The organism is Microbulbifer maximicatervae (SeqCode), assembly GCF_052467065.1.
Genome location: NZ_CP174299.1, coordinates 2,564,543 through 2,679,885 on the forward strand (window position 1 = coordinate 2,564,543; position 115,343 = coordinate 2,679,885).

Annotated in this window: 96 protein-coding genes and 2 tRNA genes (2 of these 98 running past the window's edge); 63 read left to right on the forward strand and 35 right to left on the reverse strand. The window is 50.9% G+C overall.

Annotation, left to right across the window (positions count from 1 at the left end; translation table 11 throughout):
* The 4 genes from ACJJI1_RS11350 to ACJJI1_RS11365 form a co-directional block, all read right to left on the reverse strand.
* Window positions 1–171, reverse strand: partial view of a helix-turn-helix transcriptional regulator gene (locus ACJJI1_RS11350; RefSeq protein WP_413664408.1) — the 5' portion only. 897 nt of this gene lie to the left of the window's left edge; the window shows 171 of its 1,068 coding nt (coding positions 1–171); the start codon lies at window positions 169–171; its stop codon lies beyond the left edge, outside the window.
* Window positions 172–174: 3 nt separating this feature from the next.
* Complete coding sequence (locus ACJJI1_RS11355) at window positions 175–741, reverse strand: lytic transglycosylase domain-containing protein (protein ID WP_108731817.1); 567 nt, start codon at window positions 739–741, stop codon at window positions 175–177.
* Window positions 742–862: 121 nt separating this feature from the next.
* On the reverse strand, window positions 863–2,590 hold the full coding sequence (locus ACJJI1_RS11360) for a proline--tRNA ligase (RefSeq protein WP_444912136.1): 1,728 nt from the start codon (window positions 2,588–2,590) through the stop codon (window positions 863–865).
* 214 nt (window positions 2,591–2,804) lie between these two features.
* A complete protein-coding gene (locus ACJJI1_RS11365) occupies window positions 2,805–3,203 on the reverse strand; it encodes an HU family DNA-binding protein (RefSeq protein ID WP_282934239.1) in 399 nt (132 codons plus the stop codon).
* A gap of 287 nt (window positions 3,204–3,490) precedes the next feature.
* Between ACJJI1_RS11365 and ACJJI1_RS11370 the strand changes: the two genes are divergently transcribed.
* The 17 genes from ACJJI1_RS11370 to ACJJI1_RS11450 all read left to right on the forward strand — a co-directional run bounded on the left by ACJJI1_RS11370 (window position 3,491) and on the right by ACJJI1_RS11450 (window position 15,829).
* On the forward strand, window positions 3,491–3,763 hold the full coding sequence (locus ACJJI1_RS11370) for an FmdB family zinc ribbon protein (protein ID WP_282934238.1): 273 nt from the start codon (window positions 3,491–3,493) through the stop codon (window positions 3,761–3,763).
* A gap of 77 nt (window positions 3,764–3,840) precedes the next feature.
* On the forward strand, window positions 3,841–5,619 hold the full coding sequence (gene aspS, locus ACJJI1_RS11375) for an aspartate--tRNA ligase (protein ID WP_282934237.1): 1,779 nt from the start codon (window positions 3,841–3,843) through the stop codon (window positions 5,617–5,619).
* Between the two features lie 105 nt (window positions 5,620–5,724).
* Window positions 5,725–6,468, forward strand: a complete 744-nt coding sequence (locus tag ACJJI1_RS11380) for a YebC/PmpR family DNA-binding transcriptional regulator (RefSeq protein WP_282934236.1) — start codon at window positions 5,725–5,727, stop codon at window positions 6,466–6,468.
* A 150-nt stretch (window positions 6,469–6,618) separates the two neighbouring features.
* Window positions 6,619–7,146 (forward strand): crossover junction endodeoxyribonuclease RuvC, encoded by a 528-nt coding sequence (gene ruvC / locus ACJJI1_RS11385; protein ID WP_444914738.1) that lies wholly within the window; start codon window positions 6,619–6,621, stop codon window positions 7,144–7,146.
* 57 nt (window positions 7,147–7,203) lie between these two features.
* Window positions 7,204–7,815, forward strand: coding sequence for a Holliday junction branch migration protein RuvA (ruvA, locus tag ACJJI1_RS11390; protein ID WP_444959342.1), 612 nt, complete (start codon window positions 7,204–7,206; stop codon window positions 7,813–7,815).
* A gap of 23 nt (window positions 7,816–7,838) precedes the next feature.
* Window positions 7,839–8,858 (forward strand): Holliday junction branch migration DNA helicase RuvB, encoded by a 1,020-nt coding sequence (gene ruvB, locus ACJJI1_RS11395; RefSeq protein WP_413664411.1) that lies wholly within the window; start codon window positions 7,839–7,841, stop codon window positions 8,856–8,858.
* Between the two features lie 12 nt (window positions 8,859–8,870).
* The gene (gene ybgC / locus ACJJI1_RS11400) at window positions 8,871–9,275 is read left to right on the forward strand and encodes a tol-pal system-associated acyl-CoA thioesterase (RefSeq protein ID WP_282934233.1); all 405 of its coding nucleotides are present in this window, start codon (window positions 8,871–8,873) and stop codon (window positions 9,273–9,275) included.
* 4 nt (window positions 9,276–9,279) lie between these two features.
* Window positions 9,280–9,969: a protein TolQ gene (gene tolQ, locus ACJJI1_RS11405; protein ID WP_413664412.1), complete on the forward strand. Its 690-nt coding sequence runs from the start codon at window positions 9,280–9,282 to the stop codon at window positions 9,967–9,969.
* A gap of 20 nt (window positions 9,970–9,989) precedes the next feature.
* On the forward strand, window positions 9,990–10,421 hold the full coding sequence (tolR, locus tag ACJJI1_RS11410) for a protein TolR (RefSeq protein ID WP_282934232.1): 432 nt from the start codon (window positions 9,990–9,992) through the stop codon (window positions 10,419–10,421).
* Window positions 10,422–10,428: 7 nt separating this feature from the next.
* Window positions 10,429–11,223, forward strand: a complete 795-nt coding sequence (gene tolA, locus ACJJI1_RS11415; RefSeq protein WP_444936645.1) for a cell envelope integrity protein TolA — start codon at window positions 10,429–10,431, stop codon at window positions 11,221–11,223.
* Window positions 11,220–12,515, forward strand: coding sequence for a Tol-Pal system beta propeller repeat protein TolB (gene tolB, locus ACJJI1_RS11420; protein WP_444936644.1), 1,296 nt, complete (start codon window positions 11,220–11,222; stop codon window positions 12,513–12,515). The genes tolA and tolB overlap by 4 nt, the downstream gene beginning before the upstream one ends.
* A gap of 99 nt (window positions 12,516–12,614) precedes the next feature.
* Window positions 12,615–13,103: an OmpA family protein gene (locus ACJJI1_RS11425; RefSeq protein WP_282934229.1), complete on the forward strand. Its 489-nt coding sequence runs from the start codon at window positions 12,615–12,617 to the stop codon at window positions 13,101–13,103.
* A gap of 18 nt (window positions 13,104–13,121) precedes the next feature.
* Window positions 13,122–13,961, forward strand: coding sequence for a tol-pal system protein YbgF (gene ybgF / locus ACJJI1_RS11430; protein WP_444959343.1), 840 nt, complete (start codon window positions 13,122–13,124; stop codon window positions 13,959–13,961).
* Between the two features lie 106 nt (window positions 13,962–14,067).
* Window positions 14,068–14,727, forward strand: coding sequence for a 7-carboxy-7-deazaguanine synthase QueE (gene queE / locus ACJJI1_RS11435; protein WP_108731832.1), 660 nt, complete (start codon window positions 14,068–14,070; stop codon window positions 14,725–14,727).
* A 35-nt stretch (window positions 14,728–14,762) separates the two neighbouring features.
* A complete protein-coding gene (queC, locus tag ACJJI1_RS11440; RefSeq protein ID WP_282934224.1) occupies window positions 14,763–15,440 on the forward strand; it encodes a 7-cyano-7-deazaguanine synthase QueC in 678 nt (225 codons plus the stop codon).
* Between the two features lie 132 nt (window positions 15,441–15,572).
* A tRNA-Lys gene (locus tag ACJJI1_RS11445) sits at window positions 15,573–15,648 on the forward strand.
* A gap of 105 nt (window positions 15,649–15,753) precedes the next feature.
* Window positions 15,754–15,829, forward strand: a tRNA-Lys gene (locus ACJJI1_RS11450).
* 589 nt (window positions 15,830–16,418) lie between these two features.
* Here the strand turns inward: ACJJI1_RS11450 and ACJJI1_RS11455 are convergent.
* The 3 genes from ACJJI1_RS11455 to ACJJI1_RS11465 all read right to left on the reverse strand — a co-directional run bounded on the left by ACJJI1_RS11455 (window position 16,419) and on the right by ACJJI1_RS11465 (window position 20,889).
* A complete protein-coding gene (locus ACJJI1_RS11455) occupies window positions 16,419–17,990 on the reverse strand; it encodes a PepSY domain-containing protein (RefSeq protein WP_444936640.1) in 1,572 nt (523 codons plus the stop codon).
* Between the two features lie 40 nt (window positions 17,991–18,030).
* Window positions 18,031–20,145 carry a TonB-dependent receptor family protein gene (locus tag ACJJI1_RS11460; RefSeq protein ID WP_444914732.1) on the reverse strand — a complete coding sequence of 705 codons (2,115 nt, stop codon included), beginning with the start codon at window positions 20,143–20,145 and terminating at the stop codon, window positions 18,031–18,033.
* Window positions 20,146–20,349: 204 nt separating this feature from the next.
* Complete coding sequence (locus ACJJI1_RS11465; RefSeq protein WP_413664421.1) at window positions 20,350–20,889, reverse strand: hypothetical protein; 540 nt, start codon at window positions 20,887–20,889, stop codon at window positions 20,350–20,352.
* Between the two features lie 1,152 nt (window positions 20,890–22,041).
* On the opposite strand from ACJJI1_RS11465, the gene ACJJI1_RS11470 reads away from it, so the two are divergent.
* From ACJJI1_RS11470 to ACJJI1_RS11485, 4 genes are all read left to right on the forward strand, one after another.
* Entirely contained in the window at window positions 22,042–22,479 is a 438-nt protein-coding gene (locus ACJJI1_RS11470) for a hypothetical protein (RefSeq protein ID WP_413664422.1), read from the forward strand.
* A gap of 407 nt (window positions 22,480–22,886) precedes the next feature.
* The gene (locus ACJJI1_RS11475; RefSeq protein WP_444959344.1) at window positions 22,887–24,080 is read left to right on the forward strand and encodes a hypothetical protein; all 1,194 of its coding nucleotides are present in this window, start codon (window positions 22,887–22,889) and stop codon (window positions 24,078–24,080) included.
* Between the two features lie 263 nt (window positions 24,081–24,343).
* A complete protein-coding gene (locus ACJJI1_RS11480; protein ID WP_444959345.1) occupies window positions 24,344–25,183 on the forward strand; it encodes a hypothetical protein in 840 nt (279 codons plus the stop codon).
* A 94-nt stretch (window positions 25,184–25,277) separates the two neighbouring features.
* Window positions 25,278–26,909 (forward strand): hypothetical protein, encoded by a 1,632-nt coding sequence (locus tag ACJJI1_RS11485; protein WP_444959346.1) that lies wholly within the window; start codon window positions 25,278–25,280, stop codon window positions 26,907–26,909.
* 171 nt (window positions 26,910–27,080) lie between these two features.
* Here ACJJI1_RS11485 and ACJJI1_RS11490 read toward each other — a convergent pair whose 3' ends face one another.
* Window positions 27,081–28,238, reverse strand: coding sequence for an NAD(P)/FAD-dependent oxidoreductase (locus ACJJI1_RS11490; RefSeq protein ID WP_444959347.1), 1,158 nt, complete (start codon window positions 28,236–28,238; stop codon window positions 27,081–27,083).
* Between the two features lie 102 nt (window positions 28,239–28,340).
* Here ACJJI1_RS11490 and nadA point away from each other — a divergent pair, with 102 nt between their 5' ends.
* A complete protein-coding gene (nadA, locus tag ACJJI1_RS11495) occupies window positions 28,341–29,393 on the forward strand; it encodes a quinolinate synthase NadA (RefSeq protein ID WP_444895159.1) in 1,053 nt (350 codons plus the stop codon).
* 68 nt (window positions 29,394–29,461) lie between these two features.
* Here the strand turns inward: nadA and ACJJI1_RS11500 are convergent, their stop codons facing one another.
* A complete protein-coding gene (locus ACJJI1_RS11500) occupies window positions 29,462–30,970 on the reverse strand; it encodes a M48 family metalloprotease (RefSeq protein WP_444895158.1) in 1,509 nt (502 codons plus the stop codon).
* A 192-nt stretch (window positions 30,971–31,162) separates the two neighbouring features.
* On the opposite strand from ACJJI1_RS11500, the gene ACJJI1_RS11505 reads away from it, so the two are divergent.
* From ACJJI1_RS11505 to ACJJI1_RS11555, 11 genes are all read left to right on the forward strand, one after another.
* Window positions 31,163–31,456, forward strand: a complete 294-nt coding sequence (locus ACJJI1_RS11505) for a sulfurtransferase TusA family protein (protein WP_444959348.1) — start codon at window positions 31,163–31,165, stop codon at window positions 31,454–31,456.
* Window positions 31,457–31,479: 23 nt separating this feature from the next.
* Window positions 31,480–32,565, forward strand: a complete 1,086-nt coding sequence (locus tag ACJJI1_RS11510) for an AI-2E family transporter (protein ID WP_282934585.1) — start codon at window positions 31,480–31,482, stop codon at window positions 32,563–32,565.
* Window positions 32,566–32,656: 91 nt separating this feature from the next.
* Window positions 32,657–33,760: a phosphoribosylaminoimidazolesuccinocarboxamide synthase gene (locus ACJJI1_RS11515; protein WP_444959349.1), complete on the forward strand. Its 1,104-nt coding sequence runs from the start codon at window positions 32,657–32,659 to the stop codon at window positions 33,758–33,760.
* A gap of 161 nt (window positions 33,761–33,921) precedes the next feature.
* Complete coding sequence (locus ACJJI1_RS11520; protein ID WP_444959350.1) at window positions 33,922–36,282, forward strand: marine proteobacterial sortase target protein; 2,361 nt, start codon at window positions 33,922–33,924, stop codon at window positions 36,280–36,282.
* A gap of 2 nt (window positions 36,283–36,284) precedes the next feature.
* A complete protein-coding gene (locus ACJJI1_RS11525) occupies window positions 36,285–36,863 on the forward strand; it encodes a class GN sortase (protein ID WP_444895154.1) in 579 nt (192 codons plus the stop codon).
* 448 nt (window positions 36,864–37,311) lie between these two features.
* Complete coding sequence (gene aceE / locus ACJJI1_RS11530; RefSeq protein WP_413664434.1) at window positions 37,312–39,981, forward strand: pyruvate dehydrogenase (acetyl-transferring), homodimeric type; 2,670 nt, start codon at window positions 37,312–37,314, stop codon at window positions 39,979–39,981.
* A 17-nt stretch (window positions 39,982–39,998) separates the two neighbouring features.
* Window positions 39,999–41,642, forward strand: a complete 1,644-nt coding sequence (gene aceF, locus ACJJI1_RS11535) for a dihydrolipoyllysine-residue acetyltransferase (RefSeq protein ID WP_444959351.1) — start codon at window positions 39,999–40,001, stop codon at window positions 41,640–41,642.
* 508 nt (window positions 41,643–42,150) lie between these two features.
* Complete coding sequence (locus tag ACJJI1_RS11540) at window positions 42,151–42,423, forward strand: hypothetical protein (RefSeq protein WP_444959352.1); 273 nt, start codon at window positions 42,151–42,153, stop codon at window positions 42,421–42,423.
* 95 nt (window positions 42,424–42,518) lie between these two features.
* A complete protein-coding gene (locus ACJJI1_RS11545; protein ID WP_444959353.1) occupies window positions 42,519–42,821 on the forward strand; it encodes a hypothetical protein in 303 nt (100 codons plus the stop codon).
* The gene (locus ACJJI1_RS11550) at window positions 42,811–43,104 is read left to right on the forward strand and encodes a hypothetical protein (RefSeq protein WP_413664437.1); all 294 of its coding nucleotides are present in this window, start codon (window positions 42,811–42,813) and stop codon (window positions 43,102–43,104) included. Before ACJJI1_RS11545 ends, ACJJI1_RS11550 begins: the two co-directional genes overlap by 11 nt.
* Before the next feature lie 180 nt (window positions 43,105–43,284).
* Complete coding sequence (locus ACJJI1_RS11555; protein ID WP_444892827.1) at window positions 43,285–43,644, forward strand: hypothetical protein; 360 nt, start codon at window positions 43,285–43,287, stop codon at window positions 43,642–43,644.
* A gap of 46 nt (window positions 43,645–43,690) precedes the next feature.
* Here the strand turns inward: ACJJI1_RS11555 and ACJJI1_RS11560 are convergent, their stop codons facing one another.
* Entirely contained in the window at window positions 43,691–46,882 is a 3,192-nt protein-coding gene (locus tag ACJJI1_RS11560; RefSeq protein ID WP_444959354.1) for an efflux RND transporter permease subunit, read from the reverse strand.
* A 99-nt stretch (window positions 46,883–46,981) separates the two neighbouring features.
* Window positions 46,982–48,124, reverse strand: a complete 1,143-nt coding sequence (locus tag ACJJI1_RS11565; RefSeq protein WP_444956716.1) for an efflux RND transporter periplasmic adaptor subunit — start codon at window positions 48,122–48,124, stop codon at window positions 46,982–46,984.
* A 379-nt stretch (window positions 48,125–48,503) separates the two neighbouring features.
* On the opposite strand from ACJJI1_RS11565, the gene ACJJI1_RS11570 reads away from it, so the two are divergent.
* A complete protein-coding gene (locus tag ACJJI1_RS11570; RefSeq protein WP_444956717.1) occupies window positions 48,504–49,466 on the forward strand; it encodes an AraC family transcriptional regulator in 963 nt (320 codons plus the stop codon).
* Here ACJJI1_RS11570 and ACJJI1_RS11575 read toward each other — a convergent pair.
* The 9 genes from ACJJI1_RS11575 to ACJJI1_RS11615 all read right to left on the reverse strand — a co-directional run bounded on the left by ACJJI1_RS11575 (window position 49,463) and on the right by ACJJI1_RS11615 (window position 60,562).
* Window positions 49,463–49,747 (reverse strand): hypothetical protein, encoded by a 285-nt coding sequence (locus tag ACJJI1_RS11575; RefSeq protein WP_282934201.1) that lies wholly within the window; start codon window positions 49,745–49,747, stop codon window positions 49,463–49,465. The two genes, ACJJI1_RS11570 and ACJJI1_RS11575, sit on opposite strands and share 4 nt — an antisense overlap.
* A 157-nt stretch (window positions 49,748–49,904) precedes the next feature.
* Window positions 49,905–52,217, reverse strand: coding sequence for an immune inhibitor A domain-containing protein (locus ACJJI1_RS11580; RefSeq protein WP_444956718.1), 2,313 nt, complete (start codon window positions 52,215–52,217; stop codon window positions 49,905–49,907).
* Between the two features lie 279 nt (window positions 52,218–52,496).
* Entirely contained in the window at window positions 52,497–53,825 is a 1,329-nt protein-coding gene (locus tag ACJJI1_RS11585) for a sensor histidine kinase (RefSeq protein ID WP_444906374.1), read from the reverse strand.
* Window positions 53,825–55,177, reverse strand: coding sequence for a sigma-54-dependent transcriptional regulator (locus ACJJI1_RS11590; RefSeq protein WP_444956719.1), 1,353 nt, complete (start codon window positions 55,175–55,177; stop codon window positions 53,825–53,827). Before ACJJI1_RS11590 ends, ACJJI1_RS11585 begins: the two co-directional genes overlap by 1 nt.
* Before the next feature lie 102 nt (window positions 55,178–55,279).
* Entirely contained in the window at window positions 55,280–55,819 is a 540-nt protein-coding gene (locus tag ACJJI1_RS11595) for a nuclear transport factor 2 family protein (RefSeq protein WP_444956720.1), read from the reverse strand.
* Between the two features lie 134 nt (window positions 55,820–55,953).
* Complete coding sequence (locus ACJJI1_RS11600; RefSeq protein ID WP_444956721.1) at window positions 55,954–57,162, reverse strand: ABC transporter permease; 1,209 nt, start codon at window positions 57,160–57,162, stop codon at window positions 55,954–55,956.
* A 9-nt stretch (window positions 57,163–57,171) separates the two neighbouring features.
* Window positions 57,172–58,485, reverse strand: coding sequence for an ABC transporter permease (locus ACJJI1_RS11605; protein ID WP_444956722.1), 1,314 nt, complete (start codon window positions 58,483–58,485; stop codon window positions 57,172–57,174).
* 12 nt (window positions 58,486–58,497) lie between these two features.
* Window positions 58,498–59,199, reverse strand: coding sequence for an ABC transporter ATP-binding protein (locus ACJJI1_RS11610; protein ID WP_108731860.1), 702 nt, complete (start codon window positions 59,197–59,199; stop codon window positions 58,498–58,500).
* Window positions 59,200–59,281: 82 nt separating this feature from the next.
* Entirely contained in the window at window positions 59,282–60,562 is a 1,281-nt protein-coding gene (locus ACJJI1_RS11615) for an efflux RND transporter periplasmic adaptor subunit (RefSeq protein WP_444926717.1), read from the reverse strand.
* 372 nt (window positions 60,563–60,934) lie between these two features.
* On the opposite strand from ACJJI1_RS11615, the gene ACJJI1_RS11620 reads away from it, so the two are divergent.
* Both ACJJI1_RS11620 and ACJJI1_RS11625 read left to right on the forward strand, forming a co-directional pair.
* Window positions 60,935–62,437, forward strand: coding sequence for a SulP family inorganic anion transporter (locus ACJJI1_RS11620; RefSeq protein WP_413664447.1), 1,503 nt, complete (start codon window positions 60,935–60,937; stop codon window positions 62,435–62,437).
* The gene (locus tag ACJJI1_RS11625) at window positions 62,437–63,339 is read left to right on the forward strand and encodes a universal stress protein (protein WP_444956723.1); all 903 of its coding nucleotides are present in this window, start codon (window positions 62,437–62,439) and stop codon (window positions 63,337–63,339) included. The genes ACJJI1_RS11620 and ACJJI1_RS11625 overlap by 1 nt, the downstream gene beginning before the upstream one ends.
* 19 nt (window positions 63,340–63,358) lie before the next feature.
* Here the strand turns inward: ACJJI1_RS11625 and ACJJI1_RS11630 are convergent, their stop codons facing one another.
* Window positions 63,359–65,032 carry an aminotransferase class V-fold PLP-dependent enzyme gene (locus tag ACJJI1_RS11630; RefSeq protein WP_444956724.1) on the reverse strand — a complete coding sequence of 558 codons (1,674 nt, stop codon included), beginning with the start codon at window positions 65,030–65,032 and terminating at the stop codon, window positions 63,359–63,361.
* A gap of 177 nt (window positions 65,033–65,209) precedes the next feature.
* Here ACJJI1_RS11630 and ACJJI1_RS11635 point away from each other — a divergent pair, with 177 nt between their 5' ends.
* Window positions 65,210–65,686 carry an Lrp/AsnC family transcriptional regulator gene (locus tag ACJJI1_RS11635; protein ID WP_444956725.1) on the forward strand — a complete coding sequence of 159 codons (477 nt, stop codon included), beginning with the start codon at window positions 65,210–65,212 and terminating at the stop codon, window positions 65,684–65,686.
* A gap of 9 nt (window positions 65,687–65,695) precedes the next feature.
* On the opposite strand, the gene ACJJI1_RS11640 is transcribed toward ACJJI1_RS11635, so the two are convergent.
* The 3 genes from ACJJI1_RS11640 to ACJJI1_RS11650 all read right to left on the reverse strand — a co-directional run bounded on the left by ACJJI1_RS11640 (window position 65,696) and on the right by ACJJI1_RS11650 (window position 67,573).
* Complete coding sequence (locus ACJJI1_RS11640) at window positions 65,696–66,406, reverse strand: DUF2238 domain-containing protein (protein ID WP_444906365.1); 711 nt, start codon at window positions 66,404–66,406, stop codon at window positions 65,696–65,698.
* Between the two features lie 86 nt (window positions 66,407–66,492).
* The gene (locus tag ACJJI1_RS11645; protein WP_444956726.1) at window positions 66,493–67,065 is read right to left on the reverse strand and encodes a tRNA-(ms[2]io[6]A)-hydroxylase; all 573 of its coding nucleotides are present in this window, start codon (window positions 67,063–67,065) and stop codon (window positions 66,493–66,495) included.
* 79 nt (window positions 67,066–67,144) lie between these two features.
* Window positions 67,145–67,573 (reverse strand): acyl-CoA thioesterase, encoded by a 429-nt coding sequence (locus tag ACJJI1_RS11650; RefSeq protein ID WP_444906363.1) that lies wholly within the window; start codon window positions 67,571–67,573, stop codon window positions 67,145–67,147.
* A 480-nt stretch (window positions 67,574–68,053) separates the two neighbouring features.
* Here ACJJI1_RS11650 and fabV point away from each other — a divergent pair, with 480 nt between their 5' ends.
* From fabV to ACJJI1_RS11690, 8 genes are all read left to right on the forward strand, one after another.
* Entirely contained in the window at window positions 68,054–69,232 is a 1,179-nt protein-coding gene (fabV, locus tag ACJJI1_RS11655; protein ID WP_444956727.1) for an enoyl-ACP reductase FabV, read from the forward strand.
* Window positions 69,233–69,343: 111 nt separating this feature from the next.
* Window positions 69,344–70,387, forward strand: coding sequence for an NADP(H)-dependent aldo-keto reductase (locus ACJJI1_RS11660; protein ID WP_444912153.1), 1,044 nt, complete (start codon window positions 69,344–69,346; stop codon window positions 70,385–70,387).
* Window positions 70,388–70,536: 149 nt separating this feature from the next.
* Window positions 70,537–70,770, forward strand: a complete 234-nt coding sequence (locus ACJJI1_RS11665; protein ID WP_413664456.1) for a DUF2789 family protein — start codon at window positions 70,537–70,539, stop codon at window positions 70,768–70,770.
* A gap of 106 nt (window positions 70,771–70,876) precedes the next feature.
* Window positions 70,877–71,842, forward strand: coding sequence for an LpxL/LpxP family Kdo(2)-lipid IV(A) lauroyl/palmitoleoyl acyltransferase (gene lpxL, locus ACJJI1_RS11670; protein WP_444956728.1), 966 nt, complete (start codon window positions 70,877–70,879; stop codon window positions 71,840–71,842).
* 92 nt (window positions 71,843–71,934) lie between these two features.
* Window positions 71,935–72,810 carry a 4-hydroxy-tetrahydrodipicolinate synthase gene (dapA, locus tag ACJJI1_RS11675; RefSeq protein WP_444956729.1) on the forward strand — a complete coding sequence of 292 codons (876 nt, stop codon included), beginning with the start codon at window positions 71,935–71,937 and terminating at the stop codon, window positions 72,808–72,810.
* Between the two features lie 34 nt (window positions 72,811–72,844).
* Window positions 72,845–74,038 carry an NlpB/DapX family lipoprotein gene (locus ACJJI1_RS11680; RefSeq protein WP_444956730.1) on the forward strand — a complete coding sequence of 398 codons (1,194 nt, stop codon included), beginning with the start codon at window positions 72,845–72,847 and terminating at the stop codon, window positions 74,036–74,038.
* Complete coding sequence (locus ACJJI1_RS11685) at window positions 74,038–74,811, forward strand: MBL fold metallo-hydrolase (protein ID WP_444956731.1); 774 nt, start codon at window positions 74,038–74,040, stop codon at window positions 74,809–74,811. Before ACJJI1_RS11680 ends, ACJJI1_RS11685 begins: the two co-directional genes overlap by 1 nt.
* A gap of 74 nt (window positions 74,812–74,885) precedes the next feature.
* Window positions 74,886–75,716 carry a sulfite exporter TauE/SafE family protein gene (locus ACJJI1_RS11690; protein ID WP_444956732.1) on the forward strand — a complete coding sequence of 277 codons (831 nt, stop codon included), beginning with the start codon at window positions 74,886–74,888 and terminating at the stop codon, window positions 75,714–75,716.
* 61 nt (window positions 75,717–75,777) lie between these two features.
* Here the strand turns inward: ACJJI1_RS11690 and ACJJI1_RS11695 are convergent, their stop codons facing one another.
* The gene (locus ACJJI1_RS11695; RefSeq protein WP_444956733.1) at window positions 75,778–77,310 is read right to left on the reverse strand and encodes a peptide MFS transporter; all 1,533 of its coding nucleotides are present in this window, start codon (window positions 77,308–77,310) and stop codon (window positions 75,778–75,780) included.
* A gap of 381 nt (window positions 77,311–77,691) precedes the next feature.
* Here ACJJI1_RS11695 and ACJJI1_RS11700 point away from each other — a divergent pair, with 381 nt between their 5' ends.
* Window positions 77,692–78,828: a tetratricopeptide repeat protein gene (locus ACJJI1_RS11700; RefSeq protein ID WP_444956734.1), complete on the forward strand. Its 1,137-nt coding sequence runs from the start codon at window positions 77,692–77,694 to the stop codon at window positions 78,826–78,828.
* Window positions 78,829–78,928: 100 nt separating this feature from the next.
* On the opposite strand, the gene ACJJI1_RS11705 is transcribed toward ACJJI1_RS11700, so the two are convergent.
* From ACJJI1_RS11705 to ACJJI1_RS11715, 3 genes are all read right to left on the reverse strand, one after another.
* Window positions 78,929–81,637, reverse strand: a complete 2,709-nt coding sequence (locus ACJJI1_RS11705; protein WP_444956735.1) for a TonB-dependent receptor plug domain-containing protein — start codon at window positions 81,635–81,637, stop codon at window positions 78,929–78,931.
* A 459-nt stretch (window positions 81,638–82,096) separates the two neighbouring features.
* Entirely contained in the window at window positions 82,097–82,792 is a 696-nt protein-coding gene (locus ACJJI1_RS11710) for a 2OG-Fe(II) oxygenase family protein (protein ID WP_444956736.1), read from the reverse strand.
* Between the two features lie 3 nt (window positions 82,793–82,795).
* Complete coding sequence (locus tag ACJJI1_RS11715) at window positions 82,796–84,622, reverse strand: tetratricopeptide repeat-containing sulfotransferase family protein (protein ID WP_444956737.1); 1,827 nt, start codon at window positions 84,620–84,622, stop codon at window positions 82,796–82,798.
* A gap of 111 nt (window positions 84,623–84,733) precedes the next feature.
* On the opposite strand from ACJJI1_RS11715, the gene ACJJI1_RS11720 reads away from it, so the two are divergent.
* Window positions 84,734–85,453: a 2OG-Fe(II) oxygenase gene (locus ACJJI1_RS11720; protein ID WP_444956738.1), complete on the forward strand. Its 720-nt coding sequence runs from the start codon at window positions 84,734–84,736 to the stop codon at window positions 85,451–85,453.
* A gap of 18 nt (window positions 85,454–85,471) precedes the next feature.
* Here the strand turns inward: ACJJI1_RS11720 and ACJJI1_RS11725 are convergent, their stop codons facing one another.
* From ACJJI1_RS11725 to ACJJI1_RS11745, 5 genes are all read right to left on the reverse strand, one after another.
* Window positions 85,472–87,295: a tetratricopeptide repeat protein gene (locus ACJJI1_RS11725; RefSeq protein ID WP_444956739.1), complete on the reverse strand. Its 1,824-nt coding sequence runs from the start codon at window positions 87,293–87,295 to the stop codon at window positions 85,472–85,474.
* Window positions 87,296–87,368: 73 nt separating this feature from the next.
* Window positions 87,369–90,278, reverse strand: a complete 2,910-nt coding sequence (locus tag ACJJI1_RS11730; RefSeq protein ID WP_444956740.1) for a TonB-dependent receptor plug domain-containing protein — start codon at window positions 90,276–90,278, stop codon at window positions 87,369–87,371.
* Between the two features lie 275 nt (window positions 90,279–90,553).
* Window positions 90,554–93,424 carry a TonB-dependent receptor gene (locus ACJJI1_RS11735; RefSeq protein ID WP_444956741.1) on the reverse strand — a complete coding sequence of 957 codons (2,871 nt, stop codon included), beginning with the start codon at window positions 93,422–93,424 and terminating at the stop codon, window positions 90,554–90,556.
* A 154-nt stretch (window positions 93,425–93,578) separates the two neighbouring features.
* Window positions 93,579–94,631, reverse strand: coding sequence for a FecR family protein (locus ACJJI1_RS11740; RefSeq protein ID WP_444956742.1), 1,053 nt, complete (start codon window positions 94,629–94,631; stop codon window positions 93,579–93,581).
* Window positions 94,632–94,969: 338 nt separating this feature from the next.
* Window positions 94,970–95,497, reverse strand: coding sequence for an RNA polymerase sigma factor (locus tag ACJJI1_RS11745; protein ID WP_413664471.1), 528 nt, complete (start codon window positions 95,495–95,497; stop codon window positions 94,970–94,972).
* A 235-nt stretch (window positions 95,498–95,732) separates the two neighbouring features.
* Here ACJJI1_RS11745 and dnaX point away from each other — a divergent pair, with 235 nt between their 5' ends.
* The 10 genes from dnaX (at window position 95,733) to ACJJI1_RS11795 (ending at window position 104,602) form a co-directional block, all read left to right on the forward strand.
* Window positions 95,733–97,709, forward strand: coding sequence for a DNA polymerase III subunit gamma/tau (gene dnaX, locus ACJJI1_RS11750; RefSeq protein ID WP_444956743.1), 1,977 nt, complete (start codon window positions 95,733–95,735; stop codon window positions 97,707–97,709).
* Between the two features lie 55 nt (window positions 97,710–97,764).
* Window positions 97,765–98,109, forward strand: a complete 345-nt coding sequence (locus tag ACJJI1_RS11755) for a YbaB/EbfC family nucleoid-associated protein (protein ID WP_444895118.1) — start codon at window positions 97,765–97,767, stop codon at window positions 98,107–98,109.
* A 30-nt stretch (window positions 98,110–98,139) separates the two neighbouring features.
* On the forward strand, window positions 98,140–98,745 hold the full coding sequence (gene recR, locus ACJJI1_RS11760) for a recombination mediator RecR (RefSeq protein ID WP_444906348.1): 606 nt from the start codon (window positions 98,140–98,142) through the stop codon (window positions 98,743–98,745).
* 9 nt (window positions 98,746–98,754) lie between these two features.
* Window positions 98,755–99,885, forward strand: a complete 1,131-nt coding sequence (rnd, locus tag ACJJI1_RS11765; RefSeq protein WP_444956744.1) for a ribonuclease D — start codon at window positions 98,755–98,757, stop codon at window positions 99,883–99,885.
* Window positions 99,882–100,169 (forward strand): YcgL domain-containing protein, encoded by a 288-nt coding sequence (locus ACJJI1_RS11770; protein ID WP_413664475.1) that lies wholly within the window; start codon window positions 99,882–99,884, stop codon window positions 100,167–100,169. The genes rnd and ACJJI1_RS11770 overlap by 4 nt, the downstream gene beginning before the upstream one ends.
* 52 nt (window positions 100,170–100,221) lie before the next feature.
* Window positions 100,222–100,629, forward strand: a complete 408-nt coding sequence (locus tag ACJJI1_RS11775) for a YcgN family cysteine cluster protein (RefSeq protein WP_413664476.1) — start codon at window positions 100,222–100,224, stop codon at window positions 100,627–100,629.
* Between the two features lie 196 nt (window positions 100,630–100,825).
* Entirely contained in the window at window positions 100,826–101,206 is a 381-nt protein-coding gene (locus tag ACJJI1_RS11780) for a hypothetical protein (protein WP_282934168.1), read from the forward strand.
* A gap of 415 nt (window positions 101,207–101,621) precedes the next feature.
* Window positions 101,622–102,302, forward strand: a complete 681-nt coding sequence (locus tag ACJJI1_RS11785) for a YEATS-associated helix-containing protein (protein ID WP_108731891.1) — start codon at window positions 101,622–101,624, stop codon at window positions 102,300–102,302.
* Between the two features lie 172 nt (window positions 102,303–102,474).
* The gene (locus ACJJI1_RS11790) at window positions 102,475–103,320 is read left to right on the forward strand and encodes an AAA family ATPase (RefSeq protein ID WP_444906345.1); all 846 of its coding nucleotides are present in this window, start codon (window positions 102,475–102,477) and stop codon (window positions 103,318–103,320) included.
* Between the two features lie 100 nt (window positions 103,321–103,420).
* Complete coding sequence (locus ACJJI1_RS11795; RefSeq protein WP_108731893.1) at window positions 103,421–104,602, forward strand: vWA domain-containing protein; 1,182 nt, start codon at window positions 103,421–103,423, stop codon at window positions 104,600–104,602.
* A 42-nt stretch (window positions 104,603–104,644) separates the two neighbouring features.
* Here ACJJI1_RS11795 and ACJJI1_RS11800 read toward each other — a convergent pair whose 3' ends face one another.
* Complete coding sequence (locus ACJJI1_RS11800; RefSeq protein WP_444956745.1) at window positions 104,645–105,763, reverse strand: amidase family protein; 1,119 nt, start codon at window positions 105,761–105,763, stop codon at window positions 104,645–104,647.
* A 111-nt stretch (window positions 105,764–105,874) separates the two neighbouring features.
* Entirely contained in the window at window positions 105,875–107,368 is a 1,494-nt protein-coding gene (locus ACJJI1_RS11805) for a peptide MFS transporter (RefSeq protein ID WP_413664480.1), read from the reverse strand.
* A 166-nt stretch (window positions 107,369–107,534) separates the two neighbouring features.
* On the opposite strand from ACJJI1_RS11805, the gene hrpA reads away from it, so the two are divergent.
* The 6 genes from hrpA to ACJJI1_RS11835 form a co-directional block, all read left to right on the forward strand.
* Entirely contained in the window at window positions 107,535–111,449 is a 3,915-nt protein-coding gene (gene hrpA / locus ACJJI1_RS11810) for an ATP-dependent RNA helicase HrpA (protein WP_444956746.1), read from the forward strand.
* Window positions 111,450–111,688: 239 nt separating this feature from the next.
* Window positions 111,689–111,988, forward strand: a complete 300-nt coding sequence (locus ACJJI1_RS11815; RefSeq protein ID WP_108731896.1) for an HvfA family oxazolone/thioamide-modified RiPP metallophore — start codon at window positions 111,689–111,691, stop codon at window positions 111,986–111,988.
* Window positions 111,989–112,076: 88 nt separating this feature from the next.
* Window positions 112,077–112,922, forward strand: coding sequence for an HvfB family MNIO-type RiPP peptide maturase (locus ACJJI1_RS11820; protein ID WP_444959383.1), 846 nt, complete (start codon window positions 112,077–112,079; stop codon window positions 112,920–112,922).
* On the forward strand, window positions 112,903–113,673 hold the full coding sequence (locus tag ACJJI1_RS11825) for an HvfC family RiPP maturation protein (RefSeq protein WP_444956747.1): 771 nt from the start codon (window positions 112,903–112,905) through the stop codon (window positions 113,671–113,673). The genes ACJJI1_RS11820 and ACJJI1_RS11825 overlap by 20 nt, the downstream gene beginning before the upstream one ends.
* A gap of 127 nt (window positions 113,674–113,800) precedes the next feature.
* Window positions 113,801–114,703 (forward strand): MlaA family lipoprotein, encoded by a 903-nt coding sequence (locus ACJJI1_RS11830; RefSeq protein WP_413664483.1) that lies wholly within the window; start codon window positions 113,801–113,803, stop codon window positions 114,701–114,703.
* 38 nt (window positions 114,704–114,741) lie between these two features.
* Window positions 114,742–115,343, forward strand: partial view of a PP2C family protein-serine/threonine phosphatase gene (locus tag ACJJI1_RS11835; protein WP_444956748.1) — the 5' portion only. 577 nt of this gene lie beyond the right edge of the window; only the first 602 of its 1,179 coding nucleotides appear in the window; it begins with the start codon at window positions 114,742–114,744; the stop codon falls past the right edge of the window.

Sequence of the window (115,343 nt, forward strand, 5' to 3'; positions counted from 1 at the left end):
TCCACTCAGTTGTGGCAGGATGGGCCAGAGTAAATAGCAGATCACGGCTATCAGCAGGGCCAGTAAGCAGCGCCCGGCAACAAGCCGGTAGTGATGTATAGCAACCTTGGTTGCCGCCAATAAAAGAAGAGCGCATGCACCGCCGGAGAAAAATAAGTAGCCGGCGGTCATCGTTTATCTCCAGCGCTCGGCCCAGGCATCCAGGACCTTGCTGCTATAAGTATGGCGGCCGTAGCTACCATTGTAATAGGCGAGGGCGTTGGCTAGATTGCCTTTGGCTTTCTTGATGTAGTGTTTAAGAATGGTACATCCGTACCTTAGATTGGTGTCCATATCGATCAGGTTATCGTCGGGTCGACCGATTTCATTTTTCCAGAATGGCATTACCTGCATCATACCCAGAGCGCCAACGCGGGATATCGCATAGGGGTCAAAAGCACTCTCAATCTGGATAACCGCCAATACAATTTCCGGGCGCAGCCCGGCCCGAGTTGCCTCCCGGTGGACTGCTTTCAGTACGTGCATCCGCCGCTTGGGATCTTTGATATAGCGGGACAGAGGCTGGGATTTAGACATTAGCCACACTTCCGCATCGAAGCGGTCCACAAAGCTGTCGGCCTGGGTAACTGCGTCCTGCAGGGCGAGGCGCAACTCCGGGTCGATCTCGGCTCTACTGCTTTGAGCCTGGGCGGCACAGCAGGTAAGGCAGAGCAACAAGAGGGCGGTGGCTTTTTTTATCATGGGGTGATTCTACGAAAAGCCCGGCAAAATGGGCAGCGTGATTTTGTGACGCCGCCGATAAAAAGCACTTTTGCCGTAAGAGGTCCCGGCCTGCTTGGGGGCAGACCGGGCGGCTCGACAATTATTGATTAAATTTTTCCAATAACACTTCTTCGAGCTGGGATACGGCAAACTCCTGGCTTTCCGCATCTCCGCGACCTTTATATTCCACCACACCTTTTTCCAGGCCGCGATCGCCGATAACAATGCGGTGGGGAATACCGATCAGCTCCACATCGGCGAGCATAGCACCCAGTCGCGCTTTGGCTTCGTCCATCAGCAATACATCAATACCCTTGCTGCGCAGGGACTCATACAGGTGCTCGCACTTTTCCCTTACCACATCGCTCTTGTGCATATTGATTGGCACAATCGCCAGCTGGAAAGGTGCAATCGCAGTGGGCCAGATAATCCCTGAGTCGTCGTGGTTCTGCTCAATGGCCGCAGCAACGATACGGGAAACGCCGATGCCATAGCAGCCCATGGACATAACCTGCTCTTTACCGTTTTCATCCAGTACTGTGGCATTCATAGCGCGGCTGTATTTGTCGCCTAACTGGAAAATGTGGCCGACCTCGATGCCCCGTTTGATTTCCAGGGTGCCCTGGCCATCGGGACTGGCGTCGCCTGCCACTACATTGCGCAGGTCTTCGACGCGGCCCAACTCCACATCGCGACCCCAGTTCACACCGGTTAAGTGGTAGTCATCGCGATTGGCGCCGCAGATAAAGTCTGCCAGGTGCGCTGCAGAGCGATCCACAACAGTCTCGATCTTTATGCCCACCGGGCCCAGGGAGCCAATGTTGCAACTGAGTTCTTCGGCGATGCGCTCTTCCGAGGCGAACTGAATAGGGCTGGCGATTCCAGCCAGCTTCTCTGCTTTTAATTCGTTCAGCTCGTGATCGCCACGCAGTACCAGGGCAATTAATGGAGCGGTTTCACCCTCTTCGCACTCGCCCAGAACAATCAGGGTTTTTACTGAGTGGGCGGGATCACTTTTCAAAAACTCGCTGACATCGGCGATGGTTTTTTGGTTCGGCGTATGAACTTCCTGCATTTCCTGCGACGGAGCAGGGCGCTCGCCAGCTGGGGCAACCGCTTCTGCCAATTCGACATTGGCGGCGTAGCGGGATTCTGTGGAGAAGGCGATATCGTCTTCGCCGCTCTGCGCCAGCACGTGGAATTCGTGAGAGCTGGAACCACCGATTGAACCGGTGTCTGCCAGCACCGGACGGTAGTCCAGGCCAATGCGCTCAAAAATCTGGCAGTATGCGCCGTGCATAATATCGTAGGTTTCCTGCAGGGAGTCCTCGTTCACGTGGAAGGAGTAGGCATCCTTCATGGTGAATTCGCGCGCGCGCATTACGCCAAAGCGCGGACGGATTTCATCGCGGAATTTAGTCTGCACCTGGTAGAAATTGGCGGGCAACTGCTTATAGCTATTGATTTCACCGCGGATCAGGTCGGTGATGACTTCCTCGTGGGTCGGGCCCAGGCAGAAGTCATTGTTGTGGCGATCCTTGATGCGCAGGAGTTCGGGGCCGTACTGCTGCCAGCGGCCGGACTCTTCCCAAAGCTCTGCCGGCTGCACGACCGGCATCAGTACTTCCAGGGAGCCAGCGCGGTCCATCTCTTCGCGAACAATACGCTCGACCTTGCGCAACACCCGCAACCCGGTGGGCAGCCAGGTGTAGAGACCTGAAGACAGACGGCGGATCATGCCGGCACGCAGCATCAGCTGATGGCTGATCACCACTGCGTCGTTGGGAGTTTCTTTTTGGGTTGCGATGAGATAACGAGATGCGCGCATAGGAATTATATGGATTCTATTACGGGTAAGCTGGCTATTTTACGCTATTCGCTGGGCAATAAATATTGCCTGGGGGCAGTATTGCCTCAAAGCGGATTGCCTTTTGCTATACCGGGGTATCTATTTAGCAGGTGCCTGGGCACTGGCTTGGAATGGGAGTGAATAAAAAACCCCGCATAAGCGGGGTTTTTAAGCTGAGGCTTTACAGAGTGTATTAGTTCTCTGCCATTTCTTTCAGCTTCTTCAGTGGGCGAACTTTAACCTGGATGCTGGCAGGCTTCGCCTTGAAGGTAGTCTCTTCACCGGTGAACGGGTTGATACCCTTGCGAGCTTTCTTAGCTGGCTTTTTCACGGTGGTGATTTTCATCAGGCCCGGCAGGGTGAATTCGCCAACTGCGCGCTTCTTGATGTGGCCTTCGATGATATCGTTCAGCTCGTCCAGAACAGATTGAACCTGCTTGCGGGACAGCTCAGTGCTTTCTGCAATCTGATTAAGTACTTGAGTCTTAGTGTACTTTTCCTTGATTGCTTTTACTTTCTTGGCCGGTGCAGCTTTGGCCGCAGCTTTCTTTGCCGGGGCCTTTTTAGTAGCAGCTTTCTTGGAGACAGCCATGGCTTACTTCCTTCTTTGTTGTTCGGTATATATCCGGTAAAAGTGTGTTTTTTCTCCCGCTGCGCTGCATCCGTTACGGGTGTCTCAGCGGGTGATGGGGGAAGTATATATAGTTTTTGTTCGGCCGCACGAAGAAATACTAGAAAAATAGTGCTTTTTTTACATTTTTTAGCCTCACGTCGCCTTTATGGGACGCTTTACCCAGGGAAAAGACCCGTGCAGCTTCTTACCTCTGTAGGCCTCATGTATACTCTCTCCCCCTTTTTTTAAGCACCAGGTACTGTGTAATGCCGATATATGAATACCAGTGCAATGCCTGCGGCCATGAAATGGAAGCTTTGCAGCGGATGAGCGATGACCCGCTCAAAGACTGCCCAGCTTGCGAGAAGGCCGAGCTGCGCAAGAAAATCTCAGCGGCTGGATTTCGCCTGAAGGGCGCTGGTTGGTATGAGACTGATTTTAAAACTGGTAGCAAGAAAAACCTCGCTGGCGGTGACTCTGCCAACAGTGGTAAGGCCAAAAGCGACAAGTCTGGCACAGCGGCGGCAAAGACGGCCTAGGCGAGCTGTGCGGGGCTGTCCGTGCGGTGTACCCTCTAACTAATCTTTTCACCTATCGATAACGGGAATTTTCATCCATGCGCAGCGATTACTGTGGCGTCCTTCGTTCTGCGGACATTGACCGCGTAGTAACCCTCTGTGGCTGGGTCGACCGCCGCCGCGATCACGGCGGAGTGATTTTTATCGACCTGCGCGACCGCGAGGGAATTGTACAGGTGGTGTTCGACCCCGATGCGGCCGAACACTTCGAGATGGCCGATCGCGTGCGCAGCGAATATGTGCTTAAAGTGACAGGTCGTGTGCGCGCCCGTGCCCCAGAGGCCGTGAATCCCAATATGGTGACCGGCGAAGTTGAGGTTTACGGCACAGAGCTGGAGATCCTCAATACTGCTGAGACAGTGCCTTTCCAGCTGGATGAGCACACCGAGGTGGGTGAAGATATCCGCTTGAAATACCGCTATCTGGATCTGCGCCGCAACGAAATGCAGAACAACCTGTATTTCCGTTCCAAGCTGACTACCGCAATCCGCAATTACCTGGATGAGCACGGCTTCCTCGATATCGAGACCCCAATCCTGACCCGCGCCACCCCAGAAGGTGCCCGGGATTATCTGGTGCCGAGCCGCACTCACGAGGGCAAGTTCTTCGCCCTGCCACAGTCACCACAGCTGTTTAAGCAGTTGCTGATGGTTTCCGGTTTCGATCGCTACTACCAAATCGCTAAGTGTTTCCGCGATGAGGATTTGCGCGCTGATCGCCAGCCTGAATTTACCCAGATCGATATTGAGACCTCCTTCCTCGACGAAGAGGAAATCATGTCGATCACCGAGAACATGGTTCGCAAGCTGTTTAAAGAGCTTAAGGGTGTTGATCTGGGTGAATTCCCGCGTATGACCCACTACCAAGCGATGCTGCGCTACGGTTCCGACAAGCCGGACCTGCGTATTCCGCTGGAGATGGTGGAGATCAAGGACCTGATGACCGAGGTGGACTTCAAGGTATTCTCCGGGCCGGCCAATGATCCGAAGGGACGTGTTGCCGCGATTAAAGTACCTGGCGGTTGTAAGAAACTGACCCGCAAGCAGCTGGACGATTACGGCAAATTTGTTGGTATTTATGGCGCCAAGGGCCTGGCGTACATCAAGGTTAACGATCGCTCTGACCTGGAAAATGGTCTGCAGTCGCCAATCGTTAAATTCCTGCCGCTTGAAACCCGTGCAGCCATTCTTGATCGCCTGCAAGCGGAAGACGGTGATGTTCTTTTCTTCGGCTCGGACAAGGCCAAGATTGTCTCCGAAGCTCTGGGTGCATTGCGCTGCAAGCTGGGTGAAGACCTGGATCTGTACACCAGCGAGTGGGCGCCTTTGTGGGTTGTCGCCTTCCCAATGTTTGAAGAAAATGACGACGGCAGCCTGACTGCGTTGCACCACCCCTTCACTGCGCCTTCCTGTACCCCGGAAGAGTTGGAAAAGAATCCGCTCGAAGCACTTTCCCGCGCTTACGATATGGTGCTCAATGGCACCGAGCTGGGCGGTGGTTCTGTTCGTATCCACGACCAATTGATGCAGGAAGCGGTATTCCGCATCCTGGGTATCGATGCTGAAGAGCAGCGCGAGAAGTTTGGCTTCCTGCTGGATGCACTCAAATACGGTGCGCCGCCCCATGGTGGCCTGGCCTTTGGCCTGGATCGTCTGGTGATGTTGATGACCGGCAGTGACTCAATTCGCGATGTTATCGCTTTCCCGAAAACCCAGAGCGCCGCCTGTGTGATGACAGATGCCCCGGGTGCTGTAGATGCGAAACAACTGCGTGAGCTGAGTATTCGCCTGCGACAAAAAGAAGAGAAAATCAGCTGATTTTTCCCCGATGGGCCGAGCGAAGCGGGCCTATCCAATCGTAGTGATGGGCGATTCGCTTCGCTCTTTGGCCCATCCTACGCACTGACTGAAGAGAGACGGAAAATGGCCGGACATAGTAAATGGGCCAATATTAAGCACCGCAAAGCAGCTCAGGATGCCAAGCGGGGCAAGGTCTTTACCAAGATCATTCGCGAGTTGACGGTAGCCGCCAAATCGGGTCCAAACCCGGACGATAACCCGGCGCTGCGCGCCACTATCGATAAGGCTTTGGGCGCCAATATGAAGCGCGATACCATCGACAAAGCTATCGCCCGTGGTGCTGGCAATGCGGATGGTGAAAACTACGAAGCCGTAGTTTACGAGGGCTACGGCGTTGGTGGTGTAGCGGTCTTGGTGGAGTGCCTGACTGACAACCGCAACCGCACCGTGGCTGAAGTGCGTCACGCCTTCACCAAGCGCGGTGGCAACCTGGGCACCGACGGCTCCGTAAGCTACCTGTTTACCCGCAAAGGTCAGATGTTCTATGAGACCGGAGTGGATGAAGATGCGTTGATGGACGCAGCTCTCGAAGCCGGGGCTGAGGATATCGAATCCAACGATGACGGCAGTGTTGAAGTTACCACTGAATTCCAGGACTACCTGACGGTTAAGGACGCCCTGGTTGCAGCCGGTTTTACCCCGGACAGTGCCGAAATTGCCATGATTCCGTCCACCACGATTCCGCTGGATAAAGACGGTGCTGAAAAAGTACTCGCTCTGATCGAGATGCTGGAAGACTTGGATGATGTGCAAAACGTTTACACCAATGCGGATATTCCGGCAGAGGTGATGGAGGAGCTGGGCTAAAGCCGGTTCCGTAACTGGAGGCGGCTACTGTCCCGCCTCTGGTTTTTTATCTTTTCAAGCCCTTCTTACTCCCCCTCCCTTGACGCTTCCTGTTCACCTTGGGACACTCCCACCACTATATAAACATACAGATATTTGGGGAGCTGCCTTTTGACCCGAATCCTGGGTATTGACCCCGGCTCGCGAAAAACGGGCTATGGAATTATCGATGTGGAGCGGGGCAAGGCTCGCTATGTGGCCAGCGGGGTGATTCGTATTCCCGAAGGTCCCCTGCCTGAGCGCCTCAAACTGATATTTGATGCAGTGAGCCAGATCGCGCAGCAATACCAGCCTGCTCAGATGGCAATTGAAAATGTTTTTATGTCCAAGAGCGCCGGCTCCGCCCTGAAATTGGGGCAGGCCCGGGGGGCAGCTATTGTGGCAGGGACAAATAGCGGTCTGGCAGTAGCCGAATATGAAGCTCGCAAAGTGAAGCAGGCAGTGGTCGGTAACGGTGGAGCGGATAAATTGCAGGTCCAGCATATGGTGAAAACCCTGCTGTCCCTACCTGCATCACCGCAGGAGGATGCCGCCGATGCACTTGCCGTAGCTCTGTGTCATATGCATACCGAACAAACCCTGGTATTTACCGCTGGCGGTGCGCGCAGTCGTTTTCGTCGTGGCCGCCTGAGCGTGTGATCGGCTGGTAGAATTGGCCCCATAAAGGGCGCAGACAATATAAACCTGGAATAACACATGATTGGAAGATTGAGCGGTACCCTGGCCGCAGTGCAGCCGCCCCTGTTGTTGGTGGATGTACAAGGGGTGGGCTATGAAGTGCTCGCACCCATGACCACGATTTTTGAGCTGCCCGCATTGGGGCAGCCGGTACAGTTGCACACCCATTTGGCAGTGTCCGAAACGGCCCAGCAGTTGTATGGCTTTATTCGCGATGGGGACCGCAAATTGTTTCGCACCCTGATCAAGGTGAGTGGAGTGGGTCCCAAGATGGCCCTGGCTATTTTATCCGGGCTGGACGGCGCTGCCCTGGCCCGCTGTGTGTCGGAGGATAATGTAGCGGCGCTGGTCAAAGTCCCCGGCGTCGGTAAAAAGACTGCTGAGCGCCTGATCGTGGAGCTGCGGGATAAATTGCCCCCGGATTTTGGCGACGCCAACGATATCCCCCTGATGGCCGCTGCTGCCGAGCCCAAGGTGGATCACACCGGTGAAGCGGAGAGCGCCCTGGCGGCTCTGGGTTACAAGCCCACTGAAGCCAGTAAAATGGTGGCCCGCGCCAGCAAGGAGCAGCCGGATGCCGATAGTGCGACTTTGATTCGCCTGGCCCTTAAGGGAATGGCCCCCGCTTAATCTGAGGCCCTGGAGTTGTTGCAATGATCGAAGCCGACCGTTTGGTGGCACCGGAGCCCGTGGGCCCCTCGGGCCAGGAAGAGCAGTACGACCGCGCCGTGCGCCCCAAAACCCTGGATGATTATGTGGGTCAGCCAGTGGTGCGGGAGCAAATGGAGATCTTTATTCAGGCTGCCAAGCTGCGCAAAGAGGCCCTGGATCACACCCTGGTATTCGGCCCGCCGGGGCTGGGTAAAACCACCCTGGCAAATATCATCGCCGCCGAAATGGGAGTGGCCATTAAGACCACCTCGGGCCCGGTACTGGAGAAGGCTGGCGATCTGGCTGCGTTGATGACTAACCTGGAGCCGGGGGATGTGCTTTTTATCGATGAGATTCACCGCCTCAGCCCCCATGTAGAAGAGGTACTGTATCCGGCGATGGAAGATTACCAGCTGGATATTATGATCGGCGAAGGACCTGCGGCGCGTTCGATTAAGCTCGACCTGCCACCCTTCACATTGGTGGGCGCCACCACAAGGGCAGGCCTGCTTACCTCGCCACTGCGGGATCGCTTCGGCATCGTCCAGCGGCTTGAGTTCTATAACGTTGAGGATCTCACCAGTATTGTCCGTCGCTCCGCTGGCCTGATGGGAGTGGAGATGGATGAAGGTGGTGCTCTCGAAGTTGCTCGTCGCGCTCGGGGTACCCCCCGAATAGCCAACCGCCTGCTGCGCCGCGTGCGTGATTACGCCGAAGTTAAAGGTGATGGTGCCGTGGATTCCGGCATTGCCGATGCCGCTCTTAATATGCTCAATGTGGATTCCCGTGGTTTCGACCAGCTGGATCGCCGTATGCTATTGGCCATGATCGAGAAGTTCGATGGTGGACCGGTGGGGGTGGACAGTCTCGCTGCAGCAGTCAGTGAAGAGCGGGATACCCTGGAAGATGTGTTAGAGCCCTACTTGATTCAGCAGGGTTATATCGCCCGTACACCGCGAGGGCGAGTGGCGACCGGCCTGGCCTACGAGCACTTCGGCCTGCCGAAGCCCGATAATAAGTAGAGAGAGGATGGGGTGAAGGAAGTTTTCAGTATTCCGCTGCGGGTTTATATCGAGGATACCGACGCAGGTGGTATCGTTTATTACGTCAATTATTTGAAGTATATGGAGCGCGCGCGCACAGAACTGCTGCGCTCCCTCGGGTATGATAAGCCGGCGATGCCAGAACAGGGTCTGTTACTGGTGGTGCACTCCGCCGAGATCCAGTATCGAAAGTCCGCACTTCTTGATGATGCATTGCGCGCTACGGCCTCGATTGGCAAACTGGGGCGGGCCGCAGTGACTTTTGAGCAAAAAATCTGGCGCGGCGATGAGCTAATTTGCGAAGGTGTGGTCAAAGTTGCTTGTGTCGCTGACGACAGCCGCAGGCCCTGTGCCCTGCCGGAACCTATTTATTCAGCATTAAAGGCAGTTATTTAAGAAGATGAACGCCGGTGAACAACTTTCTCTTTGGGGGCTAATCCAGAACGCCAGCCTGTTGGTACAGTTAGTAATGCTGCTGCTGTTACTGGCCTCTGTGGTGTCCTGGGTGATGATTATCCAGCGCGGGCTTTACCTGTCCCAGGCCAAGCGCTCCCTGAACAATTTCGAACGCCGCTTTTGGTCCGGTGCCGACCTGAACAAACTCTTCCGCGAAGGTAACGAACGAGCGGAAAAAGGCAAGACGGATGGTGTTGAGTCCCTTTTCCGCGCCGGTTTTACCGAGTTTACCCGTCTGCGCCAACAGGGCAGCAGCGGCCCTGAAGCGGTGATGGAAGGCACTGAGCGGGCCATGCGTGTGGCTATGTCCCGGGAGCAGGAAAAGGTGGAAATGAACCTGCCGTTCCTGGCAACCGTAGGCTCTGTCAGTCCCTATATCGGTCTGTTTGGCACCGTGTGGGGGATTATGAATTCCTTCCGTGGTCTCGCCACTATGCACCAGGCCACTATTGCTACGGTCGCACCTGGTATCAGTGAAGCGTTGGTGGCTACGGCTATGGGCCTGTTTGCAGCAATTCCTGCGGTGATGGCTTTTAACCGTTATTCCGCCAAAGCGGAGTCGCTGTTGTCCAGCTACGAAACTTTCGCCGAGGAGTTTTCCTCTATCCTGCACCGCAAAGTGCATTCCGGCTGAGTAGTGAATAGGCGAACCCTATGAGTGTGTTTCGCAAGGGAACCAAAAAGAAGCTGGTCTCCGAGATCAATGTGGTGCCCTACATTGACGTAATGCTGGTGCTGCTAATTGTCTTTATGGTCACGGCACCATTGTTGATGCAGGGGGTCAAAGTCGACCTTCCAAACGCGCCCTCGGCGCCGATGGAGGAAACCGATGAGGAGCCGCTGATTATTTCTGTGCGCTCCGATGGCACCTATTACCTAAATCTGGGGACTGACGAGAAGAGCGCCAAGCCGCTCGCAGAGATTAAACAAACGGTCGCTAAGGTATTGCGCCAAAAGCCGGGAACCCCGGTTTTGGTGTGGGGTGACACCGAGGCCCGCTACGGCCTGATCGTCAATGCCATGACCGAACTGCAGCAGGCGGGAGCGCCCAGCGTCGGCCTGGTGACAGAGCCACCTCAGGGGTAGGGTGCCGGTGAATAAAGGCTTTTATGCATTGGCGATCATTATCAGCCTCGTGTTACACGGGGCGTTGATAGCTGCCATGACCTACGGCTGGGAAGCCAGCAGTATGCCTGAGCGCAAACCGATGCCAAAGTTTGTGCAGGCCAAGCTGGTGACGATTGAAGCGGCAACACCGAAGAAGAAACTGCCGAAAAAGGTCGATAAAATAAAACAGCGTGCTGAGCGCGAGGCGGAGCAAAAACGCAAGGCTGAGGTCGAACGTAAGCGCCGCGCAGCCCTGGAGCAGAAGAAAAAGCTCGAGGCGGAAAAGAAACGCAAAGCGAAAGTCGAAGCTGATCGCAAGGCACAGGCAGAGAAGGCCCGTCGCGAGAAAGAGCAGCAAGAGAAGGCGCGCAAAGAAAAAGAGCTGAAGGAGAAGCTAGCCCAAGAGCGCCAGAGTTCCTTTGACGAGGCACTTCAGGATGAAGAGGACCTGCTAGATGCCCCCGAGGCGGAACAGGCTTTAGCTTCGGTTAGTGATGCGATCAATCGACATATTGCAGGTGTATGGAGTCGTCCACCCAGCGCCCGTAACGGTATGCTAACCACGGTAAAAATAAACTTTGTCCCCACCGGCCGGGTGGTGGCAGCTAATATCATCGAGAGTAGCGGAAATGCGGCTTACGATCGCTCCGTACTCACCGCCATTAAAAAGGTGGAAGTTTTTCCCGAAGTAGCCGAGTTGGCCAGAGAGGAACCGGTGATATTTGAGCGGGAAGTCCGTACAACTATAGTTAACTTTAGACCCGAAGATCTGCGCCAATGATCAAGAGCTTATTGAAAACAATTGTTATTTTTGCAGTCGCCTCGGTAAGCCTGGGAGTTCGAGCCCAGCTGGTGGTGGATATTACCAGTGGTATCGATGACCCCACGCCGATCGCCGTATCTCCATTCAGCTGGTCTGGTGGCGGGGTACTGGCGGAAGATGTTTCCGGGATTATTTCCGCAGACTTGCGCCGCAGTGGCCTTTTCTCCCCTGTGCCCAAGGAGGACATGCTGTCTTTCCCCAAGGCCCCGGAAGACGTGGTATTCCGCGACTGGCGTATCCTCGGCACCGAATACATAGTGACCGGCCGCATTGAGCCTCAGGCCACTGGTTACCTACTCACTTTTGATCTGGTCAATGTGTTTGGGCAGCACAAGGTGTTTACCAAGCAAGTGCGCGGCGGCCAGACCCAGCTGCGGGATATCGCCCACCGCGCCGCCGATGAAATTTTTGAAGCCGTCACCGGTATTCGTGGTGCCTTCTCCACCGAAATGGTGTATGTGCAGGAAGAGACCCGTGGCGGCAAGCCCAGCTATCTGCTGATGCGTGCCGATATCGATGGTGCTCGCGCCAAGCAAATCCGCCGTTTTAGCGCGCCGGTGATGTCTCCCATGTGGTCCCCCAATGGCCAGGAGCTCGCCTACGTCTCCTTTGAAACCGGGCGCCCGGCAATTTTCCGCGAGAACCTGCGCACGGGTGCGCGCAAGCAATTAACTAACTTCAAGGGCATCAACAGCTCGCCGACCTGGTCCCCGGATGGAACCAAACTGGCGATGGTGCTCTCCAAGGACGGCAACCCGGAGATCTACGTGCTGGATCTGGTCAGTAATAAGCTGACAAGAATGACAAGGCACTTCTCCATTGATACCGAGCCGAACTGGATGCCAGATGGTAAATCACTGGTTTTCACCTCCGATAGGGGAGGGAAGCCACAAATTTACCAATTGACTCTTGCCACTGGTCAAGTCGACCGCTTAACCTTCGATGGCGATTACAATGCGCGGCCCCGTGTTTCTCCCGATGGAAAGACACTGGTGATGGTGCATCGTAATAGGGGCGTATTTACCATCGCTACGATGGATATCAACTCGGGCAGAGTGCGTGTCCTTACGGAGACTACGCTGGACGAATCCCCTAGTATCGCGCCGAATGGGGCCATGTTGATGTACGCTACCAAACGTGGGGATAAAGGTATTCTGGCAGCGGTGTCGCTGGATGCCGGGGTGAAGTACAACCTGCCCTCTCAGAGGGGTGATGTCCGTGAACCGGCCTGGTCGCCGTACTTTGAATAAGGCGGGGGTGCCCGACGCGCTTAAGCGAAGGGTGTGAATTAGAGCAAGTAGAAATCTTTCAGGATTTTCGATAACACTATATATAAAGCGGAGTAGCTTATGTTGAAATCAGTAAAAACAGGCCTTGGGTTAGCCTGTGTATTGGCAGTTATGGCTGGTTGTAGCAGCACTGACACCACCGAAGGCAGCCAGGAGACCCTGGACCAGGCAGATCAAACTGCGGTTGAAACCACAGATTTTGATACCACGCCAACCGAGACAGTTGCACCTCTGGAAAACGTAGTTTACTTCGATTTCGACCAGTCCCTGCTGAAGCCTGAAACCCGTGAGCTGCTGATCCGTCACGCTGACCGTATGCGCGCTGCTGCCGGTTCTGTTCGCCTGGAAGGCCACGCTGACGAACTGGGTACTCGCGAGTACAACCTGGCTCTGGGTGAGCGTCGTGCCAATGCCGTTCGCGACTTTTTGGTACTGCAAGGCGTAGACGCAGCTAACCTGGAAGTAATCAGCTACGGTGAAGAGCGTCCGGCTCAAATGGGTTCTAACGAATCTGCCCGTGCGATGAACCGTCGCGTTGTTATTAACTAATCGTAAAAATGGATGCCAATGGCTTTAACGATTAGAAAACTAGCGATCGCCGCAGCAGTAATGACTGCGGCATCGCCGGTATTTTCCCAGGCCCCGATTGTAGACCTGTCTTCTAAAAGCCAGGACCAGTCGACCATTACTTATACCGATGAAGTGGAAAGCAGTGCTCCGACACAGCTCGCCCGCGCCGGTATGTCACCACCCCGAGCCCAGGGCAACCCCCAGGCCGAAGCCTACTATCAAATGCAGGTTTTGCAGCAGGAAGTGCGGGAGTTGCGTGGCACAGTTGAAGAGTTGCGCCATGAGATCAAGCGTCTCAAGCAGCAGCGCACCGAAGATTATATGGATCTGGACCGGCGTATTGCGCGCCTGAGTGGTACAGAGCCAGCGGCTCAGCCGCCGTCTACCGCTGAAGGCGGTGCTTCGTCCGTGCAAGGGCAGGGGGGCTCAGCAATGCCGCCTAAACCCCAGGGCCCGAAAGACGGCAAGAGCGAGCGCGACCGCTACCAGGCCAGCTTTGGCTTGGCCCGCAATGGCGATTACGGCGGCGCCAGTGAAGAGTTCAAAAGCCTGTTGCAGGACTTCCCCAATGGTCAGTACGCCCCGAATGCGAATTACTGGCTGGGTGAGATTGCACTGGTTCAAGGCAACCTGGAAGAGGCTCGGGAGTGGTTCGTAGCCCTCCTCGACGGTTACCCGAATTCCAGTAAAGTCTGGGATGGCCGCTACAAGCTGGGTACTGTTTATCACCAGCTGGGCGACCAGCAAAAAGCCCGCAACCTGCTGGAGCAGGTGGCAGCCAGTGACGCCAGAGCGTCGAATCTGGCGAAGAAGTATCTGCAGGAGAACTTCCAGTAGCCTTCAGTCGCTACTGACTGCCATCGCTGGTTTTTTGAGCAGAAAAAGCCTATGATCCCGCGCCCGGGTGGCATGTGCCACTCGGGCGTTTTTGTGTTGGGTGTGTATGACCGATCTTTCCAAAGAATCACTCAGAATCAGTGAAATTTTCTACTCCCTTCAGGGAGAGGCGCGAGAGAGTGGCCTTCCTACGGTGTTTGTGCGCCTGACGGGCTGCCCATTGCGCTGTACCTATTGCGACTCCGAGTACGCCTTTTACGGCGGCGAGCGCATGACGCTGGAGCAGATTTTGCAGCAGGTGCAAAGCCATCCTGCTCGCCATGTGTGTGTTACCGGTGGTGAACCCCTGGCCCAGCCCAATTGTTTCCCACTGATGAAGGCGCTTTGCGATGCGGGCTATGCGGTGTCCCTCGAGACCAGTGGCGCTATGCCTGTGGATAAAGTGGATGAGCGGGTGTCGAGAGTGGTCGACCTGAAAACGCCGGCTTCTGGGGAGCAGCACCGCAACCGTATGGAGAATATGCAAGTACTCACTCGCCAGGACCAGATCAAGTTTGTGATCTGTGATCGCGGGGATTACGACTGGGCTCGATTTACCCTGGATCAGTACCGCATACCTGAGCGGGTTGGGGAGGTGCTTTTCTCCCCCAGTTACGAGCAGCTGCAGCCGCGCCAGCTAGCTGAATGGATACTGGAAGATGGGTTACCGGTGCGTATGCAGATGCAAATGCACAAGCTGTTGTGGGGCGACATCCCAGGGGTTTAAAGCGCCGCTGCGCCACATCAAGAAAAGAGGAAAAAATGACAGCAAAGAAAGCAGTAATCTTGCTATCCGGTGGCCTGGACTCAGCCACCGTACTGGCCATGGCTCGCGCTGAGGGCTACGAGTGTTATGCCCTGGGCTTCGATTATGGTCAGCGTCACGAGGCAGAACTATTGGCTGCGCAAAAGGTGGCGAAGGACTTGGGGGCCGTTGAGCACAAGGTGGTTAAGCTCGACCTGCGCTCAATCGGCGGATCGGCGTTGACCGATGACTCTATTGAAGTACCCGAAGAGGAAACCTCCGGTATTCCGGTGACCTATGTGCCGGCGCGAAACACGGTATTCCTGTCTATTGCCCTGGGTTGGGCTGAGGTGCTGGGTGCCCAGGATATTTTCGTGGGTGTGAACGCCGTGGACTACTCCGGCTATCCGGATTGCCGCCCAGAATATATTGAGGCCTACGAGAAGATGGCCAACCTGGCTACCAGGGCCGGTGTCGAGGGCAATAAGCTGTCTATACGTGCGCCGCTGATGGACATGAGCAAGGCGGATATTGTTACCGAAGGAACCCGCTTAGGGGTGGACTACAGTTTAACTGTGTCCTGCTACCAAGCCTTGCCAGATGGGGCTGCCTGCCGTCGCTGCGACAGTTGCCGCCTGAGGGCTGCCGGCTTCACCGAGGCCGGCCTGGAGGACCCCACGGTCTACGCACCTTAATTGGCCGTTGGCGCCAATTTTTTGAACAAATACCTAACTCCTTAAATTTGTTAGATTTTTTTTCGAGTTAGGTATTGTCTTTTCGGAATAGATCCGTAAGATACGCAGCTCCTCACAACGAGGCATCGAAAAGGGTCGTTAGCTCAGTCGGTAGAGCAGTTGGCTTTTAACCAATTGGTCGCTGGTTCGAATCCAGCACGACCCACCATTTTCGACAGGGATGCCCAAGGCAGCCCACCCAGTTTTTACACTTCTGCGCGAAGGTAAAAACAACCCAAGTTGGACCATTACCAAGTTAGTCCAACCATCCTGGGGGTCGTTAGCTCAGTTGGTAGAGCAGTTGGCTTTTAACCAATTGGTCGCTGGTTCGAATCCAGCACGACCCACCATCTCTCCTTTTTCCCCACTATCAATTAGCCAGTTTCTCTGTATTACCATCGTACACGTGGGCTAGTTTCAGACTTTCTATTACCGTGCTTATTTGCTGTGTTAATCAGCTCCTTTCATTTTCGATTCTGAATGGTGGATATTACTTGTATGGTGATATATCAGAGTTTTCCGTATCTTAAAGGCTCGCCGACTGCGCAGATGTGCTCGCCAGGGTGTGCTTTAAGTTGTGTGTGCTTAACCCTGGGCTTAATAGCCGCTATTTACTTTAGAAGGCCTTATGTTGGTCTTGGCGGCGGCTTTTGCCGAGTTAGAGAGTCTCGCCAGGTCGGCAATGAACACGATTTAGTGCTCGTTGGTGTCAAGGTTGCATGAGGAAGATAAGCTGCTGTGGAAACTTTTAGCTAAGATAAAAAGTCAGTTCGAGACAGTAAAAACACCTTTATCGATAATTGTGGTTAACACTTGAGCTTAAAAGTGGGCGTGTATGGCCTTTGGGTTATTCTGCCCTATAAGTCTCTCAGTCAAGGGTAGATCCTGGGCGCAGGGGCTGCTCTTGACCGAGAGTTTTGCCTGAGAAAAAGGCTAGTTCTAATTCGAGGCTTTAATGTAGCCAGACGCTTCCTGTGGGGGTAGGCTGGAACCAACCCTCCTAGCTCTTGGCTTTCTGCGTGCTAAATAAATAGCCAATCCAAAGCAGGACATTGCAATTAAGGCGAGTAATGTAATTACAATCAATATGTCACGCTTTTCAGCTCCTATTAATGGGCGTAAAAAATTCCACTTGTGAAGCAGTGAAAATGAAAGTGATTCCAATCGGTCAATCTTTCGATTTTGGTCAACTAAAATACCTGTTACTGGGTCAACAAAATACCTGCTACCGGCTGGGTCGTTCAAGTCGACCTGCCAAACTGGTAATCGTTTATTGCGGAAGTCATAGTTTGGGCCAAAGTGTGTAACCAGCTTGATTTCATCAATTTTACTATTGTCGATTGTATTGCTATTAGATTGGATGAATTGTAGAGCTAGTTCTTTGGCCAAGTCCTGATCCTTAACCGACTCTTTCTCCCCTGTTTGAGCGTTGATTAAAGCTGATGATCTTTCCAGAGGCAGTCCGCCAAAGCGTGCTTTACGCTGTTGGTAATTGGACATTGACTCTTCAATCGGAACGCTAATTCCAAGTCGATAAAGTGGTTTTTTATCGATGGACTGATTGAGCGAAATAGCATTTAAATGCGCTTTCTTAGGAATGCTACTCCCTATGCTATGCCGCCACTGAGCCATCTCGCTTTCCGCAACTGCAAAGCTTTCCAGTTGCACAGGTTCAAGCAGTCGCAAGCCTGAAATGGGTTGTATGTATTCTGCCTGTAATAAATGATAAAACCCGCTTGCTGACCAGCCAAGTAATGGCAGCCAAAGTAGGTAGCCGAGGCGGCGATGCCAGCGTCGATTAGACTTCGGAATTTTGCGGCTGGGGAGTGCAAAAATCAGATAGAGTCCCGTTGAAGCTATCACTACAAGCGTCAACATAAATAGTGCAACAGTGAGCACACGCCCATGGCCGGTAGTATCTAGCCAGCTCCAGGTATGTAGCGCTCTGAAAAATAGTTGAGTTTTGGCTTTAAAACTATTGTTTAAAGCAGCTAAGGCACCTGTTTCGGTGTAGATAAAAGCTTTGAGTAAATTATCGTCGGCGGCAATGGTCACCTCATAAACTGGCAGCAGGCGATTAACTCGCGGGTAATCAGTGCTAAAGCTCTCCTTGAATTTAACATCAATAATATTTTCTTGTGGTAAGTCCAAGTAATGAGATGTGAGCCACTTTGCTTGTGCTATATCATGATCAAACAACTCACTTCCAGTTTCAAGGTTGAAATAACGCCTTGGACTGTTATCAGCTTCTGTAATCTGCAGTAGATTACCCTCACTTGAAGGAACAACTTTAGCGATAGCCACCCTTTCAATAGGCAGCTTGTCAACAATTTTTTCAAGTTTATATAAGGTCTCTGCATTGGCTTGAAACGTGGGTGGCATTGTATTTTTGGCTTGCGGACCAAACCAAGCCATTATTGGATGGAATATTCCAGACAAAGACCAAGTTACAACACCAAAAAAAGCTATCCAGGTTAGGAATCTGTGCCATCTAATGAATTGCAGTTTCATCAAGCTACCTCGCTTATGTATTTCCTACTGTGAGGGGCTATTAAAAGTTAGTGCTGACACCAACATAGAAGGCGCGACCTTGACCTGGAGTAAAAACTGAATTACTGGAAGCCATACTAAGATCTGATACTGTTGACACATTTGAGATATATTTTTCGTCGGTTAGGTTTTCCGCAGATGCAAATAAGTCGATCGCTTCGTTTATCGAGATACCGGCAATAATGCCAATTAATTCATATCCCGCAGTTCTTTCAGTGTTGGCGTAGTCAACGTAGGCTCCGTTGGCAATATGTCGCAAGTTAATGCCTGCATACCACCTGCCATTGCTCGAGTATTTCAATTCGCTGGCGTAGATTGATTGAGGTATTCCAGGTAACTTGTTATCCCCTCTATCCGGATCATTATCAAAGCAAAAGTCGTTATAGTTATAGATGTTCCGCCAGAGAATATTCTTATTTATTTGTATATCGAGACCAAGCTCGACACCTTTGTGTAGTGTGTTACCTCTTGCGTTTTCTGTACTTGTTGTTTCGCCGCTAAACCCGGACTGCCCAACGTCTACAAATTCGTTGCTAATTTCACTGTGATAAATAGATGCGTCCCAGCTTACAATACCTTTCTGCCCGCGAGAGCCAACCTCAAAAGTCAATGACTCTTGTGCATCAAGAATTGTAAATGGATCCGCTCCACCCGAAGTTAGATCAGTTATTCCTGGTGGCTCATAACCTTCACTCACATTAGCGTATAGCTGATTTTCATCTTGTAGGGTATAAATAACACCAAGACGCCCATTGAATTTTTCGAAGCTCAACTTACCGGTGTCATCTTCCGGTCCACCCGTATCCTGAGCGGGGTCAGAGTTAAAGATATTTTTGTTTTCTCTGACGCTACTAATATATTGAGCTCCTGCGATTAGGTTAAGTGACTCGCTTAGGGAAAAGTCTAGCTGTCCATAGATGACAGTATTCGTCGCATTCCGATCATCTTTACTTGATAAATCCCCCTTCTCGGCAGTTGGTGTTGGGCTAAAAGGGCCCTCAGAGTACGCAAACAGTTCTGACTCATTGTTACTTTCAGCATGGGTTATACCTATAACCCAGGAAATATCAGTGATATCCAGTTGGAAATCACCAGTAATATCAGTAGATATACCAAACTCCATTCCGCTTTGCTCAATGATGCCGGCATATGGTGTTATAGCGTGATCCAAATATCTTGTTGCTAGCCAAGCCCCGGCTTCAATAGTGAGCGAATCCAGTGCAAAAACTGTTCGATTTGATAAGCGAAATACATCAAGGTTTCGATCCATGTCGCGTTCAATATTTGATTCTGGCGACATGTCAGGATTGCTTAGTGCTTGGTCGTGTGTCAAAGAGCCAGCCAGCTCAAAATTGTCTTGCAATGCGGTTAGGAAAAAGCGAGTTTCTAAGTTGTCACTAAATTTGTAGCCAACATTACCAAAGCTATAAATACTGTCGACTTCGGAATGTTCTCTAAATCCACTGCTATTTAGTTTGGTTACCGCACCGTAATAATCAAAAGCGTCATTTCTTCCTTTAGTGTTAATACTGGTTCGGTATGTATCGAATGACCCGCTTTCCAACCTTATATTACTTCCAGCTTTTGACGTAGCTCCCGTCGGTGTTACCACATTGATTGCACCTCCCAGTGAAGCTGCACCATAACGAAGGCCGTTTGATCCTTTATAGATCTCGATATAGTCAATAGATAGTGGATCTATTTCTTGATACTCGGTGCTGCCACTGGCACGTGAAATCGGTACTCCATCACGCAATACAGTAATTCCTCGGCGTTCATAAGTAGCATTCGCAGCGGATCCCCGAATAGAAATTCGATTGTCACGCTGCGCTGAAGTGTCTGCGTAAACGCCGGGTGTGAACTTCAGCGCGTCACCAATACTCTGCGTAAACTCAACTAAATAGTCTTCGGCACGAACCAAGTCAACTCCCCCTGGAACACGCTGAAGGTTATGAATTGCTTCACTTGCAGAGTGTGCAGATAGTGAATTATCGATATCAGCTGTAACTACAACCTCCTCAATTGACTGGGATTGATGATCTTGGCCTTTAGCTTGAGGCGCGCTACTGATAGCAATAAGTGCTAAGGAGATGAGCAGCTTTCGAGTAATTTTCATGTATAGGTATCCTGTCGGAACGCTATGTAGCGTGCCGATAAAATAAATTAGATGCTGTAACGCAGACGATATAGCGGCAGGCACAGGTGCTCTGATACTAGATTGGTAGTATCTACGAGCAAGCTGATTTGCTTATATCGAATGCCTTACTGGCTTCATGATTTGGGCAGGCGTAAACGAGCCCAAAAAGTGAAGAGCAAAGACTTAAATTGTGGACAAAGAGGTGAAGAAGGGAGGAGCGCGCTGCTGCTGTTTGCGATGTAGGCTGGCGATTACTTCCTCAGCCAAGTGTCGCTGCTGGATATAGCGTGTTTTTGACAGGCTAGATAGATAAGGGGTAGATAAAAATGTTACTTCGGAATTTGGCTTTGCAATACCAAACTTGCAGTCCAGCTGCCAATTACCTTCGGCATGGTGATCATGATCTGTACTTTCAGCAACTTTATCGGCTGACATACTCGCCATCTCATGGTGTATATGTTGATGATGGGAGTGGTGATTCTGCTCGCTCTTTGTACCGCTGCTTAATGGCTTTTGATTATGTCCCTGATGAATAATCGCCATTACTTCTGGTGAGACGCCACTAGGACAGAGTTTGATAGCTGTACCATCAGTAGCGATCGAGGCTGGCATGTACCCAGTGGGAATCAACGCTTGTACCAAAAATAAAAACAACGCTATACGAGGCAGTAGGTTTCGTGCGCCTCGTGATTGTTTGGTTTTGGTAAAGTAGCAGATTGACAAAGCTGGTACTTGCGAAGTGATAATTTGAGGCGCATTCTGCTCTACTTATTGAGAGTTATCAAGGGCTGGGAGTTGCTTTCTATGGTAAAAATACCATTGCCGTTGGCAACCTCGATCTCTAGTAAAAAATCTGCTGATAGGTTTGGCATGATTCTGCTGGATGATTTTTGGTGGCTGGTTACCCAATTCCACATTCGTATATTGTTCTTGGCAGACAAAATATTTCCATACTAATTGATATTGGAGGAGTCGAGTTTTAGTGGCAGTAAATAGAGGCTTGTCGAACCTGTTTTGGATAGAGTGGTGAGTCGTTATGCAAAGTTATGGTTGGTTTAGTGAGATATCTCCAAAACAAGGCTAGTATAAGCTTTATATCTCGACTTTTAATCGGTTGCTCAAGGTATGAAGCCAAGTGCGACCAAAAATTCCTTTCTTATAGTTCTCAATGTCTGGTTTTCTTGGTTCTTCCCTGAATGCACTAAACCTGCCACTTCTATTCTTTGTAAAACTTTATACCTAGTTATTGGGTACTTTATTCCCATGGATGGCTTAGACTATATTTGTAGTATTGAATGAGCCATCGACTTGTCTTCTGACGCATTGGTAGGAATTTGAAGCCAGTTAATGCTATGAATCTAGTTTCAGAGAAATAAGGATGCAGTCTTTGGCGTTGCTACCTCCTCAAGCATTTCGTGCCACCAATTATGGTGGATACTGCTTACCTTGATGTTGCGGATTTAGTTTCTAAGGAGCCTCTGAATAACTCCGTAATGCCTCTGCGGGTCTTGAAGGTTGCAGATGTTAGGCGCAGCTCGCCGCGAATAGCGTAGCCCTTTGCAAGAGCTGCAACGCAGCAGCTGTGGCCTTCAAGGCCCGCCCTTCGGGGCTTGCAGAGCGATTCACACTCCGCGTTGCGACCTCTTGAAAGGTCTAGACATTCCTGCGAAGCCGCGCCTTGATTGTGAACCGCTATGCATGCCAGAGGTATCACGGAGTTATTCAGAGGCTCCCTAAGTAGTGCGGTTCGATCTGTGTAGGTAAAGGAGTTGGTTTTTGTAAGAGATATTTCTAATTGTCGGCCCGAGTTTTTCTCTATAGCAGCAGACGGTCGATTCTACTTTGCTGGCCACACAAATTGGCCAAATGAATCAAATGGACGTTAATCAAAACTTAGGCGTCAGCTCAAGTTTGATAGTTGGTGCTCAGGATGGCATAGGAAATGTCGCAGCCCTGGATCAGCTAGGTTCGGTTAGCTTTCTTGTGATGGAGCTGTTGCAAATGGCTAATGACAATATGGCGCTCCTGGAACAGGTGTTTACGGTTGAAAATTCAACTATGATTGTCGACCAGTTTGGTGATATGAATATGTCTACGCTGGATCAAGGAAATGCCTTCTTTACCAGAGCTACAGTGTTGCAAACCGGCGACTCCAATGATGTAAATATTGATCAGAACAATATCACTACGGGTGTTGCCACAATATCCCAAACGGGTACATTGAATATGCATGTTACCTCTCAAGCGGGTACCGCCGAGACGGCAATAGCGACACAGTCTGGAGTAAGTAATACCGGCACAATTTTACAGTAGCAGTCAGTTCTTTGATTTCTGTGCTGCTAGGTTCTGATCTGTGTGGCACAGAAATTTAATCCCAAACTTTGTTCCTAGTTTTTCCCCACTTCCTTCTTATAGCTGTATCGCCGCTTATCGTTAACTCTTACCCAGTAGTTGGTCGGCCCATGATCAGCGATTTGAGAATAGTTTCTAAATATTCAGTCGTTCATTATCGCAAGTGACCTTGTGCCAGTGCATGTAATTTATACTGAGAAACTTTACTTAGTGTAAGTAATTCCGCCAAGCGCCTGCTTTATTCTGGTGTCCTGCATATAAGGGTGTGCGGTTTTGAATGTTGACATGTATTTAGGTATCGAAGACACCTATGAGCCTTCTTTGTATAGCCCTAAGAAAAGTACAGATAGCAGGTAAAGGATTAAATTGTGAATAAACTAAAGCCTTTGATGGTAACGATATTAGCGACTTTGAGTGGAGGTGTTGTAGCTAGCAATAATACGACACTGGTTGATCAGCAGGGAATTGGTAATACGGCTAATGCCAACCAGGTTGACCCTACGGCCATAAATAACCTGATTGATGTGACTCAAATTGGTGATGGAAATTTTTCATCATCGACACAGTCGGGAGATGCGGTGAGTAATACCATGATCCACTACCAAGAGGGTGATGGCAATATGGCCGAGTCTTTCCAGCAATTTATCACTGAGGCCAGCTCGATCGAAATAAATCAGCTTGGTGATGCTAATGAGGTGGCTGCGGAGCAGTTTGAGTCATTAGGTTCCACTCAAGAGCTGAATCAGTCTGGCCAGATGAATTTTATGACCATTACCCAGACTGACACAGAGGCTTCCAGTATTGCAGTGACCCAAACTGGCGACATGAATGATGCGATAATAATGGGCCAGGTATTTGATGTTTTGGGAAGTGCTATCACCCTGAATCAAATTGGCAACGATAATATGGCTCAAATTGGTCAGCAGAGTGACGTGGAATTTAGTTCTATTTTCGTTGATCAAGTTGGCAATCAAAATCTATTTGTGGGTGAACAAATAATGATAGTTTCTTCTTCCACGATTAATGTTCTCCAATCCGGAAATATGAATGAAATTGACTCTGATCAGGAAAATGGAGTTATCGCCAGTACAGTTTCAATTACACAGATTGGTGATGGCAACTTTGGTGGGTCGCTGCAGCAAGACAATGTTAGAGGAAGCACTGTCAATGTGAATCAGGTGGGTAATGGAAACTTCGGTGGTGGAGTTCAGCAAGCAGCAGTCAGCTCCAGTGTAGGTAGTGTAAGCCAGTCTGGTACCATGAATATGGGGCTCACTCAGCAGGCGGGTGGTACTGCTTTTTCCGTCGCAACCCTCACTCAAATTGGGGAGTCGAATGAAGCAATGCTTATACAAATTGCTGCAGAACCAGTAACGGCAACTTCACTGCAAAATGGTGTCAGCAATGTGTTATCCATTTCTCAGATGGGAAACGCGCTCAGCAATGCGACTACTACTCAAGTGGGAGATATGAACCAACATGTGACGGAGCAAACACTCGACTCTCAGACGGCGATTGCAACACAAAACGGCACTTTAAATAACGGATTTATTTTTCAATAAGTTTGACTGGGGCTTCGTAATTTTAGTATGAATACTGATAGATACTATACGGCTTCGGAGTTCCAGTCTTTTGCTTAATCTGATACTTGAGATTCAGGTGGTAGCTTTCAAGACAATTTACTTGTTTCTCCTGTTAATTTTCTTCTATCTGGTTTTGACATTTAACTCAAATCTTCAAATAGCTTTTAGATTGTGATTTGGGCAGTTTTACTGCACCCCTGTTTGATGCATGGGGTGCGATTTATATGCAAGGGATCGTTTAAATGAAAATTTGGACTTTAGTTTCGGCAATAGCTGCATTTGCTGTCAGTGGTCACTCTATGGGCGGCAATAATACGACTGATATTGACCAGGACGGCAACGGACATCTGGCAACAGTAGATCAGTCTAATCCCACCAGCACCAACAATACCGTTTCAATAACCCAAACCGGAGACTCACATCAAGTGTCTGTTTTACAGGGAGCACTTACAGATTTGAATATGGGCACGGTGGAGCAATCGGGTTTGATGAATGAGGCGATTCTGGAGCAAATTGCAGAAGTCTCAGAAAGTACGGCTCTAATTAGTCAATCTGGCGATGGCAACTTGGGTTGGGTGGTTCAGGATGACTTTGTTGTTGCAGGTAGTGCCTCTGTTATCCAGTCCGGTTCAAATAATGAGGGTATTGCTGCCCAGGTGGATGTTGGGGGGATACAGGGAACTGTTGCTGTTACTCAGACTGGGACAATGAACTTTGCACAAGCAATCCATGAGGATTTTGCGCTTAATAGCACTGGGCTAATTAATCAACTTGGGAGTGAAAATAGTGCCGAGTTATTTCAGGGGGACCTAACTGAGTCAAGCTTTATCAGCGTCGAGCAAGATGGAACTCTCAACGAGGCATTGGTAGGGCAGGGCTTTGCTCTTTTCTCCTCTATTACCACCTTCCAGAGTGGTGATATGAATTATGTAGAAGTCTCTCAGTTGGGACTAAGTACTGGATTGGCCACTGTCTCCCAGATAGGTTCTTCCAATATTCATGTCACGACACAAACAAATGATGGGCAGGTGGCTATGGCTTCTCAGGTCGGAACCGGTAACCAGGGAAATATTATTCAGTAGCTGTGGTGGGTTTCAGGTAGAAGTATTTATTTTCCAAGAATATTGGCTATGGCTCAAGTTCTTGGATTCAGTTTGTCTTTGAAAGGGACTTTCGATGAGATTTATGAAGCCATTGGCTGCTGCGGTGTTGGCAGTAGCTCACTGTGGAGCAGCTGCTGACAATAATGTCACGGAGGTCGCCCAACAAGGCTCCCTCAATATGGCTGCCTCAAGCCAGGTAGATCCTACTGTTATGGATAACCAGATTGTGGTTATCCAGGAGGGGGCGGGAAATATTTCGAACGCGATGCAACTGGACAATACGATCAATAGTTTGATTGCCCATATACAAGTTGGTGATAACAATGAAGCGACATCGACGCAGGAGATGAATATTAATGCTGCTAATAATACGATTAATCAGCAGGGAGATCTGAATCAGGCTGAGTCCACACAGGAAAATACGGTTGAATCTTCAAGTTTAACGACCAACCAATTTGGTAATTCTAACAGTACAGATCTCAGTCAGGAGCAGGGAGTTACCCAGAGCTTGGTACTAATTACTCAGATGGGAGATATGAATGATGCGGAAGTTCCACAAGGAGATATCGTGGATAATAGCTCTGTGGTTGCGACCCAGTCGGGAACTGATAATGAATTTGAGTCCAGGCAGGATAACCAGATTAGCTTGAGTATTGTAACATCAATCCAGATAGGCTCCTCAAATGTAACCGAATTGGAGCAGGAAGATATCGTTGATAACAGTTCTATTAGTGGTAGTCAAAATGGAGATATGAACGATGCAGATGCACAACAGTCAACAGTGATTTCGGGCAGTACCATTATTGTCAATCAAGTTGGCGATGATAATGTTTTGGATGTCGATCAGTTTAGCAATATCACTTCATCCACTGCGACTATTACACAGCTGGGATCCTCAAATGATGGCGATATAATCCAAGTTTCGGCTGTTAATTCGACTACTGCAAGCATAGTTCAATCAGGTATAAGCAATCAGGCGGATGTAGATCAGGAAAATGGGGTTACAGGTAGTTCTGCTAGTGTCACCCAAGATGGTACTGACAATGGATTGTTTGTAGATCAAGAAGATCAGGTTTCCCTGAGTTTTATCACTGTAAGTCAATCTGGAGATAATAACTCCATCGGTGTGGATCAAGAGGGGGATATTTCCTCAACAGTTGCGACTGTTATACAAAGCGGAAGTATGAATGAAGTAGATATTAATCAGAGTAATTTTTTAGACTTTACAACAGCAACAGTGACTCAAATCGGAGACAATAATAACGCCCAGTTGATGCAAATAGATGGACCTATTTCATTGAGTACGATAGCGGTGGATCAAGGTGGTTCCACTAATATGGTGACTGCGGAACAAGACGGCCTTATTAGTAATAGTGTGATTGATATCACCCAATCGGGAACGGATAATACCGCTGATGTTGAGCAAGATACATTGGTTGACCTGAGTAGTGTGACTACTTTGCAAACTGGTACATCAAATTTTCTGATGGTATTACAAACGGATGTCACATCATCCAATATCACCATTACCCAAGATGGAAATATGAATACGGTTGATGTCAGCCAAGCTGGGGTTTTCAGTAGCGCCAGTACCACCTCTCAAACAGGTACTTTAAATACTCATACCACCACTCAAGTGAATGATTTCCAAACCGCACTGGCAACACAGCTGGGTACGGGGAATATGGGTATGATTATTCAGTAATTCGGACCGTAAAAGCTAAGGGGAAAGAATACCCTGGGGTTTATATTGAACCTGATGTAGGTGATTGGTAGATAAATACTATTTCTACTTTATCACTTCAATAGCGTATTCTTTCTGCTTTCGTTGTGATTGTTTGAGTTAAACAGAATTTCTCTTCCAGTGGGTAAATAATTAGAAAATCATTTTTACGATTACTTCTCCGAGGTATAGTGAAGAGGTCAGTCCGGGGGATTCAATTCCAAAAAATGCCACTAACTGAGATTTATCCGATAGGCTTTTGTGATAAATCTGGAAATCACCAGCGGGGTGGCCCCTGCGTACAATTTTGGAGCGAATGCCCGCATAGCCAGGCCGTAAAGTATTCTTTGATATTCCAGGCCAGTAGCGACGGATGTTGTCATAAAATGTATTTAGTTTACTCGGATCCACTTGGTAGTTAATGGACTCGACCCATTCCACATCTGGACCGAAGCGCGCTCCTCCGGCCAAATCCAGAGTGAGGTGAATACCCAGACCGGCACTTTCAGGTAGAGGGTAAATTAAGTGTGAAAAAGGCACCTTACTTGACTGGGTAAAGTAACTGCCCTTAGCAAAATACGTGGTGGGAATTTCTCGTTTTATAACTTCGCTATTTATCGTCCCCACTAGCGAGCTTGTGTGGAGGCCTGCGGCCACAATTAGATTGCAGGTTTTCAGTTTGTAGCCATCCTCCATCACGAGTTGGCAAGTTCCGCTGGATATTTCAATTCGCGCAACTTTGCTCGCAAGTATAATTTCTCCTCCCCTGGCTTCCATGGCACCCTCAAGGGCTAGCATCAGGCTGTGGCTATCGATAATGCCGGTTGTCGGAGAGTAAATGGCACCGGCACATTGTAATTCCGGCTCCAAAGATCGGGCTTCAGAGGCGCTTAGTAATCGAAGTCCGCCAGCGTTATTAGTATCCCCCTGATTTTTGAGATCTCTCAATTGCGCAAGCTGTGCTTTATCGGTGGCGACTACCAGTTTGCCGAGCTGCTTATGGGGCACCGCGTATTCTTGGCAGAATTGATACAGTATGGATTTACCGTTTACACAGGCGCGGGCTTTCAAGCTGTCCGTTGGATAGTAGAGGCCTGCGTGAATGACCTCACTACTGCGAGCGCTGGTTTCGGTTCCAATGGCATTGTGTTGTTCCAGCACATTCACTTTGTGGCCAGCCCGGCTCATCTGGTAGGCGCAGGCAAGCCCCAATATGCCTGCCCCGACTATCACTGTATCCAATATCTCCATAGAGGTCCTATTGTTGAAATGCGCATCTTCTAGAGCGAACAGGCTGAATTCCCTCGGCATATTTTGCCTGTAACGCCAAGCTAAAATTGCTGTCGAAAGGGTGCGTGGTGGTGTCGTTTCATTGCGCTATAATGCGCGCTTTTCCGCGACTGGAAGTTAGTCATGACTCATAAGTCCATTGCCGCAGACAAGGTAGATTCTCGCTCTTTGGTGCAAGCGCACCTGGCGGAGCCGGTAATGTCTCAATATAGCGAAGAAGAGCTGCAAGAATGGCGCGAGCGCATTAAGCGCTTGTTGAAAGAACAGAATGCAGTATTGGTCGCACACTACTATACCGACCCTTTGATTCAGGCCCTCGCGGAGGAAACCGGCGGCTGCGTTTCTGACTCATTGGAAATGGCCCGTTTTGGCGCTCAGCACTCCGCCGATACTCTGGTAGTGGCCGGGGTAAAGTTTATGGGTGAGACCGCCAAGATCCTTACCCCGAACAAGAAAGTACTGATGCCGACCCTTGAGGCAACCTGCTCCCTGGATCTCGGCTGTCCCCCGCAAGAATTCTCTGACTTTTGCGATCAGCACCCGGACCGCACGGTGGTGGTTTACGCCAATACTTCTGCTGCGGTAAAAGCCAGGGCGGACTGGGTGGTGACTTCGAGTATTGCGCTGGATGTAGTGGATCACCTGGATGCCAATGGCGAAAAAATCCTTTGGGCACCTGACAAGCACCTCGGCGGCTATGTCCAGCGGGAAACCGGCGCAGACGTACTGTTATGGGACGGTTCCTGTATTGTGCATGAAGAGTTTAAGGCCAAGGGGGTTGAGGACTTAAAGGCCCTCTATCCGGATGCTGTGGTTCTAGTGCATCCTGAATCTCCCGCCTCTGTGGTAGCCCTGGCCGACGTTGTGGGTTCTACCTCGCAGATTATTAATGCTGCCAAGACCCGCCCAGAGAAGCGCTTTATTGTGGCTACCGACCAGGGCATTTTCTACAAGATGCAGCAGGAGTGCCCAGACAAAGAGCTAATGGTGGCGCCAACCGCCGGCGCTGGAGCCACTTGCCGCAGCTGTGCTAATTGCCCCTGGATGGCGATGAACTCTCTGGAGAACCTCTGTGGAGTACTGGAGCGCGGGGATAACGAGATCTTTGTGGACCCGGAACTGGGGCGCAAGGCGATGATTCCGCTGCAGCGGATGTTGGATTTCCGCAAAGGTTAGCTCTCGAGGGAGTAGCGGTGAGTAAACAAAAAGAGCGGCCACTGGCCGCTCTTTTTCGTTGGGGGGAGTTACAGCTCCTCGATTCTTTCCTGCATTTTCAACACATCTTTGAGGCGCTGTTCCAGGATGGCATTGACCTGGTAATCGTCTTTTGACATGCGAATTCCATGGCGCAGGTGCTGAATAGCCTTGTCGAATATGCCGTTGAGAATGTAATACTCAGCCCGGGCTTCGTGCACGCCAACAATATCTCCGGCCAGTCCGTGGGTCTCCGCCAATAGGTACCAAACTGCCGGGTCTTTCTTCCGCGTACGGCTATATTTAGCCAGCAGGCGCTCTGCAGCCAGGTAGTTGCCCGCTTTAAAGTGGGCATTGGCGAGGCCCATGATTAAGGCGTGGTCTCCCGGGTTGCGATCGAGGGCCCACTGCAGGCGCTTGGTGGCACTGCTGTAGTCTTCTCGCAACAGATCGATATCCGCTCGGGCCAGCACATAGGCTGCTTTTGAGGGGGTCTTGTCTAACAGGGGCTGCAGGGTGTCCAGCGCTGAATCGGGCCTGCCTGCGGCTACTTGGGCCAGGGCGAGGCCGTAACGGGCGGCATCCTCATTGTCATTAATACCATTCAGCTCCGCGCTAAAGCGTTTTACTGCTTGCTGCGGCGTTGGTTCTGTGGCGAGCCGCACTCGGGCGCGCATCAGGTGATAATCCAGATCCTCGCTGGGAGCCACTTTTTCCATACGCTGAGCGCGCAACTTGGCATCGGCAATACGCTTTTCTGTAACGGGGTGGGTCAGGAGAAATTCTGGCGGGCGCTGGTAGTAACGTGTGGCCTTGAGCATTTGCTCGAACATTTCACCGGCGGCCTCTGGATCGCGACCGGATTTGGCCAGGGTATCGATACCGACCCTATCTGCCTCTTGCTCATTCTTGCGGCTGAATCGCAGCTGGTTGTCCAGGGCTGCAGCCTGGGTCACACTCATGGCCGCGATCCCGGCTTCGCCACCGGCGGTAGCCGCCAGAACCAGGGCACCGAGCATACCGGCCAGAGTAGGAATTGTGCTGTTACGCTGTGCTTCCAGGGAGCGGGCGTAGTGCCGCTGGCTGAGGTGGCCCAATTCGTGGGCAACTACCGATGCAAACTGGTCTTCACGCTCTGCAAACAGAAACAGGCCGGTATGGACCCCCATGACTCCACCGGGGACTGCAAAGGCGTTCATGGTTTTGTTGTTTACTACAACAACATCAATTTCTTTGTCTTCCAGTGGGCTGTACTCGGCCAATTCCTTGACCATGCCCTCGACAAATTGCTGGATCAGGGCATCACTGGAGGTGCGAACCTGACTGCGAAAAATACGCAGCCACATTTGCCCCAGTTCTTTTTCCTGGGTGTGGGAGACGACCCCGCTGGTCCTATCGCCCAGTTCGGGGAGGCGGATTTCATCGCTGTCCGCGATGGCAGCAAACGGGACTGCGCCGAGTAACAAGCCCATACCCAGGCTTCGCAGTCCTGCGCGAAGTCGATGGAGGATAGCTGGGGGGCGCGTTCGGTGAAGCAGGCTGTTTTTGGAATCAGTCATCTTGATTACTGCTCGGTCTGTCCATGAAGGATCTATAGTCCAACTCTATACGCTACCCCGTTGGACTGTCGAGGATTGGACTTAGTGGACCATAAAAGGTTCACACTTGCGCCAGGCGGAAAGTTAAAAAGCGTAAAGCCTGCGCGGGTTATGGCGTCTGGTTCGCGCTATAATCCCCGGCAATTCTGGTTTGTGACTAAAAAGGCAATGTCAGTAACTTCTTCTACCAATCAGCCCGATACCCAGATACCGAACTGGGACGCGGCCACTATTGTGGATGCAAGAAATCTGCCCTGCCCACAACCGTTACTGGCCATGCGCCGGGCATTGCGGGAATACCCAGAGGGAACGCTGCTTTGTGTGCTGGCCACTGATGAAGGGTCCTGGCGAGACTTCCACAGTTTTGCATCTTTAAGTGGCCGGTCCCTGCTCCGCGCTGAGCGACGTAATAATACCTTTCAATATTGGCTGTACGCTGGCAAATGAATAAAGATAAATCCCGAGAGTCTATGTTATCGATTGTAAAAGGCTGGGTGAACCGCTACTTCAGTCAGGAAGAAGTGGTGCTTCTGGTTTTAATATTGACCCTGGCCCTGGTGGTCCTGGCGACTCTGGGAGCTGTGCTAGCCCCGGTATTCACCGCGCTGGTGATCGCCTTCCTGATGCAGGGTATGGTGCAAAAGCTGAAGTCTTGGCGTGTGCCACACTGGCTGGCGGTTACCCTGTCTTGCTTGGTGTTGGTGGGTACTATTGTGGCTCTGTTATTTGTGGTGCTGCCCATTATCTGGCGTCAGTTGGTGCGGCTTGGGGCAGAGTTGCCCAATATGGTGCAGCGCGGGCAGGAGCTTTTATTGTTACTTCCTGAGCGCTACCCTCGTTTAATTTCAGCCGGGCAGATCGATGAAATCTTCAATACCCTTGGCAGCGAATTGGGCGGCCTGGGGCAGACACTGCTGGCCTTCTCCCTTACCAACCTACCCATTTTTGCCGGCTTGCTGATTTACGTTGTAGTGGTGCCGATCCTGGTGTTCTTCTTCCTTAAGGATGCGGAACAGCTGATCCGCTGGTGCACCTCTTTCCTGCCCAAAGAGCGGCCCATGCTCCACCAGATTTGGCATGAGATGAATGATCAGGTGGCCAATTATGTGCGCGGTAAGGTGATAGAAATTGGCATTGTGGCTGCTGTCAGTTATGCCGCCTTTCTGCTACTGGGGGTGAACTACGCCCTGTTGCTGGCAGTCGCCGTGGGTTTCAGTGTGTTGATTCCTTATATCGGCGCAGCGGTTGTCACTATCCCCGTTGCGGCTATTGGGCTTTTCCAGTGGGGGTGGAGTAATGAATTTCTCTACCTGATGATGACTTACGGCATTATCCAACTGCTCGATGGCAACGTACTGGTACCACTGCTGTTCTCCGAGGCAGTTAACCTGCACCCGGTTGCCATTATCCTCGCGGTGCTGTTCTTTGGCGGCATCTGGGGTTTCTGGGGCGTCTTCTTTGCAATTCCCCTGGCGACCTTGCTCAAGGCCATTATGAGTGCCTGGCCTACCCATGAGCACCAGGTAGAATGGGAGGCCCGGCGTAGCTCGGAGTAATTGCCCGATATCTTTCTTTGTCTGTAGGCCGCGGCATTTGCTAGAATGCCGCGCTTTCTTTTATTTGATCCCTTCAAATAGGTGAGAGCCCATGAGCCTGGCTGACAAAGTTCTAGCGGTCAATAATGACCTGCCGATCCGCACCGACAAGCCTATCCACAGTGGCAAGGTCCGTTCCGTATACTGGCTGAGCGAAGAAGACAGCCGCCGCCTGATTGAGGAGAAGGGCTACCCGGTTTCTCCTGACACCCCACTTGCGGTAATGGTGATTTCCGACCGTATCTCCGCGTTCGACTGTATCTGGACTGGCGAAGGCGGTATGCGCGGCATACCAGGCAAGGGCGCAGCACTAAATGCTATTTCCAACCACTGGTTCAAGCTGTTTAAAGAGCAAGGCCTCGCCGATAGCCACATTCTGGATATCCCGCACCCGCTGGTGTGGATCGTACAGAAGGCGCGCCCGGTTATGATCGAGGCGATCGCTCGTCAGTACATCACCGGCTCCATGTGGCGTTCCTATGAGATGGGTGAGCGGGAGTTCTGCGGTATCGAGATTGCTGATGGCTTGCAAAAAGACCAGAAGCTGCCTGAATTACTCATTACCCCCTCCAGTAAAGGTATTCTCAAGGGTATCCCCGGTGTACCGGAAGCGGACGATGTCAATGTCACCCGCAAGAATATCGAAGATAATTTCGAAGCCTTCGGCTTCCGCAATGCAGGCGATATCGACCTGTACGAGAAGTTGCTGAAAGAAGGTTTCGATTTGATTTCCGCAGAGTTGGAAAAGCTCGACCAGGTCTTTGTCGATACCAAGTTTGAATTCGGCTATGTCACCGATGCCAATGGTGAAGAAAAGCTGATCTATATGGACGAAGTAGGTACTCCGGACTCCTCCCGTATCTGGGATGGCGAACAGTACCGCGCGGGCAAGGTTGTGGAGAAATCCAAAGAGGGTTTTCGCCAGGCGCTGCTCAACTACTTCCCCGATACCGATATCCTGTTGAACAAAGATCGCATGGATGAGCGCTCGGCTTTGGCTCGTGATAACGAGCTGCCAGAATCTATGCTGATGGATCTCTCTAATACTTATATTGGTATTGCTGAGAAGATTATTGGTACGAAACTTGAGATATCTGATAATCCCAAAGAGGAATTGCTTGAAGTTCTCCGCAAGGATTACGGTCTGGTCGACTAATCTGGATCGAACTGTAAAAAACCGGCGTTTTCGCCGGTTTTTTTATGCCTGCCATAATTCGCCACAATTCCTCCTGTTTTGTGCTCGTATTCCTGCCGTCTTTCGCCCGCTTCCCTCTGTTTAATGACTTCAACATCCAATTTAAAAGTGGAGGTAAGTGAGTGAACAGGGTGATGTTATTCGGGCAGCGGTTCCATAAAGACGATCTGATGTTGTCGACAGAGGAATACTATCGTCGCCGCCAGAAAACTGGTGGTGTAGGGCGCTGGTTGTTATTTGTTGTGGTGGTATTGGCAGTTGTCATTGCGGCAATCGGGGCAGAGGTCAATGCTCAGGAGCTTCCCTCTGTGAGTGATGCGATCCAGCAGGAGTTCACCGAGGCAGTTACTCTGGACGATGTAAAGGGCGGGGACTTACTTTTTACTGGCAATGAGTCCGGAAAGTATATTCCAGCGGTGCACCTGAAAAGTCAGGTCAGTATTTCCGTGCGGGGTCTGGTAGCGGAAGTAGAGCTTCAGCAGCAATTCAAGAATACTACCGACGGCTGGCAGGAAGCGGTGTACGCATTACCACTGCCTGAGCAAGCTGCGGTGGCGGGGCTTGAAATTCAGGTGGGCGAGCGCCGCATTGTCGGTAAGGTGCGCGAGCGGAAAGAGGCCTCCAAGATTTATAAGGCTGCTCGTGCGGCGGGTAAGCGTGCAGCTCTTCTAGAGCAGCAGCGCCCAAATCTGTTCACTAATAAAGTGGCCAATATTGCCCCCGATGAGATGGTGCAAATTAATATCCGCTTTTTGCAGCCAGTGAATTATGACGGTGGCGTTTTTTCACTGCGCATGCCCACGACATTGACCCCACGCTATATCCCTGGCAAGCCAATACCCTCCCAGGCATTGAACGGCGATCAGCAGGAGTTGGTGGCAGAGAGTAGTGGCTGGGCACTGCCCACTAATCAAGTGCCGGGTGCTGCGTCGATAACTCCGTTTATGCAGCCAGCGCAGGAGCTAGAGGCACTGGGTAGTCATAATATTTCTATCGAGGTGGATCTGCATGGCGGACTGCCGCTAGCAAAAATCGATAGCCCCTATCACCAGATTGATATTGATAACCGAGGTGACGGTCGCTATCGGATTCAGTTGCGAGATGAAACAGCTGCAATGGATCGGGATTTCTTATTGAATTGGCAGCCGCGCGCTTCTGCTATGCCGCGGGCGGCATTGTTTAGCGAGAAAATCACAGCGCAAGAGGGGGTAGAAGAGCAGGCTGGTGCTTATCTGCAGGTCATGCTGCTGCCACCCAGCGACGGTACCTCTGCGCAGCGTTTACCGAGGGAAGTGATTTATGTGATCGATACTTCCGGCTCCATGTCTGGCAATTCTATTCGTCAGGCAAAGGAGAGTCTTACCCTGGCACTGTCTCGCCTGCACAGCAATGATCGCTTTAACGTTATTGAATTTAACAGTACAACCCGCGCATTTTTCCTGCGCCCGATAGCCGCGAGCGCGGAGAATATCCGCCGTGCGCGTCAGGAAATCGAAAACCTGAATGCCGAGGGAGGTACAGAAATGGCGCCGGCCTTGCGAATGGCACTCGGTCAGCAAATGCAGGACGACACCAGTACCGTTCAGCAAGTCGTATTTATTACAGATGGTGCGGTGGGCAATGAGCGGGCCCTGTTCGAGTTAATTAGCCAGTCCTTGCATAACGCCCGGTTGTTTACTGTGGGTATTGGTTCGGCGCCCAATAGCCACTTTATGCGCAAAGCCGCTCAGTTTGGACGCGGTACTTTCGTCACGATTGGCGATATTTCCGAAGTTCGCGAGCGTATGCAGGCTCTGTTCGCCAAATTGGAAAATCCTATGGCTACAGACCTGCAACTCAGTTGGCCCCAGGGAGTCGTCGCGGATGCCTACCCCAAGCGTATCCCGGATCTCTATAACGGTGAGCCTATGCAGTTGGTGGCCAAGGTGCAGGGTGATCTCTTGCAGGGAGATATCCAGCTGCGGGGTCGAATGGCGGGTAAACAGTTTGTGCGCAAACTCGCTCTGAAAGTAGAGAGTGGTAGCGATACTTCAGGCATCGGCAGTGTCTGGGCGCGCAGCAAGATAGATTCTCTACGGGACCGGCAGCTCCAGTCTGGAGAGCAGTCGGATGCGGGCCTGGCTCTGCGCAAACAGATTTTGCAGACTGCCCTGAGCCATCAACTTGCCAGCCCCTACACCAGTTTTGTTGCAGTCGAAGAGAAAGTTGTACGCAGCGCTGAAGAGAAGTTATCTCGCAGCTCGGTCACCAATATGGTAGCTAAAGGGCAAGTGCTACAGCGCCAGGCCTATCCGCAAACTGCTACAGGTCTCTACGGGCAGTTATTGGCAGCGGCGGTATTGTTGATGTTTGCGGCGATCTTCCAGCGCGGTCGGGCCTTGCGCAGCAACTTGACCCGAGCCCTGCGCTCCTTCCTGCGCAGGGTTTTACCGGACCCCCGTCAACCCAGCGGCGCTAATCCTCTGCAGCGGGGAGGTGTGTAAGCGTGGCTCGCTCACTGCTCTTTATGCTTTGCTTGGGAACGGGATTGTGGCAGCTGGGTTCCGCCAGCTGGCTCCTGGCCAAGGCAGAATTGGCTCAAGTGTTGATTAATAGTGCTTGGGAAGAACAGCTACAGGGCGGGGCTCTGCAAAAGCCCTGGCCCTGGGCGGACACCTGGCCAGTGGCCAAGTTAAAGTTGGAAGGGCAGTCGCCATTAATTGTTCTCAGCGGCGGTAGTGGTCAGGCGTTGGCTTTCGGCCCTGGTCTCTTAGCTGGGTCCGGCAACCCTGGTGAGCCTCGCACCACGGTTATTGCCGCACACCGGGATACTCACTTTGCGGGATTAGAGCGTGTCAGGCGGGGTACCTCCATTTACCTGCAGGATAAACGCGGACGCTGGCATACTTATCGGGTTGCGGAAATGCGAATTGTGGATAGTGAGAGAGAGCGTTTACCGATCTTTGCCGAGCGGGGTTTATTGCTGGTGACTTGTTACCCCTTTAATGCCCTGGCGGCTGGTGGCCCGCTGCGCTACTTGGTCTACGCTGAATATCAACCCGGTGGGGAGCTGGTTCAGCTGTGACTGATGTCTTTGTTTGAGACTCGATTTTGTAGTTCATTTTCTCAAAAATTCCACTAAATGTTCCGGTGAAACGGCCAAACGGCAAATAATTGTTTTGCTCTTTTGTTTTATTTGTTACTAACCGTCCTATCTGGAAAATTTTTTGTAGTAATACTACAATTCCCTCCGCTAACAACCGGGGATGGGGTTTTGTCCGCCAGTCTGCGCGGGCCCCGGAACAAATAATCACAGTCAAACTAGGCACTTGCGGCAATCAATTGCGCCGCTTTCCTCACCGTCATATTCGAGTAAAGATTCACAAACTTTGCATTTACGCCAACAAAGTTGGTGAATTGGCGGAACCAAGAAAAAAAGGAAGCTTTTTTTTGCTCGCGCTGTAGTTTGCCCGCGTACCGATTTTTGAGAAATAGACCGACTCGACGTCGCCTAATTCGCCGAGGAGCACTTGATGCACGAAGATACCGATAACCTCGAAACGCAGGAGTGGCTGGACGCGCTGCAAGCGGTTATCCGCTATAGCGGCAAAGAACGCGCAGCCTTCCTCCTGAAGCAGCTGTCTGACCGCGCTACCGATGTAGGCGTACAATTGCCTGCAGCAATCACCACTCCCTATCGCAACTCCATTCCGCCCAATGCGGAAAAGCGTATGCCTGGCGACTTATTTATGGAGCGCCGCATTCGCTCCCTGATTCGCTGGAATGCCCTGGCGATGGTGGTACGTGCCAACCAGAATGACGATGGCCTCGGTGGCCATATTTCCAGTTTCTCCTCTGCGGCGACACTCTACGATGTGGGCTTTAACTACTTCTTCCGTGGCAATGAGGGGGAGGAGCGTGGCGACCTGATTTTCTTCCAGGGCCACAGCGCACCGGGTATTTATGCCCGTTCCTACCTGGAAGGGCGCTTCGATGAAGAGCAGCTGGACAACTTCCGTCGCGAAGTGAACGGCAATGGCCTGTCCTCTTACCCGCACCCCTGGCTGATGCCAGAGTACTGGCAGTTCCCCACGGTCTCCATGGGATTGGGGCCGATCCAGGCGATTTACCAGGCGCACATTATGCGCTACCTGTCTGCCCGCGGCCTGTCCCCGCGCGGCGATCGCAAAGTGTGGGCTTTCCTTGGTGACGGTGAGTGTGACGAGCCGGAAACCCTGGGCGCAATTTCCCTGGCCGGCCGCGAGCAACTGGAAAATCTGGTGTTCGTGGTTAACTGTAACCTGCAGCGTCTGGACGGCCCGGTACGCGGCAACGGCAAGATCGTGCAGGAGCTGGAAGGCGTATTCCGAGGTGCCGGTTGGAATGTTGTCAAAGTACTCTGGGGCCGCCTTTGGGATCCGCTGCTGGAGAAAGATGACAAAGGCCTGTTGCAGAAAGTCATGGACGAAGTGGTCGATGGCGAGATGCAGAACTTCAAGGCCAACGGCGGCGCTTATACCCGTGAGCACTTCTTCGGCAAATACCCGGAGTTGCTGGAGCTGGTTAAGGATATGTCCGACGATGAGATTATGAAGCTTAATCGTGGCGGCCACGATCCTTACAAGGTATACGCAGCTTACGCAGCGGCGATGGCCCACAAAGGCCAGCCCACCGTGATCCTGGCCCAGACCGTTAAAGGTTACGGCTTAGGCTCCGCCGGTGAAGCGGCGATGGATACCCATTCTGTGAAGAAGCTGGACCTGGATTCCCTCAAGCGTTTCCGCGATCGCTTTGCCATTCCGCTCACCGATAAAGAGCTGGAGGAGGTCCCTTACTACCGCCCATCTCCGGACAGCCCGGAAATGAAATATATGGCGGAGCGCCGCAAGGCCCTGGGTGGTCCGGTTCCCCGTCGCCCGGTTGAGTGCCCGAAACTGGAAGTTCCCGGTCTCGATGCCTTCAGCGCACTGACCAAAGGCTCCGGTGAGCGCGAAATCTCCACCACCATGGCATTTGTCCGCGCTATCGCGGCCTTGGTGAAAGACAAGAATATCGGCAAGAACATCGCGCCGATCGTTCCCGATGAAGCCCGTACCTTTGGTATGGAAGGTCTGTTCCGCCAGCTGGGTATCTATTCCTCCCAGGGGCAGCGCTACACCCCGGTGGATCACGGCCAGATCATGTATTACAAGGAAGATAAGAAAGGCCAGGTGCTGGAAGAGGGCATCAACGAAGCCGGTGCCATGTCCACCTGGATGGCGTTGGCCACGGCTTACAGCAACCACGGCGTGCCGATGGTGCCTTTCTATATCTACTACTCCATGTTCGGTTTCCAGCGTATCGGCGACCTGGCCTGGGCCGCTGGCGATATGCAGGCGCGAGGCTTCCTGATCGGTGCCACTGCTGGCCGTACCACCTTGAACGGTGAGGGTCTGCAGCACCAGGATGGCCACAGCCACGTACTGTCCTCCACTATCCCCAACTGCCGCAGCTACGATCCGGCTTACGGTTATGAGCTGGCGGTGGTTATGCAGCGCGGCTTGAAAGAGATGTACGAAGAGCAGAAGAACCTCTTCTACTACATCACTATCGAGAACGAAAACTACCTGCAGCCGGAAATGCCTCAGGGCGTGGAAGAGGGCATTATTCGCGGTATCTACAAGCTGCAGTCCAATGTCAAGAAAGGGGCCAAGGGCAAAGCGGCGAAGAAACATGTACAGCTGATTGGTGGCGGTACTATTTTGCGCGAAGTACTGGCAGCGGCGGATATCCTCGCCGACCAGTTCGGTGTGACCTCCGATGTCTGGAGCCTCACCTCCGCTGTGGAATCGGCCCGTGAAGGCCAGGATGTGGCGCGCTGGAATATGCTGCACCCGGAAGCCGAACCGCGCAAAGCCTGGATCACTGAGCAGTTCGAAGGCAATACCTCCCCGGTTATCGCCTCTACCGATTACATCCGTTCCTATGTGGAGCCACTGCGCGAATTTATCGACGGTGAACTGACCACCCTGGGTACCGATGGTTTCGGCCGCAGTGACAGCCGCGAGCAGCTGCGTCGCTTCTTCGAAGTGGATCGCAACTACGTGGTAATTGCCGCACTGAACGGCTTGGCCAAGCAGGGCGTTATTGATGCGAAAGAGGTTGCGGAAGCAATCGTGAAGCTCAATATCGACGCCGAAAAAGTTAACCCGCGCATCAGCTAAGAGAAGGCAGAACTCCTATGGCAAAACAAGTCATTAAAGTGCCTGATCTCGGTGGTGCCGATCAGGTGGATGTGATTGAAATTTCTGTTGCTGTCGGCGATACCGTCGCGCAAGAGGATTCACTGATTGTGGTGGAGGGCGATAAAGCCTCCATGGATGTGCCAGCCCCAGTGGCTGGCAAAATCCTCAGCATCAGCGTGAAAGAGGGCGATAAAGTCTCCGAAGGCGATGTGATTGGGGAGATAGAAACCGATGTGGCGGAAGCGCCGGCAGAGGAGCCCGCTGCGGCCCCTGCCAAGCAAGAAGCTGCACCCGTTGCGGAGCCTGTGGCTGAAGCCCCTGTGGCAGCGCCGAGCGGCGAGCCGAAAGAGGAAACGATCCAGATCCCGGATCTGGGCGGTGCCGATGCAGTTGATGTGATTGAGATCAGTGTGCAGCCCGGTGATGCGGTCGAAGAGGGCGACTCCCTGATTGTGGTGGAAGGCGATAAAGCCTCTATGGATGTGCCTTCCCCCAGCGCCGGTACCGTAGTTTCTATCGCGGTAAAAGAAGGCGATAAGGTTTCCACGGGTGACACCCTGGGCGTATTGAAAGTAGTTGCTGCAGGCGCCGCCGAGCCTGCGGCTCCAGCTGCAGCCCCTGCAGCAACAGCGCCTGCCGAGAGCGCGCCACTGCAGGCATCTGCGTCTGTTGAGCCCCCGGCAGTGCCGCAGAAAGACTATCAGCTGGAGCGCAACCTCACCGCAGCAGCCCAGGTTTACGCCGGCCCCGCCGTGCGCAAACTGGCCCGCGAGTTGGGTGTTACCTTGAATAAGGTGAAGCCTACCGGCCCGCGCAACCGGGTATCCAAGGACGATCTGCATAATTACATCCGTGAGCAGGTGAAGAAAGCTGAAAGCGGCGGGGTTGGTGTCGGCGGTGGAATCGGTATCGCCAAGATGCCGGATATCGACTTCAGCCAGTTTGGCCCGGTGAATGTGGAGCCGATGAGCAAGATCCACAAGATTACCGCAGCCAACATGTCGCGCAACTGGCTCAATGTGCCTCACGTCACCCAGTTTGACGATGCGGATATCACAGAGCTGGAAACCTTCCGCAAGTCCATGAAGGCCGAGGCGGAGAAGCGCGGAGTGAAGCTCACTCCAGTGCCTTTCCTGCTGAAAGCGGTAGCTGCGGCCCTGCGTGCAGAGCCCAACTTTAATGTGTCCCTGCACAACGATGGCGAGCACATTGTGCGCAAGGACTATGTGCATGTGGGTATGGCAGTAGATACACCCAAAGGTTTAATGGTGCCGGTTATCCGCGATGTGGATAAGAAAGGCCTGTACGAGCTGGCGGCAGAGGCCACTGAAATGGCTCTGAAAGCCCGCGATGGCAAGCTGAAGCCCAACGAGATGCAGGGCGCCTGCTTTACCATTTCCAGTTTGGGGGCTATCGGCGGCACCGGATTTACCCCGATCGTCAATTCTCCGGAAGTTGGTATCCTCGGTGTTTCCAAGCTGGCGATGAAGCCGGTGTGGAACGGCAAGGACTTTGAGCCTCGCCAAATGTTGCCCTTGGCGCTTTCCTACGATCACCGCGCAGTAAATGGCGGAGATGCCGGACGCTTTATGACTTACTTGGTCAGCGTGCTGGCAGATGTGCGCAGACTGTTGCTGTAATTACCAGCGAGTTAAAGTCAGTAAAAAAAAGCGGCCAATCGGCCGCTTTTTTTATAGTCAGGACTAAGGAGCCTCTAAATAACTCCGTGATGCCTCTGGCATGCAGAGCGGTTCACAATCAAGGCGCGGCTTCGCAGGAATGTCTAGACCTTTCAAGAAGTCGCAACGCGGAGTGTGAATCGCTCTGTAAGCCCCAAAGGGCGGGCCTTGAAGGCCGCATCTGCTGCGTTGCAGCTCTTGCAAAGGGCTAGGGCCATTCGCGGCGAGCTGCGCCTAACATCTGCAGCCTTCAAGACCCGCAGAGGCATTACGGAGTTATTTAGAGGCTCCCTACATTCCATATAAGTAAGTTAGCCTTTAAGTGGAAATGAAATATTCGCCGCAAAAAACATCAATAAGATGATTTACGCGCAAATCGATTCTGGGTTGCTGGCTGCTAATGCCTCGGCAGCTAGACTCACAGAGAGGCTACTATCATCGCAGCACTGAAAATTTGAGGTGTCGGATTATGGGACCTACAAGGAAATTCGCGTTGCCGCTTGTGGCGGTATTTGCGATGCAGGGCTGCTTGTTTTTGCCTGCGGACGAAGTGGAGGGTGAAGACCCTTTCTTTTATGAGGCAGAGGCTGCCGGACAAAGCGCCAGCTTTGTGGAAGTCGGCAGTAACCACACAAAATACCCACAACCCCTTACCGCCAAAAGCGAATGCGAGGCGGTGGATTGCGTAGATAGCTTGCAGGACTCCATGGCCTGGTTTTTCCCTATATTGCGGGTTTACTAACGACTGTAGCTGAGCCTAGTGTGGAGCTGTTGCGAAATAGCCGGATCTAAAAGTGCGTGGACTCTGTCCGCGCGGTGCTGATACGGAGCGCTACCATGCAAAAGTTTGCGATATTTATTTCTGCCTTGTCGATGGGTGTATTCCTTGAGGGTTGTGGAACTCCCGATACGCGCAATCAAGTGGTTTATCCCGTAAGCCCGCCAATTCCCCGCCATGCGGAATACCGGGGTTATCCCTCTTCTCACTCTTCTCATTCCTCCCATGTGCCAGATGCGCCTGCGTCTCCAGCAAGCTGCCCGGGGGATTCTGAGGAGCTGGCGCCGGGTTCTATTTGTCCACCCAGTGCCCGTTGTTTTGACATTTCCGGTGGAAGGCGTTGTATTTCCTATGAAAATTAGCGTTGTTTTTTTTCTTATTCTTGTAGCGCAGTCCCTGGCGGGCTGCGTGGCTGACGGTTTCGGTTATGACTTAACCGGCACGGCAACTTACTACACCTACAAAACCACTCCGGTGCCACCGGATGAACTTACTGCATTCCCGCGTTTTTGCCTGGCCGGTGATCCCTATATGGGAAGTCTCGATAACTGCATTGCCGAGGGTGTGCACTGCTATCAACTGGACACCGGTGATTGGTGTGAAGGACCTTACTCACCGTTTGAGTTGAGTTACAGTTTCTACTGACCAAGTAATTTTCCGCTAGTGCCGCTTTTTGAGCCGGTGCGAAATGGTGGTATGGGGGCACGTAGTTTATTTTGACTCCATTGTTTTTTCCTAAGTGGAGTAAAAATTAAGACTGGATCGTTTTATTTTGGGATGCCGATTTAAACAGGTTTAATAATGAGGGGTGCCAATAGAAGCTGGATGCGAAATGTAATTGTCGCAGTGGATCAGCTAGGAAATGCTATTGCCGGTGGTAATCCCGATGCAACAATATCGGCACGCTGTGGGTATTTTTCCAGAGTGACGGAAACCCGTTTTCGCCACTATTGGAGATTTTTGGAGCGGGTGATTAATTACACCTTGATGCCAATAGATGGGCCGGATCACTGTTACCAGTCTTATCTGTGGGATCGCGCTGAGAAACACGAAGAGGGCAGTGACTATATGCGAGCCCTTCTGGGGGTGATCGTTATTATTTTTTGTGTTCCCATGGGGTTATTGATTCGGGTTTATGTAATTTTATTTCCGAGAGCCCGCTGGAAAAAGGAAACGCGCAAATAGAAAAAAGCCCGGGCGCATAGCATTTATGCGCTCGGGCTAAGCGGGGTTAAGTGTTAGCTACTTGCTCCAGAGGTAAGTTACTCTCCTGGCTATCTGTAGTGCGGGCAGCTGATAGTTTGCCGCCGGCAATCTTGCGCAGGGCAACATAAAATACTGGAGTGAGGAACAGGCCAAACAGGGTTACACCGATCATGCCGGTAAATACGGTAATGCCCATGGCATTGCGCACTTCAGCGCCAGCGCCGCCGGCCAATACCAGTGGAACAACACCGGCAATAAAGGCGACTGAAGTCATAATGATAGGGCGCAGACGCAGGCGGCAGGCTTCCAGTGCAGCCTCGACAGTACCTTTGCCTTCCATTTCCAGTTCGCGAGCAAATTCCACGATTAAAATAGCGTTCTTACAAGCGAGCCCCATCAGTACAACCAGCCCGACTTGAACAAATACATTGTTGTCGCCGCCAGTAGCCCAGACACCGAATAGTGCAGCCAGCAGACACATGGGCACGATCAGGATCACCGCCAGTGGCATTACCCAGCTTTCATAGAGGGCGGCCAGCACCAGGAATACCAGTAGTACTGCGAGAGGGAAAACCACCATAGCGGCATTGCCCTGGTTGACCTGCTGGAAGCTGAGGTCGGTCCACTGGATTTGCATGCCCGGAGGCAGGGCTTGGCTGGCAACCTGCTCAACCGCTGCCAGTGCCTCGGAAGAGGACAGCATGCTGGGATCGGACTGCCCCATCAGGTCGGCTGCCGGATAGCCGTTGTAGCGGATTACCGGGTCGGGTCCGTAACTCTGGCGCAGGGTCACCATGGTGCTGATGGGCACCATCTCCCCATTCATATTGCGGGTGTAGAGATTATCGAGATCCTGCACTTCATCGCGGAAGGGTGCATCAGCCTGGGCAACGACCTGGTAGGTGCGGCCGAAAAGGTTGAAGTCGTTGATATACATAGAACCGAAGTAGAGCTGCAGGGTGCCGAACAAGTCGTCCATGCGCACACCTTGAGCCTTGGCCTGTAGTCGATCCACTTCCGCATCCATCTGCGGCACATTGGCCTGGTAGGAGCTGAAGGGGTAGCTAAGGCCACTGGCTTGGCTCAGGGCACCAGCCAACATATTGGTGGCGTTTTGCAGTTCACCGTAGCCGGCACCGCGACGGTCCTGAACATAGAGGGAGTAGCCGGAGCCGGCACCCAGGCCGAAGATGGGCGGCGGCATAAAGGTCATGGCAAAGCCTTCCTTGATCTGTGAGATCTTGCCATTTAGCTCCGCAGCAATTTCCTGGGCACTGCGCTCGCGCTCATCGAAATCGTCGAACAGGATAAATACGGTGCCCACGTTAGGGGTGTTGGTTCTTTGCAGCGCATTGAAGCCGACAAAGGCCGCGGCGTTGGCAACACCTTCTGTTTCCAGGGCCAATTCACTTACGCGGCGAGCAACTTCCTCGGTGCGGTCCAGGGAGGCACCTTCCGGCAGGCGGATACTGCCCACCAGGTAAGTTTTATCCTGAACCGGAATAAAGCCGCCGGGTACCTGTTGGAACAGGGCGAAAGTACTGCCGAGCAATATCAGGTAAACCCCAAACACGATACCTCGACGCTTGAGGCTGCCACCCACGATCCGCTGGTAACGCTCGGAGTTGCGCTGGAAGAAGCGATTGAACGGGCGGAATATCCAGCCGAACAAACGCTCAATAATACGCGCTGGCAAATCTTGTTTGGCGCCGTGGGGCTTCAGTAGGGTCGCCGCCAGAGCCGGAGATAGAGTCAGAGAGTTGATCGCGGAGATTATGGTGGCGATAGCAATGGTGGTAGCGAACTGGCGGTAGAACTGGCCGGTGATACCATCCAGAAATGCCATGGGCACAAATACTGCACAGAGCACCAGGCTGATCGCGACAATCGGACCACTCACCTCGCGCATGGCCTGGTGGGCAGCGGCTAAAGGCGTTAGTCCCTCCTCGATATTCCGCTCGACGTTTTCCACCACCACAATGGCGTCATCGACCACGATACCGATGGCCAGCACCATAGCGAACAGGGTCAGGGTGTTGATTGAGAAGCCCAGCATCAACAGCACTGCAAAGGTGCCGACAATAGATACCGGCACGGCCAGCAGCGGGATCAGTGAAGCGCGCCAGGTTTGCAGGAACAGGATAACTACCAGAACCACGAGCAGTACGGCTTCCAGTAGGGTCTTGATCACTGAACTGATGGAGGTGCTCACAAAAACCGTGGGGTCGTATGCGACTTCCCACTTGAGGCCTTCCGGGAACTGGTCATCCAGTTCAGCCATTTTCTCCCGTACCGCCGCAGAAACCTCCAGTGAGTTTGAGCCGGGGGATTGGAAAATAGGGATGGCGACAGCCTGGCGGCCGTTAAGTAGGGCGCGCAGGGAGTCCTGGGAAGAGGCCAGCTCTACACGGGCCACATCTCTCAGGCGGGTGATCTCGCCATTATTGCCGGTCTTGAGTACAACATCACCAAACTCCTCTTCGCTTTCCAGGCGGCCTTTGGCGTTAATGGAAATCAGGAAGTCGGAGCCGTTGGGCATCGGCGAGGCGCCGATCTGGCCGGCGGAAACCTGCACGTTCTGCTCGCGTACGGCGCTGACAATATCGGCGGCAGTAACTCCGACTGCGGCGGCTTTCTGCGGGTCCACCCACAAGCGCATGGCATAGTCACCGGAACCGAATACGGCGGCGAGGCCCACGCCGGGTATGCGCGATAGCTCATCGCGGATATGCAGCACGGCGTAGTTGCGAATATAGGTAGCGTCGAGGCTGTCGTCCGGTGAAATCAGGTGTACCGCCATCATCAGGTTTGGTGACTGCTTCTGGGTGGTAACCCCCTGTAGGCGCACATCTTCGGGCAGGCGCGGCAGGGCCTGGGACACGCGGTTTTGTACCTGTACCTGGGCTTGGTCCGGGTCGGTGCCCAGCTCAAAAGTAACGTCCAGGGTCAGGGTGCCGTCACTGCCAGCCACTGACTTCATGTAGATCATATTCTCCACGCCGTTAATCGCTTCCTCCAGCGGCGTGGCAACAGTTTCCGAAATCGTCTTGGGGTTGGCGCCAGGGTAGCGGGCACTTACTTGCACGCTGGGTGGCACAACCTCGGGGTATTCGCTGACCGGCAGTGAGGGAATACTGATCAGGCCCACAACGAAAATAATGATCGACAACACGGATGCAAAAATCGGTCTGTCGACAAAGAAACGGGAAAAATTCATATACTGCTACTCCGAGAGCGACTTAGTCAGCCGCTCGGATTCCATTGATAGGATTAGCTGAATGTATGGGCTCACCTCGGCAAGCCCCTTGCTCTTTGTTTAGTGGCCGGCGACTTGGGTCGCCTTTACCTGCACCTGCATGGCCACCATTTCCGGTGCGACGGGCATGCCTGGGAAGAAAATCTTTTGCAGGCCATTTACCACAATTTTCTCGCCGGGCTCCAGGCCGCTGCGGATAACCACCAGGTCACCTTGGCGTGGACCAGCGACTACAGGGCGCTTTTCGGTGATATTGCTGTCGTTGACGATGTAGACATAGCGACGGTCCTGATCGGTAAGAACCGCTTTGCTATTGATTAAAACTGCCTGTGAAACCTCTTCAATCGGCATTTCTACCCGGGCAAATTGGCCCGGTCTAAAAAAGCCGTCCCTGTTGCTAACCACAGCGCGGAACTGAATAGTGCCGGTATGGCTGTTCAGGCGGTTATCAATAAAGTCCAACTCCCCATTGTGTGGATAGCCTTGCTCACCGGCGAGGCCTACGCGCACAGCAGGTTTTTGTCCGCTATTAAGTAAGTCGCGGCCCTTAGCAAAAGTCTGCTCATCGCTTTCGAAATATACATACATGGGGTCGACAGAGACCAGCGTTGTCAGCAGGGTGCTGTCGGCATTGGCGAGGTTGCCTTGAGTAACCAGGGCGCGGCTTACTCGGCCACTAATTGGCGCTTTAACTTCCGTGTATTGAAGGTCCAGTTGGGCATTGTCCAGTGCTGCCTCGGCGGCGCTGAGGGCTGCTCGAGCTGAATCTCGCGAAGCGATCCGCCGATCGTATTCTTCGCGTGAGATGGCTTTGCTGTTGAGTAGCTGTTTTGCTCGGCCGGCTTGCTTCTCGCTATAGGAAAGATCGCTGCGAACCCGAGCCAGGTCTGCGCGGGCGGCGCGTTCGCGGGCCTGGTAAGGGCGGGGGTCAATGGTGAACAGGACATCACCCTGCTTCACCAGAGTTCCCTCGGCAAACGAAACCTTATCGATATAACCGCTAACCCGTGGGCGCAGTTCAACGGTTTCCGGGGCTGCCACACGGCCGGTAAAGCTACGCCACAAGGTCGTTGCTCCTGAAGTTACCTGAGCGACCTCCACTGCAGGGGGGGGAGGCTGATGACCGCTTGGTTCACCACTATTGCAACCGGCGAGTACCAGTGCGGATACGCCGAATAAAACCGTCGTTAATTTTCTTACCATTACGCGTGTACTCCCTTTGCTACCGAGGGGGAAGGGCTGTTGGGTGCTTCTCCCAGTAAGGGCGTAACTCTAGCGGTGGTCTGTATAGCTGCGGTATCCGGGAACTGTTAATTGATTGCCTATTTCTACTTAAGGGGTGCTTTTGGTTTAGAGGGATCACATTATGATAGATGTGCAAAAAACTGGATATATAACTAGTTATCGCAAAAGGTGATTAAGATATTCTAGTAACTGTAGGGCTATTAATTGGTTATGGTTACCTATTACTGCACAGTGATTGCCCAATCCTGCAAACTTGCACGGAGATTGCCTAAAACTCCGTATACTGTGGGCCACTTCATTTTGAGTCGTGGAATTGATACGGGCGCAAGGGGAGAGTATGAGCATTGAGAACAGAGCGGAATTCAAGTCTGCTGCCGTAGATATGGAGTCTCTACGGCAGAAACTGATTGCCTCGCTGATGCGGCAGGCCCCTGAGCAGGGGTTAAATGAAACGGCACTGGGCGGCCTGTCTTTGATCCGTTGTAACGAGTCCGGGGCCTGTGCGGCAACGGTGTATACCCCATCCCTGAGCTTTATTATTCAGGGTCGCAAGACCTTGGAGCTTGGAGATAGGGAGATCACCTATATGTCACTCAGCTACCTGGCGACCTCTGTACATTTGCCTATCCTTGGGCGGGTTGAAGATGCAACCCAGGAAACACCATTTCTTGGGGTGAAGATAACGATTGACCCACAAGAAGTTGCAGATCTGGTTCTGGAGTTGGGGGATAAGGCTCCTGGAATTGAGGCGGGGTACGACTGCCCGGAAGTTAGCTGTGGGCTGTGCCTGACCAAAATGGACTACGGCATGTTGGATGCGCTTAACCGACTAGTCTCTCTGCTGGATAGCCCCAGAGATGTACCCATATTGGCTCCTCTCGCGCGGCGTGAAATTATCTATCGTGCTTTAATGGGGGAGATTGGCGCAAAGATGCGCAAATTCGCCATGGCTGATAGCCAGGCAAACCGCGTATCGCGGGTGATTGAGGTACTCAAGGACCGTTTCTCAGAGCCGCTGCGTATTAGCGACTTGGCCGGCCAGGCCAATATGAGTGAGTCGTCCCTCTATCACAGCTTCAAGCAGATCACCCGCATGTCCCCGTTGCAGTTCCAGAAAAAGCTGCGCTTACATGAGGCGCGACGCCTGATGTTGACCGAGGGGCTGGAAGCGGCTTCCGCCAGCTATAGGGTTGGCTATGAGAGTCCCTCTCATTTCAGTCGTGAATACAGCCGCATGTTTGGTCTTCCGCCCCGAGCCGATGTGATTAAATTGCGCGGTGAACAGCGGGTCCCAGCTTAATTTGAAACTGGGTTGCCCTGCTTCAAAACAAACAGGCTGCACCATCCCTCGGGACTGATATCGCCCTCCACAACCAGGCAGGCATTGGGGGGCTCAAAAAGCTGGCAGTCCACGCATTTTTTCCCATCCTTGGGAGTATCCTGGTAATTTACTTTGTCTTTTTGCGCTTTGATTTGTGCCTGTGCCGAGGGCGCTGCAATAAATGTGGCAGGAATTAAAAGTAGCGATGTTCCTGAAAGCTTAAGAAAGTGGCGACGGGAGTTGTCTAGAGGCTTTTCCATAAATGAACGCCTGAATGATGAAAAAAAGTTTCTGGCATTCAGGTTAGCTGGCGAAGAGAGTTTTGCTCAAATTAAAGGCTTTGTTTTAAGCGGTAATTTTATTCTATTTGTTAAATTGGAGGCGGCGCCATAACGGCGCCGTCTGTTTTTACTTCTTTTACTTGGTTACGCGTATTTTAGCTACAGATTTATCTCCGCTGCGAGATACGACCCGAACCTTTAAGCCGTAAGGTGTGATAGCGCGGCCGGCATCTGGTATTTCTTCGCTGCTATAGCTCCGGGTGTCATTAAACAATGGGTAGCGGCGGTTGTGAGTGTCACTTAAGAGTATGCCGTAGTCCTCGAGTAAATCCAGAACCATGTCGTCGGCTCTTTCGATGTTAAATGTGGCATCGTGAACCTGATAGCGGGTACTGGCAACGGAATCATCACTCCATCTCAATACATTTTGGTCGGCATCAACAACTCCGAGGAAGCCGTTTCCTGGGTGTACGCCAACCCAGTTATTATCGTAGCTGGAATCTACGTACCAAACCAAGAGGCCTTCTGTGAAAGTGAGCATCTCGCCGGCTACATTGACATGTGCCAATCCGGCATCAACGCCGCGATGCGTACGCCATTCGAGTAAGTAGTAGTGATCGTGCTCGAGATAGCCTGGGTTTCGGCTAAAGCCTGCAAGGCTAAAGTTGCCATCAGTTTCAGCATCATCGAAAAGGAATGTTGTGTCATCAATTTCGATGCTGATGTCATCGGCAAAAAGACCTGAATTCGCTACAGCGCCATCAGTAATATAGGCAAGTGAAAGGCTAATTTCTTGCCCGGCGTAAGCGCTTAGATCGAATGCAACGTCAATCCAGCCCTCGGAGCTACCAGTAATACCATTACCTGGGTTGGTGCCGTTGGGGTTGGTATCTGTAGTTACTGAACCAGGAATGGAGACAAAGCCATCACCGGAATCTACCATGATCGCGGCGTAATCCCAATCCAGCTCAATGTCGTACCAAGCTTTGAAAGAGAGGCTTGCTGTTTCTGCATTGCTCAGATCAACAGATATTGTCATAGAGTTTTGCAGGTTGTTGCCGCTACCGCTGAAGTAGGCGTATTCCCCACTGCTGGGTTCGGTAACTATTTCTTGTTTTGCTGGTAGGTCAATTCGGACTGCATCGTTATTGGTCCCCTTATTAACCGCTTCATCGAGTAGCAACTCGATACCGCGGCGAGGAATTTCATCTAGTGCAATAGTTTCACCATGAAGCCAGTTCCCACCATGGTTGTGTTGCAGGTATTCCTTGGCATAGGCAGAGAAGCCGGTGGGCTCTGAACCCGGAATAATACCGGCCCAGCTACCACTGGACATAATGGACCAGGAGGAGACGGGTTCACCGCGACCGCTACCATCGGTATCGTATTCATCGGGCAAGCCCAGGTCATGGCCGTATTCATGGCTGACAACCCCTGCAGCGGCGTCCGCCGGCTGAATGGTGTAATCATAAGCAGCCATAGTGCCGCCCCAGTAATCTACCTCCGCAGTAGTTCCTTCAAGTGAATAGACTCCGCCAAGGTTCCAGCGGTGAGACCAAATGGCGTCTTCACCCAGTTGCCCGCCACCTGCTTCTTCACCAACCGAGGAGTGGAAGATCATGATGTGGTCTACCAAACCATCTGCTTCCCAAAAATCGCCATCACCATCCAAGTCGTAACGGTCTTCAATATCAAAATCTGACAGGTTTACTGTGGGGTCGGCAGCTGCAGCTTCCAGGGCCTCACGAATTAGGGAGCGAGCATCACCATCAGTGTTATTGCCGTAAAAAGCTGCTGGTTGGCTGGCCATATACCAACCTGCTACAGAGCCTTCAACAGAGTAGCTGTTACCGGATTGCTGCCAGTAAAACTGTTGCATGGATAGCATGTTTTCCCCACTGGGGCCTTCAAAGCCGTTTTGGGAGAAAAGTAAGTCAGCGTAATGTTCAGCGGCGTAATCCGCGTAGTACATATCACTTTCCCCGGGCTCGATGCTGTTATGGGGAAAATCGGGGAACTCCATCAAAATAGCGAGAACCCGTGCAGTTTGGGCTTCACCGTCGTAGCTCTCTAGTTGAATGTTTCTAGGGTGGCGGCTGCCATGGTTGCGGTGAAGGGAACCTTTGCCCCTTTTAAGCCGGGGGTGATGTTTTCCACGGGCATCGCGCATCATCGTTACGGTATCGCTGGAAAGATCTTGAGCCCCATTAATGCTATGGGTGGCCCGCTCTTTTAAGTAAGTTCTTAAAGTACGTTCAGCTTCTGCAATAGAGGCATCTTGGCTGATGCGCCCAGAGCGCTTGAGCATATCAATTAATTTGGCTTCATTGGCAATGACCAAGTCAACTTGATCACCACCTTTTTGATGTGAATTAATCGCCTGGGCATTGGCTGCCATCAGGCTCAGTGCAAGTGTGCTGGCGGAGAGCAAACTATTTATTTTTAACATAGTCCCTTCTTGTGCGTTTCGAGATAAATTAAAGCTAGTATCGAAACCTGACCCAAATAGAATTTTTTATAGTAGCCAGATTTCGAACTTTGGTAGCTTGGTTTTTTTATTGTCAGCTACAAAGGAATGACGTTTTTGTAGGAGTTGGCCGCAATATTTTTGTGGGGGGCGGAGTAATTTTACACCTTAGTATTACTTTTACGTGATTTTATAGTGTTTTTTAAAAGTAAAAACTCATTAGTTTATCAATAACAGGGGGTTGATAATGTAAGGTGTTGCTCACTTATGTGTTTTGGTTTTCCAGGGCATCCAAAGGCAAATCTGTAAGCCTCCATTAGGGCGGTTTAAAAGCTGAATATGTCCATCATGCGCATCAATGATTTCTCTACATAGAGCTAATCCCAAGCCTACGCCTTGCTCTTTTGTTGAGAAGAAGGGGAGTAGTGCCTGCTCAAGTACTTTCTCACTCATCCCGCAGCCTCGGTCGGAAAGTACTAGCTTCTGTCCAAAACTGTCGGTGCTAACTTCAAGTTCAATATCTTTGCTGTCGCTACCAGCTTCTCGTGAATTCTTAATTAGATTTAGTAGGGCTTGCTCTATTTGGATGGGGTCAAAGTAGCCGGGTTCATCTGGCAGGCTTCCCTTAAGGGAAAAAGCTTGAATTGGCATTATGCGATTGACTAGCTCCTGCCAGCTAATAGTCTCACAGCTTGGAGCGGGAAGTTTGGCAAAAGAGGCGTATCCCTGAGTGAACTCTGTCAGGTGTTTACAGCGGTCTGCAATAATATCGAAAACCTTCTCCAAGGCCTGTTCTTTTCCAGGTTTTGTTACCAGCATTTTTCCAGAATGCGCGAGTGATGAAATTGGGGCTAGAGAGTTATTCAGCTCATGGCTGATCAAACGGATAACTTTTTTCCAAACTTCTACTTCTGCACGAGTTAGCTCACGGGTCATTTCGCGTAAAACGATTAGTCGGTGTTTTTGTGTGTTTAAAACAAAAGTACTGTTTCCGATATGCATGGAGTGGGGACCATTGATGTCGGCATAATTAAACAGTCCATTCTTCCAACTGTTAATGGCGCTGGCAATTTCTTTGGGACTCTTGGATAAAAGCTTCTGTAATAGTAGTCCTTGTATTGGCCTTCCATTGTTAAGAAGTTGCTTGGCACTACTGTTTGAATAAATAATACGATCGTTTTGATCCACCAGTAGAAGAGCTTGGGGTGATGTTTGGATAACCGTATCCAAAAGGAGTTCCCGTTGATAAATATGGGCACGTTCCTTGCGTAAGTGTTCCCCTATCTCGTTATAGAGAATTGTTATTTGTCGGAGTTCACTATCCTTGGGATGTACTAGGGAGATTGAGAAATCGCCGTCACGGAAATTTAGCAGGCCGTTTTGTAATGATTTCAGGGTGCTAGTTAGGGGGGCAATTATAAGGCGAACCAGTACAATTAATAACGGCAATGAAATGATAAGTCCCGCTGACCAGGCGAGTGATGGGCTAAAACCAGCCCGAGTACCGAGCCAGGATATGGTAATACCGGCGACTAAGGGAATGGCCGCTGTTGCAATAAGGCGGCCTTCAAGTGAAAAATATTTCGACATCAATAGGGTATACCGTGTTTTTCCAGGCGGCGGTATAGTGCTTGGCGGCTCATGCCGAGTTCTCGCGCAGCCTGGGCAATAATGCCATTGCAGTTGGATAGTGTCTCTTGTAGCAACTCGCGGCTGGGCTCAAAACTCACTTCCACTTTATCGGTTGTCATTTGCTCAGGAAGTGCCAGGACGGCTTCATCGATAGTATCCTCCTGACTTAGGACGGCCGCTCGCTGCATAACATTTTGCAGCTCCCGTACATTGCCGGGCCAATGATAGCGAGTAAGGGCATTTAATGCTTGAGGAGATAGTTTTTTGGAGTTGCTACTTTCTGCGAGGAAGCTCATTGCGAGGGGGGCGATGTCCTCAGGGCGCTCATGCAGTGGCGGAAGGCGCAGCTCTATAACATTGAGTCGATAAAATAAATCCTGGCGAAACTTGCCTTCCTCGATAGCCTTGTGGAGATCTCTATTGGTAGCACTGATTACCCGAACTTTGGTTTTGCGGGTTTGGCTGCTGCCTAAACGCTGGAATTCCCCGGTTTGTAGTACGCGCAGTAGTTTCACCTGGCCACTGGGTGACAGCTCGCCAATCTCATCGAGAAATAGGGTGCCGCCATTGGCGGCTTCAAACCTGCCCTCCCGTGCCCGATTGCCGGCGCCGGTATAGGCTCCAGGTTCGGCTCCGAACAGCTCTGCTTCCATCAGATCTTCTGGCAGTGCACCCACATTAACTTTAATAAAAGGCCCTTCTCTAGATGAAGAGTTTGCCTGGACAACTTCAGCAATCTTCTCTTTGCCGGCCCCATTTGGCCCTGTGATCAGGATGGGAACTTCAGATTTCGCTACTTGAGTGGCCATCTCCAACAGCTTTTGCATTTTATCGCTGCGGTAAATTATGCCTTGTAGTAAAAAGTCCTCCCGTAATTGGCTGCGAGCATTCAAAGCTTGTTGCTGGGATGCCTGCTGGCGCTTTTGTAATTCTCCCAGCTCCAATAAATTGTTTATTGTGGATATTAGTTTATTATCATCCCAGGGCTTACCCAGGTAATCAGCAGCACCAGCTCTGACTAACTCGACGGCCATTTCCAGTTGAGTCCAAGCGGTTAGCAGGATAATCGGAAGGTCCGGATTTATTTCCCGAATCGCAAAGAAGAGTTCTTTTCCCTCTTGTCCAGAGGTTGTATCAGCGGTGAAGTTCATATCCTGGATAACCAGGCTGACATCGCTGTTCTCTCGTAGCAGTTGTAGTCCGGCTTGAGGAGTAATCGCACAAAGTGGCTGCAAGTCATGCAGGGACAACAGGATCTCCAGGGCGGAAACGATACTGCTGTTGTCATCAATAATAAGTACTTTGTCCATAGTTTCTAAGACACGCTATTAAGGCGCCTATTATGCAATGTGTTGATGGCGAGGGGGAATGCTTGTGGCAGGTTTTCCCTGCCACAAATAGATCTGGAAGAGCTAGTGGCCGATATGTTGCTCGGCAGGTTTATGGTCGAAGCTGAGCACCCTAGCTAGCTGCCACTCTCCATCTACCTGTTTCCAGAGATGAGTGAACTGAGAAATTTCCCGTAAGACTTCAGATTTGTCGTCATTGATGCCGTAAAATCGATGGGTGCCAGATTGAATAGCGCCATAATGGTTGACTGGGTAGATTTTAGTGCTCTCGATTACCAATTCACGACGTGCACGAATACCACTTCCATTTTCACGCTGTTTACACATATTGGTAATGGCCTTGACAAACTCTTCTCCAGACTTTGCTGTTTGACCCCACTTGTCATGGTACATTTCAAAGTCATCGGTCACCAGGTTTTGTGCTTCTCTTAGATCACAATTATTGAATAATGCATCAAATAAGCGTTGGTCGGCTCTAGTAATTTGTTGTACAAGTTTTTCAGTTGCTATTGGACCAGCAATAACCGGATGTTTTTCAGCTTGTGAGGTGGGACTTAGAAAGGTTAGCCCCATAAAAAAGAAAGAAGATATTTTTTTAAACAAGATCAATGTCCCTATTGTTTTTTTACTGGGGAGTATGTCGACCGAATGTGGCAGATAAACCATGAAAATGAATGAGGAAAACTTTTACGTTATCTTGGGAGTGAGCAATTAGCTCACCCCCTAAAGGTTGTTGTTTAAATACTTCGGGTGGCTGTCGCCGGCGATATATTGGCTGCTCGTAGTGCTGGAGCAAGTGCAGCTACAAGGCTGACTAAGAGAACCAGTAGCGCACAAATAACTAGAGGTACAATTGTTAAAGTAGGCTGTGAGTAATCGCGAACCATATATTGATTGGCAATCAGTGCCGCTGCACTTCCCACTGCGATACCCAGGCTCGCTATCATTCCATTCTCTATAAGGAAATACCGGCTGATATTGGTACGGGTAGCGCCTAATGCACGTCTAACACCAATCTGCTTGGCCCTTTGATTAATCCAGAAAATGGTTAGACCTACAATGCCAAGAGCTACAATAAAGCTCAACATGGCTGCAACAATAGAAAGTACTTTAACCATCATATTGTCGATAGCATAGCTGCGCTTGACATACTTGGAGAGTGGTTCGACAGAGATTACTCGCTGAGGGTCTCGTTCAGAAAGCTTGTCAGCTAACACCTTCATTACTTCATCGCGTTTGCCTGGTTCAGTACGCACTATATATTTTGCATAACGCCTATTTTTTATTTCTGGGTAAAACATCACATTGCCAGCTTTGGACCATCCAACCCAGGCTCCCAGATGCCGCTCTACAACTCCGACTATTTCCATCGGTTCAGAGCTACCACCGGAGAAAATTGGCCGCCCTATAGGATCCTGATTGGGGTAGAACTTGTCAGCAAGTTGCTGGGTGATAATGACAACAGGTTTTTTTGTAGCCTCGTGAGAGTTGCTGGCCTGCATATCGGCTTCGGTAAAGTTACGACCTGCGACTAAATTTAAATTGAGGGTGTTAATAAAGTGTGGATCAACTTGATAGTAGTTGGCTCCTTCTCCGCCGATTTCCTGATTGGCTTTATTGTGATATACCGAAGACGATCCTGATTGCGATAGAGGGATTTGTTGAGTGATCGAAGCATCGACAACATTTGGAAGTTGACGGAGAATCCCCAAATCGGCTCGTACCGCCCCAATTGTGTCGTAGTCTTTTGGTATTGCCATGAATCCAATAGTAATAATGTTGTCGACATCGATTCCTGTGGGCCGGTTTATCTTTTCTACTCTATCTTGGATTATTATTGCTGTGTTGCTGATAATTGCCAGGGTTAAGCCAAGCTGAAGGGCAATCAGCAGTGCAGAAACTTTGTTGCGCCAGAGGGCGGACAGCATCGGTTTTAATTCAAGCATGGTCAGGCCTTACTGGGTTTTCAGGTAGATAGAAGGGTTGGTTTGACTGATCTTCAATGCTGGATAGAAACCTGCCAATAGGCTTGCGACAATAGCCAGGCCAATAGCCGCAACCATCATGACCCAATCCATAGTTGGGAGTGTGTCGATTTGGCCCATGGCCAGGTAGCGAATGCCGCTAAGGCCGAGTATGGCGAGAAAAATACCTGCTACTCCGCCGATGATTCCTATGGTTGCGCTTTCAATTAAGTGCTGGGTGAAAATCGCACTTCTACTTGCTCCCAAGGCGCGACGTACACCAGCTTCTGGTGCTTTGCGTAGAAATTTTGCCAACAATAATGCAACGGCATTGATAATACATACCAAGAGAAACGCCAAAGAAACCCACCCAAGAATGCGGTTGTCATCGCTGAGTACCTCATTGAGAACCAACCACTCAGATGGCTTACTCAAGGCAAACTTTAGTGGTCGCTCGAAACGTCCTTGAGCTTTCTCTTGCTGAATATAAGCGTGAAGAAAATTTTCGTACTGTGCTTTTTGTTCGCTAGTTGTAAGTTCAACCCAGTATTGAACCCAGAGATATTCACTCTGTATAAACTCTTCATATCCCTGCGGATCGGCATTGTCCCAGCCATTGGTGTTGCCCCAGCTGTGAATTTCCAACTTGCGGTGTAAGCCAAAGGGTATGAATAACTCTTCTACTGTATCAAACGGGCTGTTGTTGACATCATATACCTTTGGTGAGGGCTCCCAAGTGTCGATAACGCCCACTACCGTATAGGGTTCGTCGTTGAGTTTTATTGTCTTTCCAACGCTATTTTGACCAGAGAAAAGCTTGTCATTTGTCGGCTTGGAAAGCACAACTACTTGAGTAGGAGAGCTATCAGCAGACTCCTCCCAGGTGCCGCCATAAATAAAGGGCACATCGAACAAAGCGAAAAAGTCTCGGGTAGTTACCCGGGTATGTGATTCAAAAGGTCTAATAGCAGAGTTTTCAATCTCAACGGTAAAACCGTAGCGATGCATGGCAACTTGGCGGGTGGGAATATCTGAGCGCAATAACGCTTCGGCGTCCCGATAGGTCAGCTGCCAGGGTATTTCATTCTTACTTTTGTAAGCTTTATTAACATCCCAACTGTCTAGCTGTACGGCAAAGAGAACGTCGTCTTTGTGCTTTAAAGCATTCTGGGACATAGTGTAGTTCAGGGTCAGCACCGTCATAGAGGCGCCGACACCGACTGCAATAGCGGCAACCATTAAGCTGCTTAAAATTGGGGTTCCGCGCAAACTTCGTAGGGCCAGGGAAATATAGTATCCAAACATGATGCAGTCTCCTTAAGCAGTAACGGCAGCAGGCTGCTCGGGGACCGCACGTAAATCGCAAACCTGTCCATCTACAATCTGGATGTTGCGGTGGGCACGGCGTGCGAGTTCTGGATCGTGGGTAACCATTACGATGGTGGTTCCCCACTCGTTAATAAACTCCAGTAGCTCCATTACCTGGCGGGCCATTAAGGAGTCGAGGTTACCGGTGGGCTCATCTGCAAGCAGAAAACGGGGTTCGCCAGCTAAAGCGCGGGCGATAGCGATACGTTGCTGCTGTCCACCGGAGAGCTGTGCCGGCAGGTGTTTAGCACGTGCAGAAAGGCCTACCTGCTCGAGCACTTTTTCAATACGCTTGCGACGTTCTTTTGCATTGAAACCACGATAGCGCAGGGGAACGTCGATATTGTCGAATAAGGTTAGGTCGGGAATCAGGTTAAACCCCTGGAAAATAAAGCCTATTTTTTCGTTGCGCAGGTGTGAGCGCTGGCGGTCATTGAGATTACTGACATTCTCACCGTCGAGCAGGTACTCTCCACTGGTGGGCGTTTCCAGTAGGCCGGCAATATTGAGAAAGGTGGTTTTACCGGAGCCACTGGGGCCGGTTACAGAAACAAACTCACCCTCCTTAACTTCAAGGCTGAAATCGCGCAGCGCATGAGTTTCGATAGTATCGGTACGGAAACTTTTACGGATATTGTTCATTTTCAACATTGCAATATTCCCTTTTTCTTTAACTTTAAATTATTGATTGATTTACTAGGGAGCTATACCGAGCTCCAATTTGAATTCGGGGTTAATCTGTCAGCGCAATTAGCTGGGCATTTTCGAGTTCCTCGGAAGAGGAGATAATGATTCTGTCTCCCTCTTGTAGGCCTGAGATAATCTCTACCTGTTTTAAGCCAAAGGCGCCTATCTGGATGGAAACTCGCTCTGCCTGTTGTTCGCTGTTCAAACGAAAGGCATGGTTGCCACCGCTTTGATCGAGGAAGCCACCGCGTTTGACCAACAGTACGTTATTGCGATTTTCCAGCAGTATGCGGGCGGTGAGGCGGAGATTTTGTCGAAGCTTTTTCGGCTGACTCTCAGTGAAACGAACCCGTGCGACCACCTGGCCGTTTATGACCTCGGGGGAGATTGCAGTAATTTCCCCTGGTAATTCTTTTCCACCGAGCTTGATTACCACGGCCATGCTGATACCCAGGTCGTCGGCATAGTTTTCCGGCACTTTGGCCTCGAGTTCAAAACTGGTGAGATCGACAACTGTAATAAGAGGCGCATTGGCGCCCACTGCGCTGCGCTGCGCCACAGCTAAGCTACCGACGGTGCCGTTGACCGGTGAGATAATGTTCAGCTCGCGTACACGGCGCTCAGTTTCTTCTACCTGAAGGCGTTGTTGTGAGACCTGGAGTTCCAGGTTTTGGGTTTCAAAGGTCAGTGATTCTTTTTCCAGTCCCGCATTTTGTACAGCTTGTTCGTACTCCAGCTGGGCACGGGCCATATCGTCCTTGGTTTTTTCAAAATCCAGCCGCGAGATAATTTGCTTTTCCATAGACAGCTCTGCACGTCTCAATTCTCGTTTGGCAGCGGTGAGGTTGACTTTGGCTAGGTCGGCCTTTTGCTGGTTTTCCATATGCTGGCGTTTGGCCTGGATTTTTTGGCGCTGCAGGTTCACCGTCAGCTGGTTGAGTTGGGCGTTTTCCTGGGCCAGCTGATTGGATAGTTCCGGGCTGTCGACGGTGGCCAGCAATTGCCCTTCGTCAACGGTATCCCCAGCTTTCACTGCAAACTTCACAATGCCCTGGGCTGGGCTGAAAAGCGTGGGGCTGTTTGCGGCGACCACTTGGCCCTGAACCACCAGATCCCGCACCAGGTCTCCTCGCTGGACCTGGGCGATATTGACTTGAGACAGGGAGAGGGTGCTGTCGACAGAGCTATTGCTGTGCCAGGAGTTGATACCCCAGGTCAGGAATGCCACTGTCAAACCGGCAAATACCGAGGCTTTGACGACCTTTTTGTTCTTCCAAACCGGCACGGCTTCTATCTTGGTATCTTGTCCGGAAGTATCTCTAATCATTGCGGCTTTCCGTTTCTCTTACTGTTTTGCCTGTCATTGCTATTTGGATGCAGGCTTTTAGAAATTTGGATTCAGAGTTAAGAATCTGCTTGTTAGGAGGGGTATCGCAATAAGCATGCCAACAATTAAGTTTTATTTAACCTGTTGAAATAAAAGGAATTTTTTGAAATTTTGTAGTTTTTGGTTTTCTTGATGGTGTCCGCAAAAAGTGTCCGGTGTCCGCTTTGTCCACGGTCGTACGGCAGTGGACAGTTCTGATATTTGTCAGAGGAAAAGTGGTGAGAGGGAGGCTACGCCATGCGGGGTTGCTGCCGTTTATGGTAGAGTGCGCGGCCTTTTTTTGATCAATCTCAATTTAATTAGCTGTCTCCTATGTTTCCTTCGCTGCTCTCATCGACCAAAGCCGACTGGTTCGGCAACATACGTCGGGATGTTCTCGCCGGCCTGGTAGTGGCCCTGGCTTTGATACCCGAAGCCATCGCTTTCTCGATTATCGCGGGCGTTGACCCCAGAGTCGGCCTCTACGCCTCTTTCTGTATCGCCGTTGTGATTGCATTTGTCGGCGGTCGCCCGGGAATGATCTCCGCTGCCACCGGGGCCATGGCTCTGCTGATGGTGACCCTGGTGAAAGAACACGGGTTGCAATATCTGCTTGCGGCAACCTTATTGACGGGGGTACTGCAGATTATTGCGGGTTACCTGAAGCTGGGGAGCTTAATGAGTTTTGTCTCCCGGGCTGTGGTGACAGGGTTCGTCAATGCCCTGGCAATATTGATATTCCTGGCACAAATGCCGGAATTGATCGGCGGCACCTGGGAAGTCTATGCAATGACGGCGGCGGGTCTGGGGATTATTTACCTGTTCCCTTATATCCCCGTGATTGGCAAGGCTGTGCCATCACCGCTGGTGTGTATTCTGCTCCTCACCGCAGTGGCGGTGACGATGGGATTGGATATTCGCACTGTCGGCGATATGGGTGAGCTGCCGGATACTCTGCCTGTTTTCCTCTGGCCAGAAGTTCCGCTTAACTTTGAAACCCTGCAGATTATCTTTCCCTACTCCGCAGGTCTGGCCGTTGTGGGCTTGCTCGAATCCCTGATGACGGCGACGATTGTCGACGACCTGACCGATACTACCAGTGACAAGAACCGCGAGTGTAAAGGTCAGGGTATTGCCAATATTGCTGCGGGTACCCTGGGTGGTATGGCTGGCTGTGCGATGATCGGCCAGTCTGTTATTAATGTGAAATCCGGTGGCCGCGGCCGTCTTTCCACTCTGGTGGCCGGTATCGGTCTGCTGACACTGGTAGTGTTTATCAGTGACTGGGTTGCTGTGATCCCCATGGCGGCGCTGGTGGCAGTCATGATTATGGTCTCTATCGGCACCTTTGACTGGGGCTCCATCCGCAACCTGAAGCACTACCCACTTTCTACAAATTTGGTCATGCTGGCCACTGTGGTTGTGGTAGTGTGGACTCACAACCTGGCCTATGGTGTATTTGTCGGTGTGCTGTTGGCATCGCTCTTCTTTGCCAACAAAGTCAGTCACTTTATGTATGTGAGCAGCTCCCTGGATGAAAAGCAGAGTCGCCGCACTTACAAGGTCATTGGGCAGGTATTTTTCAATTCAGCCGATAAGTTTACCGCTTCATTTGATTTCAAAGAGGTGGTGGATACGGTGGTGATCGACCTTAACCGCGCGCATTTCTGGGATGTTTCCGGGGTTAATGCGCTGGATAAGGTGGTGCTTAAGTTCCGCCGCGAGGGAGCACAAGTTGAGCTGGTAGGACTGAATGAGGCCAGTGAAACGATCGTCGACCGTTTTGGTGTACACGATAAGCCCGAGGAAATTGAGCGGGTTCTTGGAGGACATTGATGGCCGTAAGCAACAGCGAAAATAACAATGAGAACACAGGTAATGGCGGCAAGGCGCCATTGATACTCTCTTGTATCGATGGCTCTCATTACACTGGAGCTGTGTGTGATTACTCGGCCTGGCTGGCCAGGAGCCTGCAAGCACCGCTGAAGCTGTTGCACAACATCGAAAGAAGCAGTGTCCCTGCGGTAACCGATTTTACCGGCAGTATTGGCCTGGGAAGTCAGGAGGAGTTGCTGGAAGAGTTAACTGCGCTGGAGCGGCAGCGGGCGCAGTTAATGGTGCAGCAGGGCAAGCTGATGCTACAGGCCGCCCGTAGCCGCGCGGAAGATGCCGGTGTGCAAAATATCAAAGCCTGCCAGCGTCACGACAGCCTGACAGAATCAGTGGTGGAAATGGAAGACTCCATTCGCGCGCTGGTATTGGGAATTCGCGGTGAAGAGCACGGGGATTCTGAGCGTGGACTTGGCTCTCACCTGGAGACAGTGGTGCGCTCACTGCACAAGCCGATTCTGGTGGTCAATCGGGACTTCACAGAGCCCAGCAGGGTGATGCTTGCCTACGATGGCAGTGAGGCCTCGTGCAAGGCATTGGCGATGGTTGCAGAGAGCCCATTATTTCGCGAACTCTCCTGTCACCTTGTCTATGTAGGGCCCGCTGAAACTGCGGAGAATTTGTTGGCTGAAGCCTCGGCCAAACTGGATTCTGCAGGGCTCACTTGCACTGCCAGTAATCTCACCGGCAATACCGTTGAAGCTTTGGTGGCCTATCAAACCGAGCACCAGATTGACCTAACTGTGATGGGAGCTTTCAGTCACAACCGCCTGCACGACCTTCTGATGGGAAGCATCACTGTAAAAATGTTGTTGAAAGCCCGCCAGCCTCTGTTGCTGTTGCGGTAGAAGCCCCTTCGCTTCCCACTTAAAGTGCCAGTGCCGCTTCCCGGGTGCTGGCAAACCAGCGTAGGGGTTCTGCCTCATCGGGTAGTCTTAAATCGTAGAAATGGGCTTCGCGACCAACTTTGCGAAGCTCTTTTTCTCCCATCATTAAATAGCTCTTAAGATCTAAGTTGCAACGGTTTTCCTGCTCTTGTTGCGTGTCTTTCTCAGTAAATGTCAGCTGAGAAATATCAAGCGATGTCCTCATTTTCTTATCCTGATATCTCCATACGCCGGTGAGTGGGTCAAAACGGTAAAACGGCAACAATCTCCAGCCGTATTTAGCGACCAGGGCCACTGCCTCCAATAAGTATTCGAAGACCTCCTCGCTGATAAAATAGTTAAAATTGAGTCTTATCCAACCGGGCCTCAGTACCTTGTAACCTTGCAGGATTTGTTCTTCCAGGGATTTACTATGGTCCATATCGATGCCCAATAAAGCGTGCCCATAGGGACCGGCACAGGAGCAGCCTCCGCGAACCTGAATACCAAATAGGTCATTGAGCAATGCCACCACAAAACCGTAGTGAAGGTCCTTATTGTTCCATTTAATTTGCAGGGAGATGATGGATAGTCGCGCAGAGTCAGTATTGCCGAGTATCTCAATGGCCTCTTCCTCCGACCAGCGTTGCAGTGCCCGCTGTAAAAATTGGGCTTCGCGTCGACCAATCTCTTTTGCGCCCACCGTCTGTTGAAGTTTGAAAACCATACCGGCCCTGATCGACTCGATAATGGCTGGAGTGCCGCCCTCTTCACTGCGCTCGGCGTCTTCCAGATAGCGGTGATCTTCCGGCGTGACATAAAGGACGGTACCTCCTCCCGGTGTGGCAGGTACCGAATTTTTCAGCAGATCTTCGTGTACAACCAGAATACCTGGGGTGCCAGGTCCTCCGATAAATTTGTGCGGGGAGATAAACACGGCATCCTTTTGGTAGTGGCTATCCGGCGTTGCAGGCCCTTGCATATTAATTTGCACATAGGGTGCTGCGGCGGCGTAGTCCCAAAATGATAAAGCTCCGTGTTTTTTAAGGAGTGCAGTCACTGCCTCTACATCTGTTTTGATTCCGGTTACGTTAGAGGCCGCAGAAAAACTGCCGATTTTAAATGGTCTATGGGCATGGGCACGCAGTTCTGATTCCAGTACTTCAAGGTCAAGTTTGCCACTTTGATCCAGTGGAATAGCGATCAAATCGGCAATGCTCTCTCGCCAGGGGAGTTCATTGGAGTGGTGCTCGTATGGGCCGATAAAAATAACCGGGCGATCATGTTCGGGAATTCTACTTAAGAGCTGGTGTTGCCTATCCAGGTCTGCGGGCAGGCGCAAGTTGAGAATATCGATCAATTTGTTGATCGCCGCTGTTGCACCAGAACCACAAAAAATCACTTTATGGTTATCGCTGGCGTTGACTGCCTGACGAATTTCTTCACGGGCTTGCTCTCGTAGCGCGGTGGTATGGGCACCGGTATAGGAACTCTCGCTGTGGGTATTGGCATAGAAGGGCAGTACCTGCTGGCGGATAGTCTCTTCGATAAATGTCAGTGCACGACCGGAAGCTGTGTAATCGGCGTACACCAGAGGACGTTTTCCAAACGGCGTCACGATTGCTTGCATATCGCCGATTACCGAGTCGCGGATGTGCTTTATCAGGTCTGTCATGATTTCCTTTCCCCTGTTTTGTGGGGCTCACTTTAGTCCCGAATGCTTGAAACAATGTCTCTACTTGTATCTTTTATTATGTAATTTATGAATGACTGTGCCGATAATAAGGTTTAAATCGTAAAACTGTGCCATAAAGCGTCATTTTGTGTGATTGGGCGAGGCGGGGACTGAGTGATGACTGAAGGATTAAGCAAACTGGATAGGCCAATACTCGAGCTGTTGCAGGCTGATGCGACCCTGTCAGTGGGGGATATTGCCGAGCGGGTTGGGATGTCCAAGTCGGCATGTTGGCGCCGCATTCAGCGTCTTGAGAATGAGGGGGTGATTTGCGACAGGGTTACCCTCCTCGATCAGCAAAAACTGAACTTGCCGCTGACGGTTTATATCTCAATTCGTACCAACCAGCACAACGATCAGTGGGCCGCCCGTTTTAGCGAACTGGTACAGGGGGTGGCTGAAATTCTTGAGGTCCATCGTATGAGTGGAGATTTGGACTATCTGATCAAAGCGGTAGTCACCGATATGCCTGGCTACGATCGTCTCTATAAGGAACTGATCAAGGCCGACCTGTTTGATGTCAGCTCCAGTTTTGTAATGGAGACGATGAAGCAGACAACCCGTTTACCGCTAAATCATGCACTGTCCAAATAGGGCTGGACTCTAGCCGCGTCGATTACTCCACCAGTGGCGCAATCGAGTTTCTCCCAGGGCGCTGTCACCCGGGGGGGCCTTAAGGCTGTTGCGAATCTCACTCCAGGCGTTGGAGTTCAACCACAGGTTCAGGGCGAGTACCACCAGCATGGTGGTGATAGAGCCGAGCCCCGCTAGCAGCATGTCTTTCTGCGCATCCCAAATATCTCCTTGAGAGCCGAGGAAGGCTGCGCCCAATTCTGGAGAGACAGCTTTTGCCGCTTGCCACTCAATGATTTCGTAGATTGATGAGAGCGCAAAAGTCACGTCTACCGGGAAGAAATAGGCCCAGAATCCACGCAGCTGAGCCAGGCGCACAAGAACCTCTCGCACCGGATAGGCCAGGAGAAGGCCAAAGCTGAAATGCACCAGGCGGTCGTACATATTGCGATCGGAGCCCAGCCATTCCTGCAAGGTGTAGCCAAAAGGAGTTTCGGCATAGGTGTAGTGAGAGCCGATCACATGAAGGCACATGAAGATGGTGATCAATGTATAGGAGATATTCGATAAGGGAAAACTCCGTGCACTGATCAAAATGATCGGTAGAGCGGCAAATACCAGATAATTCTCCAGCAACCAGTCATCGGGGTGCAGGGGGTTCCAGGCAGACCAGGCCCAGGTAATGGCAAATGTGGTCAATAAGAACAGATGGAACCAGTGTTGGCGAAGGAAAGTCTGCATATGTTTGGCGCCTCTACGTCGGGCTAGAGATTGGCGCCAGGATACACCATTGGAGGGGAATAGGAATTGCGTTGAATTACGGTCCGCTAATGCAATGCCGCGCGGTGTGGGAGTGCGGCGGTAATCGCGGCTTCCTCGTCGAGTAATTCAGATAGCCTCGCTTCCACTTTTTCGCGGGGAAAGTACTCCAGCGCGAGTTCGACAAATAGTTCGTGGTGGCGAGCTTCACTATCGGTGATGACCTGGTAGAAGGTCTTCAGGGGGCCAGCTGGCAGAGCTTCAGCCACCAGTCCAAAGCGCTCACACCCCCGCGCTTCGATAATCGCTGCGGTGAGCAGGCGGTCCATCAAGTATTCATCGGGCCCCCGGCGAATCAGTTGGCGCAGGGTGTTGATATACGGGTCTTTCACATCCGGTGCCTGGTAGATCCCTCGATCATGCATAATCTTGATAACCTGGCGGAAGTGGTTCATTTCTTCCAGTGCCAGGTTGATCATGGCTTCCACTGAAACGGGCTTGTCGGGATAGTGAGAGAACATGGATACCGCCATGCCGGAGGCCTTTTTCTCTGCGGCAGCATGGTCTTGCAGGAATCGATCAAAGTCGGCGAGCACCACTTGAGCCCAGGGTTTGGGGGTGTGAAATCGCAGTTCAAACATAGTCGATGGCGGTTAGTGCAAAGCGTCAGTATACCGCCACCGGTTCACTGCTCTAGAGCGTTATTGCTCCGGGGTAGAGTCAGCTGGCAATTCTGCGTTCGCGAACCTCCCGCTCTTGTTGAGTAACAATTCGGGCCTGTTCCAGGGACATGCCGGCCTTTGCGTGAGGGGTGGGCTTGCCATGTGCGTCCAGCGCGACAAAAACAATTTGGTCTACTTGCACAATCAGCTGCTGTGACTGTTTGTTGCGAACCTCACAATGGACTGTGAGAGAGGTTTGGCCGATACCAACCACTTCGAATCCAAACTCCACCACATCACCGCAGCAAGCGGAGCTGACGAAGTCAATTTCCGACATCAGTTTGGTGACCAGCATTGGAGTACCCATCTGGCAGCCGGCAAAGATTGCCGCTTCCTCATCAATCCAGGACAGTAGCTGTCCGCCAAACAGGCGCTGGGCGGGATTGAGGTCTCCGGGTTTCACACAGTGTCGCGAATAGTATTTCACTCTGACCTTCCTAACTTACTACAGGTTGAACAACGCTAGAGCCATCCCTGGCTTGCTGTATGACAGCGAAAAGCTTCCTTCACTGGTGAGACTGCATACAGCGTGCCAAGCCAGAAAAAGCGCAGTTGATGAATTTTCCTGTGGAAATATGTCAATTAGCCCTTTTGTGGCACCGGCTTGGCGCGACATTAATCACTGTAGCCCCGTTTATGTGCAGGAAAGTCAGGAAATATCGATTTCCTGTTTGGGTTTTGAACAAGATGTGGCGCTTTGGCCGGGATAGTAGATATTTTGGACGTCATCTATCGATTGTGGGAAATACCGCTATGGGACTCCTCGGCGACAGAGATTAGAATGGCCCACGAACCTGACCCAGGCGTCGCACTCACGACCTTGGGTTGATAGTTCTCCGGAGCGCCACCAGCGTATCTGTAATCAGGTAACAACGATTCCCAAAAGACGAAGGGAGAGACTGTAAGGATGATCATCCAGCCGAAAGTACGCGGTTTTATTTGTACCAATGCCCACCCGCAGGGCTGCGCTGCTAACGTACGCGAGCAGATTGAGTATATTCAGTCCCAGCCAGCGGTCGAAAATGGGCCCAAAAAGGTGCTGGTGATAGGTGCCTCCACAGGCTACGGCCTGGCATCACGAATTACAGCTGCTTTTGGTTGCGGCGCAAGCACCCTTGGTGTGTTCTTCGAGAAGCCGCCTACTGAAAAGCGCACGGCTTCTGCGGGTTATTACAATTCCGCAGCTTTTGAGCAGGAGGCCCACAAAGCGGGGCTTTACGCAAAGAGTATCAATGGCGATGCTTTTTCTGATGAGGTGAAAGCCCAGACTGTAGAGATGATCAAAGAAGACCTCGGTCAGGTTGATCTCGTGGTTTACAGCTTGGCATCCCCGCGTCGCACAGATCCGAAAAGCGGTGAGCTGTATAGCTCTGTCCTCAAGCCCATTAACAAATCTTACACTGCCAAGAATCTGAACACTGACAAGCTGGAGATCTCCGATATTACTTTGGAGCCGGCGAGCGACGAAGAGATCGCAAATACCGTCAAGGTTATGGGTGGTGAAGACTGGGAACTGTGGATGCAGGCCCTCGGTGATGCCGGGGTATTGGCTGATAACTGCAAAACTGTGGCTTATACCTATATCGGTGAAAAGTTGACCTGGCCGATTTATGGTCACGCGACTATCGGTAAAGCTAAAGAAGATCTTGATCGCGCGGCAAAAGCGATCACCGATAACGGTAAGGCTGCGGCTAACGTTGCCGTTTTGAAGGCGCTGGTTACCCAATCCAGCTCTGCTATTCCGGTGATGCCACTCTATATCTCTCTTGCGTACAAAATCATGAAAGAAGAGGGGACTCATGAGGGCTGTATCGAACAGCTATACCGCCTCTACACTGAGGGGCTCTATACCGATACTCCACGTCTCGATAATGTGAACCGTTTACGTATGGACGAGAAAGAGCTGCGCCCTGAGACTCAGGCGAAGATCGAAAAGCTCTGGCCAGAGGTAACTGCTGAGAACCTGTTTGACTTGACTGACTTCAAGGGCTATCAGGCGGACTTCCTCAAGCTGTTTGGATTTGGTGTTAATGGCATTGATTACGATGCAGACACCTCACCCATGGTAGATACCAAATTCGACTGATTTTATGCGGGACTCCATTTGGGAGTCCCGTTTCCCCTTCCGTAACGCACTCCTACAACTCTTCCTAGCAAAGCTGCATAATCCGGTTTTTCGGTTTATGGGGGCTTTTCAATGGAGTATCGCCAACTCGGCACCACCAACCTTAAGGTCAGCCAGATCTGCCTGGGCACCATGACTTATGGTGAACAAAATAATGAAGCTGAATCCGCTGAGCAGCTCGACTATGCAATATCTCAGGGGGTTAACTTTATTGATTGTGCGGAAATGTATCCCGTACCGCCACGGCCAGAAACACAGGGCCGAACCGAGGAATATATCGGCAACTGGTTGGCTGCGCGAGGAGGCAGGCACCAGGTTGTTGTCGCAACTAAAGTGGCGGGCCGCAGTGCCGCCAATTCTGGTGTCGGCCATATTCGCTCGGGTCCCCGTCTGAACCGAGAGCAGATTTTGCAGGCTTGTGATGATTCCTTAAAACGGTTGCGCACTGACTATATCGACCTCTACCAGGTCCACTGGCCTGAAAGGCAAACTAATTTCTTCGGGCGCCTGGACTATACCCACGGCAGCGACGATGGTGTGTCTATAGCTGAAACATTGGGCGCACTTGAGGAGTTGGTTGAGCAAGGCAAGGTTCGTCATATCGGTGTTTCCAATGAGACCCCCTGGGGTATGTTTGAGTACCTGCAGCAGTCAATTGCCTACGGGAAGCCAAGGATTGTATCGATTCAGAACCCCTACAGTCTTTTAAACAGGGCTTTTGAAGTTGGCTGCGCTGAAATTGCTATTCGCGAGAGGTGTGGCCTATTGGCGTACTCCCCCCTCGCATTTGGGGTTCTTTCGGGTAAGTATCTGGGGGGAAGGAAGCCTGAGGGTGCGCGACTTACCCGCTATGATCGCTTTCAGCGCTACGCTGGAGAGCGAACCCTGGCTGCGACCCAGGCCTATGTGGATTTGGCCCGGGAGTTTGGTCTGGACCCTGCGCAGATGGCACTGGCATTCGTGAATCAGCAGCCATTTGTCACTTCAAATATCATTGGCGCCACAACTATCGAGCAATTGCGTTCCAATATTTCCAGCGTTGAAATTACCTTAGATGGTGAGCAATTAGCGGCTATCGAGGCTATACACCAGGGGAATCCCAACCCGGCGCCCTAAAAGGGCAGAGCCTGATTTCTATTGATGAAAGCCTGTGATGCCTCTGAAAGCCCCGCAGGAATAATGCGGAATGAATCAGGGGCTGCCCAACTATAATTGGGGTAGTCGCCATGAAAATCTGGCTGCCAGAATAGATAGCGGTAATCGTTATGGAAACTACTGGACATCACACACTGAAGGACCTGTTTTCCCAGTTGGGGCTGGCGTCTGAAGATGCACAGATCCATGAATTTCTGGTCACGCACTATTTGCACCGTCACGAGAAGCTTTCCTCCGCCTCCTTTTGGAGCGATGGGCAACGAGAGTTCCTGGAGAATGCCATCTTGGATGATTCGGATTGGTGTGTCGCAGTGGATGAGTTGGACACCCTATTAAGGCACTGACCTCCTGTGGTTGTTACGCAGTTCCCGCTCTCCTCGCATAGGGTATACTACGTCGTTTTCAACCGACTTAGGTTGCGCCTCGGCGCCACACCCTGATATAGATCTGATGGAAAAACCCCGATTTCGCGCGGCGCTGCTGCATCCTCGCTACTGGCTGACCTGGCTGCTTTTTGCACTATGGTTTTTGATCGCGCAACTGCCCTATCGCTGGCAGTTGGCCATGGGTCGTGCGTTTGGCCGCCTAATGTTAAGAGTAGCTACCAGCCGGCGCACGATTGCTGAACGCAATCTCGCGCTGTGTTTCCCCGAGCTGGGGGAAGATGAGCGAGCTGAACTTCTTAGGCGTAATTTTGAGTCCAGTGGAATCGCGTTGATGGAAACCGGCATGGCCTGGTTTCGCTCTGCCGCATGGTTACGAAAACGCTTTACCTTTGAAGGCCTGGAAGCCCTGCAGGCCATCCAGGCTCAAGGCCAGGGCGTTCTCCTGATGGCCATGCATTTCACTACCCTGGAAATCGGCGCCGCCATGATGGGGATGAGTATTACTCTCGATGGCATGTATCGGCCGCACAAAAATCCGGTTTATGACTACATGCAGCGCAAAGGGCGAGAGCGCCATACTGAGAGTGGCAGTGTTTATCAGCGTAAAGATGTGCGCGGGGTATTGCGAGCCCTGCAGCGCGGGCGTGCGGTCTGGTATGCTCCGGATCAGGATTACGGGATTAAGCAGGGGATCTTTGCTCCTTTCTTCGATGTTCCGGCGGCGACTGTTACGGGAACCTCACGGTTCGCCAGGGTAGGCAAGGCCAAAGTGGTGCCCTATGTGGTGACACGACTGGATGATGGCTCAGGTTACCGTTTGAAGATTTACGATCCTATTGATCAGATCCCTTCGGGAGATGAGCTGCAAGATGCCATTTTGGTGAACCAGTTTATCGAAGCGCGTATTCGCGAAGCCCCAGAACAATACATGTGGGTGCATCGCCGTTTTAAGACCCGTCCTGAAGGGGCAGAAAATGTGTATCACGGGGTACGCAAAAAGAAAAAGAAACGCAAAAGAGTGGCGAGCTAGTCGCACTGGCGCAGATACCCTGGCCTAAGTAACATACTGAACTGACTCTGGCGGTGGTATTCCGGGTGGAGTGCAAAAAATAAGGAGTGAGGATGTTAACCGGTAGTATGGTGGCCCTGGCCACCCCAATGTACGCAGACGGAAGCCCGGATTGGGACAGTCTGCACAACCTCGTTGAGTGGCATATCGAGCAGGGGACCCGAGCACTGGTTGCTGTGGGGACTACCGGTGAATCTGCAACCTTGGACTTCAATGAGCATATTGAGGTTATTCGACGTGTTGTGGACCAAGTGGCTGGTCGAGTGCCAGTGATTGCTGGAACTGGCGCAAACTCTACTTCTGAAGCGATTGACCTTACAGAGAATGCCGCCCGATGTGGTGCAGATGCCTGCCTACTGGTTACACCTTATTACAATAAGCCCACCCAAGAAGGCCTCTACCAGCACTATCGTGCGGTGGCCAAAGCTGTCTCCATTCCCCAAATTCTCTACAATGTTCCCGGCCGCACAGCAGTAGATATGCTGCCAGAAACGGTACAGCGCCTGGCGTTGGTCGGCAATATCGTAGGCATTAAGGAGGCGACTGGTGATCTGGAGCGGGCTAAGGTTTTAATAGATACTCTGCCCGAAGGGTTTGCCGTTTACTCTGGCGACGATAGTACCGCGGTTGAACTAATGTTACTGGGTGGTCATGGAAATATTAGTGTAACCGCTAATGTGGCCCCCGCAGCAGTGGCCCAAATGTGTGAAGCGGCGCTGGCCGGTGATGCGGTGACTGCACGGACAATTGACCAGCGAATACAAATATTGCACAAAGTGCTGTTTTTGGAGTCCAACCCGATACCGGTGAAATGGGCTCTCCTGGAGATGGGTCGTGTCGACGGTGGAATACGCCTGCCTCTGACGAGTTTATCCCCTGAGCACCACGGAACAGTGCGCGAAGCTCTGCGCAGTGCCGGTGTACTCTAAACCCGCGAACTGAGAATTAACCAGGATAGCTTTAATGAAAAAATTGACCGTTGGAGCCGGGCTCTTTATCTCCAGTATTACGCTGGCAGGGTGCGGTGTGTTCGGCAACGATGGCTATTTCCGCGATCGCAGTAATGATTACCAGCATGCCGATAGCCTGATGCCTCTGCGGATACCTGAAGGTGTTAATACCAAGCACCAGGAGGAACTCTATGAGATCCCCCAGATTGCAGGGGAGCAGCTGGCCCAGGGAAATTTTGAAGTGCCGCGTCCTCAAGCACTTTCAGTGAATGCGGGTCTGGAGAGAGTAAAGATTCAAAAGCTCGGCGGAAATCGCTGGGTGCTGGTTTCCCAGCCTCCTGAAGAGGTGTGGCCCCAGTTGCACCAATTCCTTCGCAGCTCAGGCTTGAACATAGAAATGTCAGATGCCAATGCGGGTGTGATGGAAACTGCTTGGATGGCCTTTAAAGAGAGCCCTGACACTAAAGATAAGTATCGCTTGCAGGTAGAAACCGGTGTGCAACCCGATACGACAGAGATTCATGTACGCCACTTGTCTGTGCCTTCTGCAGCCCCGGTTGGCGGTAGCGTTAATTGGCCTGATCGCTCTTCGAGCCCTGAGCGTGAAGGGTGGATGATTGATGAAATGTCCACGGCACTAGCGTCAGAAACAGCTGCTGCTACAGCGTCTTTGGTTGCCCAGGCAATTGGTAGCAGCTCACTTAAGGTCCAGTTGAGGGAGCCTGCTGGTCACGAGCCCTATATTGCAATGGGGCTCGAAATGGATCGGGCCTGGGCTACTGTCGCTCATGCTGTGAATTCTGGTGCTTATCGCCTGCACCGTGAAGATTCCGATATTGGACTTTTTTACGTCACCTACGATGAAGACCGTGCACTTGCTTCTGATGAGGAAGATGGCGACGGAGGCTGGTTCTCCTGGGGTAGCAAGAGCGATGAAGATGAGCTGGCAGAGAGCGCTGATCAGGTAAGCCTACAGCAGATCTTGGCTGGAATTGATATGACTGAGGGGGCTGAACCTGCTCTCTTCAAGGAAATCAAAGGCCTGGGAGTAGGAACCGCTACAAGCGAGGCTTATCCCGGTTATCTGATTGTTATTCGTGGCAATGACGATGAGATTGAAGTGCGCGTGCGCGATACTCGCGGACAGCCGCTTTCAAAGAATGAAGCTTCCCAGCTGCTTCAATCTATCCAGCAGAACCTTATTTAATGGGCCTGCGCTTCGCCTCTTTGGGAAGCGGCAGTAAAGGCAATGGAACAGTGGTCGCCAGTGGCGACCACTTTCTTTTGGTTGACTGCGGTTTTACCATCAAGGAAACCGAACGCCGTATGGCGCGGCTCGGTATGTCTCCCGCTGATATCTCTGCGATTGTGGTTACCCACGAACACAGTGATCACCTCTCTGGTGTAGGTCCACTTGCGCGCAGATATGGCCTGCCTGTCTACCTGACGCCCGGTACTTTTAAGGCGCGTGATATTGGCAAGTTACCGGAGCTGCACTTAATTGAGGGGCATCAGCCTTTTGTTGTCGCTGATATTGAAGTAACCCCGGTCGCGGTTCCCCACGATGCCCGTGAGGCGGCGCAGTTTGTGTTTCGCTGTCGCGGCAGCAGTCTGGGCTTGTTGACGGACCTGGGGACTATTACTCCTCATGTTGAAGCGCATTTCGGTGATTGTGATGCCTTGGTTCTAGAGGCAAACCACGACCCTCTGATGCTCGCTCAAGGGCCCTATCCACCTTCGTTGAAGCGGCGCGTTGGAGGAGCCTATGGCCACTTGAGTAATCAGCAGGCTGCTGGCTTTCTACAGCGCGTTGGCTATGAGCAGCTACAGCACCTGGTTGTAGCTCATATCAGTGAAAAAAATAACAGCCTTGCCCTGGCAAAGGAGGCCCTGGCAGAGGTTACCGAAACAGTGGAGAGCTGTATTTTTGCCTGTCAGCAGGAAGGGTTTGACTGGCTTACAGTGGAAAGCCGAAGTTAAGGTCGCTATCTATCCCCAGCTTATATCTGTTTAAATGCGACAAAATTGTTTGTCGTATTTAAACGGGGTGGGCTATGGAAATACTACTGGTTTATTTGTTGGTCGGTGCCGCTGCTGGAACTATTGCCGGACTATTTGGCGTAGGTGGTGGCCTGATCATTGTCCCTGCCTTGGTTTTTGTTTACACCGCTATGGGGATATCCCCTGAAATCCTCACCCACATGGCTGTGGGTACCTCCCTAGCAACAATCATTGTTACTTCAATCAGTTCAGTGCGCGCCCACAACAAGAAAAGGGCGGTGGACTGGAAGATCTTTGGGATTATGGCTCCAGGCATTTTAATCGGCTCCTGGGCCGGTGGTGCCACTGCTGAATTACTCCCCGGTGCTTGGCTGCAGCTGCTGATCGGCGTCTTTGCGATCGTGATTGCGGTTAGGATGTGGCTTAGTGGTGCCCGGCATGATCAATTAACAGAGGGGGCTGGGAACTTGCCAAGGTCATCCTTATTGCTATCTGCTGGGGGAGTTATAGGCTGGGTATCCGCAATTTTTGGTATCGGAGGGGGCTCACTAACCGTTCCATTTTTATCCCGCTGCCGAGTGAAGATGCAACGTGCGGTTGCTACGTCGGCGGCTTGCGGTCTTCCCATTGCGGTTGCGGGTGCACTGAGCTTTGGCTTCCAGGGCTGGGACAATCAGCTTCTACCAGAATGGAGTAGCGGCTATGTGTACTGGCCTGCATTTTTTGGAATCGTTATCACCAGCACGTTTTTTGCCCGCTTTGGTGCCAATCTTGCCCATCGCCTTTCTCCCAAAATGCTTAAGTATTGCTTTGCCGTTTTGCTGTTTATTATTGGGGCGCGCTTTATCTGGCTGAATGCCGGTCTGTTACAAGGCTTGCTTTAGGCGAGGGAAAATAAAAAGGCCACTGCATAGCAGTGGCCTTTTTTTGGAAAACAGCTAAGTATTAGGCCGTTTTAGTAGAGCCTTCAGCTGTCGCAGTATTCTGGGGTGCTTCTGAGTCAGTTTCCCAGTACTTGGACTTGAGACTGATCAGTGCCAGGATGATACCCACTCCGATTGTGAACAAGCTGATTTGCAGGAACAGGTTTGGCATCTCAGCAACATTGTTCGGATCAAAGTTACCTGACAGAAGACCGGCAAAGAGGTTGCCGATAGAGTAAGTCAGAACAAAGACACCCATCATCTGGCCAGCAAAGCGGCGAGGAGAAAGTTTACTTACTGCACTCAGGGCCACCGGGCTCAGGCAGAGTTCACCGACAGTGTGCAGGAAGTAAGTGGCTACCAGCCAGTAAGGAGCAACTTTCAGGCCCGCTGCTGCGTATTGAGCGGCAAAGAACATTACCAGGAAGCCACTGGCCATGATGATCAGGCCAAGTGCACATTTCAGCCCATAAGATGGGGTGATCATGCGTTTGCCTAGGTTAATCCACAGCGCGGCAAAGAAGGGGGACAGGGTAATGATAAAGATGGAGTTAAAGCTTTGTAGCCAGGAGGTTGGCATTTCAAAGCTGCCAATCAGGCGATCCGTGTAGTCGCGGCCGAATAGGTTCAGTGAGGAGCCCGCTTGCTCGAAGCCCGACCAGAAAAAGGTAGAGGCTACACAGACTAGGAATAGCGCCCACATTTTCTTTTTCTCTGACCCGCTCAGCTGGCCGCCAAAGTAGATAAAGCCAAAGTAGGCAAGGAAAGTCAGGGTGAAGGCTACAGCTACGTACTTGGCTATTTCTACCGGGTTGATGGTAATAGTGCCATTCATTACCAAGCCGGTAATCACTGCAACACCGACTACGATAGCACCGATTATGCGCCAAGCCAGTTTTGCCTTTTCTGGCGAAAGTGGGTTCTCGGGGTTGAGGCTTGCGTCCCCCAGATTGTGGATAGTGCGGCGATACTGGATCAGGCCAATAGCCATCCCCACAGCAGCGGCACCAAAGCCCCAATGCCAACCGACATTTTCACCGAAGTACCCGCAGACGGCATAACCGATGATTGAGCCCATGTTGATGCCCATATAGTACAGTGCGTATCCACTGTCACGGCGAACATCATCTGGTTGGTACAGGTGTCCAACTGCTGCACTGATATTGGGCTTGAGCAGGCCGGTGCCGGTAGCAACAAGGATCAAGCCTATAAAGAAGCTCCAACTGGTTGGGATAGCGAGCACAATATGGCCACACATAATGATGATGCCGCCGTACCATATGGTGCGTTGTCCTCCTAGTAGGCGGTCTGCAATCCAGCCACCGGGGAGGCCGAGGAAGTACACGGCGCCAGTGTAGAGCCCATAAATAGCTCCGGCTGCTGCAACGGTAAAGGCTAAGCCCTCTTCCTGAAGGCTGGCTGTCATAAACAGCACAAGCAGGGCTCGCATACCGTAATAACTCATCCGCTCCCACATTTCTGTGAAGAAAAGTGTTGAGAGCCCTTTGGGGTGGCCAAAAAAGCCGGCGTCATTTTGGTCTATATTTGACGACATAAGCTGAAATTCCAGTTGTTATAGCTCTAATGCAATATGCTGTTGCATATTAGGAAGGCAGCCTGGCCAGGGAGCTGAAATTTCAGAGCCCTTTGGCTAGCCAGGTAATTCATCCGTGTGTCAGAGTACTATTTTTTTCCTGTATTGCTCTTGTTTAAAGAGGTAGGGACCGATCCGGGTTTGGACTGGATGTTTCCAGCCAGTTCAAAGGCCCAAATGTTTGTAGAGCCTACCTCCTGCGTAACTTGGAAAGTTTACCAGCTGTCTATTTAACAGGCGAACTGTTGTGAGGTTATTCATAAAAATGGCAACAGGGTACTTTGTGAGTCTGTAAATTAGAGTTAAATTCTGTTGTGGTCCTGTTTTTGAGGGGAAATAACTGTGAAGCTTCTATTCGGACTTACTCTAGTGCTACTGGCCACTGGTTGCTCCCAGTCTCCAAGCCGCCATGTGGAAATTGCAGATAGCGATCTTGTCTTAAGTGGCAAAGCGGTTTTTGGCCGGCCAGTTGAGAAAGTTGAGCTACCGAGTGAGGAATTATTAGATCTTGATAACGATATAGAATCTTACCTCAGTACGATTTCTCCCGGCTCAGCTCCCGATGTGCGGTTAAAGGGGCTGCTTAGCGCCTTCCGTCAGGGAGATATGCAATTTGAATACGATGCCGATAGCACCCTTCCCGCAATAGAGGCTTATCACCGAAAGCGTGGCAATTGCCTGACATTTACTTTATTGATGGTAGCTATGGCTAGACAATTGGGTGCCCAAGCTTATTTTAATGAGGTAGATGTACCTCCAGTTTGGAACCAGGATGAGGCCGAAATCTTCGTTGTCTACCGCCATGTGAACATGGTGTCTGAGCATGCGCGGGGCCGGCGGGTGATTGACTTCAACTTGGCTGCTTATGACCCTATCTACAAGCAGCAAAAGCTCGAGGATAGAGTTGCTTTTGCGCTCTATTATAGCAATCGGGGGGTTGAGTTGATGCTCGAGGGAGAAGAGAGGCAAGCTTTTTTGTACCTGCGCAAAGCTATTCAGTTACACCCGAATAGGGCGGACCTATGGTCAAACCTAGGAGCTTTCTACAGCCACTTTAACCATCTTGACGAAGCTGAACAGAGTTATTTACAGGCGTTAAACCTGCAAAAGGGAAACCTTGTTGCGAATAGTAATTTAGAGCGTTTGTACCGTAGCACAGGTAGGGAAGTGCTGGCTGATGGCTACGCAGATAGGGTTCGCTATCACCGTGAGAGAAACCCTTATTACATTTACTATCGGGCGCGGGAAGCGTATGAAAATGGCAAGTTTAAGCTGGCTGAAAAGCGTCTTCGAAGGGCTATAAGAGCCGATAGCAGTGATCACCGGTTTCATTTTTTGTTGGGATTAGCTCGATACCAGCTTGGGGATGTGGCGTCTTCCAGGGAGAGCTTTACGGAGGCATTTTCACTGGTAAATAATTTATCCGTTAAAAATAGATATATGAATAAGTTAGAGTTTTTAATGGGCGCTGGGGAGTAGTTGGTGTAAGAGCAGTCGTAACTTTATTTGCGAATACTTCACTAGAAAAAATAAGGGCGCCAAATGGCGCCCTTATCGATTTGACTTAGAAAGTTAGTACTTAGAACTGGTAGCTAACACCAGCCCAGGCGTAGCGGCCTTGGAAGTCGTAAGTACCATTCCAGTCGCTACCAGAGGTAGTAGACGGTTCGCGATCGGTGACGTTGTCGATGCCTGCAGTAAGACGCATGGAATCGTTAACATCCCAACCTGCTTTCAAGTTCAGGTAGGTGTGTGAAGGCATATCCATATAGGGGCTATGGCCATCACCGATATACTGAATGTCTGCTCCAAAGTCCCAGCTGTCGGCATACCAGGTTGCACTGGCCAGCCCGCGCCATTTGGTGTATGCGTCGCCAGTAGTGCCTATGTAGTCTACATAGTCAGTAGTTTGGTCAGTCTGGGTGTTGTACTCCTCATACTCAAGCAGGTGGGTCGCTTGAGCGCGCAGAGCCAGCTTACCAGCATCGTAGTAAAGGTTTTGAACTACGTCGATATCAATACCACTGGTATTAATTTCGCCAATATTCAGCAGAGAGCCTTCCAGGTAGTTAATTTGCCCACTGGTACCACGGCTAACAAGCTCACAGGCAGAGCTGATACCGTCCCTGTAGCAATCATCCAAAATCTGCTGGGTGTCGGCATCTGTGATGGCGTCTTTGATTTGGATATCGAAGTAGTCCAGGGTAATGGACAGGTCTTCAACAAAGCTAGGAGTCCAAACAATACCAGCGGTGAAACTTGTTGATTCTTCAGGCTGAAGATCTTCGTTACCACCGATGTTTGTCGGTACCTGGGAGCCGGCTTGGGTGAAGCCCGCGCTTACCATATCGCAGTTTGCGCCCTGGCCAGCAGAGTTGTTGCTGCTAGTGTCACATGGGTCGATGAGATACTCGTAGCTCTGTGAAGAACCGCTGTAGAGCTCATAAATACCTGGAGCACGGAATGCAGTAGACAAGCTGGTGCGGAAGCGCAGGTTTTCAGTCGGCGCATAGACTGCACCGAGCTTGTAAGTCGCTTGGCCGCCAAATGTGTCGTAGTCGGAATAACGAACAGCGGCGTCAACAGACAGCTCATCCGCATACTTTAAGCCAGCCAGGATAGGCAGGTTAAACTCGGCAAAAACCTCAGTTACAGCGAAATCACCAGATGTTGCATCTTGCTGGTTGCTGAACGTAGAACCGGATTGAGTCTCTTCACTGGGGTTAAATTCGCCAGATTCTTTTCGATATTCAAGACCAGCAGCAAATCCTAAGGCACCGCCCTGGAATTGAACCGGCTCGATATCTCCCGTCAAGCTCGCACCGACATTGAGCATGTCGTACTCGTTGTCTTCGCGATCGGTATAGCTGATGTAGTCGATAACTTCATCGCTCATGCCGCCGAGGAACTGAATATCCTCATCAGCAATTCCACTTTCCCCATCCAGAATTTCCTGCAGCATTGTTTTGCTGATGGAGTTTCCGACAGTGTTTTCACCTTCGTTTTTACCGTAGCTTACGAAAGCGTCCCAGCCCCAACCATTTGCGAGATCTCCACGCAAGCCGCCGAGGATACGGTAGGTTTCAGTTTTCTGTTCGGAGTCACGGGTTCCACCGGCGACAGGGCGCAGGCGAACATCAGACAGGCCGTCTGACCAGCTATCCCCATGGGTTGCAGTTGGTGCTGTAGGCTCAAGATCCTCAGGGCTACCTTGTGCTTCCCACTCTGCAACAGCGGCATTGTAAGCTGCGAGTTCAATCTGGTAAGCATCTTCAGCTACCTGCCATGCTTCTGCCAATTGCTCTTGAACTTCATCAGAGAGGTGGTCAGCGGTCAGGTTGAGGCCATTGCCAGCGTACATGGGCTGAGCAGCAAGCTGCTGATTGGTAGTTTTCAGGGTGTACGAACCTTCCCCGTAAAACTCAATGTCGTCAGTAATGGAGTATGAGCCGCTACCGGTGAAGCTGGTGCGCTCCATGGACCCGGAAAGCCACATATACTGGCCGATATCATAGCTGGAGTAATCACCTAAAGTGACACCGTCGTCAGCAACGCTAAAGGAGCCGTAGTTGGTAAAGATATTACCGGTGGGAGACATTGAGCTTTGCAGGCCTGCCCAGTCGCGGTCGCTATAAGCGATTTCGTCGCGCTTACTGTGAGTTACGTTAGCGATAAACTGGCCACGGTCGAACTCTTTACCAAAAGTGATAGAAAGTTCGCCATTCTCACCACCGCCAGCTTCGGTTGCTCCCGCACGAGCATTTATACGAACGCCGTCGAAAGAGTCTTTCAGGACTACGTTAATTACGCCTGCAACCGCGTCGGAACCGTATACAGCAGACGCACCGTCGGTCAGTACTTCAATGCGGTCGATCATGTCTACAGGGATATTGTTCATATCTACTGCAGAGGCTACGCCAGAGCTGGACGATACGAAGCGACGACCGTTAACGAGAACCAGGGTACGTGCAGAACCTAGGTTGCGAAGATCTACAAATGAAAGACCAGCACCGCCGTTGTTGTCATTTGCATTGATGCCGGTGGTGCCCATAGAAGGAAGTTGGTTCAGCAGCTCATCAATAGTGCCTACACCAGAGCGTTGAATCGCTTCGGAATCAACCAGGGTGATTGGTCCGGTAGTGGACAGTGGGTCACGAGCAATGCGCGAGCCAGTAACAATTACTTCTTCTACCTCTGCGCCAACATCAGCAGATTCCTGAGCAAAAGCGCCAGTGCTGGCGATGGTGCCCAGAGCAGCGATGGCGATGCTCAATTTGGTCTTGATCATAGTGGAACCTTCTTATACTTAAGGTGCTTATTAGGCTTTATTCGATAAAAAGCTTTAAGTGACATGAGTGACTTTAATGCATATTTGCTTATTATGGAACTATTGTGACATTTCATGCACCCAATAATTTGGCCTAGAAGATAGATTAGGATTGGCTGATATTGGGTTAAACAGTATTTTTTTAGGTTTTTTGTCCTATTTACAGGTTTATGCCGTTAATTTATTGCGTAGCCGAGTCTTTTATTAATATAAAAATTTTTAGCGCTGAGGCTGGGGATTTGCCTGGGGAGTAGTGGAAATTTCTTCCAGAAATAAAGGTGAGAGGAATAGTTAATGTAGTGAGGTGGGTATCAAGCTGGAGGTGTTTGGGGGAAGGTGTGCACCGTATGCAGCTTTGAGTTGCTTGCCTGCGAGGAGTTTTCACAGGCAGTAAGTGCAATCGTAAGAAATTGGTATGATTTATTTGTCGTGAAACCAGCCGCTTATAGCGAGTCGTAACTTGGGTGCAAATGGAGCAACACAAGTCACCGAATGAATATGTTTGACATGGAATAAGCAAAGGCTGTTGTAAGTGGGAGACCAGGACTTAGTGGGAGTGCCATCCTCTTTGTAAAACTGAAGGAGTCCCCCCCAGTCAGGGTGCCAACTTTCGGATAAGTTATAAACAAAAGCCACTCTTCTTTTTTCTGCTGAAACATCGTCTCTATGGCGAGTTAAAAAATCCCCAGGAGCAAAAGCTGTTATTTGGGCGCTTGGGTATGCTAACGATGAAATTCCTGTAATAGTCCTAATATTCTTTATCATCTCTTCGCTAGAAAGCCAGCTGTAGATATTGGCTAGATGAGGGGTTGAGCTCTGACTCAACTCTTGCCTTCCATACCAAAAGCCAACCCCATCGCTAGCTAACTTATGTACGTTTTGTACTAGTGTGCGGCGATCATTAATGTCTAACTGTGCAAATTCATCTTTTGATATCTCAGAGTATTTCCCATTGGAAATATGTGCCTGCTTAAAACTCGCATATTTTAAGATTTCTTTTTTCAAAGTGTGGGCTGAATCGTTACTTAATAAGTTTGTAACTCGGCAGCTCAGGTCTTGATTAAACTCATTGCTCCAGTAAAGGGAGTCAAGTTCACGATTAATTGTATATTGCATATCTCAACTTCCCGTATTAGATGTTTGATGCCTTGGGGCTCTTTTTGATTCGTTGTTTAAGGCTGCGAGGAGGTCTTCGGCAACTTCAGAAAATCGGACCCATTTCTTGGCTTCTGAAGGATCTATAGGTTTTCGTACTTGCAGCTCGCTAAACGTAAAATTGTTAGATTTTCCCCTCAAGGACAGTATGTTGTCGCTCCATCTAAGGCCTAAAAAGGAGTATAGTTTTTGGGCTGTTTCTTTTTGTGCGGATAGAAATTCATCAAAATTTAGGTTGAAAATACTCTTTGGGAAGGTTTTTCCCCAAAATTGCATTAGTCTCATTGATTGGTAGTAATAGTGAGCGACATCTTCTGCTTTGCACGCATATGTATGCCCTTCGGGAAAGGGCTTTGAAAGAATTGACATGCATACATCGAAAGGATTTCTGGCTACTTGAATAATACGGGCATTGGGGAATAAAGATAAAATCAATCCAACGTTTAGTAGGTTGCTGGGCATTTTGTCCACAGTGTCTTTTTCTGCTTCCGTTTCGAGTTTCATGTAATGCTCAGCAAGCTGGTTCCAGTCGGTAGAGCTTAATTTGTGAACGTTCTCATAGGCTTTCCCCTGAAATTTCAATTGCAGCTGGGATACCGTTCTAGGCATTTCTTCACTTTCTCCGAGACTGTAAACGCTATTGGAATTTTCTATAATTTTATTTATTAAAGTTGTTCCTGATCTTGGCATTCCCACTATAAATATAGGGCTGTTTTGGTTGGAGCTCCTGTTGTGCGCATGCGATGATAGGCTGTATGTCTCTATTATTTTCGAGAACAATTCTTCAGTTTTTTGAGAGTCGTAGGTGTTATTTGCTCTTTTTAGTAGTTCAAGCTTGATTTTGTTGGCTATTCCAATTTGCTTGTAGGATTTTTGGTATTTGTTCTGTTTTATATAGATTTCTGAAAGTGCAAAGTTACATATTTCCGCATCGATCGATGGTTCTAATAGAGATTCAATAGCCGAATTTAGTTTGTTTGCTAGAGCTTGGCTAATGTCACTTGGAGAGGTGAGTTCAGCAATAATTTGCCATCCAGCGCTGAGTTTGGGGTTCTTTGAAGTGGCTAGTGTTGCATACTTAATTGAGTCGCTATAGTTCCCATTTAGCCTTTTTATTTTGGCCTTCAATAGATCAGCCTGAGCGGATGTTTCCCCCATACTTATTGCTTTCTCGAGCTGGACTTGGCTTTCTTCAGTTTTTCTTGCCATTAGTAAAAGATCTGCATACTTTAAATGGTCGGAGGCTGAGGGCGATACTAACTGTATATATCTAGAGTATGCAGTGATGGCGGTTTCATAATCCCGGAACTCCGCTGCGACCAATGATAGCTCGCGGGCAATAGCCAGATTGTTCTGTAAATGAGAAAATAATTTTTTATAGATTGGAAAAGCTTTCCCTATATTCCCTAACTTAAAGTGAGAAAGACCGAGTAAATGGAATGTTTGCCCATCCATTGGTTCAATTCTCTCAATTGCTGAGACTGCATAATGGTATTTTTCTAGGGCTACATATTCTGTTGCTATAAATTTGAGATCAGCTGTTGTGATACCGTTTGTAGCTTCAGCTTCCTTTAGCTGGCTAAGTGCTTCGGACCTCTTTTTTAGCTGCCTTGACGTAAAGGCAAGCATCAACAATTTTTGAATTTGCCTGGAGGGGGTCGAGGTTGGCAGATTAAGAAGTTGTGTATGTGCAGAAGTATAATTTTTCTGTTTTAGATCAAGTTCAATTGAGGCAATAGAGGTCTCCCTCTGAGAGGGTTTGGGGCTTTTGGGTGGAGTGTGATGCTTCATATGACAGATTTATCTCGGTATACTTCCCTAGGTGTTTTAAATTGCCGACCTTGAGTGAAATTTAATTGTCTTATAGGCATCTCTTCTGATCGATGCTTACTGGGAGTTGTAATGTATTGTATATCATCTGATCTCGATGTTGATAGGCTGCGGGAGGAGTTCTTAAGGTCATCAGTTGTACAGGTACCTAATTTTCTTCATGGTCAGTCGGCTAGTGATATTTTTTCTTTTTTGAGGGAGCAGAAAGAATGGAACCTGTCTTTCAATAAGCTTGGTGTTCATACGGATATTAGCTTTTCTGATTATTGTGGTTGGAGTACTGATCAGAAAGGTATGTTGAACGATATCGTGTGGTCTCAGGCTGGGGCAGAGTTTCAATACCTTTACAAGAGCATCCCTATATTTGATTTTTGTAGTCGCGGCAGTGGTCAGGATAGGCGGTTTATGTCTATTTTTCAGTTAGTTAACAGCAAGTCATTTTTATCCTTAATGCGCTCAGTTGTTGGGGACAATAGTATTGCTTTCGCCGACGTTCAAGCGACATGTTTTGACCGTGGGCATTTTCTAAAGGAGCATGATGATGGTGTTTCCGGGAAGAATAGAGTTGCAGCATATGTTATTAATTTAACCCCAAACTGGAATTTAGACTGGGGCGGAGTTTTGCATTTTTATGGGAAGGATGGAGGGGCAATCAGGGGGCTGGTGCCAACATTTAATGCTGTTAACGTATTTAAAGTCCCTCAGAAACATTCAGTTTCATATGTCGCTCCATTTGCGCCTGAGAGCCGCTATTCAATTACTGGCTGGTTAAGACGAGGGGAAATGGCGTAATGCGTTCACCGTTAATTATTAATTGCTAGGGATTACATCAAACGGCGTGGTTACTCTCAGATGCGTGGATTCTTCTGGTAGGGGGATTGTTCCGTGCCAAGTGTATGAAGGAAATAAAACTAGTGATCCTTTAGAGGGGCTTATTTGCTTTTCCACAAAATCTCTCTCTCCGAGTTCATATGGAGACTTCCCGAAAAAGATGTCACCTGGATTTGTTGGAGCTCCTTCATTTTCTGGTGGTGGTAATTCCACATAAAAAGCGGAGCTAATCCAGCCTTGGGGGTGCACATGGCTAACATGGTGTCCACCACCTTTTAGCATTACGGACCATGAGCCAGAAAATTTAAAGTTTGATGACGTTCTTCCCAAAAATGGGTGTTTCTCATCTTCAGGTGAGTTTGATATGTAATCGCTAATGACTTCTTTAAGGCTTTCCTTTAAGGAGCATATTACAGGATGATTTTTGTGAAGCAGTCTGCCAGGTGTTTGAACTCCAGAGCGTACCGATTGAAAAAGGGGGCGCTCCTTTAGTTTGTGCATGTCTAATAGATTTGCTTTTAACTCCAGAAGGAACTCGTTAAGGCTGGAATACCCATTTGGGGTTGGTATTACATACTCTTGAATATAGCTACTATTTTGAGTGAGCCATTGGTAGCGCTCATTTCCCTTCATTTTCCAGCACGTCCCTTGAATAGCCCAAAGTAGTTGGTCATTTGGGGCTTGTTTTAAAGCCTGCTTAACAAGTTTATCAGCCACTTCGAATTCATAGTTTCTAACAAGCGTTATTAAGTACTGCTTTGTTATGCTGAGGTCAGGTTGCATTGAAAAAACAGTTTCATAGAATTTCAAGGCAAGTTTTAATTCTCCTTCTTCTTCGGCAATCTTGCCTCTGAGAAATAGAAGTTCGAAGCTTGTGTCAATATCCGGCCGTGACTCAAGTATGCTTTGTGCCTCTTTAATTAACCCTGCTGCGATTAAGCTTTCAATATGAGCAATGGTGATTTCTCGATGATCTTTTTGGGATTGTGATAACTTGCGATAGCTTTCGCAAAATAGCCCTTTATTGCCAAGCTGCCAATATGCTTCATTCAGGGTTTTGTGCGCCTCGGTATGAAGAGGTTCCGTAGTAATAAGTTTCTCAAGTGTTTCTATGGCTGTTTTATGGTAGCCAAGGTTTAGTTCGGCAAGTGCTTTGGCATAAAGTGCTTTGCTCATCTCAGGCGCCAAGCTAAGAACTTCTTCAAGCAAAGCTAGCGCTTTCTCAGGCTCCTCAAGGTCAGAATAAGTTATGGCTAATCCATAAGTAGCCTTCAAATTCTTTGCATCTTGAGCCCTTGTTTTTTGAAAGAAACCCAAGGCATCTTGAAATTGGCTGTTTTTTCTGCAGATATTTCCAAGGAGGGTTAGTGAAGTAGGAGAGTTAGGAGTGAAGCTTGCGGCCTTTAAGGCATGTTCATAGGCTAGAGTTAGGTTGTTTGATTCAAACTCAAGTATTGCCAAATTCCGCCATGCGGCTGTAAATTTCGGATTGTAATGAATAGCTTGCTTGTAATGGTACCTTGCAAGATCTATCTGCTTTTGCGCCTTTAGAAAGTTGGCAAAATTATTATGGACCGGCGGTTGGTCATTTTTTGCTTTAAGTGATTTTTCAAAGAAATCTTTAGCTTCTCTTTTACTGTCAACTGCGTCTAACGCAAGAGCGGAGAGGTGTAATACATTCGGCTCGCTCGGGAACTGCTGATTCAGTTTTTGGATTGCAGGTAGCGCGTTCTGAGCATGTCCAGACTCCACCATTTTTCCAAGGCTTGCCAGGACTTGTTGAAGCGTTAAATTTCTCTTCATAGACGTTTTCTAATTAAAGAAACGGCGAGCAATGCTCGCCGTTTCTTTGTGTCAAATGACAATCAACTTAGTTCTACTCAAAACGATAGCTTGCACTCAGGAAGTAGCGCGGACCTAACAAGTCATAAGTAGATGGATAGGTATTAGCTTGCTCAGCAGAATCCCCCAAAGTGGTGGGTTCAGTATTGAGAACATTCTTAATACCAAAGTTGATGTCAAAGTTTTCATTGACTGCCCAGCCGGCGCTGAGGTCAAGGTAAAACTCATCATCAATAGAGTCTACAACCAGTTGGTTGCGCTCATCGAATGGGTTGGTGACAGTGTCTCCAACAGCGATGTTGGTGAAAGCAGAGCCCGCATCCATCAGATCTTCGATGTTGTCGTCGGTAACTTCGATGGTGCGTGGGCCACTAATGGTCATCAGCTGGTCATCTTTGGTTCCATCAAGATAACGAACCAAGGCGGACAAGGTTAGAGGACCACTCTGCCAGCTAACACGTGTATTCCAGTTGAATTCGCCTCTGGGTGCCTCACAGGTGTTTCCGTAATAGCCGGCACACTCATTCACAACACTTGGGAATTCAGCAACGGGAGTTACGTCGTATTGGAGCAGGTAGGTGCTGTTGAAGGTGACGCTCAGGTAGGAGGCCCCATCAAAGCCGAAGTCCAGATCGGTACCGTAGTTGATGTTGAGGTCAACACCTCTGGTCTCAATCAGGCCGATATTTGCATTAAACGCTTCTACGTAGTCAACGTTACCGTCGCTGCGGCGGTTAATTGCTTGGCAGTATGGTGAGCTAGCATCTTGGAATTGGTTGTAGCAGAGATCCAGGATGTTATTTACACCACCGCCGTATACGTCGATCGCATCTTCGATTTCAATATCGTAGTAGTCGATAGCGATATCGAGGCCATCCATCGGCTCAATTACTGCACCGAATGTGATCGTAGTTGAGGTCTCTTCTTGAAGCTCTTCATTGCCGCCGAAAACACCTTCAATCTGGGTGTTCGCTTGAGTAAAGCTACCTGCAGTTACGCCATCAGGCATAGTCGCGTTACAGGTATCGGTATCCCCTGAGCCGCCTACAGCACATGGATCACTAGCGGGCGGGAAGCCAGCGGACTCACCTAGGTAAAGCTCGTAGACATTTGGAGCGCGAACAGACTGCTGGAAACCTGCGCGGAACTTAACCATTTCAATTGGAGCGTAGTTCAAAGCAGTAGCGAAAGAATTAACTCCACCAATATTCGAGTAATCGGAATAGCGGTATGCACCCCACAGAGCTAGGCTCTCAACTCCAGGCTTGCCTGAAACCAGCGGTACGTTTACTTCGGCAAAAGCTTCCATTGCGGTGTAGCCACCAATGGTTTGCTGTCCGGCATTAAAGCCCAAAACGTCGCCTGTAGCGAGGTAGCTGTCAGGGTGGAAGCTAGACTCATCATCGCGGTGCTCTAAACCAAACACTACACCGATAGCTTCATCTGCAGAGGGAACAGTACCCAGAAGGCCGGATACGCTTGCAGAGATAACTTCTTGTGTGATGCTGGTAATGTTTGTGGCATCGACTGTGATGAAGTTAATCGCTTCGTCACTGATATTGCCTGCGCCCCAAATATTTAACGGTACACAGTCATTGGAAGTATCTTGACATGCTGTACCGTCATCTGTGACAAGGATTGCTTGTTTGAATCTGGAGGCCGCAACGTCGTTGTTTTGACGATTGGTCTGATCGAGATTGGAGTAGCTGTAGTAAGTATCAAAAGACCAGTCATCATTGATGTCGCCACGGAAGCCGGTCACGATACGGAAAGCGTCGCGAGTATCTATCGATTCGCGAGAACCGTTTTCAACCATTCGACGTCCGATGAAAAGATCAACCGGGTCATCTGCATTGTTGCCATTTGCAACATTCAGGTTTCTAAGAGTTTCTTGGTAAGCCTCATCGAAGAAGGGCGTATTTGGATTTACTGAAACTGTAGTAAATGCAGGGGTGGGGGCCAGTTCTTGTGGAACTTGGTTGTGTGAGAACGCCATTTCACCATAAGCGGTGACTTTATCATTCAGGTCGTAATGCGTAAACGCACTAATCAGGAAGCGCTCTTGTGGCAGCTGCAAGTAGTTATCTGGAGCGTAGTTAAAGCGATCTTCTGGGTCTTGGAAAGCGCGAGAGGTGCCATCTGGCTCAAAGGTTGTGCCAGTATTAAATACGTTTGTGCCAGGAACACCACTGGAGCCAGAGGTGGACAGGCTATCGTTGAAGCCGTCACCGTCAGTGTCTGCTTCGCCCCAAGTGTTAGTACTGAAACCGCGATCAGCTTGGAAAACGGGGTCACGGTCAGTCCAGGATGCATAAACGGTAGCATTACCGCGTCCATCGGCAAAGTTACCGCCGATAGTCAGATCGATATTGCGCTTGGTGCCATCACCGTCCTCTGTAACATCATAGAGGCTGGTAAGCTGAACCCCTTCGAAATCGTCTACTAACTGGAAGTTAACTACACCGGCAAGAGCATCGGAGCCGTATACCGCAGAAGCACCACCAGTAATTACATCAACACTCCGGATCAGGGTGCTGGGAATGGTGTTCAGGTCAACGATACCTTCTTGAGTAGAGGGAATATAGCGGCGGCCGTTGACAAGAACTACTGTACGATAGCTTCCGAGGCCGCGAAGGTCTACCTGGGCAGTACCGTCCCCAGGGTTGTTAGAGCTGGGACCAAAGCTGGGCCGAGTCTGAGGTAGTTCAGCGAGTTTCTGCTCAATATTGAGGTTACCGGAAATCTTGAACTCTTCTGCCCCAATAGAGGTTAATGGAGTAACAGATTCAAGGTCTTGGCGCTTGATACGAGAGCCGGTAACGATAACTTCTTCAACCATTTCCGCATCTTGTTGAGCGAAAGCAGGCATTGCAGGAACCATAATTGCGGCAGCGGTGAAGCCCAGGGCTCCTTTTACGGCTGCGGACAGGAGGTTCTTTTTCATTGTCAATCCTCTCTTGATCGTTGGATTTATAGTCTGTTGTCATTAATGACGATTGCTGGAAGTAGCTACCCCCAAGTGGCTACTTCCCTCCCAACACACCTATTAACGTTTGGCGGAGGGAACCCCTCAAAAGAATCGTGTTTTTTTCTGATACTGCGTATTGTCAGGTTTGGTAGGTCAGCATGTGCTCGCCCATCGATCTTTTTGTTTTATTTTTGGTCTGTCAGAGAGCGGTAAAAGGGGAGGCAGAGGAAGTTTGAGTAGAGGGGTGTAACTTAGAGGCTTAGGGAAAAGCTTCCGTAAAAGAATCGACCTGTAAGGTCATATGTCAGGTGGTCGTGGTTATTGCTCTCTGCGGTTGAAGCAAAAGGGGGTGAGCGATCAAGTAAATTATTGATACCGAACGCAAATCTCAGTCGAGAGCTCGGGGTGTAGGCAATCTGAATGTCGTGTGATGACCAGTCACTGATATTACGGTTTTCGCTAGTGCCATCCAGGGTGGTAAACGTTTCTTTAAGGCTGTCTACATAGTGGACGGTATAACCGGCATTCCAAGGGCCTTTTTTAAAGTAGGCTCCAGCGTTGGCTTTCCATTTTGGCAATGATCCTGGGCCGCCAGCTGAAATATCTGTGAAGGTGCCAGATAGATCTTCTTTGGTTGAATTAGGTGAGGCCTGATTGAGGTAGTGAAGCATTCTGCTGATGTTTAAAGCCAAGTGCAGCTCCTTATCACCGTCTAGCTGGAAGTGATAACGAAAAGCGGCGTCATATCCGCGAATCTCGCGGCTTCCTTGATTTATACGAGAGGCGTATATTTTGGTGATATCGCCACTCTGATCGCGTATGACTAAGTCCGTATAAAGGTTGTAGTAGGCATTCTGATCCAATAAAAATTGGGGGTTGGTGCCGATCACTTGGTCTTCGTCGATGTCATAAAGGTCAAGTTTAGCGGTAAAGTCGGGAAGCTTGAGAGGTTCCCATGTCACTCCGAGAGAAATTGTGCGGGATGTTTCCGGTGCTAGATCTGGATTACCGCTAAATTCAGTTAAATATTGTATCCGCGAGCTATCTGATTGATATTGGCAGCCAGGAAGGTCACTTGCATTTGTGCTGGTGCAGGGGTCGAATAGAAATTCTTGTGTTTGGTAGCCCTGTTGATTCATGTCTGTAAGAGTTGGGGCTCTGAACCCAGTGGTATAGCTGCTTCGTACAAGAAGGGAGGGGGCTGGTTTCCATCTTAGAGCCAGTTTGGGGTTGCTAGTATCCCCAAAGTCGTCGTAGTGGGAGCTTCTAATGGCACCATCCAGCCATAGCTTGTCTGAAACTAGCGGGATGGACACCTCAGCAAAAGCTTCTTTGACAAGCCGGGTTCCTTCTGTAGATCCAGGGGCGTGCCCACCTATAAAGGACATTCCGAAATTATCATTGGAGTGAAGGCTTACACTTTCCCGTCTGAACTCAATTCCTGCTGCTGCAAGAATATTTCCTGCCGATATCTTTTTAATAATGCCGTCAGTTATGAATGTGAAAGATGTCATTCGGGAGTTGCTAGTGGTTACACTTTTACCGCGAATGAACTCTAGTTGTTCCGCATCAATACTGCCGCTGGGGCCAAGAAGGTTTACAGCTACACAGGAAGTCGTGGTATTGCAGGCATCTGGTCCTTTTAGTCCCAGGGAGAGCGCAAAGGGATCTATTACATTGTTTAGTGTTTCTTTCTTAGAAGTTCTGTGGATTGAGGCACCCAGTTCCCATTGCCATTCATTCCAGAAGCCTTTTATTCCGGTATTAAATCTCCAGGTATTTGTTCGGTTATTTTGTGTCCTTGGGCCAAGCTCAATAACGCGTCTGCGGACATCGTAAATTTCTTCGTTAAAAGTATTGTAAATATTATCAGCCGCTATCGTTAGGTCCCCGTTGTCAAAGCGTGTAAATACAGGGGTCGGAGCAGAGGTTGATACTCCGCTGGATCGGACTCCCATAATTTCAGAAAAAGCTTGCGTGCTTTCGCCGATATCCAGGTTGCCGGCTATGTATATTGAGTCACTTTGGGTGGGGGTAATTGCTGAGGTGTAGTCGCTGTAGTTAAATTTCTCTTCCGGCGACCAGCTCTGATAGGTTCCGGGGGAGAGGTTGGTTAACACCTCATTTCTCTCGAGGGCAATAAAGCCATCTGGGATGGCAGATGATCTCTGGTCGGTCCCCCCAATTGCGCGACTATCCGCTGAGCTGGAGAGATCTCGGTCCCGGCTCATTACTTTTCCCTGGCGATTTTGGGCCAAGTTTAACATTAAGTGAGACCGGTCCCCCCTCCATCCCCAGGTTAAGTGGTGGGATTCACTCTGTCGATCACCTTGTGAAGCTTGTCCGTAATAGCTCTTCACTGAGAGCCCTTCAAAGTCAGTTTGCAGGATAATATTCACAACTCCTGCGATAGCATCGGAGCCATAAACAGCCGAAGCTCCATCTTTTAGAATCTCGACTCTTTCAACAAGGGCTAGAGGGATAGTGTTTAAGTCGGTTGCTTCCCCATTAAACCCATCGCTGATGATTCGCCTCCCATTGAGGAGAACAAGAGTGCTGTTGGCTGGTAGGCCGCGCAGGGAGACTGCTGCAGTACCATCGCTCTCCTGGCTAACTGAAGTACTTGTGGAGTTGCCGGAAATAGCAGGTAAAAACTTTAGCAAATCGGCAATAGTCTGAGCGCCGGTCATTTCCAGCTGGTCTCGCGAAAGGCGGTCTACTGGTAGGTATCCTTCTGATTGGAAGTGGCGCAAGTGACTTCCCGTTAGGCTCTGACCCGTAACCGTTACTTCTTCAGTTTGTAAAATACCTGTTGCTATTTGCGGGCGAGTATTAGTCTGGGGTGATTCAATAACTGCTACTGATGATGGGCCTACTTTTTTGAAGGATAGCGGCACTCCTTCTAGTAGTTGCTTTAGAGCGGGCTCAAATTGGCCGTCGGGGCTAAGTAGTGTCTGCCTGTTAACTTGAAATTTTGCAGCTGATGAGGCTCTAACCAGCAGTGATATTTTACACTGTTGGCCCAGTGATATCAGGGCTTGAGAGAGGCTCCCTTTGGGGATTTCGATTCCCGATTCAGGGCATAGGGCGTAGGTAGCGCTAGGGGAGCAAAGCGCTAACACAAGGGATATTGTTATCCAGTACCTAAGTGTCAATGAGGTGCCCATTCAAATACATGCAGCATGTCAAAATGCAGCAAATTGATAATTTTTCTTAGTTTTTGGGCGGGCTTATTTTGCTTGTGTAATATATAACCGCCGTATCGACGGTTATAACCTAGTTATGTGCGGGAGACAAGATAGTCAGGTTGGAGTCGCTGTGGTCTTCATGTAAATCGAGCGCAGTAGCGATTGCTTTCAAGGTGCTATCCGGGTCGGAGATCTCAAAGGTTCCTGAAACCAATTTGTCCTCTACTTGGGGGGAAGCGGCAACTGGAACAGCTAAATAGCGGTTTAACTCGGTTAAAGCGTCCTTAAGTGGGGTTTTTTCAAAGACTAGCAGTCCTTTCGTCCAGTCGGTAGCTTCTTCCGGTGATGTTTGACCAATTGGGCTGAGTCCTCTTTCAGAAACGCTGACTTTCTCGTTCTTGACCAATTGTACTGATTCAGGCTCCAAGCCGGGAGCGCTATCGGTTTCGCTGACTGAGACTGTGCCCTCAGTTACAGACACTCTTGTGCTCTGTGGGTTGAGTTCAACGTTAAATTCGGTTCCCAATACGCGGATATTGGCGCTGCCGGCAGTAACAGTAAAGGGGCGAGAAGTTTGCCTTGCCACTTCGAAGAAGGCTTCACCTCGAACTAACTCAGTGCGGCGCTCATTGCGGTTATAGATCACCCGCAGTTCACTATTGGAGTTCAGCTTTACTTCTGAGCCATCGGACAGGTTTATTGTCTGTATTTGTCCGCGTTCAGTCGCATATATTTGAGCCTTGAGTTCGCCGCCCATACCCTGATATCCAACCCACAGGGCAACTATTGCTCCGCAGGTTGCTAGACCGCCGCCTATAAGCCACTGCGGCAATGTCCATTGCTTTGAGCTTTGTTGCCCCTGTGCGTTATCGGTGGATACTGAGCAAATCGCAGTTCTATTTTGCGGAGTGGGGATGCTTTCTGGGAACAATGTATCTACCGGTAGGTGAGATAAGGCACCCAGGTCTCCCCAGAGTTCAGTGATTTCGGCAAAAGCCAGCTGATTCTCTTCTTGGGAAATCCACTTCTTGAACTGGTGACGGTCGCTAGATGTAATCGAGTCAGAGCGCAAACGAGCAACCCAAGCGCAAGCCTGGTCAAGGCTTTCTTCACTTATTGTTTGCTTAGGGTTAGTCATCATGGTTGCTCTAGCATCTTGGGTTTACGAAGTGTTACTTTAGTACTTTGATATTCAGGGCGGCATATTACTCAAAGTTTCTGGATTTGTGCGACCTCTACCGCGCATACCGTCGAATAAAAATGTCATTCCAACGAGTTTTTACTGAATTGCAGTAAAATGTTCTGTTGTATGTAGAGTATTTAGGTTTACTCAATTGGGTCCTTCGAAGCTGAGACGACTGAACAGCTTCCCCCCTCAAATAATTTTGTGGAGTTGTTGTTAAGGTGTGAATACTGGTAGTTCATTTTTTTATCGTTATTTTAAGGATATATGTCACAAGTGGCGCAACTGACTGAAGGTCACCTTTCAGGAGTTACCTTCTTACGACACGCTTTCAAAGCCTGCAAAATATACTTTTCCACACTACTCACGGAGATATTCATCTCCTTAGCTATCTCGCTATAGGAGAGGCCCCGGGTCCTGTGCAATAGAAAGGCCTGGCGACACTTAAGGGGCAGTTTGTCCATGGTTTCGTATATCGACTGCAACTGCTGACGGGCTGCCAGTAATCTTTCTGGTGACTGGTGGTCCGCGTGGTCGTCGGTGTAGGGTTCACCCTCCATGGGGATCTGCTGGCTCACATACTCTACATGAAGCTTGCCTCGGCGCAGCTGGTCCACAGCAAGGTTATTGGCAATCTGGTAGAGGTAGGCCCGTGGATTCTCAAGTTCCTTCTCATCGCTGAGTTTTTGCAGGCGTAGATAGGCGTGTTGGGCGATATCCTCGGCATCGTCAGGGCTTTTTACAATGCGAGAGACAAAGCGTACCAAGGCCTGTCCGTGCTCGGTAAACAGCCTTTCAAGAAGCGTCTTCCTGGCCTTATTCATTACTGATCGTGATCCCCGTACCCTGCTCGCTGTAGTTATGGACTGATTGTTCTTAGTGCGAGCTGGCGCACAGTTATATCACAAGCATTGGTTTCGCTACGAGAGGTACGATAGAACTTGACTGGTCACACTCTTCGATTCTCTATGCCTGGCGATGGATGCCGGTATAATGGCGGCCGCGCCACATGCGCAGACAATAAGACCTTGCAGAGGTGTGTCGAGCACCGGAGATTGAATGAGTTATCAAGTACTGGCACGGAAGTGGCGGCCGAAGCTGTTTCGCGAGATGGTGGGACAGGAGCATGTTCTCCAGGCGTTGATCAACGCCCTGGATAATGGTCGCTTGCATCACGCCTACCTCTTTGCCGGTACCCGTGGTGTGGGTAAAACCACGATTGCACGAATCCTGGCCAAGTGTCTGAATTGTGAAGAGGGAGTCAGTTCTGAACCCTGTGGCCAGTGCCACACTTGCAATGAGATTGCTGATGGCCGTTTTGTCGACTTGATCGAAGTGGATGCAGCCTCGCGTACCAAGGTCGAAGATACTCGTGAACTGCTTGAGAACGTGCAGTACGCACCGACCCGGGGCCGCTTCAAGGTTTACCTGATCGATGAAGTCCATATGTTGTCGAACAGCTCGTTTAACGCGCTGTTAAAAACCCTCGAAGAACCGCCTCCCCATGTGAAGTTTCTACTGGCAACGACTGATCCGCAGAAGTTGCCGGTTACCGTGCTGTCCCGCTGTCTCCAGTTCAAACTGAAGAATATGAGCCCCGAGCGGGTTGTGGGGCACTTGAAGTTTGTGTTGGAGCAGGAACAGGTTCCGTTTGAAGAAGGGGCCCTGTGGCATCTCGGTCGCGCCGCAGATGGCAGTATGCGAGATGGGATGAGTCTTACTGACCAGGCCATCGCATTTGGTGGGGGGCAAATTACCGAGGCAGAAGTGCGCGGTATGCTGGGCAGTATCGATACCGGTTTGGTGTGGAAGCTGCTGCAAGCCTTGTCTGAAGAGGACGCACAGGCTTTATTTGCCACAGTTGCTGAGTTGTCTCAGCAGGCCCCTGATTACAGTGCTGCGCTGGCAGAACTCGCCGATAACCTGCACCGTATCGCAGTGGCTCAGGTGTTGCCGCAATCTATCGATAATTCCCTGGGTGATGGTGAGCGACTGAGAAATTTAGCTGGGCGTATCGCCCCGGAAAATGTGCAGCTGTATTACCAGATGGCCCTGCTGGCCCGGCGTGACTTGCCCTTGGCCCCGGATCAGCGCAGTGGCTTTGAAATGGCTCTACTGCGGATGCTGGCCTTCCGTCCTCAGGGAGTTGCGGATATTCCCCGTTCTCCACTGCCATCGGCTTCCGAATCCGTTTCACCAGCACCAGCTCTAGATGCGCTACAGCCACAGGCCACTGTAGCGCCAGAAGTACCGGAGGTCAGTCCGGCAAAAAAGCCTGAAGCGGCACAGCCGCAGGCTGTTACAAAGGTTGATGTGGCTCCCCCGCAGGCAGTGCAGGGCCTGCAGCCGTTGCAGAATCAGGCAGAGCAAAGGGAGGTAGAGCCTGCAGCCCCAACTGAAATGATCAGTGAGCCAGCGACGGAGGCTCAGCCGGAGCAAATTACAAGCCCGCCTCCTGTCCAGGGAGTGGCAGAAGAGCGTCCCCAGCGTAAAGATGTCCTGGCCGAGCTTCGCCAGCGAGTTGCGGAAGTGGAGTCGGCGCCGGCACCACAGCAACCAGTACCACAAAATACGGTGAATACCTCGCGGGAGGCTCCGGTAGAAAGCCGCAGTCAGGAAGTGCCAAAAGGGCGTTTGGAAGCATTAACGCCTGGCAGTTGGCCGGTAATGTATGGACAGCTGGGTATTACCGGTATTTTGCACTCTATTGCCCAGCACTTGGAGATGGTGGGCAGGCAGGACAATATACTCTCGTTCACCCTGGATGAATCTTACAGCAGCCTCTACGACGAAGTTCACCAGCGGCGTCTGGGGGACTCTCTGGCTGACTTCTTCCAACAGCCTGTGGTAGCGCAGATACAAGTAGGGCAGGTACATGGGAGTACCCCCGCCCGATTAGTCGCAGCTACCCGCCAAGCGCGGCTAGAAGCTGCCCAGGATGCACTGGTCGCTGACCCACTGGTTCAAGAATTACAGGCAGAATTGAGTGCGGAACTGGTGCCGGGCTCCGTAGAATCACTAGTAGTAGAAGATTAATGACAATTAGGGCCCGGTTTATTCCGGGGCCACATGCACAAGATAGAGGTTACCTATGAAAGGTTTGGGCGATTTGATGCAGCAGGCCCAGAAAATGCAGGCCGATATGCAGGAAAAAATGCAGAAGATGCAGCAGGACCTGACTGAGCTTCGCATCTGCGGTGAGTCTGGGGCGGGTATGGTCAAGGTGACGATGAATGGTCGCCACGATGTGGTATCTGTGGAAATTGATCCCTCCCTGATGACCGAAGAGAAGGAAATGCTGGAAGACCTGCTGGCCGCTGCGGTCAACGACGCTGTGCGTCGTGTAGAGGAAAAAACACAGGAACTGCAAAAGCAGGGGATGGGAGACCTGACTTCAGGTATCAATTTGCCTGAAGGCTTTAAGTTCCCCTTTTAAGAAGTGGCCATCCACTGGTTTTGAGTTTGTATGTTTAGTCCCCTGATTGAAGAGCTGATCCGCGCGCTCCGCTGTCTGCCCAGTGTGGGCCCCAAGTCCGCGCAGCGCATGGCGATGTACCTATTGGAAAAAGACCGGGAAGCTGCCTCCCTGCTGGCCCAGAGTTTGGCGCGAGCGGTGGAACAAGTGGGGCGCTGTGGGCAGTGTCGCACCCTGACAGAGGAGCCCGTTTGCTCATTGTGTTGCAATAGCCGGCGCGAGCAGGACTCACTTTGCGTGGTTGAGACGCCCGCTGATGTTCTGGCTATTGAGCAGGCCGGTAATTACCACGGTCGCTACTTTGTCCTGCATGGGCATCTCTCGCCCATTGATGGCATTGGCCCGGGGGACCTGGGGATCGACTTGCTGGAGCAGAGACTCGCTACTGAGCAGTTGCGCGAACTTATTGTCGCCACTAACCCTACGGTAGAAGGTGAAGCTACCGCGCAGTACATCGCGGAGAGAGCTCGTGCCCAGGGGGTGACGGTGAGCCGGATTGCCCACGGTGTGCCCATCGGCGGAGAATTGGAATATATCGATGGCGGCACTCTCGCCCACGCCTTTAATAGTCGAACCGCATTTTTTTCCGGCAGTTGAGTGATATCGATGACAGAAATAGATACCACTCCACGCTGGGTTGACAGTTACGAGCAGCTGGTAGAGTTGTGTGCAGAATGGCGCAAGCAGAGTGCGGTAGCCCTGGATACCGAGTTCATGCGCAGTCGTACTTTTTATCCCCAGCCGGCCCTGGTCCAGGTAGGTGATGGAAAACACTGCTACCTGATCGACAATTTGGCGATTGAGGAGTTACAGCCGCTTCGCGACCTCTTGCTCGATACCGCTGTCACTAAAATCATGCACAGTTGTAGTGAGGACCTGGAAACCCTGGAGCGCTTGCTAGGCGTGATTCCCGAGCCCATTTTTGATACCCAAATTGCCGCTGCAATCTGTGGTATGGGAGCAGGCTTGGGTTATGCGGCGACAGTTAACCAGCTACTGCATATAGAGTTGCCCAAGAGTGAAACCCGCTCGGACTGGCTGCAGAGACCTCTCAGCGATGCACAAAAAACCTATGCCGCCCTCGATGTCGCTTGGTTGCCGGTACTCTACGGCGTACTGGTAAAGGACCTCAATGCGAAGGGGCGCCTGGAGTGGTTGCAGGAAGACTGTGCATCATTGGTGGTCACGGCTCGAAACCCGAGCCCACCTGAGATTTACTACCAAAAAGTGAAAGGTGCCTGGCGCCTGCGCAGTAAACAACTGGCAGTGCTACAGGATGTGTGTGCCTGGCGCGAAAAGCAGGCCAGGGCGCTGAATATGCCGCGCAATCACTTGTTGAAAGAGAATATCTGTCTCGGCCTGGCCCAACAGTTGCCTCGGCATAGAGGTGCCTTGAGCCAACTGGGTATGGAAGGGCGAGCTCTGCGTGAGCATGGCGAGGCCCTGTTAAAAATCGTTGCCCAAGCCTGCGAGAGAAGCGATCCACCTGCGCGAATGCAGCAGCCCCTCAACCGGCAGCAGGGAGAGATCCTCAAGCAACTGCGGCTTGAGATGGTGTCTATTGCCGAGCGGGCCGGGTTGCCTGCCGAAATATTAATTCGCAAAAAAGAGCTGGAAGCCTTGGTCCAGGCCCGTCTACCCGAGTTAGAGGGGCGGCTCAGAGGGTGGCGGGCCGATGTGATTGGCCATCCTTTGCTCGAAGCTCTGAAACAATTGCGTAAAGAGGAATTGAAGTGAAAGTTTTATGCGATATTTATCGCAGTCCAAATAAAGACGAAATGTATCTGTACGTGGATAAGCGCGAAGGCACTACGAGGGTTCCCAAAAATCTACTAGAGCTTTTCGGCAAGCCGCAGCACGTCACTACGATGTTGGTGACGCCGGACAAAAAGCTGGCCCGTGCAGAGGCGGACAAGTTGCTCAAAGAGGTGCTCACTCGCGGCTATTACTTACAGATGCCGCCAATAGCCGATTCCGAAATGAGTGAAATCGCGCTGAAGAACAGCAAGTTGCAACGCTGAGTCGAGCTAAATGGCACAGGAGCCTTTTTGGCGGCGGAAAACGCTGGAGCAAATGAGTCGATCCGAGTGGGAGCAGCTTTGTGACGGTTGTGGTCGCTGCTGCCTGCACAGCTTGGAGGATGAGGATACGGGTGAGGTCTACCTCACTAATGTGGCCTGCCGCCTGTTGGATACCCATTCCTGCCAGTGCAGTGAGTACAGCCAGCGCAAAGCCCATGTCCCAGGATGCATTCAGTTGCGTATAGAGGATATTGCCGAATTCGATTGGTTGCCGCTCACCTGCGCATACCGCAGTCTTGCGGAAGGGCGCCCTCTTGCAGACTGGCACCCATTGGTGTCGGGGGACCCGGAATCCGTACATCGGGCGGGGATATCGGTGCGTGGGCGCGTTGTCAGTGAAGAGTCGGTTCATTCAGACGATATGGAGGATCATATTGTCTCTTGGGTTGAACAAGGTTGATCGCAAACGGGAACTGCGACCTTTGAACGCCTTTGAATATTGCGCATAATTAAATCATTCTTCGGATCGATTTATGGCTGGCAGTGCTTGTCTGCGAAGCGGCGTAAATATGCCGGTTCCGAGCGAGTGACGATGTAAAGGACCCTGGCATATATGCCCGATATTAAATCGGTGTGCCAGAAAGTAGAGTGAGAGAATGACAGAAGATTTCCAATTTGCCTGGATGGTATACGCCGCTTCAACACTGGTTATGCTGTTGGCGGGCTGGTGGTTTATGCGCAATTGGCGCTGGAGTTGGGTACGCCAGACTCTACTGTTAGTGGCTGCGGCGGTGTTGCTGGCGCCGGCAAAGACCTCTGTAGCGGAGTCAGTTGCTGTGCCGGTGTTGCCGCTATTTGTTTATCAAACGCTGTTTGAAGAAAATGGAGCGGCGCCAGAGGTCACTACCAATTTGATATTCGCTTCGGGTGGAGCCCTGGCGATCATGGTTGTTTGGGGGATTGTCAGCTTGCTGATGAGGTTTCGCCGGGACAGGCGTCGTCGCTTTGATGAAGATCCCTACTTTAACGAACAATAACCCAAGATATGGCTGTCATGCCTGAGGGCAGGGTAGCCATTCCCCCAGTATTTTTTGTTGCACTTTAATTCACTTGCGCAGCCATCGTCCCTCCTCGACGCCTATATCCAGGCCTTCACTCGGTTGCTCGTATCAAAGGCGCTAAAACCCTTTAGACCGGCAACCCCAGTCAATGACAGCTGCTATATCTATTAAGCTGGTTCCCGCTGTGGCGCAATGCAAAACAATGTAAAAGCCGTGTCACTTTTCTGCCAGGTATCCAGTAACAACAAGAGGCGGCTGTATCCAGCATGTGGGAAATACCTCGCACCTAATAGGGGAAGAGGGCAAGGGCAGTCGTGAATAGAGTGAAATATTCAGTTCAATACCCACTTGCCCGGATTGGCAGTGAGAGCCGAATGGCTGAGGAATACTGATGCTCGATCACCTGCTTATATTGACTGCAGTAATGCTGGTTTCGGGCATTTTGGGTGGGTTGGTCAATTACTATCAAATGCTGTTTACCGAAGAAGATCCAGCGGGGCTCGCACGTTGCCTGATTATGGGGCTGTGTGGCGCCTTGATGGTGCCGATATTCCTTAAATTCACCCAGAGTGACTTGTTGATAGAAATCCAGGGTGACCCCTCGCGTTTATTGATTTTTACCGGTTACTGCCTGCTCGCTGCAATTGCGTCCCGTATGTTCGTGTTTAACGCCGCGCGGCGCCAGTTGCGCGACGCCAGTATTGCCCGCGCCCGAGTAGAGAATATGGAGCAGGAGCTGCGCACCATGCAGTTGGAAATGATGCCCCTATTGGAGCATGAAATTGAGGGCGATCCCGAGCAGGGGCCGACCATCGATTTCAATCAGATCCGTAAATTGGATGACAATGCCCTACAGGTGCTGCATTTGTTAAATACCGGGGAGTGTGTATTTCGGTCTCTTTCCGGCATGGTGCAGGACAGCGGTATGGAAACCAATTCTATAGCCCGCGCCTTGAATAGCTTGCTGGTGCTGGAGATGGTCGGGAAAATTCACAGTCACCTGGGCATCCGCTGGTATATCACCGGCAAAGGTCGCCAGGTTGTACACCGCCGCAGTACCCAGATGGCCTAGGCTGCTTCGGTAAGCCCACGCGTACTTTCAAGGCTCGCCCTGCGGGACTGGCAAATTCCTCCAGCGCAAGCTGGTCATCCAAATTGAGCGTTACCGCCTCGCCCCCAACCTGTTGTTCAATTATCATTCGCTAAAAGAGATAGTTAGCCTCGACGACAGGATTGGAGCAGTTATGAAGTTTACCGGTACCGAAAGCTATGTAGCGACCGACGACTTGCAGATGGCGGTGAATGCGGCCGTTACCCTGCAGCGCCCACTATTGATCAAGGGTGAGCCCGGCACCGGCAAAACACTGCTCGCCGAGCAGGTAGCAGAGAGCCTCGGACTAAAGCTGATTCAGTGGCATATTAAATCCACCACCAAAGCCCAGCAGGGCCTGTACGAGTACGACGCGGTATCCCGCCTGCGGGACTCCCAACTGGGGGTGGATAAGGTTCACGATATTGGCAACTACATTAAGCGCGGTAAGCTTTGGGAGGCCTTTGCGGCAGAAGAGCGCGTGGTGCTGCTGATCGATGAAATCGATAAAGCGGATATCGAATTCCCCAACGACCTGCTGGTTGAGCTGGATCGTATGGAGTTCTTTGTCTATGAGACTGGCGAAACCATCAAGGCCAAGCAGCGCCCCATCGTAATTATCACTTCCAATAATGAGAAAGAATTGCCGGACGCCTTTTTACGCCGTTGCTTTTTCCATTACATCAGCTTCCCCGATCGTGACACCATGTGCAAAATTGTCGATGTGCACTACCCAGGGATCAAAGGGCAGCTGGTGGCCGAGGCAATGGATATTTTCTTCCAGCTGCGCGAGGTTCCAGGCCTGAAGAAAAAGCCTTCGACCTCCGAACTGATCGATTGGCTCAAGCTGTTGATGGCTGATGATATTCCCGAGGAGATCCTGAAAAACAGCGATAGCAGCAATGCCATTCCGCCGCTCTACGGTGCCCTGCTGAAAAACGAGCAGGATGTCCATATGCTGGAGCGCCTGGCGTTTATGGCCCGTCGCGATAATCGCTAAACTGTGTTGGTTAATGTCACCGAGGGCTGAAATTGTCCTCGGTGATTTCGGCCCGGTTTAACCGGGTGTTATTTTTTCTCTGTGCTGACTGCGAATTATTATGCTGATTGGCTTTTTCCAGAATTTACGCCGCTATAAATTACCGGTAACCATCACCGAACTGCTGGCCCTGCTTGAGGCATTACAGCAGCGCCTGGTATTTGCCGACCTTGAGGAATTTTACTTCCTTGCCCGCGTTTGCCTCGTCAAGGATGAGAAGCACTTCGATAAATTTGATCGCGCTTTCGACGCCTATTTTAAGGACCTTGAGACCCTCGACGACATTGTCGAGCAAATGATTCCCGAGGACTGGCTGCGTGCAGAATTTATGAAGCAGCTGACCGAAGAGGAAAAGGCCCAGGTGCAAAGCCTCGGTGGCTTGGAAAAACTACTGGAGGAATTTAAAAAGCGTCTAGAGGAGCAGAAGAAGCGTCACAGCGGTGGTAATCGCTGGATTGGTACTGGCGGCACCAGCCCGTTTGGCAATAGTGGTTATCATCCCGGCGGTATCCGTGTGGGTGGTAAGGGGCGCAATCGCTCGGCGTCAAAAGTGTGGGAGAAGCGCCAGTTTAAAAATCTGGATGACAGTATCAGTCTGGGCACCCGCAATATCCAGGTGGCTCTGCGCAAGCTGCGCAAATTTGCCCGCACCGGTGCCGCAGAGGAACTGGATCTGGATAACACCATTTCCTCTACTGCACGCAACGCAGGGTTACTGGATATTCAAATGGTGCCGGAGCGACATAATGCAATTAAGGTGCTGATCTTTTTCGATGTAGGGGGCTCTATGGACCCCTATGTGCGCGTCTGTGAAGAACTGTTCTCCGCCTGTCGTTCTGAGTTCAAGCATCTCGAATATTTTTATTTCCACAATTTTGTTTACGAGCATGTGTGGAAAGACAACCAGCGGCGCTATAGCGAAAATACCTCGCTGCTGGAAATACTGCGCACCTATGGCAAGGACTACAAAGTAATTTTTGTCGGCGATGCGTCTATGGCGCCCTACGAAATTACCAGTCGTTTCGGCAGTGTCGAACATATGAATGAGGAGCCCGGTGCGGCCTGGATGGAGCGTGTTACCGATACCTACAGTAACCTGATCTGGTTGAACCCTGTAGGAGAGGAGTACTGGCAATATACTCCCAGTATCGGTATGACCCAGAGACTGGTGGACGGGCATATGTATCCGATGACCCTGGAGGGATTGGATCGAGCCATCGCTTATTTGGTTAAAGGGCGTTAAAAAGCTGATCGCTTTTTCAGGTAGCACCTTAGGTGCTACCTGCTATTCGTGGGATTTCGTTAGTTGCTCAACTAGAGAGAGAAGCGAAAAATCGCTTCGTGGAGTCATTATCAATGAGAAGCCACTGGGTTTCTCTATCTCTTTTCCCCCAGTATTAATCTCATTTTCTACGATAGAAAACAACGGCAGATGACACTGGGGGGTGCCCCAAAGCCCTGCAATAGCGGTTAAACCCAATAGTCGCTGGCGATTTGTTTGTAATTTTCTGGATTCACTATCGGTCCCTTTCTTAATTGCGGTTGTGGGGGTGGTTGGTACTAGTAAAACGCTACTGTTGTCCGGTAGTAATGTTTCCATCAACTTGCACCACTGTTGTCGTTTTTCGTTGGCCCAGGATATCTCATCATCGGTAATTGATAGGGCCATAGTAATTCTTGTGGCTATGTCCTCTGAAAATACCGGCCGGTATTTTCGCAACCAGTCTCCGTGAGTATTGGCGATGGCGCGGCCCTGCAAAATTCTGAATACATCCGCCAGCTCGCCCAGTAATTCAATGTCAGACAGGTGTTTAATCTCGCAGATAGAAAATTGATTATTTAATGTAGGAATAAATTCCTGGATTGCTGATTGAATAGGCGTATCTGCCAGTTGACTGATCTCGGGGCAAGTAACCAGGCGGGTTACTTTATTTGCGGATAAATGCTGTGACGGGATTAGAATTTTGCCGACGTCTACAAGTAATGAAGGAGTTTGACTAAACCAACCGACAGTATCAAAGCAGGGTGCTAAACCGATAACACCGTCGGTAGGAATAAGTGAGTGACTGGTTCGAATGCCGAATAAACCACAATAGCTTGCAGGTACCCTCACCGATCCGCCGGTGTCGGTGCCTAAGCCAATATCGGCTGTTCCTGAGGCCACGGCGGCGGCCGATCCCATAGAGGAACCCCCACAAAAATAGCCGGGCAGTTTAGGGTTGTCGGCAGAACCGTAGTGTAAATTACTCCCCTGCATGCTGTAGGCGAGTTCATCAAGGTGAGTAAACCCAGTAAAGGTTGAGCCGGCCTCCAGTAATTTCTGCAAGCTAAGTGCGGTTTTATTGGCAGGAGGGTGAGTATTGAACCACTCGGGGCTGCCTGCCGTATTTTTCTCCCCTTTCAATTGAAAGAGATCTTTGACCGCTAAACGTACGCCTGTTAGCGGTCCGGAATCTGATAACGTTAAAGAGCGAGGTCCGTGCTCGCAAAATACGCCTTTTATGGGTTGGCTCCCTTATTTGTCATTACCGCTAAAATGCTTCGGCGGTACACCGTCGTGATCGGCGGTGATGCTCAGTTCCTCCTTGGTGGTTTCGCCCACCTTTACATGAACCTCTTCTGCACCGTGCATCCAGTCCACCAGTTTCTCGCGAATAAAGTACAGGATAATTCCGGCAATAATAGCGGCCAGGGCTACTCCGCCAAAGGTTGCGAGTGGACCGGATACACCGACGAGTTTACCGATCTCTGCGGCTCCTTTGTTGGCAATACCAATAAAGGCAAACCAAAGCCCCATCATCAGGGATAAATAGCGCAGCGGAGATAATTTAGTTACGACAGAGAGCCCAATTGGCGATAGGCAAAGTTCGCCAATGGTGTGGAAAATATAGGCAAATACCAGCCACCAAATACTCGCTTTAATGGTCTCTGAATCGCCAATTTGCAGGGCGGCACCGCACATGGATAAGAAACCCACGCCGAGAAAAACCAGCCCCAAACTGAATTTGGCCGGTGAGCTAGGTTCCCGATCCCCCATGCCTACCCAGATACTGGCCATAATTGGCGCGAGGATAATAATAAACAGAGGGTTTACCATCTGCAGCCAACTGGCGGGAATTTCCCACCCCAGTACATTCAGGTCGGTTCGATATTTGGCGAATAAGTTCATTGAGCCGGCAGCCTGCTCAAAGCCGGCCCAAAAAATCACGATAAACACACCCAGCACCAAAATAACTTTGATGCGGTCGCGCTCTTCCTGAGTCAACGGGCGGCGCTTATCGACGTCCTCATCTTTCTTGTCTTTCAGTTCCAGGTGCGCAGAAGGTTCTACACCGATTTCTCCCAGGTAGCGCTTGGCTTGGGTCATCTGCAGGATTAGGCCGGCTAACATGCCAAGGCCAGCGACGATAAAGGCCAGCTGGTAATCCACCTTTTCCCCAATCCAGCCCACCAGTAGGTAACCGAGGATAGAGCCCAGGTTGATGCCCATATAAAAAATGGTAAAGGCGGTATCCCGGCGGTGGTCACCTTCCTCGTAAAGGTCCCCGACCATGGTAGAGATATTTGGCTTGAAGAAACCGTTGCCGATAATCAGCAATGCCAACCCGATCCACAACATATAAATTTGGCTGCCATTTGGCAGCCAACCGTGGGGGAATCCCAGGGCGAACTGCCCCAGCATCATCAAGGTGCCGCCGAACATAATACAGCGGCGCTGGCCCCAGCGATTATCCGCCATCCAACCGCCGATAATGGGGGTCAGGTAGACCAGCATTGCATACCAGCCCAGGTAGCTGAGGGCTTTGGATTGCAATTCGGTATCGGTCAGTTGTTCCCAGCCGAAGACTGCGGCAGTCGCTGTAGAGGTCAGGTAGAAGACAAAAATACCACGCATGCCGTAGTAGCTGAGACGTTCCCACATCTCAGTACCAAACAACAGGAAGAGTCCCTTGGGGTGGCCAAATAGTTGGCCTGCGCTGGCGGGGGGCTTGGGCTTGATCTCTTGCATAGTACTGCTCGCAAGGTATGACCCTGAGGAATTGCACCAGCAGTAAAGGCCGTGCCCCTCAGAAGAAGTGCTATTCGCACCAGTATAGATGAGCGCCACAATAAGGTTTGATAGCCCTGCGGTGCTCAGGGGGTATAATCCCGCGTTTGCCATTGCTGTACGAATTATGAGTCACACCGAAGCAGAAAAAGTACTGGGGGCGCTGCAGGCCCGAATCTCCGCGACCATGGGGCGTGACCGCTATGGGTTGCGCAGGACTGTCAAAAATGTGCGCCGGCGCCAGAAAGAGGGCAAGCCGGTAGATCGCATGTTGGCCCAATTGGAGCAGCAGCTCCAAGCGTCTGAGACCCTGGTGGAGGAGCGCCGGCGCAAGTTGCCGGAAGTGCAGTGGCCGGAGTCTTTGCCAGTGGTAGCGCGGCGGGAGGAAATCGCCGAGCAGATCGAGAAAAATCAGGTTGTAGTGATTGCCGGTGAAACCGGTTCTGGTAAAACCACTCAGTTGCCAAAAATTTGCCTGTCACTGGGCCGGGGAATTTACGGTCAGATCGGCCACACCCAGCCGCGCAGGATTGCCGCGCGCACTGTAGCCAATCGAATTGCTGAAGAGCTGGGGCAGCCCCTGGGAGAGTCCGTCGGTTACCAGGTGCGCTTTACCGACCACAGCACCGAGCATACCCACGTCAAGCTGATGACAGACGGTATCCTGCTGGCTGAAATTCAGCGCGATCCCCTGTTAAATAAATACGATACGCTGATTATCGATGAGGCCCATGAGCGCAGCCTAAATATTGATTTTCTGTTGGGCTATTTGAAAACCATACTGCCCAAGCGCCCTGACCTGAAACTGATAATTACCTCGGCCACCATCGACCTGGAAAAATTTTCCCGGCACTTTGACGATGCGCCGATTATTGAGGTTTCGGGTCGTACCTACCCGGTGGAAGTACACTATCGCCCCGCAGCGGATACGGATGCAGATCTCAACGAGCAGGTGGTCACTGCTGTGGAGGAGTTGCTGCACGAGGAAAAGTCCAGCAGTCGGCGCGGTGGGGATATCCTGGTATTTATGAGCGGCGAGCGGGAAATCCGCGAGTGCGCCAAGGCTTTGCGCGATGCACAGATAGCGCAATTGGAAGTGCTGCCCTTGTATGCCCGCTTGAGCCTTGCGGAGCAAGCCAAAGTTTTCCACGGCCATAAAGGTCGCCGCATCGTACTCGCTACCAATGTGGCGGAGACCTCTATTACGGTGCCCGGTATCCGTTATGTGATCGACCCGGGTACTGCACGAGTGAGCCGCTACAGCTACCGCAGTAAAATTCAGCGGCTGCCTATAGAGCCGGTTTCCCAGGCCAGCGCCAACCAGCGTGCCGGTCGCTGTGGCCGTGTCAGCGCCGGTGTTTGTGTGCGCTTGTATGAAGAGCGGGATTTTGAGCAGCGCCCGGAATTTACCGATGCGGAAATTCTGCGCACGAATCTGGCCGCAGTCATTCTGCAAATGTTGCAGTTGCGTATCGGTGATATCCGCGAGTTTCCATTTGTCGATCCGCCGGACCCACGACTGATTAATGACGGCTATAAATTGCTGCAGGAATTACAGGCGGTAGATGAGCAGGGTCGGGTCACTAAATTGGGGCGATCCCTGTCAAGGTTGCCTTTAGACCCGCGCCTGAGCCGCATGTTATTGGCGGGGGCAGAGAATGGCAGTGCGCGGGAACTCTTGATTATTGTCGCCGCTCTGGCCGTGCAGGACCCGCGCGAGCGCCCGGCAGAAAAACGCCAGGCTGCGGATGAAAAGCATCGCCAGTGGCAACATGAACAATCGGATTTTTTATCCTTCGTTCAGCTGTGGGATGCCTTTGAAGTCCAGCGTCAGGAACTGAGTCAAAATCAGTTGCGCAAGTGGTGCCAGAAAAACTTCCTGTCCTGGCTGCGTATGCGCGAGTGGAGAGATATCCACCACCAGCTGCGTGTGGCCTGTCGCGATCTCGAAGTTAAAGAAAACAAAGAGCCGGCGGAATACGAAGCGATACACCGGGCCATCGTGGTGGGATTGCTGGGCAATATTGGCGCGCGGGATGAAAACAAGGAGTTTAACGGCTGCCGCAATCGTCGTTTCCATATTTTCCCAGGCTCTGGTCAATTTAAAAAACCTCCCCGTTGGGTGGTGTCTGCCCAGTTACTGGAGACCAGCCGCCTGTTCGCCCATACCGTAGCCAAGGTCGAACCCGAGTGGATATTGGCCGCTGCGCAGCATCTGGTTAAGCGCAATTATTTTGAACCCCATTTTGACGCTCGCTCCGGGCAGGTGATGGCCTTTGAGAAGGTCTCCCTTTACGGTTTGGTGCTAGTGGAAAAACGCCGAATTCCCTACGGCAAACTGGACCCGCAAACTTCTCGGGAAGTGTTTATTCGCCAGGCGCTGGTGGAGCAACGCTATCGCGGTAAGGGGCGATTTTATAAGCACTATCTCGACCTGTTGAAGTCCCTGGAAGAGCTGGAAGCCAAATCCCGTCGTCGGGATATTTTGGTGGATGATGAAGTGGTGTACCGCTTCTTCGATGAGCGTATCCCAGCGGATATCGTCAACCTGGCTGGATTTGAGCACTGGCGCAAGAAAGCGGAATCCAGCGATACACAGCTGCTGTTTATTCCCCGCGACTTATTGATGCAGCAGAGTGCCGATCATGTGGGAGAGGCCCAATTCCCTAATGAGTTGCAGGCGGGCGGTATTGTCTATCCGCTCAGCTATCACTTTGAGCCTGGCAGTGTGGATGATGGCGTCAGTATACAGGTGCCGGTTGCAGCACTGCACCAGGTGCCGGCAGCTCGCCTCTCCTGGTTGGTGCCGGGCATCTTGCGGGACAAGTGCATCGCTCTGGTAAAAGCCCTGCCCAAGCAGTGGCGTAAATATTTTGTGCCAGTGCCGGCTGCGATAGATAAGGCTTTGCCTCGACTGCGTGCAGACAATACCCCATTGTGGCAGTCGTTGGCTCTGGAGCTGAAGCGCCAGACAGCGCAGCAGCTGCCAGATGAGGTATGGGAGTCTGCGGAACAGGCCCTGGAAGATTATTACCGTTTCAATATCCAGGTGATGGAAGAAGCCGGTAAATTGCTGGATCAAGATCGGGATTTGGCCCTATTGCAGGCGCGCTACCGGGATAGGGTACAGCAGGGGCTGGCAACGGCTGGCGACAGTTTTGAGCGGGAGGGTATTTCCCGCTGGGACTTCGGTGATCTTCCAGAGACCCATACCCTCAACCAGGGCGGGCTCAAGGTGCGGGCTTACCCCGCGCTGGTTGAAGGAAAAGACAGTGTCTCCCTGAAGCTACTGGATAACCCCAGCGAGGCTCGCAGGCTTACTCGCGCCGGTATTTGCCGTTTGGCTCTGCTGCACTTGCCGGAGAAGGTGAAGTATCTGCGCAAAGAGCTGCTGCGTGGCAAGGAGCTGGGGCTTTCTGCAGCAGATCTGGGGCGCCGTGAGGAGGTAGCTGACGACATTTTGATGGCAGCCGTGCGCGAGGTTTTCTGGCCCAAAGAGGAGTTACCGCGCACCGAAGCTGAATTCCTGGCCGCTTTGAAAAATGACGGTGACTTGGTGGGGGTGGCCCAGGAGATTGGTGATCTGTTGGTCAAGGCCCTGGCTCAGCTGGTGCCACTGCGCAAACAAATCAAGCAGCAGAAAAACCTGGCGGTCGCAATGGCGGTGGGGGATATCCAGCAGCAACTGGCTGGGCTCTTCTACCGAGGATGCCTGTTTGATACTCCGCTGTCATGGCTGCGCCAGTACGGCCGCTATCTAAAGGCGATCGCAATGCGCTTGGAAAAGGCTGCTCTCGACCCTAACCGTGACCGAAAACTGCAAGTTGAATACCAGAAGGCGGCGGAGCCTTACTTGGCGCAAGTGGAGAAATATTCACCCAGAGAACTCTCTGCAGAGGCAGAATTGCGTGAGTTTCGCTGGATGTTGGAGGAATTTCGTGTTTCCTTATTCGCGCAGACTCTAAAAACCCTGATGCCGGTGTCATCCAAGCGCTTAAGCAAGTCATGGGCAGAAATTGATGGGAAAGGTTTGCTTGGTTGATTTTCTCTATGGAAAAGAGATCACAAAAAAAATTTTGATCAAGTGTAAGAATTTGATGGAGAGCCCGACAGAAGTACTGAAAGCAGGCCTGGAGCCCAGAATGACCCCTTGATACCGGTTATTTTGTGGCGGGTTCTATTCAATGACTGATTTTTGTTTCGCAGCATTATACTTCTGCGGAGTGGAAAAAAGTCTCTTGTACTTTTTATTGCTAAGGACACCTAGTTAGGAGATTCACTATGAACAAGAAGCACCTTTCCCCTGTAGCCGCCGCAGTTGGCGCAGCGTTTATCGCCACTGCCGCTATGAATGTATCTGCTGCCAACAGCAATGCTAACCCCTTTGCCGCAGCAGACCTGAGCTCAGGCTACAACGTGGCGCTGGCTGATCACGATGGTGATGATAAAAAGAAAGAGGGTAAGTGCGGCGAAGGCAAGTGCGGCGAAGGTAAGAAAAAAGAAGGCAAGTGCGGCGAAGGTAAGTGCGGCGAAGGCAAGAAAAAAGAAGGTAAGTGCGGCGAAGGTAAGTGTGGCGGGTAATTTTTCGCTGTACTCAAAGAGGGTGGATACGCTTTAGCGATCCACCCTGTTTTTTATTTGTCGCTGAAAAAAGTGAGACCTGAAAGTGTTGCGCGAGTTTTCCGTAGAAGGCGCTGGGTTTGGATTGCGCCGCTCAATGATGGGTGAAAACCTTGATACAGATACCGTAGATTTTCTGGAGGTAGCACCTGAGAATTGGATTGGTGTTGGCGGTCGCTATGGGCGCTGGTTCAAGGAATATACAGAGCGTTTTCCCTTTTTACTTCACGGTTTATCTCTCTCGATTGGTGCACCAGAACCATTGGATATGGAATTGGTTGCAGCCATTAAAAAATTTATCAAGCAACACAATATTCGCGGTTATAGTGAGCACTTGAGTTATTGCTCAGATCACGGCCATCTGTACGATTTGTTGCCCATTCCCTTTACGCAAGAAGCGGTGATGTATGTTGCCGAGCGAATCCGTATGGTCCAGGACGCACTGGAAGAACGGATTGCAATGGAGAATGTCTCCTACTATGCGGCGCCGGGCCAGGAGATGACTGAACTGGCTTTTTTAAATGCGGTGCTGGAAGAGGCCGATTGTGATTTGCTTCTGGACGTGAACAATATTTATGTAAACTCGATTAACCATCGCTACGATGCGCTGGACTTTCTATCTGCACTACCTACTGAAAGAATTCGCTACGTACATATTGCCGGGCACTATGATGAGGCAGAGGATTTAAAGGTGGACACCCATGGTGCACCGGTTATTGATCCTGTGTGGGAACTACTCGATCGCGCCTACGATATTCACGGTGTGATGCCGACGCTACTTGAGCGGGATTTTAATATTCCGCCGATTCCCAAATTACTTGAAGAAGTAGGACATATTAAAACCATTCAGGCCAGTCACCAGGTGGAAGAGAATTATGTCCTCAGTCGTCGATAAACCCGAGACATTCAAAAGTGTGCAGCGGGACTTTGCTGCCCATTTGCGCGCACCGGATCAAGTTGCGCCGCCGGTAGAAATTGAGGACCGGCGTATCGCTATTTATCGAGATTTGATTTACAGCAATATTGAGTCCTTTGTTGCCAGTGGATTCCCGGTATTGCGCAGTCTTTATAGCGACGAAGACTGGCATCAAATGGTGCGTGATTTTGTCCATAAACACACATCCGTTAGCCCGTATTTTTTGCAGATCAGTGAAGAGTTTCTCTCATATTTACAGAGCGAACGGGGAGAACAACCACAAGATCCTCCGTTCCTGTTGGAGCTTGCCCACTACGAGTGGGTAGAGTTGGCTTTAGATGTCAGTGATGTGGAATTACCGGAAGGGCTGGCGATAGAGGGGGATGTTTTACAGCAAGTTCCTGTAGTTTCCCCCCTCGTTTGGAGCCTCAGCTACCGCTACCCAGTGCATCGGTTGGGGCCGGATTTTCAGCCCCAAGAGCCGCCGGAGGTATCGACGTTCCTTTTCGTTTACCGGGATCGTTCCGACAAAGTGAATTTTATGGAGATCAATGCCGTCACCGCCAGATTGTTGCAGTTGGTCTCTGCGGGCGATTACACCGGCTTACAAATATTGGAACAGATGGCTCAGGAATTACCCAATATTAGTCGTGACTCCTTATTTGATTTTGGTGCCGATTTATTAGAAAAACTACTGAATAAAGGGGTTATTGCCGGTTTAAAGGCTTAGCCTGTGATTGCCTGAAACTCCTTTATCTTTGGCAAATCCCAGCTGCTATGCTGCCGAGGGTAGCTTACGAATTACTAGGGCGTTAGAATCCTTGGTCTCACTAGTTTGATATAAGAGGAGCAGGGTTGTGCTTGGAAGCAAAACTTTATCGCCCTGGTTAATGGCAACTCTGATAGCTGTTACTCCAGTAGGGGCGCTAGCGCAACAAGATCCGTTTGGTGGTGCAGCTCAAAACCCGGCTGCGGTAGATACCAGCGGAGCAGAGGATGCCAGTGCCGATGACGGGGGCCTGTCTCTCGAGGATGAGTACGGCTTTGATCCTGCCGATGAATTTGGTGGTGCCGAGGGCGAAGATTTATCACTTCGCGACCCCTGGGAAGGTTTTAATCGGGCCATATTCTCCTTCAACGATGGTGCAGATCGCTATGTGTTGAAGCCCGCCGCTGTCAGCTATCGCCAAATTACCCCGATTTTCGTGCAGCACGGTGTCAGCAACTTTTTCGACAATCTGCGCGAAGTTACCAATACTTTTAATGATGTTCTGCAGGGTAAATGGGGCCAAGCGGGCAATGACGCGGGTCGTTTCCTGGTGAATTCCACGGTAGGTATTGTCGGTATTCTGGATGTTGCCCAGCACATGGGTCTCGAGCAGGGTGATGGCGAGGACTTTGGCCAGACTTTGGCTGTTTGGGGGGTGCCTTCTGGCCCCTACCTGGTTTTGCCGCTACTGGGTCCGTCCACTGTACGGGATACTCCTGCCAGAGTGGTGGATTACTACACTAACCCCTTGACCTATGTAAATGACGACGCGACCAAATATGCATTGAAGGGTACAGATATCATTCAGAGCCGTGCCAGCCTGCTGCAAGCGGAGTCCCTGTTGCATGGTGATCGCTATGTACTCTTGCGGGATGCTTACCTGCAGCGCCGCGACTATTTGATCGTCGATGGTGAAATGGATGTTCAAACCGAAGAAGAGGCCGCAGAGGCAATTGATCAGGGTGAAGTGGAAGAGGCTTCCGACTACTGATTTGTCACCTAGGGCAGATAACTTTTTAGAGCCTTTATATGGCCGGCCCCAGTAGCCTGGTGCTTACCAACGATGAGCGCTCCCGCAATTTTTTGCGAGGGGCGCTTTCGCGTTTTGGCTTCCAGGTAAGTGTTGCCAACAACGGGGAAGATGGCATCGGCCAGTTCAGCCCCGGTGCTTTCCATATCGTATTGATTGATCGCTATTTGCCGGATATGAGTGGGCTGGAAGTGTTGCGGCGGATAAAGCGTATTGCCCCAGAAGTGGCTGCGGTAATTATTGCCTCAGACAGTGCTGCCGATGATGTACTCCAAGCGATGCGCCTTGGAGCCAGAGACTACCTGGTTAAACCCCTGGAAGAAGCGGCGGCTATTGATCGCATGATCTGCCGTATCAGCGGTGAAGAAAACCTGGCGAAGCAGAATCGCGAATATAAAGTGACCTTGGAGCGTCGCAACAGTGAACTGCGGGATCATGTGGAGCTGCTGCGCAGGGACCAGGAAGCTGGCCGTTTACTGCAACAGCATTTACTTCCCCGTACCCCCTATCACTACCCCAGCGGTGTGGAAGCATCCTACCGGCTGGTTCCCTCCCTGTACCTGAGCGGTGATTTTGTTGATTACGGCTTGTTCGGTGAGCG

What these genes read in the sequence shown, in the direction of transcription:
- ACJJI1_RS11355 (WP_108731817.1), bottom strand. Translation starts at nt 741, where the DNA reads ATGATAAAAAAAGCCACCGCCCTCTTGTTGCTCTGCCTTACCTGCTGT.
- ACJJI1_RS11360 (WP_444912136.1), bottom strand. Translation starts at nt 2,590, where the DNA reads ATGCGCGCATCTCGTTATCTCATCGCAACCCAAAAAGAAACTCCCAAC.
- ACJJI1_RS11365 (WP_282934239.1), bottom strand. Translation starts at nt 3,203, where the DNA reads ATGGCTGTCTCCAAGAAAGCTGCTACTAAAAAGGCCCCGGCAAAGAAA.
- ACJJI1_RS11370 (WP_282934238.1), top strand. Translation starts at nt 3,491, where the DNA reads ATGCCGATATATGAATACCAGTGCAATGCCTGCGGCCATGAAATGGAA.
- aspS (WP_282934237.1), top strand. Translation starts at nt 3,841, where the DNA reads ATGCGCAGCGATTACTGTGGCGTCCTTCGTTCTGCGGACATTGACCGC.
- ACJJI1_RS11380 (WP_282934236.1), top strand. Translation starts at nt 5,725, where the DNA reads ATGGCCGGACATAGTAAATGGGCCAATATTAAGCACCGCAAAGCAGCT.
- ruvA (WP_444959342.1), top strand. Translation starts at nt 7,204, where the DNA reads ATGATTGGAAGATTGAGCGGTACCCTGGCCGCAGTGCAGCCGCCCCTG.
- ruvB (WP_413664411.1), top strand. Translation starts at nt 7,839, where the DNA reads ATGATCGAAGCCGACCGTTTGGTGGCACCGGAGCCCGTGGGCCCCTCG.
- tolQ (WP_413664412.1), top strand. Translation starts at nt 9,280, where the DNA reads ATGAACGCCGGTGAACAACTTTCTCTTTGGGGGCTAATCCAGAACGCC.
- tolR (WP_282934232.1), top strand. Translation starts at nt 9,990, where the DNA reads ATGAGTGTGTTTCGCAAGGGAACCAAAAAGAAGCTGGTCTCCGAGATC.
- tolB (WP_444936644.1), top strand. Translation starts at nt 11,220, where the DNA reads ATGATCAAGAGCTTATTGAAAACAATTGTTATTTTTGCAGTCGCCTCG.
- ACJJI1_RS11425 (WP_282934229.1), top strand. Translation starts at nt 12,615, where the DNA reads ATGTTGAAATCAGTAAAAACAGGCCTTGGGTTAGCCTGTGTATTGGCA.
- ybgF (WP_444959343.1), top strand. Translation starts at nt 13,122, where the DNA reads ATGGCTTTAACGATTAGAAAACTAGCGATCGCCGCAGCAGTAATGACT.
- queE (WP_108731832.1), top strand. Translation starts at nt 14,068, where the DNA reads ATGACCGATCTTTCCAAAGAATCACTCAGAATCAGTGAAATTTTCTAC.
- queC (WP_282934224.1), top strand. Translation starts at nt 14,763, where the DNA reads ATGACAGCAAAGAAAGCAGTAATCTTGCTATCCGGTGGCCTGGACTCA.
- ACJJI1_RS11455 (WP_444936640.1), bottom strand. Translation starts at nt 17,990, where the DNA reads ATGAAACTGCAATTCATTAGATGGCACAGATTCCTAACCTGGATAGCT.
- ACJJI1_RS11460 (WP_444914732.1), bottom strand. Translation starts at nt 20,145, where the DNA reads ATGAAAATTACTCGAAAGCTGCTCATCTCCTTAGCACTTATTGCTATC.
- ACJJI1_RS11470 (WP_413664422.1), top strand. Translation starts at nt 22,042, where the DNA reads ATGGACGTTAATCAAAACTTAGGCGTCAGCTCAAGTTTGATAGTTGGT.
- ACJJI1_RS11480 (WP_444959345.1), top strand. Translation starts at nt 24,344, where the DNA reads ATGAAAATTTGGACTTTAGTTTCGGCAATAGCTGCATTTGCTGTCAGT.
- ACJJI1_RS11485 (WP_444959346.1), top strand. Translation starts at nt 25,278, where the DNA reads ATGAGATTTATGAAGCCATTGGCTGCTGCGGTGTTGGCAGTAGCTCAC.
- ACJJI1_RS11490 (WP_444959347.1), bottom strand. Translation starts at nt 28,238, where the DNA reads ATGCCGAGGGAATTCAGCCTGTTCGCTCTAGAAGATGCGCATTTCAAC.
- nadA (WP_444895159.1), top strand. Translation starts at nt 28,341, where the DNA reads ATGACTCATAAGTCCATTGCCGCAGACAAGGTAGATTCTCGCTCTTTG.
- ACJJI1_RS11500 (WP_444895158.1), bottom strand. Translation starts at nt 30,970, where the DNA reads ATGACTGATTCCAAAAACAGCCTGCTTCACCGAACGCGCCCCCCAGCT.
- ACJJI1_RS11510 (WP_282934585.1), top strand. Translation starts at nt 31,480, where the DNA reads ATGTTATCGATTGTAAAAGGCTGGGTGAACCGCTACTTCAGTCAGGAA.
- ACJJI1_RS11515 (WP_444959349.1), top strand. Translation starts at nt 32,657, where the DNA reads ATGAGCCTGGCTGACAAAGTTCTAGCGGTCAATAATGACCTGCCGATC.
- aceE (WP_413664434.1), top strand. Translation starts at nt 37,312, where the DNA reads ATGCACGAAGATACCGATAACCTCGAAACGCAGGAGTGGCTGGACGCG.
- aceF (WP_444959351.1), top strand. Translation starts at nt 39,999, where the DNA reads ATGGCAAAACAAGTCATTAAAGTGCCTGATCTCGGTGGTGCCGATCAG.
- ACJJI1_RS11540 (WP_444959352.1), top strand. Translation starts at nt 42,151, where the DNA reads ATGGGACCTACAAGGAAATTCGCGTTGCCGCTTGTGGCGGTATTTGCG.
- ACJJI1_RS11545 (WP_444959353.1), top strand. Translation starts at nt 42,519, where the DNA reads ATGCAAAAGTTTGCGATATTTATTTCTGCCTTGTCGATGGGTGTATTC.
- ACJJI1_RS11550 (WP_413664437.1), top strand. Translation starts at nt 42,811, where the DNA reads ATGAAAATTAGCGTTGTTTTTTTTCTTATTCTTGTAGCGCAGTCCCTG.
- ACJJI1_RS11555 (WP_444892827.1), top strand. Translation starts at nt 43,285, where the DNA reads ATGCGAAATGTAATTGTCGCAGTGGATCAGCTAGGAAATGCTATTGCC.
- ACJJI1_RS11560 (WP_444959354.1), bottom strand. Translation starts at nt 46,882, where the DNA reads ATGAATTTTTCCCGTTTCTTTGTCGACAGACCGATTTTTGCATCCGTG.
- ACJJI1_RS11565 (WP_444956716.1), bottom strand. Translation starts at nt 48,124, where the DNA reads ATGGTAAGAAAATTAACGACGGTTTTATTCGGCGTATCCGCACTGGTA.
- ACJJI1_RS11570 (WP_444956717.1), top strand. Translation starts at nt 48,504, where the DNA reads ATGAGCATTGAGAACAGAGCGGAATTCAAGTCTGCTGCCGTAGATATG.
- ACJJI1_RS11575 (WP_282934201.1), bottom strand. Translation starts at nt 49,747, where the DNA reads ATGGAAAAGCCTCTAGACAACTCCCGTCGCCACTTTCTTAAGCTTTCA.
- ACJJI1_RS11580 (WP_444956718.1), bottom strand. Translation starts at nt 52,217, where the DNA reads ATGTTAAAAATAAATAGTTTGCTCTCCGCCAGCACACTTGCACTGAGC.
- ACJJI1_RS11585 (WP_444906374.1), bottom strand. Translation starts at nt 53,825, where the DNA reads ATGTCGAAATATTTTTCACTTGAAGGCCGCCTTATTGCAACAGCGGCC.
- ACJJI1_RS11590 (WP_444956719.1), bottom strand. Translation starts at nt 55,177, where the DNA reads ATGGACAAAGTACTTATTATTGATGACAACAGCAGTATCGTTTCCGCC.
- ACJJI1_RS11600 (WP_444956721.1), bottom strand. Translation starts at nt 57,162, where the DNA reads ATGCTTGAATTAAAACCGATGCTGTCCGCCCTCTGGCGCAACAAAGTT.
- ACJJI1_RS11605 (WP_444956722.1), bottom strand. Translation starts at nt 58,485, where the DNA reads ATGTTTGGATACTATATTTCCCTGGCCCTACGAAGTTTGCGCGGAACC.
- ACJJI1_RS11610 (WP_108731860.1), bottom strand. Translation starts at nt 59,199, where the DNA reads ATGTTGAAAATGAACAATATCCGTAAAAGTTTCCGTACCGATACTATC.
- ACJJI1_RS11615 (WP_444926717.1), bottom strand. Translation starts at nt 60,562, where the DNA reads ATGATTAGAGATACTTCCGGACAAGATACCAAGATAGAAGCCGTGCCG.
- ACJJI1_RS11620 (WP_413664447.1), top strand. Translation starts at nt 60,935, where the DNA reads ATGTTTCCTTCGCTGCTCTCATCGACCAAAGCCGACTGGTTCGGCAAC.
- ACJJI1_RS11625 (WP_444956723.1), top strand. Translation starts at nt 62,437, where the DNA reads ATGGCCGTAAGCAACAGCGAAAATAACAATGAGAACACAGGTAATGGC.
- ACJJI1_RS11630 (WP_444956724.1), bottom strand. Translation starts at nt 65,032, where the DNA reads ATGACAGACCTGATAAAGCACATCCGCGACTCGGTAATCGGCGATATG.
- ACJJI1_RS11635 (WP_444956725.1), top strand. Translation starts at nt 65,210, where the DNA reads ATGACTGAAGGATTAAGCAAACTGGATAGGCCAATACTCGAGCTGTTG.
- ACJJI1_RS11640 (WP_444906365.1), bottom strand. Translation starts at nt 66,406, where the DNA reads ATGCAGACTTTCCTTCGCCAACACTGGTTCCATCTGTTCTTATTGACC.
- ACJJI1_RS11645 (WP_444956726.1), bottom strand. Translation starts at nt 67,065, where the DNA reads ATGTTTGAACTGCGATTTCACACCCCCAAACCCTGGGCTCAAGTGGTG.
- fabV (WP_444956727.1), top strand. Translation starts at nt 68,054, where the DNA reads ATGATCATCCAGCCGAAAGTACGCGGTTTTATTTGTACCAATGCCCAC.
- ACJJI1_RS11660 (WP_444912153.1), top strand. Translation starts at nt 69,344, where the DNA reads ATGGAGTATCGCCAACTCGGCACCACCAACCTTAAGGTCAGCCAGATC.
- ACJJI1_RS11665 (WP_413664456.1), top strand. Translation starts at nt 70,537, where the DNA reads ATGGAAACTACTGGACATCACACACTGAAGGACCTGTTTTCCCAGTTG.
- lpxL (WP_444956728.1), top strand. Translation starts at nt 70,877, where the DNA reads ATGGAAAAACCCCGATTTCGCGCGGCGCTGCTGCATCCTCGCTACTGG.
- dapA (WP_444956729.1), top strand. Translation starts at nt 71,935, where the DNA reads ATGTTAACCGGTAGTATGGTGGCCCTGGCCACCCCAATGTACGCAGAC.
- ACJJI1_RS11680 (WP_444956730.1), top strand. Translation starts at nt 72,845, where the DNA reads ATGAAAAAATTGACCGTTGGAGCCGGGCTCTTTATCTCCAGTATTACG.
- ACJJI1_RS11685 (WP_444956731.1), top strand. Translation starts at nt 74,038, where the DNA reads ATGGGCCTGCGCTTCGCCTCTTTGGGAAGCGGCAGTAAAGGCAATGGA.
- ACJJI1_RS11690 (WP_444956732.1), top strand. Translation starts at nt 74,886, where the DNA reads ATGGAAATACTACTGGTTTATTTGTTGGTCGGTGCCGCTGCTGGAACT.
- ACJJI1_RS11695 (WP_444956733.1), bottom strand. Translation starts at nt 77,310, where the DNA reads ATGTCGTCAAATATAGACCAAAATGACGCCGGCTTTTTTGGCCACCCC.
- ACJJI1_RS11705 (WP_444956735.1), bottom strand. Translation starts at nt 81,637, where the DNA reads ATGATCAAGACCAAATTGAGCATCGCCATCGCTGCTCTGGGCACCATC.
- ACJJI1_RS11710 (WP_444956736.1), bottom strand. Translation starts at nt 82,792, where the DNA reads ATGCAATATACAATTAATCGTGAACTTGACTCCCTTTACTGGAGCAAT.
- ACJJI1_RS11715 (WP_444956737.1), bottom strand. Translation starts at nt 84,622, where the DNA reads ATGAAGCATCACACTCCACCCAAAAGCCCCAAACCCTCTCAGAGGGAG.
- ACJJI1_RS11720 (WP_444956738.1), top strand. Translation starts at nt 84,734, where the DNA reads ATGTATTGTATATCATCTGATCTCGATGTTGATAGGCTGCGGGAGGAG.
- ACJJI1_RS11725 (WP_444956739.1), bottom strand. Translation starts at nt 87,295, where the DNA reads ATGAAGAGAAATTTAACGCTTCAACAAGTCCTGGCAAGCCTTGGAAAA.
- ACJJI1_RS11730 (WP_444956740.1), bottom strand. Translation starts at nt 90,278, where the DNA reads ATGAAAAAGAACCTCCTGTCCGCAGCCGTAAAAGGAGCCCTGGGCTTC.
- ACJJI1_RS11740 (WP_444956742.1), bottom strand. Translation starts at nt 94,631, where the DNA reads ATGATGACTAACCCTAAGCAAACAATAAGTGAAGAAAGCCTTGACCAG.
- ACJJI1_RS11745 (WP_413664471.1), bottom strand. Translation starts at nt 95,497, where the DNA reads ATGAATAAGGCCAGGAAGACGCTTCTTGAAAGGCTGTTTACCGAGCAC.
- dnaX (WP_444956743.1), top strand. Translation starts at nt 95,733, where the DNA reads ATGAGTTATCAAGTACTGGCACGGAAGTGGCGGCCGAAGCTGTTTCGC.
- ACJJI1_RS11755 (WP_444895118.1), top strand. Translation starts at nt 97,765, where the DNA reads ATGAAAGGTTTGGGCGATTTGATGCAGCAGGCCCAGAAAATGCAGGCC.
- recR (WP_444906348.1), top strand. Translation starts at nt 98,140, where the DNA reads ATGTTTAGTCCCCTGATTGAAGAGCTGATCCGCGCGCTCCGCTGTCTG.
- rnd (WP_444956744.1), top strand. Translation starts at nt 98,755, where the DNA reads ATGACAGAAATAGATACCACTCCACGCTGGGTTGACAGTTACGAGCAG.
- ACJJI1_RS11775 (WP_413664476.1), top strand. Translation starts at nt 100,222, where the DNA reads ATGAGTCGATCCGAGTGGGAGCAGCTTTGTGACGGTTGTGGTCGCTGC.
- ACJJI1_RS11780 (WP_282934168.1), top strand. Translation starts at nt 100,826, where the DNA reads ATGACAGAAGATTTCCAATTTGCCTGGATGGTATACGCCGCTTCAACA.
- ACJJI1_RS11785 (WP_108731891.1), top strand. Translation starts at nt 101,622, where the DNA reads ATGCTCGATCACCTGCTTATATTGACTGCAGTAATGCTGGTTTCGGGC.
- ACJJI1_RS11790 (WP_444906345.1), top strand. Translation starts at nt 102,475, where the DNA reads ATGAAGTTTACCGGTACCGAAAGCTATGTAGCGACCGACGACTTGCAG.
- ACJJI1_RS11795 (WP_108731893.1), top strand. Translation starts at nt 103,421, where the DNA reads ATGCTGATTGGCTTTTTCCAGAATTTACGCCGCTATAAATTACCGGTA.
- ACJJI1_RS11805 (WP_413664480.1), bottom strand. Translation starts at nt 107,368, where the DNA reads ATGCAAGAGATCAAGCCCAAGCCCCCCGCCAGCGCAGGCCAACTATTT.
- hrpA (WP_444956746.1), top strand. Translation starts at nt 107,535, where the DNA reads ATGAGTCACACCGAAGCAGAAAAAGTACTGGGGGCGCTGCAGGCCCGA.
- ACJJI1_RS11815 (WP_108731896.1), top strand. Translation starts at nt 111,689, where the DNA reads ATGAACAAGAAGCACCTTTCCCCTGTAGCCGCCGCAGTTGGCGCAGCG.
- ACJJI1_RS11825 (WP_444956747.1), top strand. Translation starts at nt 112,903, where the DNA reads ATGTCCTCAGTCGTCGATAAACCCGAGACATTCAAAAGTGTGCAGCGG.